Here is a 115,343-nt window from a genome sequence, read left to right as displayed (position 1 = left end):
AAATAATACTTCAACATGGAGTAAGTTCAATGTAGGTACAGTTGATGAAGCCAACGCACTAGTTGACTCAATTCTTAAGAATGCAAGAAAATATAATAGTTTGATTAAAAGTGTTATTGATAATGGAACCGGTTCAGCAAGTCAAAATTCATATAAGGTATGGATAGATGCAGGTAGAGAAATTGGAACAAAAGGAGAAACAGCTCTAAGAATTGTATATGATGAGTTGGGGAATATATGGACTGTTTTCCCAGATAGTATTCCAAAGTAGGGAGTTGATGGCTTATGAAGTTTAGTAAAGCAGAGTTTGTTAAGATTAATAATGAGTTTTTATTCGGTTTACTTGAGGATTTTCTTAATGCAGAGATTAATCAGGAGTCATACACAATAATTTATGATTTTCTCCGCTTAAACAACTTTAGGAGTGGAGAATTTGAAGGTAATCAATATCTTATTAAGAAAGAGAGCACTCAAGATATAGTAATTATTGATTATGTATCCGAAGAATTTAAAGACGATTTTTCACAAACAAGATTTAAGATAGGTGTAGATGAATTACTAGAGCTAATTGAAAACAAGAAAATATAATTTGAAATGGACTTTGTTCAAATAGACTCTGGAAATAGTAAATAAATCTGACTATGAATAAAACATAAAAAGACCACTACCTAATGGGGTGGTCTCTTCTTATTTACATAGCACTTTTTTATTAACATGCCTATTATCATTACAAGTCCTCTTGTCGATTCATACTCCTCTATAACGATTCCAGTTAATGCACCTGTTCAACAAACGGGGCTAATCGCAGACACATCTTTGGAAATGCTTGCGACGATACTAGATCCAGTAATTGATATATTGGTTGCTATTAGTTTTCCGATAGTATCAGTTATCATGGTCGGGGCCTGCTTCTTTTTCATGATTGGTAATACGGAAAAAGCGTGGAGCATGATTATGAATGCTGGTTTAGGGTATGTATTGATACAATTATCACCGTTATTTTTAGATATATTGAGAGCTGTTGGCGAGGCAGTGTAAGGATATAATAGAAAAGACCACTCCGTAGAGGGTGGTCTTAATTTTGATTGCTTCTTAATCTGGGGATGTTAAAACGTATAGGGAACGTTCAATACCTTTCTACGATTGGTTAGATGAGAAAGAAAATCAAACAAATTGATAGAAATAGAATAAGAGTTGATTAGATACATTTATAAGAAGGCTCTTTAATTGGAATATTTATGATTTTACATTTATGGTATATTATAAAATGTAAAATTATGTATAAATCATAGGGGGGGAGAAGTGTTAGATTGAGAAAAAATAAAATCATTAAATTAATTGTCACAATAGTACTTATTGTAAGTTTAACCGCTTCATCATACGTAATCGTACCAGGTAAGCAGTCCTTAGCGATTGGTGTCGTTGGAAGTAATGCATTAAAACAAATTGTTATAGGTGGTTGGGAAAAAGCTGGTGTGAAATTTACAGATAAAACTGCAAAAGAAAAAGCATTTAATGCGTGGAACATGAAAGCATATGAAAAATGGAAAGTAGATGAGGCTGCTGGAAGAAATCAAGAATATTGGAATCAAGTTAATGCCATTATACAAGATGTAGAAATGAATGGATTAGTAAAGAATCCAATTGACAATATGCCTGGTATGGCTAAAGTGGTAATGGATTTGAGCTTATTTGGTTTAGCAATTGGTGTGGGTGCTGAAATTGGTTTGGGGTTTCAAGAGGCTGAAGCACAAAAAAAATGATGGAAAGTCTATCAAAAGAGATACCCGTTTATGAAGGTGTTACTTTAAATAATTTATTTAATTATACAATTAATGAGATGAAAATTAGAGAAAATACTTATTCTAAACGGTATGAGTTTGGACCGACTTCATTTATTGCGGCATATTCTAAATTACCTAATGGTGGTAATACATCCGTAAATATATATGATTTTAAGCCTTATAACGATAAACATGGGTATGTTTATGCAAAAGTTATTCAGATAAAAAATATTAAAGGCGATTTTAGTTATGAAACTGTGGATGCGATGACAAGTTTTCCTATTTCGGCTATTAGTACATCTTCACCTTATAGAACACAATTTGAAGTTTATCCAAATGAATTGCCTGATTTAAATATACCTGATGCTTTAGTAGAACCATTGGTACAATCTGACCCTGCAAAAATAATTGAGATGTTACCAAGTACTAATCCAATTGAGGTGATAGTACCTATAAACGATGATTTGTGGGAGGGTACTATTAATATTCCTTATGAAATTCCAGTACCTGACCCAGGTACTGACCTTGACTCAGGAACAAATCCGGAGCAAGGAAAAGAGCCAGAACTAGGGACAGATCCTGATCCGGATGGTACAGAGCCAACAGAACCAACAGAACCGGGCGGAGATAATGGAGAGGATTTAGATAAAGAAACAAGTGATACTATAAAAAATTTTAAATTCATTAATGTAAAAGGTACAGGCGATCATTTAAGAAGAACTTTTGATGTAGATGGTACAAATGTCAGAATAAATAGCGGACATGGATATAATCGTCCTCATAGTACTGGTAGTGTTCAAGAGATTGGAACGATGGATGAAATAGAAGGAGAGATACTAAATGATATTCAAAAAAAGATGAAAGAAGGAGTTGAATTTCTGACACCGAATAAGCCAAAAGAAGAATATGAAGTGACAGTTAATGGTGAAAAAATAGGATATAATATTATGAAGTTAAATGATGGTTCTTTAAGTGTATCAACTTATTACCCTTTAAAAAATGGGAGAGATAACATGAGAATATTAGAAAATACTCAGGAAATTATCAACTTATTAAACTTTGATTGGACAAATTTAAACAAGAAGCAAACTGAAGAAATGGAATTAAAATTAAATTCTGCAATTGAAGAATTTAAAAGTGAATTAAATAACACTACTGATAGTCAGATTTTAGAGGATATTATAAAAAAGGATAATCAAGATTTTATATTACCTATTGAGATTTTGTTTATTACGTACCAAAAGTTAATTGATATAGGACCATCTAAAGAAAAGCCATTATTGGACTTTGCAAATTATTTAAGCATATATGGACCTGATTGGGATGAAGAAGCAAACGAAATATTTGAAAAGGTAAATAATAAGCAAATAGATGAAGCTACTAAAGTGGCTAAAACAGTTGATTATAATAAATATCAAAACATGTAAATAACTTAATCTTTTTAAGCCAATAAAATATGAGAAAAAGACCACTATCTAATGGGGTGGTCTCTTCTTATTTATAGAGCTCTGTTTTCTAAACTAAACATGCCTATTATCATTACAAGTCATCTAGTTGCTGCAACTGCATCTCCTTTCCTAACGATGTAAGTGTTTATGTTTATATTACTGGTTGGAATTTTTTTTTCGATATGCTTTATGTTGATTGCGAAGTTGTTGGTCGTCAAGATAGAGTACTTATACCTGATGGTAGTATAGTTCCTTCATCTGCTCCTTACAAATATGGCTTTATACCATCTATTGGAGATATAATTCTTAATCCTTATATATCCATTGATTAAGCCTGAACCAGATTATGACACTATACCAAATTTAATACCACAACCAGTGCCCATTGTCGTACCTGTTGGTGATGCCCTATTTATTTACAATCCATGGATTAAGCCATATGTTTCACTAGGTGTTGATCCTGACCTAGGAACGGAATCTGATCCAGATGTTAAAGAGCCAACAGAACCAGATAAAGATAATGTAGAAGATTTAGATAAGGATGCAGATTCTCTTAAAAATTTATCTAGAGCGCAGAAAAGAAATTTAGAGACGTTGGATAATATTGTGGAAGGTCATCTAACAGAAAAAGATTTTTCAGGTAAGCTACGTGACTTACAAGGTAATCCGGTACCTAAATCAGGCGGTGGATACTGGAACGACTTGCAAGAAATGAAGGATTCTCATGAGGGTTTAAAGAAAATCAAAAGTAGATTAGAAGGTTCGCTAAAGAATCCGAATCTGAATGAAGCATAGTGAAAAGTATTACAAGATGGTTTAGATAGATCGGATAGGTATATTAAAAGGATAGAAGATTTGTTTTCTACACATGGAGGAATTAATAAAATGTCGATTAACATGAAGATTGGTAAAATTTATAATTTACCCGCTCCATATGAAAAGTCTGAACATAGTTTGGAGCTATGGTACAGTGAATTTTATAATAAACAAATTGAAGATATTTCAACTTTAGATGTTATTAGAATGTTAGAACAGAACATTTTGGGGGATTTGGCAATTAGGAAGGCGATTGGATATTTATATGAAAATCCATTAGCGGGAGAAATGTATGATGGTCAATTAATGGAGGCTCTATTATCAATGGAAATTAATAAGGTCAATAATTCTATTGAAGAGATTAAAAATTTGGTTTCTGAAGTATCTTTAAAGTTGAATGAATTGGATTGGGCAATCAATGAAGATATGGAAGAATACTCTGAATTATTGAGGGTGTTCCAAGAAAAGATAGCTAACAATGAATAAGATACTATTTTTGCAACTTGGATTTAGAATAGATAGGTATGGATATGATACAGGTACATTTGTTTCACCAGAAGGTACTCCTTATGGAATGAGAGCTGTTGCTCCAGGTACAGATTTAAAACCTTACTTATAGTGTATTTGAAGTCGTTGTACCTTTTGAAGTTAAGGGATGGCAAATAGCCCCATGGTTTGATGAAGTTGGAGGTGGTATACAATATTTGTTGCCAGACAAGGTTGAAAATTTATTGAAACATGAAAAAAAGGGATGGTTACAACGGGATGAAAATTAACGAGTTAGAGAAAAAACTTAAAGAAATAAATGTACCTAAAAGTGCTTATTCGATATTAAAAGGAGGACTTCCCAATGAAATGTACTGTATAGCTAAAGATGGTGATAGATGGGAAGTGTATTATAGCGAAAGAGGAAGAAAGACAGGATTAAAAATATTTGATGATGAGGATATAGCATGTGAATATTTTTATAAAATAGTAGAAAAATATGCAAAAATAAATTAGTCTTGTTTACAGATATCATTGTAAGAAAAAGACCACTCCGTGAAGTGCTGTCCCCCCAAAAGTTAGAGTGAAAAATCTAACTTTTGGGGGGTTTTTTATATAGCAAAATATAGTGATGTATTTATTTACATAGCACTTTTTTATTAATATGCCTATTATCATTACAAGTCATCTAGTTATCTCGACAGTGTATGCAAAAGATGCGGTCGATTGTTTAATCTTTTCATAAATTATAGATTAATTAACTATAAATAAAAGCTCGCTGTGATGGATAGTCACTTTATATGTATTTTAATGAAGTTTCTAATCTTTTTTGCACAGTTTTTAAAGATGAATCATTCTCGATGAATGTTGTTGCATGCATAACATGTTTCCATTCAAGCCCAAAAACTTTCCCAATACGTAATCCACAGTGTAAACCGATGTGAAATGGCAAATAAAAAGGGTGATTCTCATTTGAAATATACTCAACTTTCGCAGCTCAATAGCTTAACGAAAGTCTAGGGAGGAGCTGATTGTATTCCTCTTAAGACATACATTTAATTTTTAGTGAAAAAGCCATTTGCGCATAATAAGGTGAAAAATTCAGCAGACTTCATTTGGACGTCTGCTGAGTTTTTATTTACGAGGTATTTAGATAAAGCGGGCAATGTCTTCTATTTTTTATGAAAATATGCATTTTTTGATTGAAATAAACATTTATTTGGCTGTGCTGAAGGTGAATTATTTTGAGGTGAATATTTGATTAGGAAGAGGTATATTTAGAACTGGTGCATTCTGGGGATTTATGGTTGTATATCAACAAAACTTGCTATAATAGGGTTTATACATAGTGAAAGATAATTAAGTAAAATATGATTAGACATTCATTGCAAAATCTATCTAGGAATCGTTGATATAATAGCGTTTGATCTGAACTTAGAGGGAGAAGAACAGCTTTGTAACTGTCAAAGTGGCTACATTTTCGCTTTATCTAGACCTAGAGAATTAAAAAAATTCTTTATAATCTTTACGCACAACAGAGAACATGATTCTTTCTAGCCAAATGAACATTCTCTTTGCCACTATACGTATCCCTTCCACTTTTTCAGGCGTAAAAATAGCGCATACTAGGTGAATCGCAAGCAATCATCGATATAGTTAGCTGAAAATATGGGTGAAAGTTACGGGGTATATAAATTAAAGTAAAGAACATTTATTATGATAGTTAACAAGCAAGATTCACACGCATTTGAGCCTAAAAAATAGAGTATTTTAGAAAGGCATGTCTTCCCGAAAAGAGGTGGAGACATGTTTTTCTTACGTGGTTGTCCATATAAAGTTATACTACCAACAATCAGACTCGTCTCTTTTGACATGGATCTATTTCATAATCAGCAAGTAAAGAATCCTCATTGATTGGACTAGGAATAGTCAAGTGTAGCTGCCAGTTGTGACCTATCGAAAAAGCACCTAGCCGGAACAATTGTCAGGCTGAATTGTTGTTCATATTAATTGTATATAAAATTAAGAATATTTTGTAAATTAATTATAAAATTTGTTATATTATACATAGCGCGATGAAGGGTAATAGATTCATAGCTCTATTCGTTTTAACTTATTCCTCTCTATAAGTAGTGAAATAAGCATGGCTTTAAGTAACTGTCCAGCGCTTGTTCCAACACATGCTCCTGCCCCGCTTCGTCGCCAATAAATTCGCTGAAAAGAAGTACAAGTCTCTGGCGGACACTATGACGCCGGGGCGTAATTAATGGTGAGGTGAATGATGATGCTACCAGTAATTCAATACGAATATTTAAAGCAGATTTATGAGCACATGCAAGACGGTATAATCATTATGAAGGAATCGAGAGAAATTATTATGCTCAATCCAGCGGCGAAAAAGTTAACGGGCTGGCAAATCGGGGAGTATGTCCCGTATTGCTCTTTTTGTATGACACGGAACAATCGTGTAGAAAAGCCTTCTTGCTATTTAATCGCAAATAAAGAGGTGCCGGCATTTTTATCCCAAATGCCAACATATCATGGCAAAGAAATCGAGGTGGAAATGAGCACAGCGGTCATTTATCCAAATAGTGAAACGGGAGAAACGGAATATTTATTAGTGCTACGTGATCATGCAGTGAGGCAGCAAGCACATGAGGCAGCGCTTAATAAAAAGCGGATAGGCGAGCTGATAGAGGCGAAAGAATCTGAACATAAACGGCTAGCGCAGGAATTACATGATGGTGTAGGTCAATCCTTGTTTTCTATGTCTGTTGCACTGGATGCCATCGAATCATACGTCCATGAGAATGAAAAGCTGACGAATTATATTGGTGAAGTGAGGCAGGAGCTTCAAAAAGTAATGGGCGACATAAATGCCTATGCCCATCAATTAAGACCGCATAGTTTGGACCAGCTAGGGCTAAAAGCAACAATCGAAATATTAATTGAAAAAATCCAGAAAAATGTACCTGAACTTTTCATTGAACTAACAACACAAGGACTTGATCGCTGTGATCCCGCTGTTGAAATTAACCTTTATCGCATCGCACAAGAGGCACTGCATAATATTACGAAATATGCCAAAGCGTCTGTAGTGAAAATCCATATTTTAAAAAACAATAAACAAATTTTCATGAAAATCGAGGATGATGGCATCGGGTTTGATCGTAATCATTTGCGTAGTGAAGGGCTTGGGCTGAAGCATATAGAGGAAAGGGTTAATCAACTAAATGGGACATGTGTAATCCAATCAGCAATGAATCAAGGAACGAGTATTGATATAGTCATTCCACGATGGAGGCCAAATACATGATGAAAGTATTACTTGTAGATGACCATGTGTTAATTAGAAAAGGGATTACGTTATTACTTGAACAGTATCATAATATTGAAGTGGTTGGAGAGGCAAGTGATGGGGAAGAGTGTTTTCAGCTCATTTATCAAGTGAAGCCTGATGTCATCTTGCTCGATATTTCGATTCCAAATGGCATGGACGGATTGGCGGTTACACAAAAAGTGAAAAGGGATTTTCCAACGATAAAAATTGTCATACTGACGATGCATAATGAAATAGCGTATGTACAAAGGGCAATTGATATGGATGCAGATGGTTATATATTAAAAAATAGTAAGGGCAATCAAGTGTATGAAGCAATTCAGGCTGTTTATGGCGGAAGAACATACTATGATGTCGGGATTCCTGAGGAGCAATTAGAGAAATTATTTAAGAAAAAAGGTAAAAATAATGTGGATATTTTATCAAACCGCGAGCAAGAAATTGTTCGTTTAACGATTTTAGGTTATACGAATTTACAAATTGCCGATAAGCTATTCATTAGCTCAAAAACAGTTGAAAATCATAAGTCCAATATTATGCAGAAACTCAACTTAAAAAGTAAGGCCGAACTCATTCAATATGGGATTACAAATAAATACATCCTGTACTCCTAAAGGTTACATCTTGTTCTCAAGAAAAAATGCAAAGTCAAAGCGGTTGACAATATACCTAACGGGGTATATATTGAATATAAATAAAGATAGTCAGCCGATTGTAAACTTACTCGGCTATATATTTTTACTTAAAATAATACCCATAGAGGTAAAATGATAGCTTGAAATCACATGACGAGGAGAGAACATGATGAAAGAAATGACAACAACAGAAGTACAGCAACGTTTAGAAGCAGGCGAAAAGTTAAATTTAATCGATGTACGTGAAGTAGCAGAAGTGCAAGCGGGGCATATTCCTGGCATTGTGAATATCCCATTAGGTTTATTAGAATTTCGTATGCATGAATTAGACAAAAATACACCGTACATTATGGTTTGTCGCTCAAGTGCACGTAGCGGCCAAGCAACAGCCTTCTTAGCAGCACAAGGTTATGATGTAGCGAATATGGTTGGGGGTATGCTTGCTTGGGAAGGGCAAGTAGAATAAGAGTTTATACCTATAGGGGTAAAATGAGCGAAATATAGGCTTTGAAAATAGATTGTTTATTGTAAGAGGAGAATGAATGAGTATGAGTATTAAAATTGAAATTTTTTCAGATTTCGCTTGCCCATTTTGTTATATTGGCAAAAAGCGTTTAGAACAAGCAATAGAAGAATTAGGATTTGAACAGGAAGTGGACATTGAGTATAAAACATACTTATTAAATCCTGAAGCTTCGAAAGAAGAGGCAAGATCGTTTTATGAAGTGATGATGGAGAAATATGAATCTTCACGTGAAGATGTAGAGTTAATGGCATCCTCTATCCAACAGCGAGCAAATGAAGTTGGGTTAACATACGACTTTGAAAAAATGCAAATTGGGAATACTGAAAATGCGCATCGTCTAGCAAAATGGGCACGTCAGTTTAATAAAGAAGCAGCATGGATCGACGCTGTGATGGATTGCTATTTTACAAAAGGGTTAAATGTAAATGATTCGGAAGCATTACTTGCCATCGTAGAGGCACTTCACTTACCAAAAGAAGAAGCGAAAGCAGTGCTTGAAAGTGAGCAATATGCAGAAGACATTGCAAAAGATCGCTATGAAATCCAGCAACTTAATGTGACGAGCGTTCCGTTTTTCGTATTTGAAAATCAATACGGTATTATCGGAGCTGAGCCAATCGAAGTGTTTACAAAAACATTAAAGCAGGCACAAGAAGTGGCAGCGCAAAAATTAAACATTGCGGGCGGCACAGATGTTTGCGGTCCAGATGGTTGTAAATTATAAATTAAGGGGGAAGTAAGATGAAGAAAATCGTAGTTATTGGGGGCGTAGCAGGGGGAGCATCTGCTGCAGCACGTATTCGTCGTTTAGATGAACAAGCAAATATTGTCATGTTTGAAAAAGGTCCACATGTATCATTTTCAAACTGTTCATTACCCTATCATTTAAGCGGTATTGTTGAAAATAGTAACCGTTTAGTACTCATGAATCCAGAATCATTTGAGGCAAAATATAATATTGACGCACGTGTTGAAAGTGAAGTGGTGAAAATTAACCGCGCTGAGAAAACCGTGACAGTCAAAAATTTAGCAACAAATGAAACATATGACGAAAGCTACGATGAACTGATTCTTTCTCCTGGTGCCAGTCCAATTGTGCCGAGATTAGAAGGGGTAGACTTACCGCATGTATTTACGGTGCGTAATGTGGTGGATATTGAACGCTTACAGCAAGCGATTGTCGAAAAAGAGGCGAAAAATATTGCGGTCATCGGTGGTGGCTTCATCGGTGTCGAGGTGGCAGAAAATTTAAAACTTGCAGGTCGTGGTGTCACACTCGTCGAATTTGCCCCACAAATTTTAACACCATTTGATGACGATATGGTGCAAATCTTGCATAAAGAAATGGTGGATCATGGTGTCGAGTTAATTGTCAACGACGGCTTAGCGAAAATCACCGAAACGAGCATTGCGTTAAACTCGGGTAAAGAAGTTAAGGCCGATATTGTTGTGCTAGCTATCGGTGTTCGTCCAGAAACAACGCTAGCAAGTGAGGCTGGCCTTGCAATTGGTGAAACAGGGGCGATTAAAGTAAACCAGTTCTACCAAACATCAGACCGACATATTTATGCAGTGGGCGATGCGATTGAAGTGTATCACCGCATTATGCATAAACCAACTCGTTTAGCGTTAGCTGGTCCAGCACAGCGCCAAGCACGTGCTGTTGCCGACCATATTTACGGTATCCCGACGACAAATAAAGGGGTCATTGGCTCATCGAGTATTCAAGTGTTTGACTACGCAGCGGCAGCAACAGGCTTAAATGAGCGCACAGCGAAACAAATGGGCTTAAATGTAGAGGCAGTTTATATCATTGCACCAGACAAAGTAAGCTTAATGCCATCGAGCAATGTGTTACATTTTAAATTGATTTATGAAGTACCGACAGGACGTATCGTTGGTGCACAAGCGATTGGTAAGGGAAATGCAGACAAACGTGTCGATGTTATTGCGACTTTAATTACGATGAACGGCACAATCGAGGATTTAAAAGAGCTAGAGCTTTCTTACTCACCAATGTTTAGTACAGCAAAAGATGTGGTGAATCTCGCGGCACTTGTGGCTACAAACATTATGCAAGGTCGATTCAAGCAAGTACGTGTTAGCGATGTACGGGATTTAGTAGAACAAGGCGCTGTCATTATTGACGTACGTGAGGAAAATGAATTCGCAGCCGGTCATGTAAAAGGCGCTAAAAACATTCCGTTAAGTCAGTTCCGTGAACGAATGGATGAAATTCCAAAAGACGTGCCCGTATATGTACATTGCCGTTCCGCACAACGTAGTTATAATGCAGTGATGGCATTAGAAAACAGTGGGTATGACCATGTATTTAATATTTCAGGATCCTTTTTAGGCATTTCTTTATACGAATACTATAAAGACCAAACGGAAAACCGCGAACCAATCGTTACAACATATAACTTTAAATAATAAATGTGGCAGGAATAGCATATTGCTTTTCCTGCCATTTTAATAGGTAAACAAAAGGGTAAGGCACAAGCTCAATTAGATTGAGCTGTGCTTTTCTAAAAGGGGACATATCCAGTTATTAGCCATTACGTACATTATTATTCATTTTTTATCATTATATTTTTATATTAATACAATTTTCACAATGAATCGTTAAGCTATAAAATAAGGGAGGGAAGTAAATGAAGAAAAATCTACTAGGGCTACTCATTGTATCGTTACTTTTAGTTTTTGTAGCGGTCAATTTGTTAACAGGGGATGAAACGGCATCTTCACATGAAATACAACAAGCCGAAAGTAAAGTAGTGGAAGAGACGGCAGAAGTAAATACAGAAGTCAATGCCGAAATACCGTATGCGAAAGATTTTACCTTATCCAATTTGCAAGGTGAGGAAGTCAGTTTATCTGACTATAAAGGACAAATTGTCATTTTAAACTTTTGGGCAACATGGTGTCCGCCATGTAAAGAAGAAATGCCACATATGCAAAGCTTTTATGAAAAACAGGATGATATCGAAATATTAGCTGTGAATTTAACGAGTATGGATGTTGGGTTAGATAAAGTGAAGCAATTTGTAGAGGACTATGGACTCACTTTTCCTGTTTTATTAGACGAAGAGGATATCGTCGGTCAACAATATGGCATTATCACTATCCCAACGACGTACATTATCGACCAAGAAGGAAAGGTATTCCAAGAAATTGTTGGCGCTGTCGATGAACAGATGTTAGAAGAAATGATCAATGCATTAAAAAGCTATGATGAATAATCATGAAAGGTCTGAATTTGCCTGTTAATGGTCAAATTCAGACCTATTGTTTATACAGCCAACCATTTTCACAACATAATAGGGGGGCAAATGACGATAAATATTAGAACAATGCAATCTACAGATATTGAGATGGTAGAACAAGTAGCGATTAACAGTTGGCATGCGACATATGAAGGGATAATCGCTAAAAAGATTCAAGACAACTTTTTAGCGATGGCGTACAACAAGGAGATGCTACAGAAACGTCTTGAACAAACACCTTTCTATGTAGCAGAGGAGAATAGTAAAATTATTGGCTTTGCTAATTTTTCAAATGTCAAAGACCATGGTGAGGTGGAGCTTGCGGCTATTTATTTATTACCCGAAGCTCAAGGGAAAGGAGTAGGCTCAAAGCTACTAACATTTGGGATTGAGCAATTATCGCCTAAGGCAGTTTACATCAATGTTGAATCGGATAACCAAGTAGGCAAGCAATTTTACCTCGCTAGGAACTTTAAAATAATTGATGAATTTGAAGAAGATTTTGATGGTCATTTATTACAAACGACGAGAATGGTTTTAGAAGTATTACGCTAACGGCACCAGAGCTTTAGGGTATGCATATGATGTGTTTAAGTTGGTCTTATTTTGGATATGGAGGATTTGTGAATGAACAACAATAAAGACTCTAGTTTGAATAACCAAATCCTTAATGCAGAAAACCAAGCAGCTAGACTCGATATCATTGCAAGTACCATTGTCATATTCGGTGAATCTTTATCAACAATAGCAGCTGTCCTTGCATTAGAAGAGGAAGAACAGAAAAGGATAAATAAAAACAATGATTTGGAGGCAATCAAAAAGCAATTAGATTATTTGACGTATGAAATGAAGCAAATTAAAAAGAGGTTGAGGTAATTGTGCCGGGGAAGTACCAGGGAAGTACCGGGTACGTACCACCGTGGTGCCAGGGAAGTACCGGGTACGTACCCAGTTGCAGTGTTAAACCTATTATTTGAATAATTGTTTTTTATTATAGTATAGTAGTTTGGTGCTTACAAATCTTTTCGAAAGAGGCGATACAATTGACGGAATTGAAAAAAATGACAATTCACCGCGCATTAACAGAACTAAAGATGTTACATAACCGAATTGAGAGCGCTACAGGACAAGTAATGGCTGCGGCAGCCCATCGCAAAAGCGAGACAAAAATCAACGGTGTTGACATAGATGAGTTTATGAAAAATATGCAAGGCTCCTATGATAAAGTAGTAGGGTTAATCGCCTATCGCAATCGATTAAAAGCATTGGTGGTGGAATCAAATGCGAAAACAATAGTCAAAGTCAGTAACGAACAAATGACGGTTGCGGAAGCGATTGAACGAAAGCAATCGATTCAATATGAAAAAGAGTTATTGGGCATGCTACATAAGCAATATATGAGTGCAATGCAAAGAGTAGCAACGAACAACGATGCCTTACCCGAAAAGCTCGAAACATATTTAGTGAATATTTTAGGGAATAAAGACAAGCAATCACCTGAAGAAGTAAAGCTACATACGGAAACCTTTATGAAACGGAATGAGTATGAATTACTCGACCCACTAAATGTAAAGAAAGTAATTGATACATTAGAAGCGAAGATTGACGAATTTGAATCAGAAGTAGATGCGGTACTCTCTGAATCAAATGCGACAACATTTATCGAAGTGCAACAATAAATCCTTTGCATAGTCTTGCGAAAACAGAAAACGATTAGTCACTCGTTTTTGGTGTACACGAGTTAAAATAATGAACACCTATTTAAAATACTTTTAATCAACTAATACACTTAATAAAATAAAGGCTCAAAGCTAAAAGTTTAAAAGTTAAAATTCACGCTTCAAAGTTCTTAAAACATCAACGTTAAAAGTTTAACGCTAAAGTCTCTTTCAAATCCTGGAGTACTGGTTGAGGTAATGACTAATCAGGACCGTCTGTGATCCACCAGGCAGCTTGTGCTGTGCATATACATATAGAAAATCAAGATTGCGCATTACGTAATCTTGATTTTTTTATTTTAGTATGAAAGCAACGAATAATTTTCTCTTTTTGAGCTATACAATCAATAAGCAGAGAGGGGAGGCTACTGATTTGTCTATCGCTAATAGTATTGGAGTGTTATTTTTCTTTGTAATGTTTGTCGTCGGCATGATGTTTTCCGGTCAAATCCCACTTTTAATGATTGTAGGAATTGTCGGTTTAGTTGGCACTTCCTATTTTATAATACGTATTGTCTCCGCTATATTGACGGATATGCGACGGAGAAATTCGTAGCTAGGTGCCACCGAGGTACCACCATTGTACCGGGTACGTACCGGCGTTGTACCACCTTTCTCCCCGGTACAACAAAAAAACCCGGAAACTAACTTCCGGGTTTGATTTCACTGAACTCTTCATAATAATTTAAAACTGTCGAGCTTTTGCTTCTGATCTCAATATTTGGTTATGGAGAGAAATCTCCGTTTGTCCATTTACTTGAGATTTCGCATGCTTGATATTGGTCCAGTTCTGGTGGATCTTCTGAGATTTTGGATCTAAATAGTCCTTCTTGCTCATCGGTATCTCCTCCTCAATAATTATGAAGATTTCTAATGTGAAACCGCAGTTAGTATAACTCCATTTATCGATATTATGCCTCTTAACGTGGCTCTATTTGAAAAAACTATTACTAGTTTTGCAAACAAATACGTAAAACACCTCCCTCTATTTACCGAAATTTTTTAATAAATTCAAAAATAGCGTAACTTCCTTTCCAGTTAACAGTCTAAATTTATAACAAAAATGCAAGAGGAGGGAGAGTATGCGGAGTAAACCGTTAGGAGCTGCTACAAGTTTACTGATTGCATTTATGATTTTTTATTTACCGAGCCAAGCATTAGGGACAAGTTGGGCGTATTCATTTGTTGTATGGGATGACTATCTTTATGTCATAAGTGATGAGTACGTCACACATATAAATGATGAAATTGGTCATGTCACAAAATATTCGGATATGGAACAGTATGGTGGCAACTTTTCAAACACCTATAAAAAAGGAACAAAATACTATTCAATTGAAGGAATCAGCACAGATGTAGCAATAGCCGTAAATGAGGGGAATGGAAAGTATAGAAAAGCAATAAGGGAAGGGGAGTACACTTACAACAAAGGAGTATCTTCCTATGCAATGTCTGTTTTAGGTATGGTAGCAGTCCTCCTCGTTTTGTTTCTTGTTTATACGCGTTTTTTTCAAAAAGAAATAAGGTAAAAGGAAGGTGCCTACTTGTCTTTTCTCAGCGAAGGCACCTAGTCCACTATTATTATTTTGGATTCAACAACTGCAAAATCGAAAAAGCTTGTTGTTTATGCAAATTCATGGCATACATCGTTGCTTGCATCAAAATACTCGCCTTTGTCATATTCATCATTTCTTTCGCAATATCAGCATCACGAATGCGAGATTCAGCAGCTGTTAAGTTTTCAGCAGTGTTTTCTGTCACATTATAGGCATGTTCTAATCGATTATAGTAAGCACCTAATCGTGCACGCTCATGGGACACATTTTTTAATGCGTCATCTAATGCTGAAATGGCTGCATTTGCATTTTCCCTTGTTTTTATATCCAAGCCATTGAGACCAATGGCTGCATCTGCATTTTCCCTTGTTTTTATATCCAAGCCATCGAGACCAATGGCTGCTTCGCTCATACCATTAATGAAAATATCAATAGACTGTTCGCTATTTGCACCGACTTGAATTTTAATCGGATCACTAGCATAATTCCCATTTAATAGTGTTTTCGTATTGAATTCAGTATCCCTTGACACACGTGTAATTTCTTCTTTTAACTGCTGGAATTCGATGTCGAGTAGTTCACGGTCTGCATCCGTTAGCGTGTCATTTGCAGCTTGTACGGATAGCTCACGCATGCGTTGAATCATCGCATGTCTTTCGTTTAAGGCACCTTCTGCTGTTTGCAACAAGGACATCCCGTCTTGAATATTTTTACTGGCCATATTTAATCCTCTAATTTGAGCCCGCATCTTTTCAGAAATAGCCAACCCTGCAGGATCGTCAGCAGCACTATTAATACGATGCCCCGATGAAATACGGAGAAGTGCCTTATTCATCGCATTCATATTTCGCTGGTAATGACTATGCATCATCATCCCCATGGCATACCAATCACCAATTCGCATATTGCCACCCCCTTTCCATATTGTATCGGTATTTCCATTTTTATCTAAAGACTGTTTAGTACTATATTTCTTACCAAAGATATTGTGGATCATCTGTAAATTGGGCTAAATATGGAGGCAGAACGGTACTGAAAATGAAGGAGTACCAACCGAATATACCAATTAAAATAAACAGCGGAATGCCTAGTAGCCCAAATATGATATAGCCTGCAATAAACAACCCCGAAGCAAGGTAGAACTTTCTTTTAGATTGTTTTGTAAGGTAAAGCCTTTCATCGCAATACGGACATGTTTCCTTAGCAGAATATCGTAGTCTCCTAATGATGAATTTTTTTGATAACGGTTCTTTGCAACATGGACAAGTAGCATGAGGCGCATCTTTTACAAGCCATAATAAAAGAAGTGTGGCATGAATGTTATAAAGTAACAGGAAATAACCGTGCAGAATCGAAAGGGATTCCGTTACGATTACAGCCCAACTTGCGATAAATAAAAACAGTCCAATTGCGAAAATAAACAAAATCAAATGGTGATTTTTCTTGAATGTCAATAAGCTTCGACCATATCGAATAGCATGTACATTATTCCAACGTGTAGATTTAAATAGTAAAAGAACAGCGAATACGCCGGCTAATACAAAAGAAATCAGTGTAGTAACACCCCATTGGATTATATTTTTCGGCATGTCACTGATAAATGATTCACCTGCATCACTCGCTGTAACGATCGCATTTTCACTACTTGGCTGTAGTGAGATAAATAATAGAAAAAGAGTCATTGCTATAAATGAGGTGAAGACAGCTGGATATGTATAGTTTTTTGGTACACGTTTTGTATAAATCGTTGTTTGTAGCTGCTTTTTTTGTGCGGCCGATAAACGAATTTCTTTTAGCTGTTGTTCAAATTTGTTTAACTCATTATTCATCAAATAACACCTCCCAGTCGATTTTAGCGAGTTTTGGCTTTAGCTCCTGACGAGCCCGTTGTAATCGAGATTTAATAGTCGATTCCGGTGTAGCAAGAAAATGCGCAATCTCCTTTGTCGTCATATGTTCATAGTAATAAAATAAGAGCACCTCTCGATATTTAACAGGCAATGTTAATACAGCGGATACGACTTCCCCCCGTGTTTCCTTTTTCAAAAGCGGTTGATCGGCTCGCTCCACCTTTGACTCAAATAGCTGAAATAATGGTAACGTCCGTGCTTTCCAGCTTCGTAAATAATCATAGCTCCGATTAATCGTCATTTTCACTAAATAGGTTTTCAACGAACTCTTGCCTTGGAATTGTTCACGCTTTTTGTAATAAGTAAAAAAGACATCCTGCACAACTTCCTCAGCTACTCGCTCATCCTTCACATAAATAAAAGCAATTTGATACAAATAATCACTATAGGACTCAATCAATTGTTCCAGCTCCATTCGGCAACCTCCTTTCTACTATAATAGACGGATAGTAAATCGGTTTGGACGAAAAATCCATATAATTATAAAATTTTACCATTTAATATATTGTCGAAAGTCGAATTTTGCGTGTAGGGGGTTCTTCAATGCTCCTAAATTTTAAATGAATCAACTGCTGGACTTGATCCAAATGAACGGATTCGATTGAGAGGGGTTTTGTCGACAAGTGCGCAAAATAATTTTATTGTCGACTCATATTGTGTCAGATATTGAGTATATTGCAAAAAACGTAATTTTTTTAAGCATGGGAAAGTTGGGGGAATGTGTGATTTCTGATAAGGAGCTTGCTAGTTATCAAGCAAGCTATGCCATTTCCAATATCCAATACAATCAATCGAGTATTATGATTCGATGTATATCACAAGAAAAGCCACATACAGCCGCTATAAATGTACAACCAAGATGTATATTGTTTTGTGACGCACTAAATTGAAGCGAGGTGATAAACGCTTTCGGTAGGGATATTTGGGCAGGTATTATGATCATCTATTAAGGGAGGAGAAACAATGAGAAATGTGGCGAGTGTTTTATTGGTAGCCCTTTTGTTGTTGGGGTCACCATTTTTGAGCAATCAGGAAGTTCCATCCATTCTATTTTTATTTATTGGTATTGTCCTTCTCATTACAATAGTAGCGATTGTATATATCCATCAAGCATACCCAAATAAACATAAAGCAATGATGAAATTGAGTGTGTATGTCTTTATTGTTGTCATATTTGTGCCTTGTTTTGCAAGAATAAACATTTTGGACGAGACGATAACAGATTGGACATTCATCCGCTATTTAGCAATATTTATCACTGCACCCATCATTGTAGCGAGTACTGTTATTTTCAGTTATCGTCATCATTTAATGTTGAAAAAATAATACGATTAACTGTTCTTTGAATGATAGACAGTATTATTCGAGGGGCAGTTATTTTATATATTTTGAATCACAAAAGGTTCAATTATTTTTTTCTTGTGTGAAGGTAGCACGATATTGGTCGAGGGTGTGCCGTATTGCATCGATAAAGTGTTCTAAACTTTCTACAGAATTAAGTAACTACTTTTGTTTGCTAACGCTTTACAATCTTTTGATTTAAGTAATATAAGGACACAAATAGGACGGTTCATTTTTTTGAGAGAGAATGTGTACAATACTCTTCAATCATTTGTCGTTCCTCTAATTTAAGACAGCTAGAGAAGATAAATGAACAGCCACCGCTAGTTCCTTCGTCGAAATTTTTGCATGCTCCTGTAATATTTTACGATATTTTGATCCATATATTTCTGTATTAGAGCATATAAGTTAAGTACGTAGCAGCAATATATAGAGTAGGGTCTTGTGAAAAGGAGGCAGGTTAAGTGACGGTGGAATGGGAGTATTTAAAAGTGATTCGAGCTAGATTTGAAAGTGTGAAAAAACTTGGGGATGGTGCTATTCAGCAGGTAACGAAAGAAGAAGTCCATTGGCAGCCGAACGAGGCATCTAACAGTATCGCCATAATAGTAAAGCATTTAAGTGGGAATATGATATCAAGATGGACCGATTTCTTAACGACAGATGGTGAAAAGCCCGACAGAAATCGTGAACAAGAATTTCAAGATACGATATCCTCATTAGATGAACTCGGTTCACTATGGGAAGAGGGATGGGCTAAGGTTTTTGATACGTTAAATACATTACAAACGGATGATTTGTTAAAGACAGTAGTGATTCGTGGGGAAAAACATAGTGTAATTGATGCATTAGAAAGACAGTTGGCCCATTATGCGTATCATGTAGGACAAATGATATATATTGGGAAGCAATTGAAGGGAGTGAATTGGGCAAGCCTTAGTATTCCTGTTGGGAAATCAGAAGCATATTTGCAAGAGATGTTAAAAAAGCATAATGCAGAATAGAGGGAGTGTATCATCATACGAAACGGCGACGCAAAAATAGAAGTCGCCGTTTTTCATGTTGAGTGCTTCTGCTTTAAGTTTTTGGAATAATATTAATTGCGATTGTTCTTGTTTCTGCTTCTTCTGTTGGGTTGTTCATTTGATAGTATTTTGTCACTAAATCATTGAGCTCTTGATGAAAATGTGTGAATTGCGCGCTTGTTAATGTTAGTTCTATGAATGAAAAGGTAGCGGAATCTTCATCTTGTACTTTATCCTCGAGCGATTGTAAATAATGCTGATATTGGGATAGTAACACTAATTGATAGTTCGAGATGTAATTTATTTTTTGTTCTTTCGATAAGCTTTTCCAGTCGGCATCATTCAGTCGAGCTGCGCCTTCATGTAAAGCATAAAATTTCTCCGTGACGGAACGTACTTTTCTTTCTTTAATAACATGAATAATATTTTCATCCACTAAAATTTGAATATGTCGATATAAAGTAGCTTGCGGAACATCTTTAATGACGGTAATCATCTCCAATGTACTTAAACCACCTTCTTTATTTTGCATAAGTGCCTGTAAAATTTTCATTCTCACAGGGTGCATTAACACTTCTGCTTTGCTTCGCATCATGAGCGCCTCCGAGTCATTTAAAAGTTGTCATATCAGTAATAATCAATCACTTTTATGAAAAATGATAATGTTATCACAAAAGATAATACAGAATAAAGAGCTTGTAAAGTTGAAAAAAGGTAGTGAATTTCCTTTACCTTTATATTATCATTATTGATAATGATAATAAAGGAGGATAAAAATATGAAGCTGCACTATGGATTTGATGAACTAGGAGAGATTGAGTGGGGCGTGATTTTACCCATTTTGATTCCATTTGTTGTGTTGTCACTGTTATTAATTCTGATTGCTTTAATGGACTTATATCGTCATCGAAAGGTACGTGAAAATGTCTTAAAGTGGACAGTTATTATTTTATTATTTAATACGATTGGACCGATTTTATATTTTACTACAGGTAGAAAGGACGTAAGTAAGCATGCGATTAGAGATTAATAATATTACAAAGAAATTTAAACAACGAACGGCTGTGAAACAGTTTTCACTGGTCATCGAGAGAAATGAATGCGTAGGGTTAATTGGGCCAAATGGGGCAGGTAAAACAACGTTGATACAAATGATTGCCGATATTTTAGAGGCTGATGAAGGAAATATTTTATTGGATGGTCAAAAAATAGCTACTAAGAAAAATCAAATTGGTTATTTGCCGCAATATCCTAACTTTTTCACATGGATGACAGCTTACGATACATTGCAGTTTATGGGGACTTTATCGGGGATAGCGAAAGAGCAATTGCATATGGACATTCCAAAAATTTTAGCCAAAGTAGGATTAGCAAATGAAGCACAAGCCAAAGTGGGAACCTTTTCAGGGGGGATGAAGCAACGTTTAGGGATTGCACAAGCCTTGCTGCATAAACCAGCGTTACTCATTATGGATGAACCTGTATCAGCGCTAGATCCGATTGGCCGAAGAGAAGTATTAAATCTGCTAAAAGACATTAAAAAGGACACGACGATTTTATTGTCTACACATATTTTAGGGGATGCGGAAGAAATTTGTGAACGTTTTGTCGTGATTAAAAGTGGGAAGAAAATAGAAGATGCTACAAAAACGGAGCTACTGAATCAACAGCGAGAAAATGTCATTTATATGACAATCCCATCAGAAGATGAGCAACGGTTAAAAAGGATGGAACAGTTGCCATATATACAAAAAATAGAGCATGTACAGGGGCGTTTTAAAATTTCTATAGATGATGTAGAAAAAAATGCACATCATTTCTTGCAGCATGCACTAAAAGAACATATTCGCTTTCAAAAGTTTGAAGTAGGCGGCAACGAAGGCCTTGAAGAGAAATTTTTATCATTGGTGGTGGATGTATGAGTACTTTTTTTGCACTAAGTAAAAAGGAAATCAGCCAAATGATGCACGAATATAAAATCATTTGGCTACCTATTGTTTTTATATTGTTAGGGCTAACCCAGCCTATACTGATGTTTTATTTACCTGTAATAGTAGAAATGTTTGGTGGAGTAGAAGGCATTACAATTGATCCCGCCATGACTAATTATAATGGACGGGAAGTGCTCGCCTCTACATTAAGCTCACAATTTGACCAACTTGGTATTATTATTCTTGTAGTTGCAACGATGGGCGTTATTCAAGCAGAAAGAGCCAATGGCATGCTGGCATTTATTTTAACAAGACCTGTTTCCATTGCTTCTTATTTAGGAAGTAAAATGATCACACACTATGTATTAGCTGTTAGTTGTGTAGCAATCGGGTACTTTGTGTCATATAGTTACACGGCCTTTTTGTTTGCGGCTATACCACTTGCCGATGTGCTACTTGCATTAGCCGTTTATAGTGTTTGGGTCTTATTTGTCATAACGTTTGTAGTCATGCTTAGTGCGATGTTTAATAGTCAGGCATTTATTGCGTTAGTGAGTATTATGGTGCTCTTGTTGTGTCGATTAACTGCTGGGTTACATCCATTGCTTGATCTAATCAATCCGGGAAGTATGAGTGTTCGGGCTATTTCGACGCTAATGGTCGGTAGTATGGGGGAGGTATGGCTGCTGAATATGGCTGTAACACTTCTCATTATAATGGGCATGGTGCAAATGATGTACTACTGGATTGTAAATAAAAAATATTAAATAAAAAATCCTTTACATTTCTAAGTAGTGTCGCATATTATATAGTCAACAACTAATATTCAACGTTGAGTATTTGTTGTTGACTAAAAAGGGGGGATAATAATGTTTATTCAAGCAATCAATCTTCAAAAGTCGTATAACAAGCGTAAAATTGTGAAAGGGATTCATTTGGAGATTGGGCAAGGGGAGATTTTAGCTGTTATTGGTCCAAATGGTGCAGGGAAATCAACGACGCTTGAAATATTGATTGGTCTTAGAAAGGCCGATGCAGGGGAAATCAATTATTGGCTGGATGCATACAAAGAAAAAATCGGTGTACAGCTTCAGGCAGCGCCATTTTTTGTAGGTCTCAATGCCTTTGAAAATTTAAAGCTTTTTGCTGCTTTTTATAAGAAAAAATTAACAGATTGCCAAGTGAATGACATGCTAAACATTTGTGGTTTATATGATGTAAGGAAAGTGGATGCATCCAAACTTTCGGGTGGACAGCAAAAAAGACTAGCGATTTCAATTGCACTCATTCATAATCCAGATCTTATCTTTTTAGATGAACCGACAGCAGCGCTCGATCCACGTGCGCGTCAGGAAATTCATCATCTCATCAAGCAACTTCATAAGCAGAATAAAACTATTGTTTTTACTTCACATGATATGGATGAAGTCGACAAGTTAGCTACAAGGGTTATGATGATTGACCAAGGAGAAATCATTGCACAAGGAAATCCAAGTGCATTATGTAGGGAGCATCATGTATCGAATTTGGAGCAATTGTATTTGAAATTGGCTATTGGAGGGGAACGCAATGTTTCAAGTAATTTTTAAATCGATGCTTGTTACGGCTGTAAGAGATAAGATTACGGTATTTTATTCATTAGCCTTTCCGTTACTCCTGATGATTGGTTTAGGCTATTATTTCGATCAAGGTCAACTACAAATTGTTACAGGGATTACAGCTATCAGTACAATATTTTGGGGAATGCAAGGGATTGCGTTCCAAGTACATGCACAGCGAAATCGGGGCGTTTATAAATTAGTAAAGCTAACACCTATGCCACTCATTTTATTTATCTTTATCATGGTACTGGCAAGGACATCTGTTGGTGTACTCATTAATTTCATCGTATGGCTCACAGGTATTTTATTGTTTGATATAAATGTAACGGGCAGTACACTCCTAATAACGTTTTTACTAATTGTCATAGGGACATTTTGTTTTACAAGTATCGGTTTTGTTATCAGTAATTTTGCGCGTAATGAAGCACAAATCAGTATGATTTCTAATTTCATTCAGCTGCCTATGATTTTTATGAGTGAAGCTTTTTATAGCCTTGATCGTGCACCAGCATGGATAGTGTTTATCGGCAAAATGTTGCCGTTTGAACATTATGTGAAGGCACTTCGAGGGTTATTGTTAGTAGAAGAGGGCATATTGTTGATCGGCTTTGGTATCCTATTCGTTTATTTATTATTTGCCTTGTTCCTATCGATTTCAACCTTTAAATGGGAGAGTAGTGAGGAGGGGAAATGGAGAAGTTGGAAGAAGCGTACGTCCTAATTTTCATGCTATAATACTCAATATTGAATATTTAATATTGAGGTGTATGCACTATGACAAGATTAATGGTCTTAGGATTGTTAAAATCAAAACCGATGTCTGGGTATGAGATTCAACAATTATTGACGAAGAGTCAAACGGATGCATGGGCAGGTATTTTACCTGGGTCGATTTATCATGCACTTAAAAAGATGGAGAAGGAAGCATTAGTTGAAATTGACGCGATTGAACAAACGGGTAATCGTTCGAAGGCGATTTATAAAATTACAGCAGCAGGAGAAAAGGAATTTAGTCAGTTATTAGTAGAGTCATTGCAAGTGTCTTCTGTCCATTTGCCGAGTCAGCTATATACGGGTCTGAGTTTTATCCACTATTTAGAGAAGGATGAAATACGCCAAGCATTACAAAATCAACAACTATTATTAGAAGCACAATTAGGTAAACAAAAGGCAGGAATTGAAGTCAAACGAAATCATATGCCGATGGATGAAGTGACAGAAATGCTTTTTCAAAATGTTTTTAAGCAATATGAGCTGCAGCTGGACTTAATTAAAAATTTAATTCGACACTATGCATAATGATTAGAAAGAGAGTGGCAAGGGCATCTGTCACTCTATTTTTTATGCGAAAATGAATGTGTCATTACCACGATTGACCGAAAAATGGGTCTATAGCTTGCGAGTAAATCGTCCAATTTACTTGCGTTTTCGCTACAAAATGAATGTTTTTATTCAAAATAGTGTGCTCTACGAATAGCAGCTGTGCTAAATAAAAGAGAAATTTACTAAAAAGGAGATTTACGTAAAAGGTAAAAAAGCGCTTTTATTTGGATAAAAAACGAAAATAATTAAGCGTTTTTCAAAAAATACGTCGTAATCAAAAATGATAAATGGCTTTCTATTGTAATAAAAATAAACGGTAACGTGTAATTTTTTAATAAGAAAATCATATGTGCATTTTAAAAAATGATAAAATCGCCATTAGTCGATTTTGAGATACAACTTACATGAAAATAAGTGCCATTTAGGTAAAAAGACCTTATTTGACGCTTATTTAAAATTAAGTTGTATGTTGATTTCGCTATGTGACACAATTTGAGCATTCAAAATTATTAATTTTAAAAATGGCATTAAAAAATTTACTTTTAGTATGAAATATGTGGAAGATATTAGTCTGCTTTTCATATCTAGTATAACTAGCCGTTTGAAAAAGAAGAATTCTCTTTTAGCTACTACATATGTTAGAAGTCATATATTTTCACTTGCATCTCACGTTACGTTAGCCTTTACAATAAGTATAAGTATGAAGCAAGGAGGGTACATAGTGTCTACACAATATTCTATTGGGGAGTTTGCTAAAAAAACAGGTATGACCATTCGGACATTGCATTATTACGACGAAATGGATTTATTGAAGCCATCTTTTCTTTCTGCATCTGGGCGCCGTTATTATTCAGATGAAAATATTATTCAGCTCCAAAAAATTGTCTCTCTCAAATTTCTAGGATATTCATTAGAGAAAATTCACAAATTGATTTATGTAACTGATTGGGATTTACAAGAATCTCTCCAATTTCAAAAGCAAGAGATGGTACAAAAAAGGGAGCATCTTGACCGCGTCATCCGTGCACTTGATCACGCATTATTTATGATGGAGGAGCAAGGAACAGTGAATGCGAATGTGTTTATGGCGCTTATCCACAACATTCATAAAGAGGATGAGCAAAAGGAGTGGCTGAAAAATTATTTTCCAAAGGATTCTGTTGAGCAAATGTATAGTTTATCAGAGGAAAAGCAAATGGAGTTAAATAGTAAAATGGCGCGGCTTTTCGATGAACTAAAAGCGGCTTATGGGCAAGATGCAGCAAGCCCGACTGTTCAAGCACTGATTGAACAATATTTTGCCTTAGCGCTTGAAGTATACCCAGGCACAATGGAGCTTGTGCAAGAATTACAGGGGCAAGAGATTGAAATGGAGGACAACACTGAGCTTTTCCCTTCGCCTTTTTCAAAACAAGAAGAAGAATGGATAGCCCAAGCAATGCAATATTATTGGGAAAATAAGATGGGGTAATCATAATTAAATATAAAGCAGGAGAGTCAAGTGTAACGGAATGTAAAGTACACTTGACTTTTATTTTAGTGCGATGTAAAGTGTACTTAACGTAAAGTTAACTTTACTTTTAGATGGAGGAAATATGAAAAACAATATAAAAAAACTTCGAGCACAACATCATATGACGCAGGATCAGCTAGCTGAATTATTAGCTGTCTCAAGACAAACGATTATTTCGCTTGAAAAAGAAAAATATAATCCATCCATCATCCTCGCATTTAAGCTAGCAAGTGTGTTCAACTGTCAAATTGAAGATATTTTTATTTACGAGGAGGAGAATAATGAATAGATCACTTTTTATCATTATAGGCTTTTTCTTTTTAATAGTAGGCGGACTGATCAACTGGGCTCATATTAGTCAAGGGAAGTTTCCAGAAAGTTTAATGATAATTGGTATATCGATTATGTGTTTTTGCTTAGCTTATTTAGACAGTCATTTTAAAGCGAAGGATGAAAGAGCACAAAAAATTAGAGAACGAGGCATTTACATAAGTTATTTTTGGCTTGTAGCCGTTATGCTTGTTTTGTTAATTTTAGTAAATCCTTCGTTACCTATTATTTCTATTAGTGCTTACCATTTACTGTTAATCGTTATGACTTGTTATATATCCATTGTGTTTATAAATATGGCTTACTACGCATGGAAACTTTAAGGATAATAGCCCTCAAAAATCATCAACCCATTATTGCTAGTTACTTTTCCCAAACATAGCTTTTTCTTTTTTGGGTAATCTAAGCGAAAACGTTGGGAGGTGGCGGGGATAATTATTGAAAGGTCGTCTGAATGGCAAGAGGGATTTATAGAGCGATTAGAACAAAAAGTCCCTTGGGATAATTGGCAGTTATACAAGATGAGTTACGAAGTGGAGAAAATGAATCTCATTCCTGATTTCTCCGGTTTACAATGCCCTAAAATCCTGTCTAACCTTTCGCCATTGCCACATCAATTGCAAGTGGCTGAAACGGTCATTGAGCGAATGAATGGCAAGGCGATTTTAGCCGATGAGGTAGGTCTTGGGAAAACAATTGAAGCAGGGCTTATTTTAAAAGAGTACCTTATTCGTGGGCTTGTCAAAAAAGCACTAATCTTAGCACCAGCTTCGCTTATAAATCAGTGGGTGGATGAATTAAACAGTAAATTTTTTATTCCAGCGCATGCCTATAAAAAGAATACCCAAATTGCCCATTATCCAATCATCGTCATGAGTATGGATACAGCGAAAAAAAGTCCGCATAGGGAACAAATTTACATGCAGCAATTTGACATAATTATTATTGATGAAGCACATAAATTAAAAAATCATAAAACTCAAATCTACCAATTTGTCCAAAGCTTAAAGAAAAAGTTTTGTTTATTGTTAACGGCTACACCGATTCAAAATAATGTGTTCGAGCTATTTTATTTAATTTCTTTATTAAAACCAGGTCATTTAGGAAGCTTTGAGGCATTTCAATCTGCATTTTCTGCAAGTAAATATGATTTAGAGCATGATGAATTTTTAAAAGAGCTTGTGCATCAGGTGATGGTAAGGAATCGTCGTCAGGATACAGGCATTGAATGGACGAACCGCTGTGTTGAAATGGTGCCTATTCGTTTTACAGATGAGGAGCAGCGAGTATATAACAAAATTCTACATTTAAAAAATATCTCTTCTATATTTTCTGGGGCATTTTCAATGATTACGTTAATTAAAGAAATGTGTAGTAGTAAGGAAGCGACCTATTTAACGCTCAATACGATGCGGCAAAAATGTACGAATGAAGAGGAAATTGATTATATAGAAAGGCTTATTGAAGAGTTAATGGCATTAGAGATCAACTCAAAGGCAGAAAAAACATTTGAAATCATTCAAGAAGCGAATGATAAAGTACTAATTTTCACAGAATATCGTGCAACACAAGCGTATTTACAATGGTATTTGCAGACAAAGGGGATCACGAGTGTTACTTTTAACGGGAAATTTAGTAAAAGTAAGCGCGACTGGATGAAGCAGCTTTTTAGAGATAAGGCGCAAGTACTCATTGCGACTGAATCGGGTGGAGAAGGAATCAATCTACAGTTTTGTTCGCATGTCATTAATTATGATTTGCCATGGAATCCGATGAAGCTGGAGCAACGGATTGGTCGTGTCCATCGTTTAGGGCAGGAGCAGGATGTGCATATTTACAATTTAGCGATTCAACATACGATTGAAGAAGACATTGTTCGTTTGTTAAGTGAAAAAATTGATGTGTTTGAAAAAGTAGTAGGGGAGCTAGATGCCATTTTATCGGAAAAATCGATTTGATTCATTGATAAGTGAGGGATAATGATGTACCCACAACAAGTGCAACAATATTTACAAACCTTTTTTACGGAAACGGGTTGCGACATTGTAACGAGTAGTCCACATGTAATGACAGTCCAATTAACGATTGATATGGATAAAAAAATGATGAATCGCCCTTTTTATTGGCAATATATTGAGAGCACAAATGGTGAACCAAATCCGGTGCAAGTGACGTTTATTACAGATGCACACTATATGCAAAAGGGCCTTGTTGGAGAAATTGTCAACTATGGTTCGCCACGGCTTACCCAACTGTTTCGTGTCACAAAAGAGCTAGGGGCTTTTGTCCAAATGTTTGAACAAGTAGCGCGAGGGGCGACGCTCACACCTTGGCTTTGTGTCAATTATAAAGTGTCGTACAAATGTGATCTCGCGAAAGACAAGTTGTATTCATTAGGGATTAATTTGATGACAGGTGAGATGGAGGACAGTTTCCATGAGTCATTGCACACCGTTCATTTGACGCCTAACATACCAGAGGATGTGTATGCACTTCCGTATATTATTAAACCATTGCACGCCCTTAAGCGGTTAGATGAAACAATCGAAGTGCTTGTTCATCAGGAGGACCATACGTGGGCAAGTGATGCACAGCAGCGTTTAAACAAGGAGCTACGTGTACTGGATTATTTTTATGAAGGGATAGACAACAAACCGGAATGCTATGAAATTGAAAAAACAGCATTAGAGGAGCGTTACACACCGCGAATTTGCATTGACATTATGAGCGGGGGATTATTTTATTTGACGTAATAATTAGCGAGGTTTTAGCTGTTGAAAATAGAGAAGGGAAAGCGGCGACTACATGATACGATAAGTCGCCGCTTTGTATTGCATATTACTTTAGTTTATCAATGAAGTGTCATCGTTCTAAAAAAGATTAAAACTTAAATTTCCCTACTTCATCATTTAACGTTAAAGCAAGTTTACTTAATTCGTCCGTTGAGCCTGTAATTTCCTCCACAGAAGCATATTGCTCTTCAGAAAGCCCTGCAACAGTTTGTGCTTTTGAAGCAGTGTTTTCTGTAATAGACATTACTAATTCAAAGGAAGTATTGACTTGATCAGCACTAGCGGCTATTTGTTCGGAAATAGCGGATACTTCTTGAATTTGACTGGCTATAGAATAAGTAGAATCTAATATTTCTTTAAATGATCCTCCGGTATGTTCAATAATTTTCACGCCATCTAATACACTTTCGGTAACATGATTCATTTGCGTTACTGTTGCAAGTGTATCAGATTGGATTGATTGAATAATTTGTGTAATGTGCTGGGCAGATGTATTAGATTGGACAGCTAGTTTTCGCACTTCATCGGCCACTACAGCGAACCCTTTTCCATGTTCTCCAGCTCGTGCAGCTTCAATGGCAGCGTTCAATGCTAACAAATTTGTTTGGTCTGCTATATTGGATATGGCAATAATAATTTTTTCGATTTCTTTTGAACGTTCATTAAGTAATACAATCGATTGTGCTGTCTTTTTCACCGTTTCTTCAATTGTTCGCATTTGGTCGATTGCTTGCGTAATACTTTTTTCGCCCATTTGTGATTTTTGTGTGGTCTCTTCTGAAGATTGTGCGACAGAAGACGTATTATGAGCGATCAGCTGAAGTCCTCTAGAAACTTCCGTAATTGTTTGCGTACTTTCTTGTATTTGTTGCAGCTGCAGATTTGCTCCATTTGCTACTTCTTCAATAGAAGAACTCACCTGGTGTGCGGCTTCACTCGTTTGTGCTGTACTAGCTGCTAATTGTTCAGAAGAAGCCGTTAAATTTTCACTTGCTCTACTTACGGTTGTTAAAATTTCTCTTAGATTAATGGCCATTTGATTAAATGAAGACGCCAACTGAGCCACTTCATCTTTTGACTTGACTGTTAAGTTGTCTATTTTTAAGTTTCCAGAGGCAATTTCATCTGCCGCTTGTGTCAGCTTTCCTAATGGCTTAATTTTGATATATAAAAGGATAAATGCAATAAGGATAGATACAATGACAAGCGAAGCAGAGACTATTAATATGATTAATCCTGTATGTACATTTTGTTTGGTCTCTGCCACTTTGGCATCTGTCCAAGAGGCTAGTTTTGTATTAAATTCCACTAAAGATTGTTCAATGATGCCTTTGTTGATTTTATATTTTGGACCAAAAACGAGAAATCTTGCTTCTTCAAAATCACCTTCTGCCACTGCTTTGATGGCTTCTTCTTCTAGCGATACTAATGCACTGGAATTTTGATATGCGAATTCAATCAATTCCAATAATTCAGTAGGAACCTCGAGTTGTTGGAGGTTATGAAAAATACGTTCTTTTGTTTGCGTTTCATCTACTTCTTTCAAATAGTTATCATAGTGTTCTTTCTCTCCGAATTGCGTATACGCTCTTACTTCGTTTGTTATGTAATTGGAAGATGATTGCAGTTGGTTGACTAATGAGGTTACCTCTTCATCTAAAGCTAGAGCATCCGTTTCGCTTTCCAAATGTTTTAATAAAGAATAAATACTCCAACCATTTACCATTATTAAGATGATCGTAATGGTTGCGGTAGTTTTTAATAATGTACTAATTTTCATGTAGTATCTCCTTATGCGATGCGCATTAACATTTTCTTCAATATAAATAGTTAGATGATGGTTCATAAGAGTGAATCAACAAGGTTAGGCAATACTCCTACTGTATTTTAGTAAACAAATTCAACAGCATATATCCGATGAAATATGACTGAAGTTAACAATTAATAGGTAATTATTCATTATTGTATCACTAGTTTGTAAGTCAAAAAGTAATGTTTTTGTATAGATATTATTACATTGTAAACAAGAATCACATGTTCATTATAATTTTTACTGTTATTACAGGCTTAAGAGGTTGAAATCATAAATAACAAGTTGATGTAAAAGTGTGAAATACTGTGTATAGTAGTTATTGACATGGTGGATTTTACTACTATATTTCTAGAGGAGTACATAAACGATGAAAAAAATATGGCGAGAAGAGACAGACTATTACCAATTAACACCTTTAACAGATGAACTCGTAGCTTTTGCAGAGGAGAAGCTGAACATCACATTACCACAATCGTATATTGATTTATTGAAAGAGCAGAATGGTGGATATATTCACTATAATGCATTCCCTTCGAATGTCCCAAATTCTTGGGCGGACGATCACGTTCAGGTTGAATATATTTTAGGGGTAGGGGAAGAAGAAGGTATACTACAAAGTGAATACTTCATCCAAGAATGGGATTTGCCGAAAAATATTGTGTTGTTTTCTGGAGATGGACATTCGTGGCTTGCTTTTGACTATCGGTATACAAAACAAGAGCCACCTATTATATTTATTGATGTGGACTACGAGCAGATGATTGAATTAGCACCGAACTTTGAAGCGTTTTTAAACGGGTTATACATAGCAGAAGTGGAAGTGGACGATGCTTCTTTTGTACCATTTGAAATCAACTTGACGATTACAGAAGTGGAAGTAGCGTTAGCATCTAATCAGGAACAACAAATTATTTTAGGGTTAAACTACCTTTACGAAAATACAGTAGGCAATGAGCAATTGATTGAAAACAAAATCATTACGCTTTTGCAACATCACAATCTTGAAATTAAACAATTAGCTGCTAATTTTGGGCTTCATTTTTATGATAGCGGAATTTTTTCTCCTAAAGGCGTGGAAAAAATGGTGTCTATTATTCGGCAGGATGAAGAAATTGCTTATTATGCAGAAAATAGATTTGGTGAACATGCATAACAGACTAAGTACGGAAATACCGCGTTATTTTAAAAGGAGTGTAGTTATTAAGTACATGATGAGGTGAATCGAATGAGCTTAAAAGGCTAGCGTATATGTTTCTTTATATGCCAATTGATAGGAGTTATACCCATTACTTTATCTGCTTTTAATATCGGTAGAGATTTTATGTCACAATACATATTTTATGTTGTAGCTATACTTTGGATTGGCATCATCGGTAACTATATTGTCAAAAAAGTTGAGCAGAAAAAACATACGGCTTTTTGAGGTTGTCGGCAGTTTATCCGGCAACCTTTTTCTATAAACAGAATAGCAAAGGCTTGTGGAATATATTGTCTAACAATAGCAGGTACGATGACGTGATGGTTTGCTTTTTACTATAATAGATGAGGAGGAGGTGCAAAATGTTTGGAACGATTGTGAATGTGGGCACGATTATTATCGGTACGATCATCGGTACAGTGCTTAAAAAGGGCATTAAGGAAGAGTATCAAACCGCTTTATTTAATGCGATGGGTTTTGCGGCTGTTGCATTAGGGGCGAATGCGATTGTTACGAATATGCCAAATAGTATATTTCCCGTGCTGTTTATTATTAGTTTAGCTGTCGGTAGTTTAATTGGGACGATACTCGATTTAGAAGGGCGTTTTAATCGGCTTGTTGGACGTTTTGGCAATTCAGAGCTGAGCAAAGGCTTATCCACTGCGATTTTACTATTTTGTGTGGGGACATTGTCGATTTTAGGACCGATTGAAAGTGCGTTACATGATAATCATACATATTTATTGACGAATGCGACGCTTGATTTAGTGACTTCCATGGCACTAGCTGCCACGTATGGTATTGGTATTATGTTTTCGGCTGTCGTGCTTCTTTTATGGCAGGGCGGTATTTATGTGAGCGCGCAGTATATTGAACCTTTTTTAACGGCAGAGCTTATGACGGAAGTGTCCATCGTTGGCGGGATTTTAATTTTTTCATCGGGCTTATCGATTTTAGGTATTAAAGATAGCAAAACTGTCAATATGTTGCCTGCGCTGTTTATTCCTGTCGTGTGGTTTATTATTCAAGGATTATAAAGAGCTAAATCGGATATGAAAGAGGGTGACTCAAAAGGTCGTTAAAAACGGTCTTTAGGTCGCCCCTTTTTTAATCAACGATATATTTTGGTATTGAACTACAATATTTTATGTAATTATTTTGAAATAAAATTGTGATTTTAGAGAGAAAGCTTGTTTTCTTTCGTTGTATTAAGTGTAAGGGCCTTTACGATGAACGGAGAGGGAATGATGTCATGAAATCAACTGAACGAAATTTTATAAAACGCTTGAAAAAGCAGCAGGAGGATGCACTTGAATATGTCGTTGATCACTATATGGCACTCGTAAAAGGGGTAGTGACAAACGTATTATTGCCAATAAAAAGAGAGGATTTAATCGAAGAATGTATCAATGATGTGTTTTTAAGTGTTTGGCATCATGCAGATCAATTTAAAGGAGATACGAATGATTTTCGAAAATGGATTTGTGTGATTTCAAAGTTTAAAGCTATTGATTATTATAGGAAGGCAGCGAAGAGTATGGAGATTTCATCAGAGGAACTGAACACGCTCGTTGAACACTCCGCTGAGGACATCTTCATTCATCACGAAAATAATGAAGAAATCATTCGTTTACTCAACCATCTTGATCAAATGGATCGGCATATTTTTGTGATGAAATTTTTCCTCGGTATGAAAACAGATGATATTGCAGTGCATTTTCATTTAACCCGTACAGCTGTAGATAATCGCATTTACCGAGGGAAGAAAAAATTGCAGCAACAAGCCACACATTTGAAGTTAGGGGGTGTTCTGTATGAAGGAGATTTATAAGGCGTTTAACGATATTGAATTGGATCAAAAAGAGTTTATAGAACTTGAAGTACATGACATTGAAAAAGCGCGGGTGAAAAAATATTTACAGCAAACGATGACAAAAAAGAAAAAACGCAATGGCTGGCTACCACGTTTTGCTATTGCTAGTTTATTATTTGTCGTTAGCGGTATAGGAGTGGGTATTACTTTTCCAGCTTCTGCAGGGAGTATTCCGATTGTAAGAGATATTTTTAAGTTTATTGATGGCGACCGGTCCGCACTTTATGAAAACTATAAAGAGTTTTCAACAGAAGTGTTATTAACAGAAAAAAGCAAGGGCATTGAAATAACGATTAATGATGCGATTTATGATGGGGAAACAGTATTTATCACGTATTCCATTTACAGTGAGAAACCGCTTGGGGAACAGCCATCTTTTCGTGAAATGACCTCATTAAAAGATGCGGATGGTCATACTTCGGGTATGGAAGTAGTGAAGGTAGATGAGCATAATTATGTGGGTGTACTGAGAGTTGGGAGCATTGGACAACATGTTGGACAGACAGCGCATCTAGTGTGGGTTATCGATAAAATACTCAATCCTGAAACAGAGAAGGTGATTAACGGAAACTGGCGTTTTGCTTTTTCTGTTGATGCAACAACACAATACACAACATCGATCAATCAGTCTGTAGAGCAAGATGGTATAAAGGTGACGATAGAGAAAATTACAAAAACACCTATGTCGGTTATCGTGTATGCCCGTCAACAACTAGAAGAGAACGTATTACAGGAATGGAATTCTGTAAACTTAGATTTTACTATGACAGATAATGTTGGAAACTTTTATGAAGGAGTAGGAAATGGGGGAAGAGGCGAAATTTATGATATGATGATAGGAAAAACATTCGAAAAACTAGATGAACGTGCTACAACAATAACGATTGCACCTGAATTTCGTCTGTTAGGTTATCCACAAAGTAGTGGTGAGCAAACACAAGAAACAAATGCATTTGGTGAAACCGTTGTAAGTAATAGTACCGTCCCCGTTGATCATAAAGAAATCAAAATGGAGCCGATTGTCATTGAGCTAAAAAATGACTAAATAGAGCAATTGCTTCTCGAGCAAACAGTAGGAGAATGACTGCTATGGCTACGATAAAAGTGAACACTCCTTAGTATTATCAAATAGTACAGGCGGCTAAACATGTAGCCGCCTGTAAATATTTATAGAAGTGTAAATGTGATTATTTTTCTAAAATAAACGAGCTGATGTCTTCGACTAGCCCTTCAGCAAGTGGGAGTGTTGGATTTGAATAAGTTTCCATATTCCCTGTTGGGTCAGTTGGTGCCTCTTTTAATACATGGTTCATCGTATCAAAATAAACGACTTCAGCATCTGGTTTTGCTTTACTTAGACGCTCTGCATCCGTTACTTTTACTTGTAAATCATTTTTCCCTTGGATAATAAGTGTCGGGATTTCCAAAGATTTTAGAACATCGGCCGGATCATATTGTAGCCAAGAAATAAGGTATGGCTGAACAGATGGTCTAAATAAGGAATACAATGTTTCTGGTACATCGTCCACAAGTTTGCCTTTTTTCAATGATGTTAATATATTCTTACTTACGTTTAGTAATTCTGCTGGTAGTTGAGGTGTTAGTTGCTCTATTAATACTTCATCAATTGGACGCCCTGCACCAGCGATGGAGATGATGGAATCTACTTTTGTAGATGTAGCAGCAACCATCCCTACTAACGATCCTTCACTATGACCAATGACATGTACTGTTGAGAAACGGGCATCGGCATTCACTGCTTTCACAATACTTTCGACGTCTTGTGCAAAAGTATTAAATGTTGCATCTTCTTCTTTTTTAGCAAGGCTAGCATTATCACCCACACCACGTTTATCGAAACGAATTGTCGCGATCCCTTGTGCTGCTAAATCTTCCGCTAGCATTTTTAAGCTATTATTGTCACCAAGAACCGTATTGCCGTCTTTTGTTGTAGGACCTGAGCCTGCAATGATAATGGCAACAGGAACGGGTGCATTTGCTTCAACAGTTGGCCATTCTACTGCTACTTTTAATTCACCATCTGTAACAGGGACTGTCCATTCTTCATATGTTACTTCTGGTGCTTCGGAAGGCGCTTCGTAAGGTGTTAATGTCACCGGGAACGTCATGCCGTTTTGTGTGAAAGTAGCTGTTATTTGATTTTCTTTTACAGTCCCTTCAACTATGATGGAAGAACCTGCTAAATCAATCTCCATACGAACAGCATCATCTTTTACAGTTACCGATTTAATAGGGTAATCCGTTAGTCCTTGTGCTGGAACAGAGAATGTACCAGTACCATCTTCTTTTAATGTTAATTGAATACTTAAAGGAATTTGAGGAATGTCAATCGTGCCACTCCAATGACCGATATGTTGGTTCATAACTGGCTCCTTGTCACTATGCAGTAGTCGGTATAAAAATAGCGCATAATGACCTCGTGTTAAGTTTTCATTTGGCTTGTAAAGCCCGTTGTTCGCTACCGTTGTTACTCCTGTCCCAGCCAGGGCCTGAATATATTGGTTACTCCAATGGCTTGCTGGAACGTCGTGGAATGTATAAGCTGTATCAGCTTGTAAATTAAAAGTAAGTGCTAATATTTTAGCTATTTGGGCACGTGTGATTGGTGTATCAGGTTTGAATGTATGGTCTTCATAACCATCTATAATGCCCGCACGATAAGCATTTTGAATTGCTTCATAATAAGGATGTGTAGTCGGTACATCCGTGAAAGTTTTTGCATCACGAATAGGTGTCAAATCCGCGATTTTACTTAAAATTGAGAGCACATGTTGTCTAGAGATGGTTTCTGTTGGACGAAACGTTTGATCACCATATCCGGTAATTATATTTTGCTCCTTTAAAAATTCCACCGCTTCTGCATATGGACTTGACGCGGAAATATCAGTAAATGATGTTGCAGCACTTGCCGGTACAACAACTGCTGGCACAATAAGTGCTGATGCTAAAACAGATGTATAGATTTTTTTCTTCATTTTTTATTCCTCCGATAACGTTTTAATGAATCTCTGCTATGAAACTGTTAATCATTTTATATACGGATAAAATTGATAAATGTTTCAAAAAATAACTTATCTATAAATAATTCTATAAGTTTATATAAATTCCTTTTATGTAAAAAGTATTATGTTAAATAATAATGAAAGGGGTAGGTACGATGTGTTGATGGCATCCTCAACACATCGTACCTAGCACGATTCTACAGTCCTATATTAGCTCAAATAGCTTCGCTGTCCGTTTTTCCAATTCGTTTAGATCTAGTGCATCATCGACCATTTCTCGGACTTTTCGTTCTTCCTCTGCATATAGTTTGGCAAAATGGGTTGCTTCGCTGATGGCAGCCTTGTATTTAGAGACAATGTTCTTAATATTTTCTTCCTCTACTTCTGTTGGCTGGCAGTGCTTAGCAATGTCAAAAATGGCATCACCGGGACGATTTTCATCCGGGAAGTAGACATGTGGCTCGGTACTATCAAAAATACAAAACTTCAATTCAGGTAAAATAACCATATCAATTGAATTAGAATCTAATCCACACCATACGAGTTGCACATCAAATCCACGATTTAATGCCTCGTTTGCTAGTTTTTTCATCATAGAAGATTTTCCTGTACCAGGGTATCCTTTTATGAATAATCGTTTTTCCAAGTTTTGAGTGATGCTTTGGACGGTATCGCGAGCCCCTGCAGGCGTTAATGTACCAAGCAGTCGATGGGTTAATGTAGACGGTTTCTCAAGCTTTTTTCCTTCAAAAAGATGAGTGACTAACTCCGCATATTGCTGATCTAGTTCTTTCCAATTCATCTGTTTTCTCGTTTCCACTTCCCAGTCATCATGAATATGAATAGCGTTTGCGAGGGCGGCGAAGCATTGTTGATAGTAGGCTTTTTTTGTTTCTATTAGCGTGAGAAGCGTTTCATTGGCGGCAAGCTTTTGCTCATCTATACAATCAGAAAGGGAAATGACATGGTTTCGCGTATTGATAAAATCGGATTTGATCGTTAGGTTTGTTGCTTGAAGAAATAGAATAGGGTGTGGTGTTTTTACAAATACCGCTTCAATTGTTTGTTCAAATAGGGGGTCGTGAAAATATTCGATTTCAGCACCCTTTTCATGGTAGTAGTTGCCTAGTTTTTGTAGAAGTGCAGCTACTTGAAAGCCGTGTGCACCTTTTAAGAGATATACGGTTTCTGCTTCATTCATTAAGTCTTTATAAATATTTTTCATTCCTTGCCCGGTCATGGCGTGCCCGAAAAAATGTGTAACAGTCTTACTCAAAACGTCATCCTTCCATCAGCTTATTAACCTTATTTTTATGTGAATAGCCTACAAAAGGTACCATGTATGGGGGCTAGCTCGTTTCGAAGGGGAAATATGTACCTGATTGTAAAACTTAAAGAATCTAGTCCTAATAAGTTCAAGAATTTTTAGAAAGTTTTGCATCCGTTATCCAATTACTTCCGTCAATACAGGTGAAAGGAGGGCGCAACATGGATATTCAGCAATTAATACATACATATAGTGATTATTTATATAGAGTTGCTTTTATTTATACGAAAGACGCCAGTGCTGCTGAAGAAGTAGTGCAAGATGTGTTTTTTAATTATTATCGTAAACAGTCCCAATTTAAAGGGGAAGCGACGTTGAAAACCTATTTAGTTAAAATGACGATTAATCGTAGCTATGATTATTTACGTAGTTGGAAAAATAAGCGCCTAGTCTTATTAGAAAAAATTCATGGGAAACCTAGTGCAACAACTGAGCAACTACTACTTAATATGGAAATGCGCGGGGAAGTCACGCGAGCTGTCCTTGCACTGCCAGTAAAATATCGGGAAGTCATTGTATTGTATTATTATAAAGATTTTTCGATAGGTGAAATTTCTGCTTTAACAGGTGTGTCACAGTCAGCGTTAAAATCAAGGCTCCAGCGTGCGCGTAAAAAATTAAAAATCATAATACAAGAAGAGGAGGTTTGGGGGCATGAGGAAAGAGCAACTAACAAGGGAGCTAAATAGTGTGCGATTATCGGATGAACAAAAGGAACAAATGATACAGCAAACTATATATGGTCATAAGAGAAAGCAGAGTAGCTGGGGCTATCGATTAGTTTTACCAAGCTTTGTTGTTATGGCAATTTTCTTTGTCATGTTATCACAAACGTCTCAAGCACCAAGTATGACGACAGCAGGAGAATCCTTACTTGAGGTAACACATGAAAAATGGTTGGACGAAGCGCTTATCCTTTTTGCAGTGACTGTTTTACTTATAGTGACAGCGATTGGCTTAAGTATTCGACTTTTATTTGTAATGGAACGTTGGCAACACATTCCACGAGTTATACGAGTAAAACAAATTTTACGAGAACATAAAAGACTATGGAAATTACATCTCGTGGCATTTATTTTAAGTATCTTTACTTATCCGTTTTGGTTTGGTGTGCCATTTTTTATTGTTGGAGAATTTTTATCCATAAGTAATGCGATTGTTATAGCAGCGATTGCATTACTATTAAGTGCAATGATCGTTACATCATATTTACTATTCATTTATATTCCATTGGCGGTTCGTATTGACGTGGTAACTTGGAAAGATGTTGTACGCTGGCAAGTGTATACAGTTGGTACTGTGTATATAGGTTTACTTATGTTTGTTATCCCATTTATGGGGAGTAATCCATTTGCATGGTTGATTAATTTGCTTTGTTTGTTAATTACATTAAATATTTGTTTACTCATCACATTTGAGTTACGCAATGTAAAACAACCGACATGTCCTCATTGTCATCAAATTTTTACGGCGACACAAAGTAGAAAGAAAATTTATATGTCTTTTCGGATTAAATGTGATAATTGTCAAAAGCAAATTTATTTAACAAAAAAAGCGCGGATGAGCACGTCTATTTTTTCATTTTTAGCACCGTTTCTTTTAATATTACTACCGAATATTTTTAAGCCTTCTTTTATTACGCTGATTATCATATTCGTTGGCTTTTTCTGTTATTTTGTATTTTATTATGCACCACGTGTTGCTGAATTTGAAACCGAGGAAGAAGAAATTAAACCGTTATGGTGAAGGGATTATAAAATATCCTTTAGTTGTTCTTAATTAGTTATAGATAGAGTAGGTACTCCAAACCTTTTCCATAGAGCGGATAAAAGTTGACTAGAGTGCTGGAACGGAAATCAACGTTTCATACTTTTGATTGTATAAATAAAAAATTATGAAAGAGTGCCGGGTGCTATGTATAGCACCCGATATTTTTTTTGAAAATGTAAAATATTTGAATCGAAATGTCGTTTGTAGGAGTCTAATGAGTGGAAGGGGGCGTTTCATATCGTTACAAAGCACATCAATTTAGTCCAGCTTGCCCAAGAAGGGGACGAGGAAGCGTTTTATGAACTCATCGAGCCATTACAAGGGCAGCTGTACCGCATTGCCTTTGTGTATGTGCAAAATGAAAACGACGCGGTCGATATTTTACAGCAATCGATGATACGAGCGTATGAAGGGATTCAGCGGCTAAAAGAGCAACAGTATTTTACAACGTGGATGACACGCATTGTGATTAATTGTAGCAAAACATACATAGCGAAAAAGAAACGAGAAGATATGATTGAACCAGCTGAACTAGATTTACTAGAAGGACCATCTTCTAGTCATATTGAAGAGGAGCTTGATTTGTGGCAGGCACTATGTGGATTAGAAGAAAGGTATAAAACAGTGTTGCTATTACGGTTTTATCAAGATTATTCCGTCAAGCAAATTTCGGCCATTTTGGAATGTCCAGAAGGTACGGTGAAAACACATATTCGACGAGGGTTGCAAGCTTTGAGACAACAGTTAAAGGGGGCGTACATAGATGAATGGGTTCAATCCGTTGAAGACAGTCATTGATAAAATTCCGATTCCGACTCAGCGTTTAACAGAAGTATTAAGAGTAGAGGGAATATCGAAAGTATTTAAGCAAAAAGAGCATACGGTTAATGCGTTAAAAAATATTCATTGTACGATTTATCACGGTGAAATGGTGGCGATTATGGGCACGAGCGGCTCGGGGAAAAGTACCTTTTTAAATATGATTAGTGCAATTGATGCACCGACAGAAGGGAAAATTTTATTGTTTGGGGAGGAAGCAAATGATATTTATAAAGAGCCCAATGCATCAAAATTTCGGAAGGAAAATATCGGCTTTGTGTTTCAATCATTCCACTTACTGCAAGATTTAAATGTAGAAGATAATATTGCCTTGCCCCTTATTTTAAATGATGTGCCGAGTAAGGAGATTAAAGCGCGGGTAGAGCAAGTGATGAAACAGTTGCATATAGACAAATGGCGAAAGCATAGGCCACATGAGTTGTCGGGGGGACAAAAGCAGCGAGTGGCGATTGGCCGGGCGATTATTACGAATCCGCCCATTTTACTTGCTGATGAGCCAACCGGAGCACTAGATGTCAATACGACCGATGACATTTTGCAGCTACTTGTGTCATTGCAAGAGAATATGGAGCAAACCATTTTACTTGTGACACACGATCCGTATGTAGCGACCTACGCAAATCGCGTGTTGTTTTTCCACGACGGAGCGATTGTGGATAGCTATCACAATCAAAAAACAGCAGAGGATTTAGATGCGATTGTTGCTAAGTTTAAGGTCATTTCAAGAGGTGAGCACTAATGTTTAACCTAAAAGCAATTGCTCTAAAATTATTTCGAGCAGCGTCTACACAAGTGCTGACAAGCATCGGTATTATATCGGTTTCGATTTGCTTACTTATGACAATGAGCGTCTATATTTGGAATGCCCATGCCCAAATGGAAGAAGAAATGTATGCGATTTTTGGCGATGCCGATATGCTTGTTGGTTATAATCCTGAACAAGGAATGTTTCTAACAAATGATACATTACAGGAATTTTCACAAATACATGGAGTAACCGAGCTGTCACCTATTTTATTAGCTCATGCGAATGTAGAAGGTGTACTACCAAGTGTCTATACGATGGGCGTTGAAAATGATGACCTTGTCAAAAGTCGCTATCATTTTACAGAAGACCTTGTAGAAGGGGAAGTCATTATTTCGCAAAACATAGCGGACATGTTTAATAAATCAGTTGGTGATACGATTGAACTTGAATTTGAAGCGTATACCATTAAGGAAGTGCTACCGCCTTTATTAGGTGCTTCAGAACTGCAGATGATTATTTTACCGAATGCAACAGTAAAAGAGTGGCTTCCGACTACAGAAAAAGACGTAGCGGGAGTATTTACGCTCATTCAAACAGATGGAAATACAGATTATATGACGCTAACAATGAACTTTCAACAAATTGATCGTACGTTAAGAGTCGATATAACGAGCGAATATGAAGTCGTCAAAGAGAATTTCCAAGCACTTGCTATTTTTATGATTGTATTATCTGTGTTTGTTTTATTGATTACAGCGGTGCTTTTACTCTCTACGTTCCAGCTTGTTTTTTACAAAATAAAAGGGCAACTAATGGTACTACGTTCACTTGGAGCAACGAGCGAACAGGTAGGGAAGATTGTGCAACTACAACTCGTTATGATTATTGGAGTAGGTGCCATCTTGGGGACGTGTTTAAATGTCGTGCTTATGGATCAGTGGCTCCCATTAATGATTGAAAAAATGCAGTTACCTGCTGCGAAAACAGATATACCCGTATGGCTCGTTCTATGTATTGGGATAGGCATTTCAGTGATATTATATATGGCATCACAGTGGCAAGTTCAAAAAAGCATGCGTTTATTGCCGATGCAAATTGCAAGTGAAAATGCAGAAACGACATTAAAGTGGACAAAAGGAAAGCTAGCTATTATGAGTTTTGTTTTTATTGTTGCCTTACTATGTATGCTAAACGGAATAGCAGGTCAAGGGGGCGGAGATGGTGCCTTACTCATTTTAATCGGTGCACTAATGATATGTTTATTGGCACTGTACAGTATGCCCTTTGTATTTAGTGCGATTTTAAAAGCTTTATTGCGACCAATCCGCGTGATATTTGGGAAAGAGGCGTACTTAGCTTGCCAGCAACTAATGCCACAGATTCGAAAAAACATGCCGATTATTTTAAGTATTATTGGGCTAATGGTCATTTTAGTATTTGGTACAACGTTATTTAAAACGGGACAGCAAAGTGGGCGTGAATATTTAGAGAGAACCTTTGAAACACCTATCATTCTTAAAAATGAGATATACGATGCAACGTTTACACTAGATGTTGTAGATGAAATTAAATCGCTACCTTCTGTTGATGTAGTGTATGCAAAAAGTAATTGGTTACAAGTAAAGGCTTTGATGAATGAAGGTGCTACAGAAGAATATCCAGCTGTTCAAATGGTTGATTTACAGCAGTTAATGGATATAGGAAAGTTACCTGTAGTCCAAGGTGACCTTACACGAGGCATTTTTGTTACTGAGCAGTTTGCGGCGCACAATGGTTTAAGTATGGGGGATCAGGTTGACCTTCAATATTTTGATTGGGAAATAGAGGATTATACACCTGTAGGTTCACTTGAGGTATTAGCAGTAGTACCGGATTCTTCTTTTTATGCAGACTTTTTTATTGATTGGTCCTCTGTCATACCAATTGATGAGCAGGTTTTAGTGCAAGAAGTCATGGTACAAACAACAGACATCGAACAAACCTTACAGGAGCTCGCGTTTATTAAAAGTGAGTGGCCAGCTCTTACGATAAAGGATGAACAAACGAGTATTGAAGAGTACAACAAAATGTTTTATCAGCGCTGGAGTTTGTTTGTTGGTGTGATGGTTGTGTTAATTGTAGCGACATGCCTTGGGGTAATTCAAACATTGCTACACACGATTTATAGTAAGCGGAGCGATTATGCGATTCAACGTTTAGTCGGCCTGTCACCAAACGGACTCATGAAATTGATTTTAACACAGGTGCTATCGTTTGTTGTATATGGATTAGCAGTTGGATGCCTCATTGGTGTGTTATTAACTGAATTGCTTGCGCTCATTGATAAGGGTAGCCCAATAATCTTTGATGTTCGCCTGTTAGTACTTGTCAGCAGTGGGTTTATACTTGCGGTTGTAGGTACGTTTGTTGTACAAGGCTTTATGATTAGTCGTGAAAAATTAGCGAATAAATTGTTAGACTAAAGGGAGAATAGGGGGCTTTCCGATACGGAGGGCTTCTATTTTTGTTTGTTAAAAAGGAATTTTTATATTTTTTAGGAGTAGGAAAATGAGGTGCCTGTGGATGATAGAGAAAGGCTAGAGTTGGCTTTATTCGTTAGAAGTACGATATATAAAATGTCCACCCTCATGAAAGTTATCAGGAGGATGGGCATTCAATTGTTATTAGGTGAATATTCCTTATGAAATAGCTTGCCAATCAATTTCTGTAATCGGTACTGCACTTGGTTTACTAAATAAGTAGCCTTGAAATAATTGATAGCCAAGCCCTTTTAAATATAAATAGTCTTCTCTTGTTTCGATGCCTTCAGCTAGAGGGGTTGCACCAATTTCGTTTGCTTTTTCTAAAAAGAATTGAGCGACGGATTGTAAATAAGGATCGTTCGCTACACCGTCTACGAATTTACGATCTAGTTTCATATAGTGTGGTTGCAAATCTGCTAGTAAGTCCGCTGTACTAAAGCCTTCGCCCACATCGTCTAGCGCGTATTCAAACCCTTTTTCACGATAATAAGCTAAAATCCGTTTTAAATGCGGCAAATCGTCTACTTGTTCTGTCTCTACGACTTCAAAAATGAATCGTTTTGGTTCGATGTTTAATTGGCGAGCGACTTGTTCCGTGGAACGCAAACAAAATTCAGGTGCATAAATGGATGTAGGGATAAAATTAATAAAGATTTTCCCTGATAAAAATTTTCCATAACGAACAGCTGTTAAGCGGCATGCGCGGTCAAGTGCATATAGGCGCCCACGCAATTTAGCTGCTTGGAAAACAGGATAAGGTGATAGGATGTCCCCGTTTTCTGCTATGAAGCGTGCTAACACTTCATGTCCAAAAATCGTTTTGTCTTCTTGAATGATTGGTTGCGAATAACAGATGATTCGATTTTGTTTAATAATTGCATCTACCCATGAAGCGCTGAATACATGATGCACTTCAGATAATGGTAACCAATCTTCATCAACAGTAAAAGTAATATTTGATATATCCCCGAAATCTTCACAAAAATCAGTAAGTTCATGCATCGCTTCTTCACATACGACAAGATAGTTATCTTTTTCTACGACATCATAACTTAAGCGCATTAAATGCTCAGTTAGTAGGGGAATGATTGCTTCGTTTTTCTCCCCGGTTAATTTCACTTGGAATTGGACAGAGCCGACAATACAGTTTTTACATGTCATATTTCCACCTCGTTTAATATATCTTGTAAATCATTAATATAACGAATTGTATGTAAAGTGTGTGTTTTTAAATACTCTTTTGTGCCACTTCCACCAATAAACATATGAACTTCAGGGTAATCTGCTGCAAATACATCAAGTGCTGGTAGTACATCCGGATAGGTTGTAAATGGTAACTCACTCATAGCCGAAAGTAATACCACTTTTGGCTTAAAATAAATAATTAGCTGTTCAATGGCTCCTGGTGCAGGTGAGCTTGAAATTAAATAAACACGATATCCATGCATTTGCGCCTTGAGCAACAAAATACATAATGGTAAATCATGGGATTCCCCAGGCAAGCAAGCACCAATCAACAACGGAGCATCATCTGGCATATGCATGTCATTCCGGAGACCGACTAAATAATCTCGAATAACGGTGGAAGAAACGCTCTCTTGAAAAGGATTCCACCTTTCTTTTTCCCATCTGACACCGATTTCGAACATAACAGGAACGACGACTTCATCTAAAAAACGTTCTATCCCTAGTTTATGGTGTGCCTCTTGCAAAATCCGTTTAATCGAAATGACATCACAAGTTGAGCCATATTCAAGTAAACGTATACAATATTCATTATGAATCATTGGTTCGCATGATTCAAGTGTAGGTAATGGTGTGTTTTCCTGATGGGCTTGTATAGTTGCTTGTTGAATTGTGAGCCCTTTATCTACAAGGTTACGAACAGTGAGTAGTATTTTAACATCTTTTTCTGTATAAATACGACGACCGTTAGGTAATCTTTGGGGTGTTACAGTATGGTAGCGGTCTTCCCATTTCCGGATGGCCGGCTTTGATAAACCAGTGATTAATGATACTTGTTGGATGGATAACATTTTTTCATTGAAGTTAGACAAAGTGTTTGCCTCCATTTCCAAGTTTTTATACTCATAATACAGGAACTGTTAAATATATTCAATCTTTTGTCTTATATTTGTCTAAGTTTGGGTTTAAAATATTTGACAATGTATTTTTTCAATTTATAATGAAATTATACTCTAAATGAAGGAAGATGATGGCATGTTTGGTCTCTTTATGAAGAAACAACAACCAGTAAACAATTTGGATCATTTTCAGCCTGTAATTGATAAAAAAGAATTAGGTGCAATTCAAAAGCAATTGAATTTAATTAATTTAACAGATGAAGATTTCAAAACACTCATGTCATTTCAGTCAACAATCAAACAACATGTGAATGAAATTACAAATGTATTTTATGATAAAATCCTGGAAGTACCGGAGTTAAAGCAACTCATTGAATCGCGCAGTAGTGTGTCAAAGCTAAAAGCGGTTATTGGTGAACATACGATTTCAATGTTTGATGGTCGATTAAATGAAGAAGTCATAGAACGAAAACGCCATTTAGCACGCATCCATTTTAAAATGGGATTAGATCCGAAATGGTATATGGGAACGTTTCAACAGATGCAAGAAATTATGGTTCGCATTTTAGTCGAGGAGCCTACTGTTCAGGTGGAAGCCTTGCAAATTGTAACGGTTGTGTCGAAGTGGATCAATTTTGAGATGCAAATTGTATTAGAAGAATATGAGCGTGAAAACCGTCGTTTAATTGATGCGCAATATACAGTTGTGAAAGAGGAGTTAAAGGGCAGCATTTCATCGATTAGTGAAGATTTAGCGCGGCTAACCGATGAAACAACGAATCAAATGGACAACATACAGTGTTCAACCGCTACACTGAATCAAAATATTACAAACAATGTGGAAACTGTGAAAAATGTTTCTGCTCGTGCCGTGCAAGGAAGTAGTTATATGAAACAACTAGAACAGCAAATTGCACAAATGGTTACGAAAATGGATGATATGACTGCTGTAGCAAATGAACTAGCAACGTCTTCTCAAAAGATTTACGATGTGTTGGCGATTGTTCAGTCCATTGCAGATCAAACGAATTTACTTGCCCTCAATGCATCGATTGAGGCCGCAAGAGCAGGTGAATACGGCAAAGGTTTTGCAGTTGTGGCACAGGAAGTCCGTAAACTAGCAGAACAATCGAAGCAATCGGTCGCCCATATAGCAGAGCTTGTTAACACAACCTCCCGTTTATCACTGCATGTCAGCTCTTCTTTAAAGGAAGTAAAAACGGCTACCGCAGAAAGTCAAACGGTATCTTATGATGCACAGGCCGAGTTTGACCACATTTTACAAGAAGTCGAGCATAATGAAAAGGCGATTCAACTCATAGCAGCAGAGCTTAAACAGCTCATAAATGGCGTAGAAATAATCGATCATGAAATTCATCAAGTGTCCACGACTGCCGAAAATCTATATAACACTGCACGTAATTTGTAGATATAATGTATTTTCATAGCTTTATAGACGAGTTGAATGGGTATGAACTTTTCATATGAATCATGCCTACAAAAATTATGACAGATGTACTTATATTTTGGAGGGGGTTAAATGTCACGCTTCATCTTCCATACGCTTATTTACAGTATTATCGCAGGTATATTTTTAGGATTGTTAATGAAATGGATGCAATATGTGACAGGCTATAAAATCTATACATTATTGATGAATGTGGACTATATTCCCATTTTAAAAGAGTACACATTTTCAGAGTGGGTGGAGTTTACGTTTCATCTTATAATCGCTGTGATTTTAACGTATGTCATCGTATGGATTGCTTGGAAAAAGTCCTTTACAAGTAAACAACTCATTTCATTTACAGTTATTGTGAATATAGTCATTGCGATAGCACTTTATCCAACGACTGCATTATCAGATCGTACACCGCCCCTTTTGTCGGTGTCATCCTTTGGCTTATGGCTAGTAGCGCACATTGCATATGGCGTAGTGCTAGGCATTTTGCTAGCTCGGTTAGTGCCGATTCGTTTGAAAAATAGGAGAGAAGTGACCGTCTGAAAAGACATTTTGAGACAGAACTTGCGACCACCGCAGGAGTAATAGTTCTTAATGGATCATGATGAAGGATTGAAGGGGGTGTTCTGAAAGTTTTTACTTTCTACACACCCCCTCTGCTTATTTGTTTTTTAGTTTAAAAATCAGAAGGGAGATTGTTGCTAGTGCAATCGTCGAACCGATGATCACGATATAGCTAACATTTGTTGATAAAAGGGTATTGTTCCATTCATAGACCACACCGAAATTCTTTTTATATTGTGCCAGTACTTCCGGAGTACCTGAAAATACGTTGTCTAACGAATGGACCATTAATTTTTCTCGGAATAATACGGTCGAATGGCTAATCGGAAAAAACATGATGACGTTTTGTACCGCATTTGGTAATGAGCCCATCGGTACATATACGCCGCATAAGAAGCCGATTGCTGTTCCGATAATCGTGTTCAGTGTTGAAAAAGCGGTTTGTGTAGAAACGAGTAATGTGAAAAATAAGTTAAACATGCTACTAAGGGACACGGATAATGCGATAATGCCAATGATTTCAATAAATGTTACAGCATCCACGAGATGACCGCCTGTTGAAACAATAAACAGTTCACATAAAATAAATGCTACGACAGATAAAATAAACCCGATGATCCAAGCATTTGCAACATAGCTGAATTGCAGTGTTGCACGAGAAGTAGGAGCGGTCAAGAAATCAGCCAATCCCTTTGTTTCTAAATCGTGAATGTAGATGCCGAATGCTGCGAGTGTTGTTGTAACGGTTACAATCGATAGTAGTCCAGCAATCATCCATTCATTGACAAGCGTTTTAATCTCAGAAGAAGCAGGAACAATTTGTTCAATCGCATCCACTTGTAGTTTTTGTAGAAACACGGCATATAAAGTAATCACAATTAATACGGATAAAAAAGAAAATAAAACAAGCGTTTTATCGCGGCGATATACTTTATTGTGGCGGTTGATTAGACTAAATATAGTACTCATATGGCAACTCCTTCTTCATTAATACACATAAATACATCGTCCATAGAACCTTTGATTACTTCAAATGACGCTAAATTTTCTTCTAGTTCCTTTAAAATATGCAGTGCATCTATTGTGGAACGAACACGTACATAATACACGCCATTTTTCTCTTGGAACGTGAGGTTTTGGTTTTGCAAATACTGTTCCCCTGTCGTTGGATCTTTAAATAGCAATGTCATTTGGTCGAATGCATACTGATCTTTTAACGCATGCGGTGTCCCTTGTGCGACAATTGCTCCTTGTTTAATAATGACAATATCATCTGCTACCGCTGCTTCCTCCATATAATGAGTTGTTAAAAAAATCGTCATATCGGTTTCTTGTTGTAGCTTTTTAATCGCTTCCCAAACGAAAATGCGTGTTTGGGGATCAAGTCCAGTTGTAGGCTCGTCCAGAAACAAAATACTTGGTTTATGGATGAGGGCACGGGCAATATCTGCGCGGCGTTTTTGACCACCGGATAAACAGCCATATTTTTTATGTTCGATATCTGCTAATTGTAAATAGTGCGATACGAAAGCATAATTTTCTTGTAAGGTTGTTTTTGTTAATTTGTACATGTTCCCTCGGTGCATAATATTTTCATACACGGATAGTTGACTATCTAAAATACTTTGTTGGAATACAACCCCAATTTCTTTTCGAATCGCATCCCGATTTTTTAAGGGGTGTCCTGCGATGGTTACTTCACCAGCCGTTTTTTGAGTAAGCGTGCACAGGATCTCGATTGTCGTTGATTTGCCTGCGCCATTTGTACCTAAAAACGCAAACAATGCGCCTTTTTTGACAGAAAATGATATGCCTTTCACAGCTTCGTGGTTGCCGTATTTTTTGTGCAAATTATTAACTTCTATGCTGTTCATCTTCTCGCCTTCTTTCTTGAATTAATTGATTTAATTGTGCTACTTCTTGTTTCATTAAAATATAAATAACGACCCAAATAATGAGGTAGGCAATGACTTCATTTATAAATACTTTGATGATGGAGCTTGGTTCATTGAAGTCAAACCATTGACCAACGATCCCTGCCGACATGACGACGAATGTAACGATCGTAAAATGTATAATCGTCGCGATCGTAAAAGGGAGTTTGTCAACTACATAAATCGTAGTAGCAAGACCGATGACAATGCCCATGACGATCGCAATGAGTAACTGATGCAGTAGCTCGTCACCAGAAATAACACGATTCTCAGTAAAGATACTTAGCGTTACAATAATATAAGATGTACTTAATGAGATTAATACACCTAATAAACAGCTTCTTAAGTATGTCATCCGTTTTCTCTCCCCATCATTAATTTTTCCTTTAGTAGCTTAAAATATTTCCGACTAATATGTATCGTTGTTTCGTTGTCTAGTACGAGTTGCGGGGTAGAGACAATGCCCATTTGAATGGATACAATTTTCGATAAATTCACGAGTGTGGATTTATTGACTTTGACAAAGCTCGCTTCAAACAATGCTTCAAGCTCATATAGTTTGCGCTTTGATTCAAATTCCTCTTCTGCTGTTTGAAAATACACTTTTCCATCTTCCACATAAATCGTGAAAATATCCTCTAATTTCAACATGCGAATTTCTGTGGCATTATAGCCGTCGATCATAGAGGTTTTTGGGGACTTTAATGTTTTCATAAGCTGCTCGACTTCATTTGTATAAACATCTGTAAACACATGTACCTCTATTTCTTTATATTGCTCATGAACGGTTAGTTGGACTTTCATTTGAAAAGCTCCTTTCTGACTCTAGTGTAGCAGGTGATAAACGCTCTTTTCGCAACCAAAACGTAAGTGGTTGAAAAAGGACTGTATGAGGTATTTATTGTATAGTGACTGGTCGAGGGAATAAATGTTAAAGTGAAAAAAAGCGTTAAAAGCATGCTAGAAGTGCTGTGAAGATATTTGCATGTACAAGGCTATTAAATACGATTTTTCCTATTGAAACGATTCACTTATTGCGCTATAGTGATTGTATTTTTAATAGAATAGAGGGAACATGACGTGTTTTATGTTGTTCAATTTATTATTGGAGGCGCAGTAATGTTGCTTGCTTCATGGCTTAGTCGCTCCAATTTACATTTTTTATCGGGGGTCATTACGCTTTTACCCATTTTAACACTGCTCAATATGCGTTTGCAGATGAAAAGTATGACAGCGGAAACGTTTCATATTGTACAGCAAAATGCTATTTTTGGTGCAGTAGGCATGGTGCTATTTACAGGGCTTGTATTTTATTTATCAAGCTTTTGGAAACCAGGGCAAGCTGTTTTAACGGCGCTGGCTATTTATGCAGTATTTATGGTAGTAGGGAAACAAGTAATGGCGACTATACAACATACTTAAATGGAGCGGTATTGTATTGAAGCTTAAGTTTTGTAGCGATTGACTGAAGCAAAGCTGTTGAATACACAGTGAAGTACATATTTTGATGCAGGGCGTTAAATTAGTATAAAAAAATCTTAGCTTGCCTTTTAGTGAATTCATGTTATTGTTATAAATAGTAATTAGAACACACTAGGGGAGTCTTATTTGAAGGCTGAGATTGAACAATTGTTCTAAACCCTTTGAACCTGTACTAGTTCACGCTAGCGTAGGAAAGTGGTTGTCGTAGGATAAGAAGGACTTATTCTCCCCACTCATCGCTTTGTGAGTGGGGTTTTTTAATTTTATAAGAGTGACACTACTAGGGGCGCCGTATTGGCTGAGATTGTACCCTTTGCACCTGATCTAGTTCATGCTAGCGTAGGAAAGTAGGTAATAAAGAGCTCTATGCTTTTTATAGCCGCTTTCCATATGGGGAAGCGGTTTTTTTAGTGGACAGCAAAGTATTTCATGAATATCCGTAAAGATGCGACATCACCTCTCCCTATTTTGAGCGAGATGTGTCTTTCTAATAGTATTAAGTTTAGGAGGAATTGAAATGACGAAATTTACAAATAGGCTTTATGAAAATGTGCAACCCATTTGGGAGAAGAATCATCAGCACCCATTTGTACAGGAGCTAGGACAAGGAACATTAGCGGAGGAAAAATTCATTCAGTATATGAAGCAGGATTATGTGTATTTAATCGATTATGCGAAGCTATTTGCAGTAGGTGTGACGAAAGCACATAATTTAGACATGATGAACAAATTTTCAAAAGTATTGCATGATACACTTCATTTTGAAATGGAGCTACACCGTCAATTTGCGGCTGAATTTGGTATTACACGAGAAGAGCTTGAGCAGACTAAGCCAACACCAGACAACTTAGCTTATACGAACTATATGTTAAATGTTGCTCAAAATGGTAGTTTGGCAGAGGTTGTAGCGAGCCTTCTGCCTTGTGCATGGGATTATTGGGAAATTGGGAAATTATTAAGAAAGCAATACGGGGATCAATTAGCATCTAACCGTTATGCGAAATGGATTGAGACATATGACTCCGAGGAGTTTGCACAAGGAGCGAAATGGTTAATTGATTTAATGGATGAGCTTGCGGATGGAAAGCCAGAACGAGAGCTAGCTGTACTTGAAAAGCATTTTCAAATTACATCGAAGTATGAATATTTATTTTGGGATATGAACTATTTCAAACGTGATTGGCCTATCTAATTTCTTTTAGCACGTGTTAAATACAAGCGAAAGACTTGGGCGGACGCAATGACGCCGAGACAGAATTGATGTTGTGGAGTTGGTAGAACGAATATGACACTCGTATTGAAAAATGTATCTTATTCCTATGATAAACAGACCGTGATTTCTAATCTGGATGTAGAAATTAAATCCGGTGAGTTTGTTTCATTAATAGGAAAGAGTGGTACGGGAAAGAGCACTATTTTGAAATTAATTACGAGTCTTTTGCAGCCGGATGACGGGGAAATTACTATAAACGGACGTCCCATCAAGCTAGGCGATGTGGGCTATATGCCACAGCGTGATTTATTGCTGCCGTGGCGAACAGTTTTGGACAATATGATGCTGCCATCAGAAGTAAAAAAAGACCAACGCTATACGAAGGAAGAGGCAAGGCAGTGGCTGGAGCGTGCGGGCCTATTAGCATATGAAAATGCATTGCCACAGCAATTATCGGGTGGCATGAGGCAAAGGGTATCCTTTTTACGAGCGCTATTAGTAGGGGAGGACGTACTGTTACTGGATGAACCTTTTGGTGCGCTGGATGCTTTTACGAAAAAGGATATGCAAGCTTGGTTACTGTCGATTTGGCAGGAGCTTAATAAAACCATATTATTTATTACACATGATTTAGATGAGGCCTGCTATTTAAGCGACCGCATTTTATTACTACATGCAGACAAAACACTTGAAGAGATTGCTGTCCCGTTAAAACGCCCACGTCAACCGGACATGCTACATGAGATGGAATTTGTAACTTTAAGAAAAAACGTAGAGAGAAAGATTGCTCATGAACACCATTAAAAATTGGTTTAAAACGTATTATTTATTTCTTGTGTTTAGCGGCACATTTTTACTAGCTGTTGAGTGGGCGGTACGTTCTGACATGGTTCCGGCGTTTATTATTCCAGCGCCAACGGGTGTATTGATGCTGATTATTGAAAATTGGCGCCCGCTTTTTTTAGAGCATTTGCCTGTGACATTATTAGAGTTTACAATCGGGTTTGTCATTGCAGTAGTGGGCGGTGTTTTACTAGCGGTCAGTATGTTTTATTCTAAAACGATCGAAAAAATGCTTTATCCAGCTGTTCTCATCTCGCAAATGATTCCGATCATTGCATTATCGCCCATCTTTATTCTGTGGTTTGGGTATGAGATTTGGAGTAAGGTTGCCGTTACGATTTTAATTTCATTTTTCCCTATCGTAGTGGGCACTTATGATGGCTTGAAGGCGACAGATCGGGAGTATGTAGACTTATTCCGGTCGATGGGCGCCACTCGTTGGCATATTTTTTGTAAACTACAAATTCCAATGGCGCTACCGTCATTCTTTTCAGCATTGAAGTTAGCGATTGTTTATGCTTTAGTCGGTGCAACCATTGGAGAGTGGCTCGGAGCGAGTGAAGGGCTTGGCTATTATAGTAGACGAATGTCAGGTAATTTAAATGCAGAAGGTGTATTTGCAGCCATCGCCATTTTAACTGTATTAGGAATCGTGCTATTTGCGATTGTTGCTATGATTGAAAAACGAGTATTACGATGGAAAAACAAGTAGAAGGAGCATTTTAAATATGAAGAAACTTTATATATGGACATTATTGCTAGCCAGTTTTGCCATGATTATGGCAGGCTGTTCTGATAAGGACAGTGAACAAGGAACGAAGGATTTAGAAAAGATTAGCATTATGCTAGATTGGTATCCAAATGCCGTGCATTCCGCGATTTATGTGGCGAAAGAAAAAGGTTATTTTGAAGATGCAGGTCTAGATGTAGAAATTAAAATGCCAGCTGATACAAATGATCCTTTAAAGCTAGCGGCTACAGGGAAAGTAGATTTAGCAATTAGCTATCAATCACAACTATTAGTATCACGTGCTGAAGATATCCCTGTTGTCTCAGTCGCAACACTAGTCAGACATTCACTAGATGCGATTATGTATAAAGAAGAAAGTGGGATTCAATCACCGAAGGATTTAGAAGGGAAAAGAGTAGGCTATCCATCCACAACCGTGAGTGAAGCGATTGTTGCTTCAATGGTTACACATGATGGTGGTGATGTGCAGCAAGTAAAAATGACGGATGTTGGTTGGGACTTAATGCCATCATTAGCGACAGATCAAGTAGATGCTGTTGTCGGGGCTTATATTAATCATGAAATGGTGTTACTTAAAAAAGAAGGTTACAACATCGATTTCCTAAAATTAGATGACTACGGTGTTCCAAATAGCTATGAGTTAGTAGTTGTAGCAGGTGAGGAAACAGTCGAACAGAAAAAAGAGCAAATTACGAAATTTTGGCAAGCTGTGACAAAAGGGCATGAGGATGTGAAGAATGATCCGGCTGCAGGGCTAGAGGTACTCTTTAACCATGAAAATGAGAGCTTCCCATTAGATATGGATGTTGAAAAAGAAAGCTTAAACATCCTCTTCCCATTAATGGAAGATGAGGGCGTGAAGTTTGGCTATCAGGAGCAAGAGGCATGGGATAAAACAGCGAATTGGCTATATGAATCGGGTGTGATTAAGGTAAAGCTGGATGCATCAGAAGCATTTGTGAATTTATAAGGATTTGTTCGTAGAAATATAAAAAGGGTAGACAAGGCTAATGCTTTGTCTACCGTTTTTTAGTAGTTTTCAATGTATTGTGCGATATCGAAATAGCCGTAATCCATCGCATATTGATAGGCGTCATAGCCGCTAGAATCTTTCATTGTTTTATCTGCCCCGTGTGTTAACAGCAGCTCTACCATTTCCAAATCTCCGTACGAAGCAGCTTCAATTAATGGTGTGAATCCATAAATATCTATTGTATTTGGGTCTGTCCCTTCCTTCAATAGATAAGAAGCAATTTCGTAATTACTTTCCATGATGGCAAGATGAAGTGCTGTATACCCTTCATCATTTACTTCGTTCAGTACCTGTTCATCTTTTGCATATTGTTGGACAGCATTGAAATCTGAGTCTACAACCGCAAGCATTAAATCATTCATACTTGCTGTGTCATATGTATAGGAATAATCTTCGCCCATACTAGTATCATCTAATAGTAGCTCATCTTCTAATAGAGCAACCGTTTTAACAAACCACCAAATGCCAATGAAGAATAAAATAGTGAGCACAATTAAGCAAACGATCCCTAGGATAGCCCCTTTATAAGAGGGTTTTATCACAGGTGTCTGATCAGCATGGAAGAAGCCACTAATCGCATGGACACGTTTTGGCAAATTGGGATGTGTGGACAATATTTCATCCATCCAGCTAAACATACCTGATTCTGTTTCGATTTGCTTCATAAATGCTGTTTGATCTACCTGGTTATATAATTGAGGTCCAATCGCAAGCATTACTAGTGCATTTTTTGCTGCTTCATATGATTGACTGTAATAGGCACCATAGCGGTCGCACGTAAATTCACAGGCACGTGAATAAGCATTGCTTAAAAAGGGCACGAGTAAGCCTGGCATTAACAGCCAACCTAGCCCTACATGTTTGCGTTTTATATGCGCAAATTCATGTGCTAAGATAAAGTGTACTTCTTCTTGACCTTGTTCATCTATTAATGAAAAAACATCTGCATATAATACAACCATGTTTTTTAAGCCGAATTTTGTTGCAAAGGCATTTAAAATACCCCCTGATTGCATGATGTAAATATCTGGTATTTGTGTAAGATTCATGCGGTGGGCGATATCTTTTGCTTGCTCATAAAAATGAGGAAACTGTTGCTCGTTTATTTTGACACCATTCTTTCGAATATTAACAATCGCTAGATTATGTATGAACCAGTAGAAAACTAAAAGGAACAAAATAATAATAATCCCAACGATAGATATTGCTGCCATAATATAGACAAGTGCGCTAACGATACATAAAATGGCAAAATAAATCTTTTCCTTACTAGTTACTAAATCTTTCTCTGAAAATGTCATTGCTTCTCTCCAATCGTAAATTTAACAATGTTACTAATATACATATATCAAGTAAAAAAAGGAATAAGAAAAAAGAATGATAGGTCATCCGTAATAGTTTTTGATGATACATTTCTAAATTAATGGTGAATGGCCTAGTATAAAAAAAAGCTAAGTATGAAATATTGATGCTCGATGTTAAAAATTATGGCATAGTATAATAGCAGATAAAAAGTTCTAGGAAAATGGATAGGATGTATTTGAATGGAAGGAAGGTTGTTAAAATGGTCACTTCAGAAAAAAGTAAAAGAATATGTAATAAGGGACATGTGTATTATAAAAGCTCAGATTGTCCAACCTGTCCGACTTGTGAAAAGGAGCGAAAACCTAACACAGGCTTTCTTTCGTTACTTGCGGCACCAGCAAGACGAGCATTGCAATCGAATGGGATTACGTCTTTGCAAGAGCTATCACAGTATAGTGAAAAAGAGATTTTACAACTTCATGGCATAGGGCCGTCTTCGTTACCTAAACTGAAAGCTGCTTTACAGGAGAATAATTTAACATTCAAAGAGTAAGCAGCTTTCATTTTGCACCAATGCTAATTATGTTATTTTAAAATATGACAACACGTAGATTCTGACATCAACCAATCATTAAATCCCCATTTGGATAGCGGAATCGATTCGCTGGACGGGCGAGCAATACATATAAAATCGTCAAGGTACCGAGCCTTCCAAGAAACATCGTCAGCATAATCATGATTTCACTTGCTGGAGACAACATAGGTGTAAGACCAAGCGATAGTCCTACCGTTCCAAATGCACTTGTTGCCTCAAACAAATAGGTCATCATCGTATAGCCCTTCGTTGTCATAGCGAGTACAATCGTAGTAAAGAAAACCCACAGCGCGCTACAGCTAACGAGCGTAAAAGCCTTTAGAACAAGCGAATTAGAAATTGTTCTTTTCCATAATACGGTTTCGGTTGAACCGCGTAGCTGACTCCAAATAACTGCCCCAAGTAGTGTAATTGTCGCGATTTTGACCCCTCCTGCAGTAGAACCAGAACCACCGCCGATAAACATAAAAACAATCGTCATAAGTAAAGTTGGAATAGTTAGCTCATCCATTGGTAACGTATTTGCTCCGGCTGTTCGAGGAGTTACACTGTGAAAGAAAGCCCCTAAAAATTGTTCTTTCCATGTCGCACCTACAAGGACACCACCGTGTCTTGTTTCAAAAAACCACACCGCTATTGTTCCGCCAATGACAAGAAAAGCTGTCATAGATAAAATGACTTTGCTGTATAAAGAAAGGCGCTTTCCTTTTCGAAATTGTCGTAGCTCATCGATAACAATAAAGCCAAGCCCACCAAATAAAATAAGGGAACAGACTGTAAAAACGATTACAATATCACTTTCATAACCTGTTAAGCTTGAAAAACCACCAAATAGGTCAAACCCCGCATTGTTAAACATCGAAATAGCATGAAAAATGCCATAATAAATTGCTTTTTTAACGGGCATATCAAAAGAAAAACGAATGGCTAAAATCACGGCACCAATTAATTCAATGATGAGTGTATACATGACAATCCGCTTTAATAGATATAACGCTTGCTCGATGGAGTAGGCATTAAAAGACTCCTGCAAAATCAGCTTGTCTTTTAAGGAAATTCTCCGCTTAAAAAATAATAATAAAAAAGAAGAGACCGTCATAAACCCAAGCCCCCCAAGCTGAATGAGCGTAAGTACCACTATTTCACCGAACATCGTAAAGCTATCTGCTGTATCCATAACGACAAGCCCCGTTACACAAACGGCAGATGTTGCTGTAAAGAACGCATCAACCCATGAAATAGGCGCGGTAGTCGCAAACGGAAGTTTCAATAAACAGGCCCCTAGTAAAATCAATCCTGCAAAGCTGGCCATTAAAATCAGTGTCGGTTTTTTCGCCATCGTGATTCCTCGATTCCCTTTTGAGATTAATCCATTATGATAAGGTGAGACAAAAAAATTGTATCAATAAATGTAACAGGAGAAGACATTATGTTTAGTTTGATAATAAAGAATACTACATCGAAAAGTGAAAAGATGTAAAGAGAAATTTTTAGGGTTATTGTTGAACCGGAAAAGTACTAAATACAATATCCTAAAAGTAATGACAACCTCTTTTTAAATTTATGTGTATAAATGGTGAAAGATATTATGAAAATATAACATTCATATTTTCCACTATTGTCTATTTAATAAATGAAATTTTAAATAAAATAAAACAAAAACTGTAAAGAGGTTTTTAGTATGATAAATCCAAAAAGAAATTCAAATAGACAATATGTTCTTATGCATAAGCTAAAAAAGGGATGTTTCACACTAACTGTATTATTATTTGCACAATATATTTTAATTTTTTTTCAATGTCAATTTCAGTTTCAAGATGTAGTGTATTATACACAACATTATTGGCATAATTATATTTTCGATATCATTTTGTTGTATTTTTTGTATTTAGCATTTCTTGTAATCGTTAATCGGAAAATATATGCTTCCTTTTTACTCCTTAGTACAACACTTCTTTTCTCCATTGCCAATTATTTAAAGCTAAGCTATAGAAGTGAACCCCTTTTACCAAGTGATTTCACGATGATTTTCGAAATAAATCACATTATCCAAATGATTAATAAAGTGCATATAATGACGAGTATCGGTGTTATCTTATTGCTAATCGCTGCTTTTTTTCTCCTTAAACACTTCAAATCTCAACCAGTCCATACAGGGAAACAGAGGCTTCTCGTATCCCTTCTTTTATGTTTCGTATTTTACAGTTTTCTAAATAGTAATCACGCGAATAATCCTTATAAAGTCATCGCTACTTCTTTCGGTATTACAGATAGTTATTGGGATTTAAAGGAGGATTATAGCTCGAATGGTCCGATAGCAGGGTTTATCAAAAATTTAGATATTCAAGTGATGGAAGAGGTGCCCGAAGACTATTCTTATGAAGCGGTAAGCGATATTGTTGAAAAATATAAAGAGAAAGCAATAGAAATGAATTGTGACAAAGGAACATTAGAAGATCATACTGTGATCTTTGTGTTAAGTGAAAGCTTTACGGACCCTCTTAGAATACCTGGATTAGAACTATCAGATGACCCCATTCCTTTTATTCGATCTTTGCTCAATGAAACGACTTCTGGGGTATTATTAGGTGCTAATTACGGTGGAGGTACAGCAAATGTTGAATACGAAGTGTTAACAGCATTTAGCACCAATTTTTTTCACCCATCGCTACTCATTCCATACACGTTATTAGTGCCCAATTTAGAGGAAGCACCAAGCTTTACTCATTTATTTGATCAAAAAATAGCTGTCCATTCATATAATGCAAACCTTTATAGAAGAAAAGATGTGTTTGAGCAGTTTGGATTCGACCCTTTCATTTATGAAGGGGGCAATATGGATCTGTCCTATAAAGAAAAATTGGACAATAGCACGTATATTAGTGATGCATCAGCGTATGAGGAAGTGTTAGATATTGTTCGTGAGGATACAGAGGGGAACTTGTTTATGTTATTAACGACGATGCAAAATCATAGCCCGTATGATGAAAATAAATATAACAATCACTTTGAAGTATTCAATGAGCTAGACGAACAAGAAAAAGCGCACATTGAAACGTATGTGCAAGGCTTACACTATACAGATTTGGCTACAGCACATTTTATCGAAGAAATTGAAACAATGGATAAACCGATCACTGTCGTATTTTTTGGTGACCATTTGCCGCCGGATGTGTTCGAAGGCTTTGATGAAGAGGGCGAACAAGAAAATGAAGTATTTTACGAGACAGATTATTTTATTTACAACAATTTTGAAACGGAAATTTTAGACGATCCAATCGTTAGTCCAAATATGATTAGCTCGATTGTACTCGAACAGTTAAATGTGGAATTAACACCGTATTATGCGCTTATGCTTGAGCTGCAAAAAACAATACCTGTAATGCGGTGGGGGGAGTACTTTTTACTGCCAGATGAAATGTTTGTTTACGAAGATGAATTACCCGAAAACGCTCAAGAGCTACTAAATGACTATCGTATGATTCAATATGATATCAATGCGGGAGAGCAATATGCAGTAGAACTTGGGATGTTTGATTTGGAACGGTAGGGATTGCTTGAAATTACGTCATACCGCATTTTTGAATGAGTATTCAATGAGATGATGATTTTCATTGAATACTTTTTCATTGTTGTAAACGGTAGAGTGTAGCCGATATGGACAGAACAGTTTCGTGGATAGGATGAACAAGTAGCTATTTCCTCAAGTATTTTATGAAGAAAGAGTCAAAATGATTTATACTAAGTGTAAAAGTACACGAGGTGTTACAAATGGATCGAGATCAGTTGATTCAAATTGCGTCTGAAAGTTTAAAGCTTATTCGGACAGAAAATGGCTATACACAGGAAAAAATGGCTGAACTATTAGGTATTTCTAAAAAGACGCTTGTTCAGATTGAGAAAGAACGCATGGTAGCGAATTGGACCGTCACTATTGCCATTTGTGCACTATTTCGCAACAGTTTAATCTTACAAAATCGAGTGGGCGGCGATCCGATGGAAGTGATTGAATTAACGGCTCATGATGTGATTATTATTCCGAAAGAAAAGACAATGGGCGGGTACATATGGTGGAAAAATATTGAGGAATACGAGGGACATCGCCTGCAGCAAAATCTCTTAAGCAAGCATTATCGTATTCTAGATCATGAAAATTACCGCTTGATGAGTACATTAGACGAAGCTGTAGCATATGAAAAATGGGAAGCGATTAAACAAACAATAAAATAGAGTATTAACTAAAATAATCTTGTGGTGTAAAATTACACTATTAGGTTATTTTAGGAGGTATTTATGGCTCAAGTAATCATATTCATTGTTACTTTATCGTTAACATTTTGTTTGAATTTTTGGTCAGCACTTAAATATCCAGATATAGAACCGACCTTTATTGGCTTCGTAACAACATGTATATATATTAGTGTCGTGATCATGATGAGTAAAAAATGGACACGTAATTTTTGTGTAATGGGTGCCATTAGCAGCTTGTTAGTAGCACTTTTAATTAGTTTTGAACCAGTTTTAATGGAGAAAATGTTGTTAAATATGATTTTTAATGTTCAATATCCCCTTTATGTTGTATTTATCATGCCGTTATTTGGGTTGAATTTTATCGCAGGTTTGCCTTTACAATGGTTTTCCTGTATTTGTATAGGTATTTATATAGGTATTTATACGGTGCTGTATTTTAGATTGAAAGGGCGAGTTGTATGAAAAGAATTTAAGGTTTTTATGTATACAACTGAATTAAAAATAAGTGTTTAATTACGATAAAAATGTATTTCGATTACACATTTGTGTATAGGCTGAACATTATTTTCTTTCATGATAGTAAATTCGATTTAAAGAAAATCACCTCTGGGTTGTTCAAAAAATAAGACTCCTTTCTATTCCAATTAATAAGCATATGTTATAAATGAAAATCTGCTTTTCCTAAAAATAGGAGGAGTAGATTTTTATCGTTATTGATATGGATTATTAGTTGAAAATGCATTTATTAGATGCCCTCAATAACACCTTTTTACTCTCCATTTTTTGATAATGGCTTAATGCTTGCAAATTCTTTAGGACAATAATGCAGATGTGTTGATTATACAAATACTAGTAGATTATGAGTGTGCTTTTTAGTGAAATGATTAATAAAAAGGCGCTTGCTCGTTGATTGGAGCGGAGGCGACTCGACTCCTGCAGGAAAAGCACGAGCTGAAAATCCATTTCTTTCGGTACTTACCGAAAGAAATTAGTTGAAGCCGTGCCTGCGGAAAGCGAGTCAGCCGTAGCGGAAATCAACGTATTCTAATGTTCTCTTTAACAATAAGAGGTAAATCAACACGCGTGACAATAATGTTTTTTACTCTATTTTAGGAAAATGATTCTCGGTATTCGTGGATTACGTGCAACCTAATTGAAAATAAATTTCAATTAGGTATTGCATTCAATAGTAATATATAATAAACTTTTAAATGTTAATGATAATCATTATCAATTTAAAAAGAAGGGGAATACTAATAATGAAAAACAAATTGTCACTGTTTTTCTTCATGCTTTTTGCAGCTGTAATGGTGCTTGCGGCGTGTGGAGAAACGACTAAGGAAGAAGCTTCGAATGATGCAAGCAAAGGTGAAGCTTCGGAAGAATCCACAACACGTGAAATAACACATGCTCTTGGTACAACAACAATTGAGGGGAAACCTCAACGTGTCGTTACGCTTTATCAAGGCGCGACAGATACAATTTTAGAGTTTGATGTGAAGCCAGTTGGTGTGGTGGAATCATGGGTGCAAGTACCAATGTATGATTACATAAAAGAAGAATTAAAAGATGTACCATTTGTAGGGCAAGAAACGCAACCGAATCTTGAAGAAATTGCGGCATTAAAACCAGATTTAATTATTGCTACTCAATTTCGTCATGAAGAAATTTATGAGCAACTATCTCAAATTGCTCCAACGATTGTTAATACAACACTCTATGATTTTAAAGAAACAACAACGTTAATTGGACAAGCTTTAGGAGAAGAAGAAAAAGCCACTTCTTTAATTGCTGATTGGGAAGCTCGTGTAGCGGACTTTAAAGAAAAAATCGCTTCAACTGAAAATTGGCCGCTTAGTACAGCAGTTCTTAATTACCGTGAAGATCATGCACGAATTTATGTGACTGGTTTTGCTGGATCAATTTTGACGGAGCTTGGCTTTAACGGACCTAAAGATTTACAAGGTGAAAATTTAGAAATTGTTAAGCTGACAGATAAAGAAGGGATTCCACAAATGAATGCAGATGTTATTTTCCAATTCATGGAGGATAACGAAGCGGTGAAAAAGACTCATGAGGAATGGACAGCGCATCCGTTATACCAAAACTTAGATGCGGTGAAAAATAACCAAGTATACACAGTAGATGAAGTAGCTTGGAACATGGCGGGCGGTTTACAAGCTGCACACCTAATGCTAGATGATATTTACTCACACTTTAAAATTGAACAGTAAATAGAAAATAGAGGGAAAGGGGAATCATTTAGTATTCCCCTTTTTCTATGGAAGAAGAGGATCTATTATGTTACAAACATCATTTTCTAAAACTGTAGGCTTAATAGGACTTTTTGGGGTAGTAGTTGCTTTGTTTTATTGTAGCTTAGCGATGGGGCAAACTTCTATTTCATTTAAAACGGCATGGGATGTAATGACGGATTATGATCCTAACAATACGGAGCACTTAATTATTGCAACGAGTAGGCTAACAAGAGCGATCATTGCCTTAATGATCGGTATGAACTTAGCCATTGCGGGCATTTTAATTCAAACATTGACAAGAAATCCTTTAGCCGCGCCAGATTTACTTGGCGTAAATGCAGGTGCTATTTTTTTTATTGTCGTAGCCATTACTTGGTTTAATATTCAATCGTTAACACACTATATGTGGTTTGCTTTTCTCGGGGCTGGTATTGCAGGGGTAGCGGTATTTTTCCTAAGTAGCTTTGGGAGAGACGGTCTCACACCGATTAAAGTCATTTTAGCGGGTACGGCTTTATCTGCTTTATTTATCTCCTTTACACAAGGCTTATTAGTCATTGATGAGCAGTCCTTTCAAACGGTCTTATTTTGGCTTGCTGGCTCTGTTGCAGGAAGAGATATGGAGATGCTGTTATCTGTATTACCGATTTTAGTAATAGCCCTGATTTTAAGCTTATTCATCGGAAAAGCAATGAATATTTTTAGTTCAGGAGAAGATGTAGCAAAAAGTCTTGGTCAAAACGTCGGAATGTTAAAAGTTTTCATGGGGTTATTAATTATTGTATTAGCTGGTGGTTCTGTAGCAATCGTCGGCTCCATTGGATTCGTTGGGCTGATCGTTCCTCATATCGCAAAGGGGTTAGTAGGCAATGATTATCGATGGACGATTCCGTTTGGGGCATTGCTTGGCTCATCCTTATTATTAGCCGCCGATATTACAGCGAGATTTTTAATTATTCCACAGGAAGTACCGATTGGTGTAATGACCGCATGTATTGGTGGCCCTTTCTTTATTTACTTAGCGAAAAAAGGGGTGTCTAAACAATGAAAGCTTGGACATTTCGTTTATTTAAAGGAAATATCTCGTTTCAAGTAACGAAGCAATGGATGCTTGTCCTATTGATTTGTTTGATCACTGTACTTACTATTTTTTTATTCAGTTTATCAGCAGGTAGTACATGGATTCCTTTGTCTGAAGTATTGCTTCAACTAGTTGGTCAGATCGATGAGCATACTTTTGTCATCGAAACATTGCGTCTACCACGTGCCCTATTAGCGCTTCTTGTTGGTGCCGCTCTAGGTGTAGCGGGGCTTATTTTACAAAGCTTAGTACGAAACCCTCTTGCTTCTCCTGATATTATCGGGATTACGAGCGGTGCTTCTTTTGGGGCTGTTGCATTTATTGCGTTAGGAACAGGTGTAATGAGCATGACTTTTCTTCCTTTTGCAGCAATCGCTGGAGGACTATGTACAGCGATTTTAATTTATGTGATTTCTTGGAATAAGGGTGTCACACCGATTCGTCTCGTACTAATTGGCATTGGTATTTCAGCTATTTTAAAAGCTGGAGTGACATTTATGCTCGTATTTAGTAATACTTTTATTACATCAAAAGCGTATGTGTGGTTGACTGGTAGCTTATATGCAGCTAGCTGGAGTGACGTGTCCTCCATGTTTTTATGGTTGCTCTTACCGTTACCGATTTTGTTGATTTTCGGTAGAAGCTTAAATGTGACAGAACTAGGTGATGATGTATCGATAAGTATCGGCATTCGTGTACAAGTTCAGAGATTTATATTTTTAATGTGTAGCGTGATTTTAGCCGGAACTGCTGCCGCCTATGCAGGGGGGATTGAATTTGTCGGATTAATGGCTCCTCATATTGCTAGACGTCTTGTAGGAAGGTCTTTTGTAGGGCTTGTGCCTATAACCGCGCTGATTGGTGCTACATTAGTGTTAGTTGCAGATTTAATTGCTCGCACAATGTTTTTACCTTTAGATATTCCAGCAGGTGTATTTACGGCCGCTATTGGTGCACCATTTTTCATCTATTTACTATTCCACAATCGAAATCGTTAGGAGAGGTGTAAATGAGCGGATTACAAACAAAAAATTTAACGTTAAATTATGGCAATCAGCATATTATTGATGATTTAAGCTTTGAAATGCCACTTGAAAAAATTACGGTGCTGGTTGGTGCGAATGGGAGTGGAAAATCTACATTATTACGATCACTAGCCCGCCTTTTAAAGCCTATATCAGGAGAAGTGCTACTCGATGACCAACGATTACAGTCGATTTCAACAAAAGAAATTGCCAAAAAACTAGCCATTCTTCCACAAGGACCTGTTGCACCAGAAGGCATTACGGTACAGCAACTCGTCAAGCAGGGGCGCTACCCACATCAACGGTGGTTTCAACAATGGTCTGAGGAGGATGAGCAGTTAGTGGAACAAGCGTTAGCAGCTACACAACTACTTTCTTTTAAAGATAAGCCAGTAGACGCTTTATCGGGTGGACAGCGACAAAGAGCTTGGATTGCGATGACACTCGCACAACAAACGCCGATTTTGTTATTAGATGAGCCAACGACTTATTTAGATATGACACATCAAATCGAATTACTCGATTTTTTATTTGATTTGAATAGACAGCATCGTCGAACAATTGTAATGGTGTTGCATGATTTAAATCTTGCTTGCCGCTATGCCGATCACTTAGTCGCCATTCATAACCGAACGGTCGCTGTACAAGGGCCTCCTGAACACATTGTCACGGCTGAAATGGTACAAGAAATTTTTAATATGGAAGCCATGATAGAAAAAGATCCATTTTTCGGTACACCTTTATGTATTCCTAAAGGCAAAGGGCGATATGTCAAATGAACTTAGAGCTATATGGTATAGAAAAAAATAGCTCTGATAAAGGCATTCCTTTGAGTCACTTACTGAATAAAGACCTACTAATGCCAGTAGTGCAACAATATGCGACATCTCTCGGTACAGAGTCGTTAGCGATTGCGGGTTCTTTATTTATTAAACGGTGTGCCGTACTTGTAGCAGCTTCCTCGCTCGATTATTATGGACTACAAAAGGAAACGAAAGATTGGTGGACAACGGCTCGGTTTGAGCCAAAAACATTTACACTTCTCATGGAAGAAGATGTACAGGAAGAATGGGCGGAAGACTGGAAAAAGCGGATTTTTGCTGAGCATTTGACGCCTCTTGTAGAGCTGGTTGCAAAAGAATGTAAAGTACCTCAAAACATACTTTGGGAAAATATAGCCGTTCGTTTACAAGCTGTTTTGCGTAAACAGGAAAAATTGTATTCGAATTTCGAGTTAAAACAGCAATTCAAAGAACTGACTTGTCTTGAAGCACATTGGTTGGGGAGAACAGGCAATCCGTTGCGAATGTATCTCCAAAAAGGGCAACAATGGAGTCAGATACCAATAAGAAAGACTTGCTGTCGTTATTATCAAGTCAAGAAAGAAGAGGAAAATCCATACTGTGGCAATTGCCCACTCAAGAAAGATTAAAGAAATAACCCCTGGTGTTCGTAACTTAATAGGATGCCAGTAAAGTGAAAAGTCGATTTGTACCAACAATTTTGGTATGAATCGGCTTTTTTGTAATCTCTTTTTTAAAGGTTTTCTCTGCAAACTGAATACAAAATGTATGTACTTTTTGTTAAATATTGGGTGATTAAAGTGCGATATAGTTTTAAAATAAAGTAAACAGCATATCTTATTTCACTGAAAGGTCAGTTTAGTACAATGAGAATTTGGCATGTTAGTTAAACATGGCTCTAATGGAGAACTGTAGAGGAGGCGATGGATATGAGAGGTAGAAATAATCGGGATGATTATATGCAGAGTAGTTCAGAAAAAAATGCAGCGACAGGTTGGACAATGAAAGGGTTTATCTATTTTTTCATTATCGTAATAATTGTAGGAATAATTAAGTGGCTATTTTTGTAGATTTGGGTTTTAGTAGTTACTTTTCAAACAGAGAAATAACAGTATTTGTTTTTGTTCAATCCAATCCAAATCATTATGTAACCCCTTTACATAAAATTGGTTTTAAAAATAGGCTGTAATTGGTACTACTTCAAACCAATTATTGGTGTTAACCTTACGATAAAATATTTTGTTTGGGATTACTAGTTGGGGGGATGAAGTGAATACGGGCTATTTAAAAATACTAGTGGCTATGTGTATTGTAGGCAGTTCAGTCGTTGTAGGAAAATTAATCGTGCAGGATATCCCTATATTTATTGCATGCGTATTAAGATTTCTCATTGCATCAATCATTCTTGTTCCATTGTTAATTTTAAAAGAGGGGATTCCATCTTTGACTAAAAAAGAGTTTTTAGTCTTATTTGGTCAAGCAATAAGTGGTGTATTTTTATTTAATATTTTCATGCTTTACGGATTGAAATATACATCTGCTATTGAAGCAGGAGTCATTACAAGTACTCTTCCAGCAGTTATAGGGATACTTTCTTTGTTCTTGTTAAATGAAAAATTGACGAAGAAAAAGAGTGTAGGCATATTTTGTGCGATGTTAGGGGTTTTATCTATGAATGTATTGAGCAGTAGTTCCGAGCAAATGAGTTCCTTGGGTGGGAATCTTTTAATATTGGGCGCTGTACTGGGAGAAGCGTTATTTATTATATTTGGAAAGTTATCATCTAATCGAGTAAGCCCTCTTACGATATCAACAATGGTGAGTATTTTCGGTTTCATTTTGTTTTTACCCTTTGCGATTTATGAAGCGAAAGAATTCAACTTTTTACATATTAGTTTGGGGAACTGGGTGAATATTTTATATTTTGGAATCGTTGTAACCGTAATTGCGTTTCTTTTAATGTATGACGGATTAAAAACAGTATCAGCGAGTTCAACAGGCGTACTAACAAGTGTGCTACCAGTCAGTTCACTAATTCTTTCGTTTTTAATTTTAAAGGAAAAATTAATGTACATACATTTTGTAGGAATGCTGTTAGTCATAGTTGCCATTTTCCTGATTTCAATGGAACCTTCAAATCAGGAAGGAAGAAATATTTGATTAAATGTAATAATATGTTAAATTTTCTGTTTTATTATGCTAACATATAGTTAATTCTTAGTATAAGAGGTGAGTTTAGATGAGTAGAGTTGAGCAGAGAGCAAAGTTAGATTTAGAACGGATTGTGTTTATTGGAAGAACCTTTGAAGAGTATATGGATATGTTTTCTCTTTCAATGAAAGAATTGGAAGGAAAGAGCATACTCGATTGTCCAGCAGGGGCTTGTTCTTTTACAGCTGTTGGTCACAAATTAGGTTTAGATATTACAGCGTGTGATATCGCTTATGATCATCCAGTAGAACAGTTAGAAAGTAAAGGCCTTCGAGATATTGAACATGCAATGGAAGGTATGGGGAAAGTAAAAAATAATTATATTTGGCGCTATTTCGATAGTATAGAGACGCTTAAAAAACAACGTGTACATGCTTTAAAACATTGTACGAGTCATATGAGGACATCAAGTAAACGTTATATTCCCGTCACGTTACCTGTCTTACCGTTTCAAGATCAAGAATTTGATATACTTCTTTCGGCACACTTTCTATTTATGTATGCCGATAGATTAGATCATCAGTTTCATATACAGACAGTAAATGAATTATTAAGGGTGACGAAAGAAGAAGTTCGCATTTTTCCGCTGGTCGATTTAGAGGGGAAAAGATACCCGTATTTAGAGCAGCTGATGGCTGAGCTAATAGACAAAGGCTATGTAGTGGAAGAAGTCAATGTTTCTTATGAATTTATGAAAAATGCCAATGCAATGTTAAAAATAAAGATAAATGCATAAATTGAAGTGAGCAGGGGGAAACGGTAAGTGGGACAAATTAAAATTTACGGGATAAAAGATCGATTAATTCCAATTAGAGAAACGCTATCAGAAATTATTCATTCATGCATGGTAGAGGCTTTGGCATTGCCTGCTGATAAGAAATTCCACCGTTTTTTTCCTATGGAGAAAGAGGATTTTTATTTTGCAAACGGGAGAACGGAAGCCTATACCATTATTGAAATTAGTATGTTTGAAGGGCGAACAGTAGAAGCTAAAAAGCAATTAATCAACTTGCTATTCGAACGTTTAAATAGTGAATTAAAGCTATCTCCTCAAGACGTTGAAATAACAATTTTTGAAACGCCCCAACACAACTGGGGAATAAGGGGATTACCCGGAGATGAGTTATCCTTAAATTATAAAGTCAATGTATGAAAAACTAGTAACCACTTTTGTTTGTAAAGCAAGGTAAGTACCGGATGTTAAAGACTTGATTCATCGATTTTGAGCTGAATCAAGTCTTTCGTGTATTTGTTCTTAAAAAACTTCATGAAGCACCTATTTATCCGTAATCACGGCACCAGTCATGGCATCTATGTACCGGATCGAATGTCTCGTATGCTGGTCACATAGTTGATAAGTAAGAAAATATGCATCTGTTTTGCTATCGTAATCTTTTTTCCATGCTAATTCAAAATCCATATGACTACATACAATTTTTTGTGCGTCGTGTACGGAGATAGCCGGTTCGGTTGGTAACTCGCGTAGTTGCTCTATATGAATGCGCGGTCCACTGTAATAATCAACCAGTCCTGTTGTCCGATTAACAGCAACGACTACTAATTCTTGTATAGTGATGCCATGGCGATTGTGCAAATAAAATACGAATGATTCTTTCATTGAATCATCATCTTCCTCACGCTCTCGAACAACCTGTTGCAAATACGGATATACATCTGGCGCGATGATTTGTAAAAATTGTATCGCCTTTTGAAAGCACTCTTCATGATTTAGCTGAAGATCCCCTTGTCTTTCAAGAAACCACATAAAACTTTGCACTTTGCCAGTTTCTTTTGAAACGAAGGCTTTCACCGTATCCTCTGAGCGTTTCATGAAAAAGCTATTCATTGAGTAATCCTCTTTCTTCATCGCCCAATCTTTATCTCGCCACACAATACCTATTTTATCGCTCATATCAACTTCCCGAAGTATTTCCATATTATCTGTAATGCCAATGATCTCTTCAATCGATAATGGTTTATCAACATTTGTAAACGAAAAAGGCGGTACTGGCACATAATTTTCAGGCTCGTGTTCTTCATGCACAATTGTTAATGTTGGCTGCAACGTGTCAGCTTTATATTGATGAAAGGAATTCACTTCGTACACAAGCCAGAGTCCGTCTTCATGTACATTTTGAACACTTTTATGCAAATTCGTAATCGTTAGCTGTAAATCAAGATGATTTCGTACATGTTCTTGTAGTACTTCTTTAGAAATGAACGTTGTTGGTATTGCAGGAATGGGCTTTACGCCATTGTATGTAAAGGTAATAATATCCCCAGAAGAATCAACGTCAATAAAGCATCCTGCTCTTGGTAATGGCAACCCGAATACAAGTTGTTCATAATAAAAACGGTCTGCACGAGAAAGCTGCTTTGTTTGATAGAAGGTTAAATCGTTTAATGCGTCAGGATAATGACTTAATAAAAATTGCTCTGCTCGAGCTTTTTTTTCGTCTATTGTTAGTGACGATACATCCGAGCAATCATTGTTTATATCAATGGATAGACGAGTTAAGTTGCCTAATGAATCCAGCTCTACGCTAATCCCTTCATCATTTTGCTCGTTTAGCCAAGAAAACATAGCACCTTCATTGTATTCTTCTATGACAAGTTGAAAATCGTTTCGTAATGGCACCAATGATAGCGCACGTTGTTTTAAGCCTTCTTTTTGCAAGAAAAGCACCTCCATTTATTCTAGAAAGAGAATGTTTGTTCTTATTATATCCATTATTATCCTTTTAATCAACAGAAAACCTGATTGTGTCCTTACACGCATCACTGCAACGATTCATACTATAAAAAGATTAGCGATTAGCTAGGAGGAATTTTGTTGTATTACAATTCTTATCCGTATTATGTATATCCACCTCATTATCCTGTATGGCTGATGGCACAACATGTTGCTACACCATCTCAAAGGCAAATAGCCATGCCGACAAACGAACCGAACCGTAGCCCTTTCCCTCCTGTGAATATTCAAAAATTAGAAACATCGGTAAAACAAATGCAGAACATTGTCCAACAGGTTCAATTACTACTCGATAAAATTGCCAAATCGGAGCAGTTTGCACATGAGCTCATGGACGAGGCACAACGTTCCAATCAAGCAGCTGTTGCTCGATTAATTAAATCAGTAGGTATTACACTCCAATTTGAGGCGAAATATACACCAGACGGTATTCGCATTGTGTTTACAGAAAAGAATTGCTGTAGTTTAACGATAATTTTACAGTGGTGAATGAATTGTAGGGGAAAAGTATATAAGTTTTAATACAGCTGATGAATTAAAGCATGTCAGGTACAATGAGATGGCGATCAGGTACCTGACACGGATGTTAATAAAATAATTTCTTTTGCAAAAGCTGTAGTGCTTGCTCGATGCTTCTCAATTCCTCTTGAGAGGCATTTTGTATTTTCTGTTGGAAAAACACTTCGATTTGGTCAAATGTTGTTTTCATCACTTTTTTACCTTCTTCTGTTAGATGAACAGTCTGCTTTCGTCTATCGTCTGTCGCTGTGTGCTTTTCGATTAATTGTTTATCCTGTAATTTTTTTAATTCACGACTTGTATTTGGTAGTGACATATGCAAACAATCGCTAATGTCACTTGGTGTTACAGGTGGGCTTACATAAATGTATTCAAGAATGTTGTATTGGACAGGGGTGATATATGGTGGCTTTACCTGTCTTTTGATGTCATGTGTCACTTCATGTACCGCAGCTGAAAAAGCAACAAATTGTTGAAAAAGCTTTGTTTGATCCATAGAGCAATCCCTCCTTTATTTACAACATAGCAAAGTTGTTATCATAAAACAATTATCATTTGACAACAAAAAAGAGGGGAGTTATTATTTGGTTATCAAATGATAAGTAAGGGGTATGGTATATGAAAACGTTAATCGTTTACACACATCCGAATCATCACAGTTTAAATTATGCTTTTTTACAAAGTGTTTTAAAAGGGAGTCATGAAAATCCACTTATTCAAGACATTCAAGTGTTAGATTTATACGAGGACGGCTTCAATCCAATTCTTGAATTTAATGAAGAAAAGCGTCGGCGAGATATGCACACCGATCCAAAGTTTGAAAAGTATAGAAAGCAATTGATGTGGGCAGATAAAATTGTTTTTATTTATCCGATTTGGTGGGGAAGACCACCTGCGATGTTACTAGGCTATATTGATCAATTATTTGCGGCAAATTTTGCTTATCGAGACAAAGGGGGATGGTTTACTGAAGGGTTGTTAAAAGGGAAATCGGTTGTGTGTATTTCAACGATGAAGGGCCCTATACATTATCCGCTGTTCTTATTAAATAACAGTCATAAAGCGTTAATGAAAAAGGCTGTTTTTAATTTTGTGGGCATAAAAAAAGTGAAGTTTTTTGAATTTGGTAATATGGAAAGTAAAAAGGGCGGACAGGAGAAAAAGCTCCATCAAATTTATCGTTATTTCCGTCAAGTCGCTCATTAAAGTGGAAACTAGTAACCTTGTAATAGTTTACTAGTTTTTCGCCACTTTAAGCGTTTCATTCGTGCGGCTTCCTGCTTGTCATGTAAAACATAATACAGAGGCAGACAAATTAAAATAACACGTACCATCGTTAAGAACATCACAAAAATAACACGTCTGTTGATTAACTAGTTTTTACCATTAAAACCTAATAAAAAAGAGAGATTCCATGTAAAATGTAAGTTACCACACAAACAATTACGAGGAGGAATCTCTCATGGCTAAGAATACCACGATTTTCACGTTACTTCAAAATTTTATTTCACAGGAAGAAATTGATGGCATTCTCGCTGAATTTGGTTTTGAAGATACAGCTCGTAAATGTAATGTTTCAACCCTTTTAAATTACTTGGTTGGCGCTGCTACATTTGAATGGAAAAGCTTGCGCTACGCTTCTGATGTGGCAAAAGAGAAAGGCTTGAAATCCGTTGACTATTCCACGCTTTCCAAACGTTTAGGCGAACTGAATTATCTCATCGTCAAACGGATTTTTGAACGGATTGTTAGCCGATTAAACCGAGCTGCGAGACGCTCACTTAAACTGAAAAAAGAGTTATTGGCCATGGATTCGACAACGATTACTGTCGGGAAAAATCGTTTACCGTGGGCGTTGTATCACGGTGAGCGTCCGGGCATCAAACTGCATGTTAGTTTCACAAATAATACAGGAATGCCCCTTCACGTCGTTGAAACAACAGGCTTGAAAAACGATGGTCCAATTGGCGTCGAGCTCGAAGATAAGCGTTTTATCATCGTCGCTGATCGTGCTTATTTTTCGATTGATAAGGCAGATCGCTATGCGACAACGAAACAAGATTTTGTCATTCGTTTAAAGGAGAACATCCAGTTAAACCGTAAAAAATCATTAAAAAGAGCGACCGTTGAAGGATCTAATATCGTCGCTGATTTCACCTGTACACTTGGTACGGCTCAAAAACAAACGAAGAAGCGACACCGTGTCGTAGAATTTACCGATTATGAAGGGGCGATTGTACGTGTTGTCACAAATCTTCGGGATGTAACAGCCGAATAAATCGCTGGCATGTACAAAGAACGCTGGGCAATTGAATCCTTTTTTCGCTGGATTAAACAGCACTTAAATGTGCCCGTGTTATTTGGCACGACAAAAAATGCCGTATTTAGTCAGCTTTTTTCGGCTTTAATTGCCTACGTGTTACTCAAGTTTCTTCATACAGAAGGACACAAGAAAAATAACTGTAAACGCCTATCTTTCGCTGGTTTTACACGCCAGTTTCTTTGTGCTACCCTGCCCATCGAATGGCGGATCGGTCTCAAAGAACTACTCGCATTTCAACGGGAACTGTACCAAATAAAAACTGGATGAATTTGGTTAATCAACACGTGTGCAAAAATAATTCTTTTGTCTCAGCAGAAATATTGATATAATTGATAATCGTTTTCGATTATAAGTGGAATGGAGGCGTTTCAAAAGATATTTTGAGACCCCCCCTCTTCTACATCTAATATAACAACACTCATAATCAAATAAACAACCGTTTGGATGCATTTTCTACGGGCTTAATTCAATATGTTCGAGGTAAAATTTTTACAATCTGGCCCTCCAGCAACTTTAAACTCTTCATGTTTATGCACATAATCCTTGGGCAAAGGTAATTTTCCATCCTCACCAATCCGATATTCTATCCCTTGTACTATAAATACTGAATTTTCATCATAACCAAATATACGCCAGTCTATTTCACGTGTCGATTTGCTCTCTAAATCTACATTATAAATTACACCGGTTGTATCAATGCGGTAGCGTGTAGAGCAATTATTAATTGTGAAATGTTCGTTAGGATTAATCCCAAATTGTTGGAACTCCTTTAAAATTTCATCAGCTTCAAAAAACACTGAAAAGACGTTAAGATCTCTGAATTCAGCAAACCATTGAAGGTCGTTTAAAAATTGACCTTTGCGCTCTAAATGCACTCTTTGCTCATCCGATAATTCATGATCAAAGTGATCTATTTTCACATAGTTATAGCCATTATTATTAATTAAGTGATAATTTACATACCCGTAATCCGTCATTAAACTATACACTTTGTTGCTTCGAATCGTTAAATTGTGATTTCGATCTATATAGAGTTGATTTGCTAAAATAGGGTCATAGATATTAATTGCACTAATCCTTTTATTCTGTTGATTAGACATGGCTGTTTTAATAGGAACTACGTTTTTCTCCATTAATCTACCGATAATAGATGCTACATTTCCTAATGATTGAAATTTCATAATCTACTCCTTTTTAGTAAATAATTTATATTACCTCGTTTTTGTAAGAGGAATAAAGTAGTTTCAATTCTACAAGAGGGAAGTCAGTTAAAATAGCATCATCAGAGGGGAGTATTGACCTTTAGCAAATTAATACTAGTAGTGTTGATTGAAGTTGACGTTGGAGTACTTAGGTTAAATTTATAGTTGTTACTACAATGAATTTCATAATTGGAGATGAATTCGACGTCAATTACACTTGCCGCCTTTCACTTCAATCAATAAAAGGACAATTAAATTTTAATTGCTCCTTTATAAAGTGTTCTTCATGATATTCTAAGTGACGCAACTAGTTTAAATATTTACTGGCTTCCCTAAAGTGAATCTTATTCATAGTGTATGCTATAACAATAATAACTTTTAGTAAGTTATCTCAATCCTAGCACTCGATATACCGACATTACAACCGACAATTTTTCTGTCGGTATACCGACAATTGAGCGATATTATATAATGGATATCTATTCGTTATACCTGTCTATAAAAAAACTAGTACCTGCTATTAAGATAGACAGGTACTAGTTTTATAGTAATAGGAAACTTATAGTAAGTTCTTTTCTTTTACTAGTTCAATCGCTTCTAGGCGAGAGGGGACATCCAATAATGTAAAGAGCTGTGTTAAATAACGTTCAACGGTACGTTGGGTGACACAAAGTTTATCGGCTATCATCTTATTTGTATCGCCTTGTATAAGCATGAGCATAAGTTGTTTTTCTTTATTGGTTAACTTGAGATTATCATATTTATCGACCATTCTATTTGTAATATAATCAATAAAATCAGTAGATAAAACTAAATCTCCATTCATAATTGAACGAATGGTTTGGATAACTTTTTCTTGAGAAGCGGTTTTAGATAAAATGCCATCAATTTTTTTTTCTATAAGTAATGGATAATAAGATTGGATATCATCACCTGTATATAAAATGATGCGTGCATTTTCTTGCGCCGCTTTAATATCTGCCGCTAGGGAAATGCCATCTTGAATCGCCATATTTACATCGATTAAAAATACATCAAAATGGGTATTCTCCATTCTGCTGAGAACTTTTGCTGCATTCTCTTCTGTTTCAATAAATACATCATTTAATCCTTGAAACAAACTTTTGGAACCTTGTAAAACAATAGGATGGTCATCTACTATTAATACTGAAATCAAGTACGTCACTTCTTTCAATGATTTTAATGTGAATAGACATGCCTTCATTCATATTAGAATCAATTGTCATATGTCCGTTAAAAGCTTCTACCCTTTCTTGCACACCTTGTAACCCCATTGATTCACCATGCCAAATGTCTGATAAGTTACAACCGATCCCGTTATCACGATAGATTAATTCAAATCCATTATCTAGTTCTTGAAGATAGAGTTCGACAATTTGTGCCTGCGAATGTTTTAACGCGTTATTTAATAGCTCTTGTACAATCCGATAAATGACTAAAGTTAATTGCTCATCTTCTAAATACAATCGGTCAAACTGTGTGGTTAGTGTGAAACTCGCTCGTTTCGCTGTTCGCTCGCTAAGCCTTTCAAGTGCAGCATTTAACCCCATATTGGCTAATAGTGGAGGCTTTAATGTTTCGCAATATGCTCTTAAGCTATGGATGGATATAACCATTTGTTCGTGTAGATTTTTTAATTTTGACTGAACAACTAATGAATCCGTTTCATAGATCAATCCATCTACTTGTCTGGCGATATGCAAATGCTCCTGTAAAACAGTGTCATGTAATTCTTGTGCTAACTGAAATTTTTCATCATCTACTCTTATCCACACTAATTTTTTGAGCCATGTTGGTTCTTTTCCATCTATTTGCCGTAGTTGTTGTAGTTCATCTACTAGTTCTTCAATTACTTTAGTACTTTCAATAAAAGTATTCGTATATGTAAGTAACAGTTCTAGCCATAACAATTCATCTGCTCTTAAGCGAATCGTCTGCTCATGGTTAATAATTAGCCATCTTTTACAGTGAGTATCTTGATGAATTAAAGCTAAATACACATGTTCTTTTCTTATGATTTCACCAAGACGTAGCTTCTGAAATGATAAGTCATCTATTAAAGTAAGATGGTCATTTGTAGATGTTATCTGCCCTGTTGTAAAATCGTATGTGATGACGGCGACTTGTTTTACTTCTAAATGATAGACGATTTCTTCTGTTAACAACTTTAGCATTGGCTCTACACGATGGGATTTTCCGAGTGTCTGGATCGTTTGATATAGCTTATGAATGTGATCTCCTTTAGTAGAAAATAATATTTTACGACCACGATAATCAATTTTTTCTTTAATGTATAAGAAAATAGTGATTGAAGTGAGTAGGAGCAGAGTAATCTCAAATAGTTTAGTGAATGCTATATCTGTAATTAAATAAATACCTCCAGTTAACCAACATGTGATAAATAATGCGAGAGTAAAATAATAACGGAAACGCGAAATGTGATAAACAATGTCAAATAAACGCTCGGTTAGTTGTATAAAAGTAATATTGAATGGGATCAATAGTAAGAACAAAGCACAAATATCAGCATTAACAATCGATTGTTTAAATAAAACTTCTGGCAATACAAAAAGCACTAGGAATGGTAAAAGTGGTACAACCAAACCTAGAAATAATATTTTTAGCGATGCGGATTTATACTGAATATAGCTGTAGGTTAAAATAAATAAAATAACTAAAAGTAAAGATATAAATAGAGCAAGAATAATAAGAGGACTAATTGAACCAAATGATGGATAGAACAGTCTTATTATTCCCAAAAAAGTAGACAACAAAGGGATTATGTATAAAAAGTTCGTATTTTGAATGAATGGCCATTTAATGTTTAAAAATAAAAAGTAATGTTTTAGAAAATTTAGCAATAAAACAAGACAAAGAAGTAAGCAACTACTATTTACAATAATCCCGGTGCTGTCTAATTTTGCAGAGGCGCCGCTGCTAATATAGGCTAAGGATACGATAAGAATAAAATAAATTAGAAAGTCTACATATGGTACATGTCTTTTAAAATAGTACAAATAAAATGAGACACATAATGCTAATAAGAAATAAATACTCGGAAATACAAAAAGCATATAAAATTGTTGAGGTATATCCGTATGTTGAATATCAATAGTTAATAGAGAACCATCCGATTTTAAAATGGATAATTCAGTTGCTCTTCGAATTGTTGGATCATACTGTATCTGGGATATATCGTGTATAGGGATCCCATCTATTTTTACTACAATATCCCCAATAGAAATTTGTTCATTATGTGCCCATTCTTCGTAAGGTATAGATTTAATTTTCCATTTTTGATTTTCTTCTTCGACTTCAATATCTAGAAAGGGGTCTATATAAGAAACAGATAATACATGTAATCCTAAAATTGAATATATAAAGATTAAAAACCAAAATGAATTACGTTTTAAAGAAACTATTGCCAATATCCACTTTTGGCGCATACATCTTCATTAAAAGCCTCTAACATAGCTTGTGTTTCCGTTTCAGTAACGCCTACTAAAGAAACTTTCTTCTCTTTTAGTAACTCTACAATATTTGCATTTTCTTGTAAAAATTGAATCATTTTAATCATGGCTTTTCCTCATTTCATTATTTTTTTAAAATATTCTTTATTTGCTACATTCATATGGCTGTTTTGAATCATGTTTAATGCTTGATTTCGGTATAGATTTTTAATCGCAAGAGCATAGCGGATTGCACCACTATTTGTTAGTGCTTCGATGATATTTGGTTTTGCTAAAATGATTTCTTCTTGACGATCGTAATATTTTTTTATCTCTTCCGAAATATCATTCTTCAACGAAAAAAGATAAATAATAGGTAACGAATATTTCCTATTTAACAAATCATTTTTATTATCCCATTCTTTTAAATCTTGAATATCATTTTTAATTTGCTGTACGACACCGATAGATTTTGCATATTGTTCAACTTGTACAGATTTTTCTCCACAAGCAAGAGTGACACCTACTAAGCAACTCATCGCCGTAAGAGAACCAGATTTTTGCTCAATCATTTGTAAATAAGAAGATTCATCTTGACAAACATTCAGTAAATCTAGTTGTTGACCATTGATACTGAGTAAAGTGTATTCTTCAATTATTTGTAAGGCGAGCTCTCGATGTTCAAAATGACTTTGACGTAGTATTTTAAACGCTATCATCATCATGGCTAAAACTGCATTTAGCGATAATTCAGGTGTTTTTACCCATAAATAATTACTATCGCCATCTTGTAAGTCGTCAATAATATCAAACGATAAAATAAGCAGTTCAATTGCAGCAGCTATTTTGTAAATATCTTGGTTAAAGTGATCTGCATACTCTTCATAATGAATGATACACAAAGTGCCAAAGTGAAATCCCAATGTCTCTTTTTCATTTTTAAAGCTTTGTAGTATACTTCTTAATTCATCTCCAATTAATTCCTCAGTAGCAATGATTTCGTCTAAAAAAATACTAATCTCTTTATTTAATTCCTCCAATTTCTTGAACCACCCCCTTAATGGATATAATATATAAAATAACATAAAATTTCCATATAAATTTCTGTTTAATGCAAATTATTCCTAATCCATTCACATAAGTAACATAATAAGAACCGCTAAACACTATAGATGTCGGATCTATTTTGTTTAACCTTGTTAAAATGTAATGTCTCCTAATTGAATTCTTTCGTTAAAAATTGTTTAATGTTTTTAAAGGATAATGAAAGTAGGTTGTGATATGCAAGATTTAGGGAGTCGCATTCGCCAACTGCGAAAACAACGCAAATTAACGCTTGCACAGTTAGCAGGGGAGCGTTTAACGAAGGGAATGCTTAGTTTAATTGAGAATGGAAAAGCACAGCCTTCTATGGAAAGTTTGCATTATATCGCACAGCAGCTTCAAGTAGATGTTTCGGCCTTACTTGGTGAAGAAATTGAGTCATTTAAAGAGTTAATGTTAGAAGTGGAAGAAATGCGTATCCAATTAAATGATCATCCAGATGATAAAGTGCGTGCACAAATCATAATTGATAAAATTAATCCTATTGTAGATAAATTGCAAACAGATCGATATGAACATATAAGACTAAAAGAAATCTATTTAATTTCCTTGACGCTTATCCATAACAAGCTAGATGAACAAGCATTGTATGACGTTATGAACTGGTATGAAGGTGTACATGCGTATAGCCGTTTACTTAGCTGTTATAACTTTTTATGTTGGTATGCCTTTGAAAGAAAAGATTATGAAAAGGCACTGGATATGTTAAAGCAAGGGGAAAAACGAATCGAGCCGTATTGGTTCATTTTGGATGATATTAGTCGAATCAGCTTATTTTACAACTTAACGGTTATGTACTATGCAGTAAATGATGTGAAAAACGGTTTATTGTATAAAGAAAAGATGCTTCAAATTGCGGAAAAAAAGAAAATTTACTACCGTATGGACGATTTTTATCGCTTGCTATTTATACAGGCAATATGTGACCATGAATTTGAAGTGAGTAAGCAGTATTTTAAAAAGGTGCAACTAATGACAGAACTTGCGGAAGACAATGAAAAGGCTTTTTATTATTTATTTTGCAAAGTGCATTATATAAGCGTTGTAGAGAAAAATTATGAGCAAGTGCTAATTATATTAAATGAAGAAATCTATTCACAACGAGATGTGTCTATCCATGAAACGAAAGATCTTTTCCAAATGGAAGAAGCGATTGCACTGTATCATCTAGAAAAATATGAACAAGCTTTAGCTATTTGTGAAGCAATTAAAGCACCTAACTATTTAAAGCATCCGGTTGATTTAGCGATATTTTATCGCTTTGTTGCATACCGGGCGTTAATGTATAAAAAGCTTGGCGATATAGAATCAGCAAAACGCGATATTTTATATGCGGAAAAAAGTGTGGAATCATTTGCATCCACATACTACACGGACTTTATTCGCCAAACATATGAAGAAATTATGACCTAATGAAACAAGCCTCCACTGCACTGTATGTCCAGGGAGGCTTTTGTTTATTTGTCTTTCATATTGAGTCGGCGTTCTAATAGTTTTTGACGATATTTATAGACACCGTATATAGCAGCTAATACAACAATTGCAAGAACGAAAGGTTGTAAATATTGTTTAAATAATGGTCCTGCTTGTTCCCAATTTTCCCCGAGCTTTACCCCTAAATAAACGTAAAGGGCTGTGATAGGTAACATAGCACAAAATGTATAGACGGAGAATTTCGTAAGTGACATTTTCGCCATGCCACATGGTACCGAAATCGCGGTACGGACAACGGGCATAAAGCGACCGAAGAAAGCAACCCCTGCACCGTATTTGGCAAAAAATTTATCTGCTGCGTTTACTTGTTTCTCATTAACTAAAAAATATTTACCGTACTTTAAAACAAGTGGACGGCCCCCATAACGACCAAGTGCATATAGTGTAATTGGGCCAATTGTACCACCGACTGTACCGGCAAGTACCATTAAATAATAGTTGAATTCCCCTTGTGAAATCCAGTATCCAGCAAGTGGCAACACCGCTTCAGCAGGAATAAATTCAAAACAAAGCGCTAAAAGCACACCGAAGTAGCCTAACCCTTTAAAAAATTCAATCATTGGCATAACGATTGCATCTAACAAATTCAATCAACTCCAAAACATAGACTATCCCTTACGACGAAATACTTGTCCTAAAGTTTCATCATACCATGTCTTTTCTTGCTTGAACAGATTTGTATCGTGTATCGAGCTCTTGAAAACGTGATTCTTCAAAGTCTTTTTGTCCACGTAAATATTTTTCTTTCAAGTTAAAATAACATATTTCAAAATAAGTATCGTTATGATGATTGTGAAATGGTTTTTCAATTTTTACTGTTGTGTCAATGTCTTGAAAGTAATGATTCATTTTATCAACGGTGCGTATTTTAATCGCACGCTTACTCATTTCCTGTAAAACGAGTTGTGTGTAAGCGTACAGATGTTCTTTAGAGTATTCATAAATATAGTTAATTAAAATGTGTCGATCTTCTTTGGCGAAAATACTATTTAGTTCCCGCCATTGGGCAAGAAGCTGCGATTTTGGTAGAAGATCCATCATATCTTGATGCCATAAGCGCATATTTAAACCTCCTTTAGACTGAAGAAAAATGAACTATTCAATAGCAACTATTATAAACATTTTCCTTGTATATTCAACACTATATAAATGGAAATAACTGCTTGTGAATGTCCACATGATAAGTAGGTAAATTGCTTTTTAATGCGCCAACATTAATCGCTTCTTTCGCTCCTTACAGTTTCTTCTTCACACAAATGATATACAAAAATGATGTAATCTATAGTATAGTGATGATATTTATCGAGAAGTAGGTGATGTTTTTGTGACGGTTGTGATAGGTATAATGGCCGTAATAGTAGACCGGGTATTTGGGGATCCGAAAAAGTGGACACATCCAGTTATATGGATTGGCCGGTTAATCGCTTTTTTAGAAAAACATTGGAATACGGGAAATGCGCGGAAATATAAAGGTTTCTGTGCGGTCATCGTAACCGTTTTAACAACGGGTTTTGTTGTAGGGGGCATTGTTTGGCTCAGTTACGCTGTTCACTGGGCATTTGGTATTGCAGTAGAGGTTATACTCATTAGTTTAGCCCTAGCACAAAAAAGCTTAGAGGAGGCTGCGATACTTGTATACCGGGCATTAGAACAGCAAGATTTCAAAGAAGCGCGCGAAAAGCTCAGCTGGATTGTTGGACGAGATACGGGGCATTTAGACGAAAGTGAAATTGTACGGGGCGTTGTGGAAACGGTGTCTGAAAATACGAGTGATGGTGTAACAGCCCCATTATTTTACGCGCTGTTCTTTGGGGCGACAGGGGCATGGGTGTATAAGGCCATTAATACACTCGATTCCATGATTGCCTACAAAAATGAGCGTTATCATGATTTTGGCTTTGTCGCAGCAAAGTTAGACGATGTCGCTAATTTCATTCCGAGCCGCATTACAGGCTTTTTATTGCTTATTGGCACAAAATCAGTTGTTCAACAGCCATTTACAGATCGATTTGCACAGTGGATAGGGGATGCTAGGAAACACCCAAGTCCAAACAGCGGCTATTTAGAGGCAGCGACGGCTGTGCAGCTTGGTATTCGTCTCGGCGGTGAAAATGTATATGGCGGCAAAAAATCATTTCGTGCGTATATGGGACAGCTCGTTTTTGAGATGCATCGGGGTCATATTGTCCAGTCCATTCAACACATGTATATCGTCACATTATATTTTTTAGTTGTAGTAGGAGGGATTATCATTGCAATATCCAGCACATGGAGCTAATGCAGATGCTCTGTATAAGGGGCTTCATATACAAATGCCAAATAAGGTCATTGATTTAAGTGAAAATGTCAATCCAGCAGGTGTCCCGCTAAGTGTACAGCACGCATGGCCATCATTAATCAATCACATTACGATATATCCAAATGAACAAGCGGAGCCATTTCGTTCAAAGGTTGCAGCGTTCCATGACGTCAAGCCTGAGCACATCATTGTTGGCAATGGGGCAGCAGAATGTTTAATGGTGTTAGCTCGTTATTTTAACGGAGGAACAGTAGGAGTAATTGAGCCGTCCTTTTCTGAATATAGACGGACTTTACTGCAAGAGCAAGTATCGGTTCAGTCGATTGTGGTAGAGGATATTTGTACATATAGATTTTCAATAGAGCAAGTGAAGGAAGCGATGCATACGCTTGATGCAGTGTACTTATGTAATCCAAATAATCCAACAGGTGCACTGACAACAAAATTACAAATTCAACAGTTACTTGAACATGGGCGAAAAGTAAATTGTATGTTAGTTGTTGACGAGGCTTTTATGGATTGGACAGATGAAGTAGAAAGCGTCATTCCACTTGTTGAAAAGTATGAGAATTTAATTGTGTTGCGCTCTATGACGAAAATGTATGCACTAGCAGGGATTCGGCTTGGTTATATAGTTAGTCAAAAAGCGCCGATGCTTGCAGGCTTTTTTCCCCATTGGAATGTGAGTGGAGTAGCGAATCAGGTAGGTTGCCTTTGCTTAGAGGAGGACCAGTATGTGGCACAAGCGAGAAAAAGTAGTGCACAAATGCGGGAAGAAATGACAAACTTTTTGAAAGATTATGCATGCGAAGTATCGAATAGCACGGCCAATTTTTTGTTGTTTCAATTGCCGGAGCCATACAACCCAGACCATTTTTTTAAAACGCTTTTGTCAGCGGGAATTGTCCTTCGTCATACGAAGAATTATGTAGGTCTAGACGGACAGTGGTTCCGTCTCGCGATGAAGGAGCCTGAAAAAATGAAATCGTTTATGCAAGTATTTACTGATTATGTGCAAAACAATTAGAATTTATCGCCATGGTGAAACAGAGTGGAATAAGCAAGGGGTATTACAAGGTTGGCTTGATTCGCCTTTAACGAAATATGGCAAACAACAAGCACTAGATGTGGACTGGCAACCTGATATCGTCTATGCAAGTGACTTAAAACGTGCTATTTCAACTGCTAAATGGATGTTTCCGAATATGGAGATTCATACAGATGCACGTCTTCGTGAAATTTATTTGGGGGATTGGCAAGGACAACCAATCGAACATCTTAAGCAACAAGTAAATTATCAGTACTACAGCGAAGCACCTGAAAAATTTGTTGCAGACTCACAAGAATCGTTTGAGCAAGTGGCAAATCGGCTACTCGCCTTTTTACAAACCATCAAAGAAATCCCACAGCAACAGATTGCGGTTGTTTCCCACGGTGTAGCCATTGCCTGTTTACAATGGGCAATCGAAAAGCGTTCACTGGCGACATTATGGCAAAAGGGAATGCTTTCAGGTGGGGACTTTATTTCTTTGTATTTAGATGAGGAAGAGTGGTATTTGGAAAAAATAACTTTACAGAAAATTTAAAGACATGCTATACTAAAATCTGTTAAGATAAAACAATATATTGTATTAGTTCTAGCTAAGGTACTACTATATGTAGTTTAAAAGGGAAGAACGGTGTAAATCCGTCGCTGTCCCCGCAACTGTAAACGCTGACGATGACGAAAAATCCACTGTACGCTTGTATGGGAAGGAACGTCAAAGGATGAAGCGAAGCCAGGAGACCTGCCTACCTAGACGACTGTACATTTCTTCGGGGGATAGGAAATGGAGGCGGGTTCTTTTTTGACGTTTCCATTTCAAGCTACCTCATTGTAAGGTAGCTTTTTTATTTTGAATAAAAATAGCGTCACACTTATGACATGTGGACAATGCCTAGCTAGACGCATTTTTATTGTATCTTCCTCCGTTTGACAGAAGCAGCTCATCGCATAATGCCGATATGTTAATGAGTCAGTAAAAAGCGTGGTGTTCTCATACACCACCTTTTTTAGCAGATAGGACAGGATCAGCTTTATGGACATCTGCATAAGAAAATTAAAATTAGATAAAAGCAGCATCATAAAGTATTCATCTGTCAAACTGGGCTACCTGCTTTATGATGCAAAACTCACTTTTCGCTGAGAGAGGCATAGGTGAGATAGGCTTTTTTATTGGAGGGGACATGTTGAAGAAAGGGAAAATATTCGTCGTTGGCTTTGGTCCTGGCGATTATGAGCATATTACAAAACGTGCAGTGGATGCATTAAAACAGAGTGATTATATTATTGGCTATAAAACATATGTAGAACTGATTGAGCATTTAGTAACCGCGAAATCCATCGTAAGTACAGGTATGACAGAAGAGGTTTCACGTGCACAGGAGGCGGTGCGACAAGCAGAGGCAGGTCATATTGTATCAGTTATTTCAAGTGGAGATGCTGGTGTATACGGCATGGCTGGACTTGTATATGAGGTACTCATCGAGCTTGGCTGGACAGAAAAAGACGGCATAGCAGTAGAAGTGGTCCCTGGCATTTCAGCGATTAACTCGTGTGCAAGCTTGCTTGGTGCCCCGGTTATGCACGATGCCTGTACGATTAGCTTAAGTGACCACTTAACACCATGGACAGTCATTGAAAAACGTATTGAAGCAGCAGCAATGGCTGATTTTGTCGTTGCCTTTTACAATCCAAAAAGCGGACGTCGTACAAGACAAATTGTCGAGGCACAACGGATTTTATTAAAATATCGTTCACCTGCAACACCAGTAGGCTTAGTGAAAAGTGCTTACCGTGAAAGTCAGAATATTGTGCTAACAACGCTTGCTGAAATGCTAGAGCATGATATCGGCATGCTTACAACAGTAGTAGTCGGCAATTCATCGACATTCTTCTACGATAATAAAATTATTACGCCACGTGGTTACCAGCGTAAATATACATTAGGTGAAGATGTACAACCGTTGAAACCACATCAGCGTTTACGAAAAGAAAATGAACCGTGGGCGCTAGATCAGCAAACAGGTGAAGCACAAACGGGTTTTGAAAAAATAACGGTGCCTGCTCCAGAAAAGCCTAAAAAAAGTACATTGGAAATGGCACAGATGGCACTAAAGCTTGCCGGTGGTGAACCATCTGTATTAGTGCAACAAAAAGTAGAGTCAATTTTTGAATTTGCTGTTAGTCCAGGTGTAGCGAATAAAATGCTAACACCACAGCAAATGATGCTGTTAGCAGAAATTGTTGGCGAACAAGGGACGCTTGAATATACACCGGAGCATCGCATGCTGGTGAAAGTGCCAACTGAGCAGCCAAATGAGCTCGTTGCTCGTTTACGTGAGGCAGGTTTACTTGTTTTACCGATTGGCGATGTGCTCAATGTAAAGGCGTGTGATTTTTGCTATGGGGAAAAAGCAGAGTCCATTCCATATGCAGAGGAAATTGCGCAGACGCTTGGTGGGATGAAGCTACCGAAGGAATTGCATGTTGGCTTTAATGGATGTGGAATGGCTTGCTACCGCGCTGTTTTTGATGATATCGGCATTGTGTATCGCAAGAAGAAATTTGATTTATTTATCGGGGCAAAGCCGGTTGGACGAACAGCTCATGCAGCACAGCCGGTTGCAGAGGGGCTTGAACCGGAGGAACTAGTACCGCTATTAACGAAAATCATCGAAGAATATAAGCAGCATGCACATCCGAACGAGCGCTTGTTCAAGTACTTCAAACGTGTGAAAAAAATATTGCATTATACATATCACGATATGAGCTGCAAAATTGAAGTAGAGCCAGCTCCTTGTGGTGATTAACGAAAGGGAGACTGAAATGAAATCCATTTTATTTGTAGGGCATGGAAGCCGATTAGCAACAGGGAATGAGGAAATCCAGCGCTTTGTAGACAAAATTCGCCCAGACTTAGAGGATCAATTTTTAGTGGAAACATGCTTCTTGGAGTTATCACGACCTTCGATACCAGAAGGAATTGAAGCATGTATTCAAAAAGGTGCGAAAGAAGTATATGTAGTACCCATCATTTTATTGCATGCGGGTCATTCTAAACTACATATCCCGGCAGAAATTCAAGATGCAATCGAAAAGTATCCAAATGTGAAATTTACATATGGCGAAACGATTAGTGTGCATCCACAAGTGTTTGATATTTTAATAGATCGCTTGCAGGAAGTAGGAATCGATACATCTGCTAAACATGACGATACAGCGATTTTACTTATCGGGCGTGGCGGCAGTGACGCAGAGGCGAACAGTGATTTTTATAAAATTACTCGTTTACTGTGGGAGAAGCTGCAGGTGAAATGGGTCGAAAGCGCATTTATGGGTGTCACAAAACCACGCGTTGATGAAGGTATCAAACGTTGCATTCAACTTGGTGCGAAAAAAGTAATCATGCTACCGTACTTTTTATTTACGGGTGTACTAATGGAGCGTATGGATAAGATGTTACAGCAGTACAGCGAGCAATATCCTGAACATGAGTTTGTACTAGCGAAGTATTTTGGCTATCACCCAACGTTACAGGAAATTTTAAAGCAACGTGCAATGGATGCAGTAGAAGGGCGCTCAACAGGCGAACAAGATATGGAAAAGTATCGTGCTTATGTAGCAGAACATGGACCGATTCATCGCCATTGCTTTGACTGCCATGTGCGTTGTCATACACCGGAGCGTTGTTACAACTGTCCTCATGCTCATGATGACCATCATCACGATCATGACCACGACCATCATCATCACCACAGCCATGCACATGATGGAAAGGTGGAGCATACAACATGATTTTCATGTTAGCAGGTACAAGTGATGCGAGAGAGTTAGCCATTCGCTTGCAGGACAAGGGGCATTCGTTAATCGCGACTGTCGTAACAGAATCAGCAGCTAGTAGCTTAAAGGAAGCAAATATTTCGCATCATATAGGACGTTTAAATTCACTGCAAATGGTAGAGCTTTGTCAAAAGTTAGGTTGTAATAAAATTGTCGATGCCAGTCATCCATTTGCAGAAGAAGCATCAAAAGAAGCCATTGCTGCTTCGAACATTCTTAATATTCCTTATATTCGGTATGAACGACGGAATGAACAATATGATCATCCACTCATTTCAGCGGTTGATACGTATGAGGAGGCCGCCCTGTTAGCGAAACAAAAAGGCGGCACGATTATGCTAACGACGGGTAGTAAAACACTTGCTACGTTTACGAAGCATTTATTAGGCGATGAGCGTATTCGCTTATTAGCTCGTATGCTGCCGAATAAAGAAAATATGGAGAAATGCGATGCGTTAGGTGTAGTGCAAAAGGACATTATTGCGATTCAAGGGCCTTTTTCGAAACAATTAAATGCTGCATTGTATGAGCAATACGGTGTTACATTAATGGTGACAAAAGAAAGTGGAAAAGTCGGCTCAGTCGACGAAAAGATTGAAGCGGCGCTCGATTTGAACATCGAAATTATTTTAATTAAACGCCCTCAAATTGCTTACGGAGAAGTGTATGCAACGTTTGAGGGAGTAGAGCAAGCAATCCAACAATTAGGAGGAAATAAACAATGACAGCCAATATGAATTTTAATACAGCATTTACACCGTTAACAGTAGATCCAGATAAAATTTACGATTATAGTTTTTCGATTATTAAAGAAGAAATGGGCGAGCATCCTTTCACAGATGAGCAGTGGATGGTTGTACGCCGTGTGATCCACGCGTCAGCAGATTTTGAATTAGGACGTAGCGTCATGTTTACAGAGGACGCAATAGAAGCGGGCGTTCAAGCAATTTTAAGTGGAAAGCACGTCATTGCAGATGTACAAATGATTGAAAGTGGTGCAGGTCGCAAGCGTTTCCAAAAGCATGGCGGCGATTTACACTGCTACATCGCAGACCCAGACGTATGGGAAGAAGCAAAAAAACAAGGAACAACACGTGCAATTATTTCGATGCAAAAAGCGGTTCGTGAGCATGAAGGCGGTATTTATGCGATTGGGAATGCACCGACAGCGTTGCTTGAACTAATTCGTTTAATTAAAGAAGGGATTGCAAAACCAGATTTAATTATCGGGATGCCGGTTGGATTTGTATCCGCGGCTGAATCGAAAGAAGAGTTAGCTTTATTAAAGGGGATTCCATTTATTACAAACGTAGGACGTAAAGGTGGCAGTACGGTAACAGTAGCCGCACTAAATGCCATCTCGATTTTAGCAGATGAACGTGCAAAACAAGAAAAGTAAAAAAGACCCTTCTGAGATGCGTCATGGCTACACGACAGGGGCTTGTGCAACCGCGATGACAAAAGCAGCATTACTTGCGCTCATTACAAAGGAAGTACCAGAGCAAGTAACGATTTATTTGCCAGTCGGTCAATTTGCAACATTTCAAGTAGAGTCTTTTCAAGTAACGGAAAATGCGGTGATGTGTGAAACGATTAAGGATGCAGGGGATGATCCAGATGCAACACATAAGGCACGCATTCAAAGTACGGTCCGTTTATTAAATACGCCTGATATACGGATTGATGGTGGCATTGGTGTTGGGCGTGTGACAAAGCCAGGGTTACCGGTTCCAGTAGGAGAAGCAGCGATTAATCCCGTACCACGTAAAATGCTCCATCAAGTGATTGATGAAGTGAAGGAGCAATATAGTCTTACACAAGGTGTGGAGGCAGTCATTTCAGTGCCAGATGGTGAGGAAATTGCTAAAAAAACATTAAATGGTCGCCTAGGCATTATCGGCGGTATTTCGATTTTAGGGACAAGAGGTACCGTCGTTCCATTTTCAAGCTCTGCCTATATGGCGAGTATTGTACAGGCAATTAGTGTAGCGAAAGAGGCAGGCTGTGATCATCTTGTCATTACGACAGGCGGGCGTAGTGAAAAATATGCGATGCAGCAATACCCGGACTTACCAGAAGAAGCCTTTATCGAAATGGGCGACTTTGTCGGCTTTACGTTAAAGCATATAAAAAAACAAGGCATTCCGAATGTCTCCCTCGTTGGGATGATGGGGAAATTTTCGAAAGTTGCACAGGGCGTGATGATGGTACATTCCAAAAGCGCACCTGTCAGCTTTTCGTTTTTACAGCAACTTGCACAGAAAGCTGGTGCACCAGCCGATTTGGTGGAAGAAGTATTGCAAGCAAATACAGCCTCTCAAGTAGGGGAGTGGATGGTAGAACATGATGTGCCACAGTTTTTTGAGGAACTCTGTAAAAACTGTTGCTACCATGCCATTGCACATGTGAAGGGTGACATCAATGTGTCAACGTCCCTGTATTCGATGAAGGGCGAATGTTTAGGAAAGGCTGAAAATATACATGAAATCAATGAAAATGATTGGTATCGGGGATAACGGCATTGAAGGGTTATTACCGCAATATAGACAATGGATTGAAGAAAGTGAAGTGCTTGTTGGCGGTGAACGCCATTTAGATTTCTTTCCGCAATATAAAGGAGAAAAAATAGTCCTAAAAGGCGGACTATCCAAAATTGCGAGCTATTTAATAGAAGAAACTCGCTCGGTTGTGATTTTAGCATCGGGCGATCCGCTGTTTTATGGCATTGGTGGTGTGTTAGCGAAGAAATTGCCACTAGAAATTTATCCGTATACAAGTTCTATTCAGTTAGCCTTTTCTCGTATGCAAGAATCGTGGCAAGATGCGTATATTACAAGCTTGCATGGACGTTCTATTAAAGGCTTTGCGCAGAAAATTGATGGCTATAAAAAAGTCGCAATTTTAACGGATGAGCATAATACGCCAAGCAGTATTGCGAGCTATTTAAAGCACTATAACTTAACTGAATATGAAGCGTTTGTTGCGGAAAATTTAGAAGGGGTAAATGAACGTTGTGGCTTTTATTCCTTAGATGAAATGGAGCAACAAACGTTTTCTCCATTAAATGTTGTCATTTTACGTCAAATAGCAGAGCCACCTCAGTATGCACTTGGGATTGAGGATGCACTATTTATTCAGCGTAAACCGGATAAAGGACTCATTACGAAAAAAGAAATTCGCGTGCTCAGTTTGCAAGCGATGCAGCTCACGAAGCATAGTGTTGTGTGGGATATTGGGACGTGTACAGGTTCTGTTGCGATTGAAGCAGCAAAAATTGCACGAGAAGGTGCCGTTTATGCGATTGAAAAAAATGAAGCAGACCTTGAAAACTGCTTTGCTAACCAGCAACGATTCCGCGTTGATGTGACGGCGAAGTTAGGGAAGGCACCAAATGGTTTAGAGGAGTTCCCGAATCCAGATGCCATCTTTATCGGTGGGAACGGTGGCGAAATGGAACAATTACTAACACTTTGTATCCAGCGCTTAAAAGAAGGCGGTCACTTTGTTATGAATGTGGCGACGATCGAAAATTTATATAAAGCGGTGGAATGTCTAAAATCACTAGATTGTGAGGTTAGTATTTTACAGGCACAATTAGCGAGAAGTAAGCCAATTTTAGATATGACGCGCTTTGAGCCGCTAAATCCGATTTTTATTATTACAGCAACAAAGAAAGGAACAGGACAATGAGCAATTTAGGTGTGTTATACGGATTAGGTGTAGGACCGGGAGACCCAGAGTTAATTACAGTAAAGGCATTCCGTTTATTACAGGAGTGTCCTGTGATTGCGTACCCGAAAAAATTAAAAGGTAGTAAAAGCTATGCCCATCGCATTGTTGATGTGTATATTAATCCAGCTGAAAAAGATATGCTTGGTCTTGTGTTCCCAATGACGAAAGATGAGGATGTTTTAGCGCGCGAATGGAAAAAATCTGCTGAGACGATTTATGAATATTTAGCACAAGGAAAAGATGTGGCTTTCGTAACAGAAGGAGATCCGATGCTATTTAGTACGTTTATTCATTTAATGAAGCTGATGCAATCGATGCATCCGGACGTACAAATTGTAACGATTCCAGGCATTTCTTCTTTTAATGGTTCAGCTAATCGCTTAGGTATTCCATTAGCGGATGGTGATGAGCATGTGGCGATGATTCCAGCGCATGATGATATGAATGCGATGCGTAAGGCAATTGAAGATCATGATGCCATTGTGTTTATTAAAGTAGCAAAAGTAATAAACGAAATGCTTGCTTTATTAAAAGACATGGGGCTGTACGACCGAGCACATGTTGTGACGAAGGTAACGTCAGATGAGGAAATTATTTGGAATTTAGATGATTTAGCAGAGGCTGAATTAAATTATTTATCGTGTATGGTGGTGCGTAAATAGTGGAGAAGATTTGGATTGTTGGAGCAGGACCGGGAGACCCGGATTTAATAACGGTAAAAGGTTTGAAAAAACTAAAAGAGGCCGATGTCGTCATGTATACGGACTCTTTAGTGAGTGAGGATTTAATTGCACAAGCAAACCCAGGAGCTGAAATTATTCGGACAGCAGGTATGCATTTGCAGGAAATGGTTGATTGTATCGTCGAACGTGTGAAGGCAGGTAAAATGCTTGTGCGTCTTCATACAGGAGACCCAGCAATGTATGGTGCCACAATGGAGCAAGTAGCGCTATTAAAAGAGCATGGGATTGGCTATGAAATCGTACCAGGTGTGAGTTCGGTTTTCGCGTCAGCGGCAGCAGTTGGAGCAGAGCTGACGATTCCAGACTTAACACAAACGCTCATTTTAACACGAGCAGAGGGACGTACACCCGTACCAGAAATGGAGCAATTACATAAATTAGCCAGCCATCATTGTACGATTGCGTTGTTCCTAAGTGCGACGTTAACGAAGAAAATTGTCAAAGAATTGCAATCAGCAGGCTGGGCAGACAATACACCGGTTGCGGTGATTCAACGTGCTTCTTGGCCAGATCAAAAGATTGTTCGAACAACGTTGATCGAATTAGATGAAGCGATGCGCGTGAATGGTATTCGCAAGCATGCGATGATTTTAGCAGGCTGGGCACTTGATCCAAATATTCATGAAAAAGAATACCGTTCAAAATTGTATGATGAAACGTTTACACACGGTTATCGAAAAGGTGTGAAAAAATGATTGAGTTGCAAGAAGGTGTACTGCCAGAAATCACGGTCAAAAAGCCATATGCCTTAGTTGCGATTACAAAACACGGCGTAGCGAATGCAAGACGCTATGCCGCGTTGTTCCCGTATGTAGATGTGTATTATATGGGGAAGTTTGCGCAGGGAGACGAGGAAATTCGCGGTATTCAATTATTTAACGGATCGGTTCGTATGCTATTCCCGGCTCTTTTTAAGCAGTATAAAGGAATGATTTTAATCATTTCATTAGGTGCGGTTGTGCGGATGATTGCCCCGTTATTAGTCGATAAAAAGCAAGATCCAGCTGTACTTGTGATCGATGATAAGGGGGAGCATGTCATTAGTGTAGTATCGGGGCATATTGGTGGAGCGAATGCCTTAACGAACGAGGTAGCAAAAGCCATTGGTGCACGTCCTATTGTTACAACGGCTTCAGACGTTCAAAAAACAATTCCGGTTGATTTATTCGGTGCCCGTTTTAGTTGGGTGTGGGATGCAGAGGACAAGCTCACACCGGTCAGTGCGGCTGTTGTCAATGAGGAACCTGTTGCCATCGTGCAAGAAACAGGGGAGCGCGATTGGTGGATGCATGATACACCAATGCCAGACAATCTACATTTATATGACACGATAGCAGAAGCGATCGATGCAAAGCCGAATGCTAGCTTAATTATTACGGATCGTTTATTGACAGCAGAGGAGCAAGTATTACTTGAAAATGGTGTTATCTATCGTCCGAAATCGCTTGTTCTTGGGATGGGCTGTAACCGTGGGACGTCACTTGAAGAAATCGAGTCGGTTATTTTACAAACGCTAGATGAGCTTCAGCTTTCTATCAAAAGTGTCAAAGCATTAGCAACAATTGATCTAAAAAAGGATGAAGAAGCCTTTTTACAAGTGACTGCGAAGTATGATTGGGAATTTGTAACATATACACCAGCAGAGTTAAATGAAATGCCATTACCAAGCCCCTCTGAAACTGTATTTAAATATACAGGGGCATATGGTGTTAGTGAGCCAGCAGCGATGCGTTATGCAAAAACGACTGAATTATGCTTACAGAAAAAGAAAAGCGGCAACGCTACCATTTCCGTAGCACGTTTGCAATTTGAGGAGGAGTAACATGAGTAATCGATTTGTCATTGCAGGTACGGGAAGCGATGTAGGAAAGACAACACTTACGATAGGGATTATGCGCGCACTGATGGATAGAGGACTTCGTGTACAAGGGTTTAAATGTGGACCGGATTATATCGACCCGTCTTACCATACTGCAGTAACGAAGCGTCCATCGCGTAATATTGATAGCTGGATGTTGTCGCATGAAATCGTTCAAACGATTGTGAGTCGTGCCTCAAAAGATGCAGATGTAGCAATCATTGAAGGTGTTATGGGGCTTTACGACGGGAAGTCTCCACTTGCTGATACAGGCTCAACGGCTGAAATTAGCCAGCTAACAAATAGCCCGGTTATTTTAATTGTCAATGCCGCAAGCATGGCACGAAGTGTTGCCGCTATTGTGAAGGGCTTCCAAGTATTAAATGAAAACGTGCACATTGCGGGTGTGATTGCCAATAAGTTAGGAAGTAAAAGTCACTTTGATATCGTAAAAGCGGCGATTGAGCAAGAGTGTGATGTCCCGGTAATTGGCTACTTATTAAAAGGAGCTGTACCAACAATCCCAAGCCGCCATTTAGGGTTAATTCCAGCGATTGAACGCGGGGAGCTTGATGATTATTTTGCTGAGCTTGCACAAAAAATTGAGGAAACTATTGATCTTGATCAATTATTAGCGATTACAGAAGCAGAGCCGCTTGAAGCGACTTCAACAATTTTCGAAAAGCGTCATACAGAAGCAGTCCATCTTGCAGTAGCAAAAGATGCGGCATTTAACTTTTATTATCAGGAAAATTTAGAGCTGTTAGAGGCAGCCGGAGCGGTCTTACATTACTTCTCCCCACTTGCCAATGAAACAGTACCAGCAGAAGCGCAAGGCTTGTATATTGGTGGTGGTTTCCCAGAGGAGTTTGCTGAGCAGCTAGCAGCTAACACGGAAGCGAATGAATCGATTCGAGCAGCGATTCGTAGTGGTCTGCCAACATTAGCAGAATGCGGCGGCTTTATGTATTGTACAGAGGCGATTGTGACACGCAGTGGTCATCGTGTACCGATGCTTGGCATTATCCCAGGTCAGGTCGTCATGCAGGATAAGCTGGCGGCACTAGGTTACCGTGAAATTACGGGTGTGGCAGGGAACTTTTTAATTGGTGAAGCGGAACAAGCAAAAGGACATGAATTCCATTATTCAACATACGATGGTCATCGCGAAACACCGGCTTATTTTTCAAAGGGACGCTTCCGAGCACAGCAGGAAGGCTATTTACACAAAAATTTAGTAGCGGGTTATACGCATTTTCATTTTGCGTCGAATCCACAGCTGATTGACAACTGGTTAACAGCTTGTAAGGAGGCTTGTCGATGAATTACTATCCGATTTGTTTAAATATTGATTATAAAAAAGTCGTGATTGTTGGTGGTGGTCATGTAGCCAGACAAAAGCTACAATCGCTACTACCAACAAAAGCACAGATTGTTATTGTGAGTCCAACGATTGTACCAGAAATTCAAACCTATATAGAGCAAGGTGTAGCGACTTGGCACGAAAAAGTGTTTGAGGCGAGCGACTTAGACGGGGCAGCGTTGATTTTTGCTGTAACGAATAACGAAGAAGTCAATGATGCAGTAGAACAAGCTACACAGCATTGGCAATTACTAAGCCGAGCAGATGCAAAAGGGCATGTGGATTTTATTAACCCGGCCGTTGTTCGTCGTGGTGAATTTATGCTAACGGTATCTACTTCTGGTGCGAGCCCTTCGTTAACAAGAAAGGTAAAGGAAGACTTAGCCGAAGTGTACGATGAATCGTATGCAGACTATGTTACTTTTTTAAAGGAAGCTCGCCTGGATTTGCTAGAAAAATCGCTAAACCGTGAAGTCAAAAAACAAGCGTTACAAGCATTGCTGACACCCGAAGTGTTGGAATGGATTCGTCAAGGGGACACGGAAAAATGTCAGCAATTTTTGCAACAGCTAGTGCAAGAGGAGAAAACATTGTGAGTGGAATCGTTTATCTTGTTGGGGCAGGACCAGGTGATCCAAAGCTAATTACTGTATACGGCTTAGAGTGTATTCAGCATGCAGATGTAATTGCCTACGACCGTCTAGTCAACAAAGAATTATTAAAGCATGCAAAACCGACTGCTCGCCTTATTTATTGCGGAAAAGAGCCAGGAAGACATGGGCTTATCCAAGATGAAATTAATCAATTACTTGTAGAAGAAGGATTAAAGGGGCGCTGTGTTGTGCGCTTGAAGGGTGGAGACCCGTTTGTATTTGGTCGCGGTGCAGAGGAAGCAGCTGTTTTAAAAGAGGCTGGCGTTCCATATGAAATCGTACCGGGTATTACAGCCGGTATTGCAGCACCAGCTTATGCAGGGATTCCAGTGACACATCGCGATTTTGCGACAAGTTTTGCGATTGTAACAGGGCATGGACGAGCAGAAAAGGGACAAGATTTTTTAGATTGGGCTTCTTTAAAAGGCATCGATACGATCGCGTTCTATATGAGTGTCGGGAATATCGCGCATATTACGGCACAGTTAATCGCCCATGGAAAAGCACCAACGATGCCGGTTGCGGTCATTGAATGGGGAACAACGAGTGATCAGCGTACATTTACGGCGACACTTGAAACGATTACGGCTTGTATTCAAAACGAGCAAATCGTAAATCCAGCAATGATTTTAGTCGGTGAGGTTGTCAAAGTAAGAGAGCAAATTGAATGGTTTAAAGAAGGGGTGTTGAGCAAATGATAATGCTTGAAAAATTAAAGCAACGCCGTGCCATTCGTCAATATGAACAAAAGCCGGTAGAGCGTGAAAAAGTTGAGCAATTATTGCAAGCAGCAACGTATGCGCCAAATGACCGTATGCGTGAGCCTTGGCATTTTTATGTACTACAGGGTGACAGCTTAAAGCGTTATGAAGAAATGGCGAATGCCTATTTACAGGAACGTTTCCCAACGAAACCTCATTTAGTGACAAGCTCACTAGAAGTGATTCAAACGACACCACTTGTGATTGTAGTAACGGCGGATAAAGTTGCTGGAGACGAAGGCGCTACAAAGGACAATGAGTTTGCTGTTTGTAGTGCCATTATGTCCATGTGGCTTGCAGCGGAGGAATTAGGACTTGGCTTTGTATGGCGTACACGTGGTGTAGGGCTTGTTCACGATGAGCGAATGCACCAATTTATCGGTGCGACAGAGGAGCAACAAGTAATCGGTACGTTATTTATCGGTTATCCTGCAGAAACACCGACAACGGAGAAAAAACGCTCACATTTTAGCGAGAAGACGACGTGGTTATAGGGGGAGCGGCATGACGAAAAGAGGACTTGTGCTAGTTTATACAGGTGATGGTAAAGGAAAAACAACTGCTTCGCTCGGTGTCACATTACGTGCGATTGGTCGAGGCATGAATGTCAAGTACTTGCAATTTATTAAATCTCCGGAGCGTACATACGGCGAGCAACTGGCGCTCCGCAAGCTTGGTGTTGAAACAGAACAGCTAGGTATCGGTTTTACGTGGACAAAAACACCAGAGGAACATCGTGTTGCACTGCAAAAAGCGTGGAATAAAGTGAAAAAAGCACTACAAGATGAATCAATTGATTTGCTTGTTTTAGATGAATTAAACAATGCACTTGCCATTACAAAATTCCCAATCGATGATGTACTCCCTTTAGCAGAAGTGTTAGAAGCGATTCAAAACCGTCCGCCCCATATGCATTTGGTCATTACGGGACGTTCTGCCAATCCAGCTATCATTGCGTTAGCTGATTTAGTGTCGACAATTGAACCGACGAAGCATTATTACGCAGATCAAGATGTGTCTGCTGTGAAAGGACTTGAATTTTAATGAAGGCCATTATGGTTCAAGGGACGGCTTCAGACGTTGGGAAAAGTGTGATTTGTACAGCTTTATGTCGTATTTTAGCAAACGACGGCTACAGAGTGGCTCCGTTTAAATCCCAAAATATGGCATTGAACTCATATATTACAGAAGACGGTGGCGAGATTGGACGCGCGCAAGGTGTACAGGCAGAGGCGGCACGTACCATTGCAACAACGGATATGAACCCGATATTACTGAAGCCAAAGGGCGATATGGTATCTGAGGTCATTGTACATGGGAAGCCTTTTGCGAATATGGACGCTGTTTCCTACCGCGAACAATTTGTTGAAGAAGTGATGCCATTAGTAAGATCATCCCTTCAACGTTTATCACAACAATATGATGTGCTTGTACTTGAAGGCGCAGGTAGTCCCGCAGAAATTAACTTAAAGGCAAGAGATATTGCGAATATGCGCATGGCACATGAAACAGATGCAGCCGTTATTTTAGTCGCAGATATTGAACGAGGTGGTGTTTTTGCTTCGATCGTTGGTACGTTGATGCTGTTAGATGAGGCGGAGCGAGCGCGTGTAAAAGGCATTATTATTAATAAATTCCGAGGGATGAAGGAGCTACTTGATAGCGGGATTACGTGGTTAGAGGAATATACGAATATTCCAGTGCTTGGTGTAATTCCACATATCGATGTGCAAATCGAGGCAGAGGATTCGATGGCGTTATCAAGCTTGCGACTAAAAAAACCACAAGCTGAGGAGTTTCCAATCGATGTTGCGGTTATTTGTTTCCCGCGCATTTCGAACTTTACCGATCTCGATCCATTAATGGATGAGCCACAAGTAGGTGTACGCTTTATCAAATCTGTAGCAGAGCTGAAAAATCCAACAGTTATTATTTTACCGGGGACAAAAAATACGGTAGAAGATTATGAATGGCTGGAAAAAACGGGACTGGCACAGGCGATTCAGCAACACGCACAAAAGGGCACGTATATATTTGGCATTTGTGGTGGCTATCAAATGCTTGGGGAAACATTAATTGATGAGGAAGCGATTGAAGCAAGTGGTGGTCGGACTAAAACACTAGGGTTAGTACCGTTAGAAACGATTTTTGTAGCAGAAAAACAAACGGTTCAAGTATCTGGCCAACTGTCTACTGGTGAACAGGTAACAGGCTATGAAATTCATTTAGGGCGTACACGAGCAAACGATTTAGTCAAACCTTTTGTACAATTACATGACGGTCGAACAGATGGCGTAAGAAGTGACGATGATCGTATGATTGGTACGTATTTGCATGGAATTTTCCATAACCGACAGTTCACAAGAAATTATTTTAATCGAATTCGTCTTGAAAAAGGATTAGCAACAATTGATACAGCGGTGCAATCCGAAGCAGAGCGTCGCGAACAAGCCTATGAAATGCTTGATGTGCACGTGCGTCGCCACCTGAATATGGAGCTTTTATATACATTAATTACATAGCATGTTGTTTGGTGTAGTGAGAACTACTTAATAGGGAAGTGTGATGCAAATTCACCACGGTACCCGCCACTGTAAAACGGAGCAACAAATCGTCACCACTGCGTATGCGGGAAGGGATTTGTCTTGTGAGGATGTGAAGTCAGGAGACCTGCCAAACGAACACGAAATGTACCCACGGGATTATGGGAAGCATTGTACTACATATGATAGTGCTTGCTTTCAAGGTGGCGTCTGAAAACATTTGAGACGCTACCTTTACGACGAGGATGGTGGTAACCATCGTAGGGGCAATAATTCTTAGTAGGTAGTGATCAAGAAGTGAAGGGGGGGCCCGAAAGTAATTTCTGGCCTCTCTTTTTTATTAGAGGAGGGAATAAGTTGAAAGGACCATTAGCAATTGATTTTGAAAAGCTATGGCAGGAAGGGATGCTTGATTGGCATGGTAATATGCCAGAGCGAATGGTAGATGATTCGCTAGAGGAAGCCTTTTGGGCACAGTCGATGCAAAAAAAATCATACAAGCAAACCGAAGCCCATGCCGTACCGATTTATAAGGTGATGAAAAAGTATATTGGACAGGAAGATTCTGTGATTGAAATTGGTCCTGGATGGGGAAATTATACATTTCCACTAGCGGAGGATGTAGCCAAATTAACATGTGTGGACGGTTCTAAAAGTGTGCTTTCTTATTTAGCACAATACTTTGAAGAGGCTAACCATGTGTCATTTATGCAGGGGAAATGGGAAGAAGTAGCGCTAGAGCAACATGATGTCGTGTTAGGCGTGAACTGTTTTTACCGCATGTATCAGATGCTCGACACGCTAAAGAAAATGAATGCATTAGCAAAAAAACGAGCAATTATCGGGCTGACAACAGGGCCGATTCAACCGCATTACAAAATATTAGATGAAAAATACGGCTACTCCATTAAATACCCACGCCGCGACTATATTGAAATTTTAAATATGCTATATCAGCTTGAAATTTATGCTGATTGCGAAATGATTCAACTGGAGCGTACGTATCATTATCCGACAATGGAAGCGCTAGTTGCTGCACAAAGTAAAAAAATTATCGACACGGACTTTTCAGCGGAGCATGTACTCGAGTCATTAGCGCCGTTTATTGAGCAGGATGCAGACGGAGTACATTATCGTCATACATTTTATGCCGCGGTCATTTCGTGGGAGCCAAAAAAGGAGCTGACAACATGACAACATGGAACTTACAAGGAATGCAACGTCATTTATTAATTTGTAACGGTAGTACGTGTATGGGCGCAGGTGCTGAAGAAGTGACACTTGCGATCCGAGATGAAATTACAAAAAACAATCTAGATGAAATGATCCATACATCACGTACACGCTGTAACGGCCGTTGTAAGGATAAATGCGTCGTTATTTCCTATCCAGAAGGAAAATGGTATAGCGTACAAGATGAGCAAGTAGGACGAGATATTGTAACAGGTCAAGTGGAAGATCAGCACATGATTTACAATATGACGCAAGATGGTTTAGCACAAGCAACGCCAACTTTTACAAAAGGTATATCGAAAACGAAAGTATTAAAACGAAAAGAAAAATCCAGTGCGACAAAAAAAGCGATATTATTTGTTGGACATGGCAGCAGAGTAGAAGCTGGAAATGATGAAGTGCGTGAGTTTATAGAACGTACAACCTACTTAATCGACCCTGCTATTTTAGTAGAAACATGCTTTTTAGAATTCGCTTCACCGAATATTGAAGACGGGATCGAGCTTTGTGTTGAAAAGGGCGCAGAGGAGATTCATGTGATTCCCATCATGCTACTCCATGCGGGACATTCTAAAATGCACATCCCAGCAGAGATTGAGCATGCAAGAGAACAATTCCCAGGCATCACCTTCACGTACGGGCAAACGATTGGGATTCATGCGGGAATTTTTGAAATTTTATTGGAACGGTTAAAAGAAATTGGCTTTGACCCATATCAAAAACATGAAGATACAGCCATCTTATTGGTAGGACGTGGTGGAAGCGATGAAGAAGCGAACGGGGATTTCTATAAAATTTCACGTTTACTTTGGGAAAAGCTTGACGTTCCTTGGGTAGAAAGTGCGTTTATGGGTGTCGCAACGCCAACAGTTGACGAGGGCATCGAGCGCTGTGTGAAGTTTGGAGCGAAAAAAATCATTATGCTGCCATACTTCCTATTTACAGGTATTTTAATGAAGCGCATGTACAAAATGCGTGATAACTACCAAGTGACCTATCCAGAGGTTGACATTCAAATTGCCAATTATTTTGGCTATCATCCAAAGTTACAACATGTCCTTGTCGAACGTGCCGAGCAAGCGATGAATGGGTCATCGACAGGGATGCAAGATTTAGAGAACTTTAGAAAATATGCAGAAGAGCATGGATATGAGCATCACCACCATCATCATTAAAAAAGAATGCTTACGATGTTTATAGAGGGGGCTTATTCACTTATTGGACAAGCCTCCTTTCGTGTGCAGTAAAATACCTTCTGATAAATTTTGCGAATAAAGAAATAGTGTGATTTTGCGCTACTTATTAGCTAAAAATAACCGAATGAAATCAAACTTTGTAAGCAATTTCAAAAATAGCTTTGCAGAACATTTCAAGACATGCTATACTAAGTTCTGTTGAAATAAAACAATATATTGTGTTAGTTCTAGTGAGGGTACTACTATATGTAGTTTAAAAGGGAAGAACGGTGTAAATCCGTCGCTGTCCCCGCAACTGTAAATGCTGACGATGACGAAACAATCCACTGTACATTTTGTATGGGAAGGAGCGTCAAAGGATGAAGCAAAGCCAGGAGACCTGCCTACCTAGACGACTGTACATTTCTTCGGGGGATAGGAAATGGAGGCGGACTCTTTTTTTGACGTTTCCATTTCAAGCTACCTCATTGTTAGGTAGCTTTTTTTATTTTATATGAGAAAGGAAGAATAGTATGAAACTATATACAAAAACAATTTGCCCAAAATGTTTATGGGTGAAATCAGAACTACAACAGGCAGGGTTATCAGCAGATTGGATTAATATTGATCATGACACAGCTGCTATGGAGAAAATACAGCAGGCAGGTTTCTCCTCTGTACCGATTTTAGAAGTGAACGGTGAACTGATCGGGGATATTCCAAACATCCTCTCGAAAATTGAAGCGATGCAAGCATGATTGTATATGCAAGTCGCACAGGAAACGTACGCTATGTGACACAAACTTTACAACTACCAAACATTGAAATGAATGAAGTACAACAACTAACAACACCCTTTTTATTATTTACATATACAGACGGTTTAGGCGATATTCCCGTACGAGTAGAACGGTTTATGAAACAACATTACAAGCTTTGTAGAGGGGTCATTGTCAGTGGGAATAGCAATTTTGGTCATCAAGTGTTTGGACAAGCAGGCGATAAATTAGCCGCGCTGTATAACATTCCACTTGTATGTAAATTAGATTTGCGTGGCACAGCGAAGGATTATGCGGCAATTCAAGCATTTTACTATGAGCATATACAGGAGGGACAGCATGAAGCAGTATTTGAAATTAAATAATGAGGTGCTTAATCGTTATCGCGCAACAGGCGAGCTCGATTTAGTGAAGGACTTAGAGGCAACGAGACGCTACTTTTTAGAAGATGTCAATGTACGTATGCGTTATTTCATTGATTTAGAGGAAAAGCTGCGCTATTTAGTGGATGAAGGCTATTATGAGCCAGCATTTTTAGATATGTACTCATTTGACTTCATTAAGCGTTTATACAAAAAGGCGTATGCGTATCATTTTCGTTTCCCGTCTTTCATGAGTGCAAGTAAATTTTATGAAAGCTATGCGATGAAAAGTCGCGATGGCAAAGAGATTTTAGAAAAGTATGAGGACCGAATCGTTATTATTGCGCTGTATTTAGCACAAGGTGATGAGCAGTTAGCAGAGCGCGCGGTGGAAGCGATAATGGAAGCATACCAACCAGCTACCCCAACAGCGCTTAATAGCGGAAAAAAAGCACGCGGTGAGCTAGTAAGCTGCTTTAAGCTAACGATGGACGATACGATGAACTCCATTGCTGAAAATATCGGCTACTGTTTAGAGCTTTCCCGCCTTGGTGGTGGTGTTGGTGTGAACTTGACAGATTTACGCCCACTCGGTGATCCGATAAAAGGAATACTGAACCGAGCAAGTGGTGTCATGCCGGTTGCGAAGTTACTTGAAAACTCGTTCAGCTACTCCAATCAACTCGGACAACGTAACGGATCAGGTGTTGTGTATTTAAATATTTTCCATGGCGATATCGAAAGCTTTATTTCATCAAAAAAACCAAATGCTGATGATAAAATTCGGCTTGCGACATTATCCACAGGCATTATTATTCCAAGCATTTTCTTTGAGTTAATGCGAAGAGACAAAGATATCGTTCTATTTAGCAGTTACGATATTTATAAGGAATATGGCAAGCGGATGTCTGAAATATCAATTTCAGAGATGTATTATGAGCTACTCGATAATCCGAATATTCGTAAATTGAAGAGATTGAATGCGAGAAAGCTTTATACAGAAGTGAAAAAAGCGCAGTTTGAATCGGGTTATCCGTTTGAAATCTTTGATGATAATGTGAACAATGCCCATCCGTTAAAAAACATCGGGCGTGTCAAAATGTCTAATTTGTGTACAGAAATTTTACAATTTCAGGAAACGAGTGTGATTACCGATCAAGATCAGCCGAATGAATACGGCATGGATGTGTCGTGTAATTTAGGCTCGATTGATATTTACAAAGCGACGAAAGTACAAGATTTTGATGTGCTCGTAGATACAGCGGTACGTTTACTGACGAATGTATCGAAAATGACCTACATTAAAAATGTACCATCTGTCGCAAAGGCAAATGAACGTATGCATTCAATTGGATTAGGTGTCATGAATTTACACGGTCATCTCGCGACAGAAGGGATTCGTTATGGCTCAGAGGAATCCATCGAATTTATGGATCATTTTATGGAAGCGATCAATTACTTTAGTTTGAAATCATCAATGGAAATTGCAAAGGAAACAGGCCAAACATTTTACCGATTTGCGGATAGTGATTACGCGAATGGTGAATATTTCAAACCGTATACGAACAAAGAGTTGTCGCAATTATCGGATAGCGCGAAAAAAGCGTTAGGTAATGTGCCGTTCATTACAAAGGAAATGTGGCAGGAACTTCAGCAGCAAGTAGAGCAGTATGGTTTGTTCCATGCTTACCGACTTGCGGTTGCTCCAACGGGTAAATAAATTGCCCCTTTATTCAGTGATGAGTATCGATAACCTCTCGAATTGACGGGGAATCCCTAAAGACTTCTACACTAAATCATAATAGTGATATATATGATGGCTAAGCTAACCACTTAGGTAAAGTAAAAGAGAGAAGTATGTAACAATGGGAAATCCGCAGCGAAGCATCTTATAATAGTAAGATGAACGTTCAACGACTAAGTGGGAGGAATCTCAAAATATGAAAAAAGAATGTTTAAACTGTATTGAAGTTTATTTTGAGATTAAGATATAGTCTGCACTCTAAGGAAACTTAGAGAGGTGAGCGGAAAACAGTAACGACTCACCCATCGTATCTATACGAGAGTAACAAAATGGAGTATTTCCTATATCCGCTCGTGCACGGCTAGCATTAGTCCGATTACGGAACGCGTGGAAATTCGTGATTATGCAGATAGCCGTACGATTTATCCGATGCCGTTTTTAACAAATGATAACGAGCATTTATATACAGAAGCATACGATGTCAATCCGTACGATTTAATAGACTTATACGCAGCAGCACAGCAACATGTTGACCAAGGCATTTCGATGACACTTTATGTAACAGATGCATGGACAACAGAGCAACTTGCCAAAGTGTATATTTATGCTTGGATGAAAGGCATTAAATCCGTTTATTATGTGCGTCAGCGTTTACAAAGCTTGGAGGAGTGTGTGGCATGTCAAATTTAACTTTTGAGGCGGTCAACTGGAATAAGCCGACAAGTGATTTAGCGCAAGTTTTTTGGGATCAGCAGTGGAAGCAAATTTGGTTTCCAGAAGAAATTGCGGTTTCAAAAGATGTCAAGCAGTGGCAAAGCTTTGAACACCAAGATACGTATAAAAAAGTATTTGGTGGGCTGACATTACTTGATACCGTACAAACAAATATTGGCATGAACGAGATTGCCAAGTTTACGCCTGATTTACAGGAGAAGGCTGTACTAACAGTGTTTGGTGCCTTTGAGGCGATTCATGCTAAGTCGTATTCGTATATTTTTACGACGCTTTGTACAAATAGCGAAATCGATGAAGTGTTTGAATGGGTCAAAAAAAATGAGTTTCTTCAATATAAAGCAAACCGTATTAGCGAAGTGTACCAGGCGATTGAAGAAGATAATCCAGAGTCGCTTTGGAAGGCGATGTATGCGTCGGTTATGCTCGAATCGTTCCTATTTTACTCAGGTTTCTTTTACCCATTGTATTTAGGAGGACAAGGGTTCTTACGTAATAGCGCGGAAGTGATTTCGTTAATTTTACGTGATGAGTCCATTCACGGTGTCGCAGTTGGTTTCTTTGCCCAAAACTTATTTAAGCAGTTTAGCCAAGAACAGCAAGACGCTTTAAAGCTATGGGGCTATGAGTTTTTACTTGATTTATATCAAAATGAAATGAAATATACAGATGATGTCTACGCGGAAACGGGTCTTTCACCAGAGGTAAGGGCGTACGTTCGCTACAATGCGAATAAAGCGTTAATGAATGTGGGCTTTGATGCGATGTTCCCTGAGGAAGAGGTTAATCCAATCGTTATGAATGGTATTCGCAACGAAGGCTCAACGTACGACTTCTTCTCGCAGAAGGGCGCAACATATGCAGTAGCGAAGGTAGCGCCAATCACAGATGACACATTTAATTTTGAAGCAAGGAAGAAGGAATAAGGATGGCAAAAGATTGGCGTTATTCATGCTATCCATTTATGCGTGAAAAAAGCTGCTTAGTCGATTATGAAATTCGCACTGATTCGCTCACAACACGTATCGGAGACGCGATTGCTATATTAGAAGAATCGGAAAAAAATGCGGAAGTTATAGCGATTTTACGACAAATTCAACCGTTAGCCTATCATGTGAACGGCTCTGTTCGAGGCAGATTGGCCATTACAGCAGAGGATTTAGCATGGCTAGATGGTATTTATGATGAATTTGTGGACAGAGCAGGAGAAACGATTCAACAGTTTGTACTACCGCAAGGGCATCCAGGCGCAACAGTATTACATATTTGCCGAAGCGAAGCAAAGAAATCGTACCGTGCACTCCATAAAGTGAGTGAAGAGCGCGAAGTCCAAGAAATATTGTTTCAATTTTTAGGACTACTAGCGAATGTATTTTTCGTACTAGCTGTGGAAGTTAATACAATTCATGGTGTAGAGGAAATACCATTTAAATCAAAATCATATGGGAAAATTGAGGGATAAACAGTGAAGTATAAAATGAAATATGTAGCACCACTTGCAGCAGCACTTTTATTAGCAGCTTGTGGCGCTAAAGAAGAAGTGTCAACATCAGGAGCAGCACCTGCACCAGAAGAATCTGGACCATATACAGTTGTGGATGACCGCGGCAAGGAAGTATCATTTGAACAAGTACCTGAAACAATTGTGTCATTACAACCAAGTAACACTGAAATTTTATTTGCGCTTGGTGTAGGGGATCAAATCATCGGGGCAACAGACTACGATAATTATCCAGAAGCCGCTAAAGATATTGAGCGTGTATCGGATTCTTACGTATTTAATGCTGAACGTATTATCGAGATGAATCCAGATGTCGTTATTGCGTACACAATTGGTGACGAAGCACAAGTAGAACAGCTAGAAGCAGCAGGGGTGAAAGTATTTGTTATTTCATCTGCCACATCATTTGAGGATGTTTATGGTGATATTGAACAGCTTGGTGATGTTGTGGGGCAAGCTACAGTGGCCGACCAAGTAGTAGAAGATATTAAAGTGAAAATTTCTGAAGTACAAGAAAAAACAGTAGATGTAGTAAAATCGAAAATTTACTTTGAAATTGCACCTGCGCCAGATATTTGGACAACAGGTAGCAAAACATTCCAACAAGAAATTTTGGACGCAGCAGGTGTAGAAAATATTTTTGCTGATCAGCAAAAAGACTGGTTTAGCGTGGCAACAGAAGATGTCATTGCACGTAATCCTGAGCAAATTTTCACAACGGTATACTACACAGAGGACCCAGTTGCTGAAATTAAAGCGCGCGCAAGCTGGGATCAAATCCAAGCGGTGCAAAACGACCTCGTATTCAAAATTGACGCGGATATAACGGGTCGCCCAGGTCCACGTATCGGTGAAGCAGTAGAGCTTGTGGCAAAAACGGCATATCCTGAGTTATTTAAATAGAGATAAAGCACTTTAGGAAGTGACCTTAAAAATTATACAAGGTTATTTCATTAGATAGCATGCTTAAAATGAGTTCGGTATGGTAGGTACCGGACTCATTTTTAATTTTACCTTTATCCATTTGACTCATCACCAAAAGTTGCAAAATTAGCGATCTGTTTCCAAACATAAACGACGAAATAAACGGTCTTTATTTCAATAGCCAAAACCCCGTGTTTTGATGAGTTTAATTTTATTGTTCGTGCCTTCCATAAAGCCATTTGATAGCGGGGAAAGAATGGTATCCAGTAACGTTTTTTCAATTTTAGAAACGGCACCACACAGATGAAATTGAAAGCATTTAACCTATACTGTTAATCGTCGTTTTGCCTGTGTCATCGTTGTCGCTTTCAACACATATCTCAGAGGATTCAATGTTTGATAAATATGTTTTGCATGAAAACCTTCGTGGTGCTACTGTGCCACAAATCCATGTTCTTCATCAGATGGAAAAGGGAATTTGAAAAAGATGGTAAAGATAATGGCGTTTTGATAAACTTGGGGTACAAAGTGAAAGCTCCTTTCGTGTTTTGTCTATTCAACAAGTATTACAATACGTGAGTTTTCGCTTCTCTTTTATAGTTAAATGTAAAATTATTGAATTAATAGAGAGTGAAGGTTGTATTATCGTGGAGAGCTAGAATATAGCTGAGAAATACGAAAAGAGGATTTAAACGTATTATGTTGATAATATTTACAGTTATTATTTGGTTTGTTGTGTTGATTCTTTCTGTGAGCTTTATTAATCATAAAATACAATTGTCAAAAGAAGAAGAATTATTTGTTCCAACTGGGCAACTTGTAGAGGTTAATGGTCATCAAATGCACGTTTATATAGAAGGAAAAGGAGAAGAAACGCTTGTTTTTATGTCTGGTGGTGGCACGAGTTCACCTGCATTAGATTTTAAATCACTTTATTCCTTGTTAAGCAATCAATATAAAATTGTTGTTATTGAAAAGGCAGGCTATGGATTTAGCGAAGTCACAGATACTGATCGCGACATTGATACAATTCTAGCTGAAACAAAAGAAGCTCTTTTTAAATTAGGAGTTGAAGGCCCATATATTTTATTTCCTCATTCTATGTCTGGCATTGAAGCTTTGAAATGGGCGCAAGACTACCCTAATGAAATAAAAGCTATCATTGGATTAGATATGGCTGTTCCAGCTGCATATGAAGATTTAGATATCAATATGTTCCTGATTCGATTAGGTGCTTTAGCTGCAAATATTGGTTTAACCAGGTGGATGCCAAATCTATCAGAAAGTGCCGCAGTAAAATATGGAAATTTAACAGATAAAGAGAAAAAGTTGTATAAAGTAATTTTTTATCGAAGAACATTGACTAAAGATATGATCAATGAAATAAATAATATAAAAGTAAATGCACAAAAAGTCAAAAAAGTTGGAATGCCGAACATTCCTATACTTTTGTTTTCATCCAATGGTGAGGGAACAGGTTTCGATAATAAAACATGGAATGGAATTCAACATGATTTTATGAGTATGATTTCTAATGGTAAATTAATTGAGTTAGATTCCTCTCACTATGTTCATAGTATTGACTATGAGCGAATAGCTGAGGAATCAGAAGCGTTTATAGAAAGTTTAAATCGTTAATATGAGCGAATATTTAACTCTTATGTATACCTTTTTTTCTTAGTTGTACTAACGGTGCGGTTTAAGAAGAAGTGTTCAAACAAAGTTATCAGCGTTACACTTATTAGCTTTGAAATTCAGATTAGTAGAGTAGAAGGGAAATGGAACCTTAGTCAAAAACATTCACTATATAGAAGGGAAGAGGAACATGGAAATTGAACAATTGACGGAAAATCGTTTAGAAGAAACAAGCAAGTTGCTCGATGAATATCGCCAGTTTTATGAACAACCAAGTGATATAGCAGCAGCGAAGCATTTTTTACAACAGCGCTTGGTAAACAAAGATTCTATAGTATTTATTGCAATGATTGAACATGTAACGGTTGGATTTGTTCAGCTTTATCCTACATTTTCTACAGTTGGGCTAAAGCGAGCGTATATTTTAAATGATTTATACGTAAGTCCAATTGCTCGGCAAAAAGGCGTAGCACAAGCGCTCATTGAACGATGCTATACTTTTTGTGAGGCGCAAAATGCACGTTATATGACATTAGAAACAGCAATCTCCAATGTCAATGCGCAAAAACTTTATGAAAAAGTCGGAATGCATATAGAAGATAGCGTCTTACATTATGTTAAATATTGGTAGGTTAATTTATAACTTAACCGCATAGAAATTCGGATAGTGGCAGATAATCAGAAAAGTCAAACCATTCCAAAAAGGCTAGGTTTCCGAAAAGTGGGCTATGAAAAACTTTGACTAGCGAAAAATCGCTATGCTATAGTGAAACTAACAAACAATGAAGGGAAGATGGGTGGCCGATGTTAAACTAATCTTATTTTTTGGACCAAATCGAACAGTCGATTCAACAAACAATAGGATTAGTCTGCCCATTTTCATAAATAACGTAGCTTATCTTTAAAGGGATAAGTGTATTTGTGTATGCTGTAGATTAATCCTTCCAATTCAATTTGGGAGGATTTTTTTGTTCCTCCCAAGCTTAGGAGGGTTTTATATGAAAGAGTTATTAAAGCTGAACAATGTCATGATTTCGATTCAAGAGCAACCGCTTCTGAAAGAAATCACGTTAACGATTAAAGAAAAAGAAGTAATCGGTATTATTGGGAAAAATGGAGCGGGGAAATCGACACTGCTTGAGGTCATTGCTCAAAATATAAAACCATCAAACGGGACGATTCAACATCTACAGCCAATCGAAATTGCCTATGTCAAGCAGGAAGCAGCGCACTTTTCAGCTGAACAAATAAAGCCGCTATGGTCCATTCCGAATGCTTCTTATGAAAACTTGAGTGGTGGGGAGAAGTTGAAGCTACGATTAATGCAAGGATTTCAAGCAAATGCACATATTTTATTATTAGATGAGCCGACAAATCATTTAGATGCACAGTCGTTACCGCTACTTGTAGAAGAAATCAAAAATTATCAAGGTGCTGTCGTGATTGTCTCGCATGATCGCTACTTTTTAGACGAAGTGGCGACAACGATTTGGGCCATTGAAGATGAGCGAATAACGCCGTATCAAGGGAACTATACGACTTATCAAAAGCAGCGAAATGAACAGCGGAAGGCGCAACAGCATCAATATGAGGTGCAGCAAAAGGAAATGAAACGCGTCGAGCAACAACTAGCTAATTTAGCATCTTGGTCAGAAAAAGCACATCGGCAATCAACGAAGCAGGAAGGTTTCAAAGAGTTTTATCGTGTCAAGGCAAAGCGGATGGATGCGCAAGTAAAGTCCAAACGTAAATGGTTAGAAAAAGAGCTTGATAAGCATCAAGTAGAGGCAGTAAAAGAGGAATATACGGTTGATTTTTCAATTCCGCAAAGTAGAAAGCGCGGTAAGCGATTAATGGAGCTAAAAAATGTTAGTAAACGCTATAGCAACCATCACTTATTAAAGCGTGTGAGTGTAACAATGCTTACAGGTGATAAAATTGCGCTCGTTGGTCCAAACGGGGCAGGGAAAACGACATTACTCAATATACTGATGGGGCTTGAATCGGCTGAAGGGGAGATTTGGCTTTCACCAACGGCACAAATCGGTTATTTAACACAAAATGTATTTGATTTGCCACTAGATCAAACGCCGCAGCAGTTTTTCTATCAACCGACATTTGAAGGGCGTGGAAAAGTACAACATTTAATGAAACGCCTTGGCTTTACAAGTGTACAGTGGGCACAGCCTTTTGACAGTATGAGCATGGGCGAGCGTGTGAAATGTAAGCTGATGCAATACATTTTGGAGCAAAAAGATTTGCTTATACTTGATGAACCGACCAATCATTTAGACTTGCCATCACGTGAACAGCTTGAAAAAACATTACTGGATTATAATGGTTCATTGCTTGTTGTCTCACATGACCATTATTTTATCGGAAAAATAACGAATAAAACGTGGGAAATAAAAAATGGTCAAATAAAAGTACCCACGGCAGTCCAAAAGGTAGGTACAGGTGAGGCAAGGCGGCTGCAGCTATTAAACGAACAGCAAGAGATACTAGGGAAATTATCGTTTATGACGACGAATCATCCGGAATATGCCCAGTTAGATCAGCGTTTTAATGAAATCGTAACAGAGTTAAAGAAAATAAAAGAGTAAAAATAGTAGAAGTGGCAATTGTCACTTCTACTATTTTAGTTAACTATAATAAAAAAACAGTTGACATAAAAACGTATATTCTTTAATATTTTTGTTAACATAAAAAATTCTAAGGTTAACTTATAAATTCTATGCGATATAGGTGATTTTTTAGTCATTATATGATTCTTTTTTTCCACCTATATACGATTTCATTGATTGATAGGAGTGTCTTTTGTGGAAACAGTATCAAAACCTTTACCAAAGTGGCGCGTCATTGATTTAGTGCATAGCGGATTATTTGCGACGCTAATGATGATCGGTGCCAATATTACAGCATTTGCGCCGTTTTTAGTAATCGGTGGTGTACCGATTACACTACAAACATTTTTTGCGATTCTTGCGGGTCTTGTGCTTGGTAGCAGAAAAGGGGCGATTGCTTGTACAGTTTATATGTTGGTTGGTCTTGCAGGTGCGCCAGTCTTTGCAAAATTTAGTGGTGGCTTCTCAGCTGTTCTATTGCCAACATTCGGATTTGTGGTAACATTTATTTTAAGTGCATTTATAGCGGGCTGGATTGTGGAGCGTTTCCAAACATTTACGTCTTATGTTGTTGCAGCTTTACTAGCAATGGCTGTAAACTATGTAATTGGGACAAACTGGATGTACTATGCTTATACATTATGGGCGGGGGCACCAGAAGGATTCTCATACAAAATGGCGTGGGCTTGGATGATTCCGCCAATGCCAAAAGATATCGTTTTAGCCATTTTTGCAGGTTTCTTTGCTTATCGTATTCAGAAAACATTGAAATTTATTCCAATTAAATAGAAATAGCGAAATCCAGTTACCTGTTCTGCAAGGTACTGGATTTTATTATTTTTACAAAATGGGTATTGCTCATTAACGTGCTTTCGTTCGAGAGTTTTTCTTTTTTATGTAGAATATCTCTATAGAAAGAATATTCTGAAATAATATTATATTGCATAATTCATCCCTTCCTGTTAAGATAGTAACTATCTTGAAATAACATCACCTTGTGAAGAACAAGGCATATACAACGCGTTGAATGCTATGGATCACACTATAGCAGGAGCATTTTCTGGAGAGAACGCATAAAGCGTCGCCGAAGGGTTCACTATCTCAGGCAAAAGGACAGAAGGGTAATAAAGATCAGCTATTTTAGCTGAATGGTTTACATGTTACACGTAAATTTGACGATTTTTTGTCAATGTCGATTTATAGCTTTAACATGTCGAATTTTTTTGTTATTCTTACGTTTAATGAGACTAGTGCTATTTGCCACTAGTCTCTTTTGTGTTTTATAGCATATAAGCTTATAAAATTGTCGTAAGTGAACTCGCGAATATGTTGTTTCAAAAGTACAACTTGGGGGAATCAGCATGGAATTAAAGCGAGATTTAAAAAACCGCCACGTACAGCTTATTGCGATTGGCGGTACGATTGGTACAGGTCTATTTTTAGGTTCTGGTAAGGCAATAGCACTTGCAGGACCAAGTATTATCTTTGCCTATTTAATTGTTGGGATTGCATTATTTTTTGTGATGCGTGCACTCGGTGAATTATTATTGTCAAATGCAGGATACACAACATTTACCGATTTTGCG

The 115,343-nt window shown here is 37.6% G+C and carries 123 protein-coding genes, 4 pseudogenes and 6 riboswitches (2 of these 133 cut by a window edge); of the genes and pseudogenes, 100 read left to right on the top strand and 27 right to left on the bottom strand.

Going from position 1 to position 115,343, the window contains the following annotated elements; translation table 11 throughout:
* The 20 genes and pseudogenes from AC3II9_RS05810 to AC3II9_RS05715 form a co-directional block, all read left to right on the top strand.
* A protein-coding gene (locus AC3II9_RS05810; protein WP_489153908.1) for a hypothetical protein crosses the window boundary here: on the top strand, positions 1-271 show its final stretch. 1,646 nt of this gene lie to the left of the window's left edge; 271 of the gene's 1,917 nt are visible here — the last part of the coding sequence; the start codon falls outside the window, past its left edge; it ends in the stop codon at positions 269-271.
* A gap of 14 nt (positions 272-285) precedes the next feature.
* Positions 286-588 carry a hypothetical protein gene (locus AC3II9_RS05805; protein WP_489153906.1) on the top strand — a complete coding sequence of 101 codons (303 nt, stop codon included), beginning with the start codon at positions 286-288 and terminating at the stop codon, positions 586-588.
* A 126-nt stretch (positions 589-714) separates the two neighbouring features.
* The gene (locus tag AC3II9_RS05800; protein ID WP_489153904.1) at positions 715-1,038 is read left to right on the top strand and encodes a hypothetical protein; all 324 of its coding nucleotides are present in this window, start codon (positions 715-717) and stop codon (positions 1,036-1,038) included.
* A gap of 272 nt (positions 1,039-1,310) precedes the next feature.
* Complete coding sequence (locus tag AC3II9_RS05795) at positions 1,311-1,763, top strand: hypothetical protein (RefSeq protein WP_489153902.1); 453 nt, start codon at positions 1,311-1,313, stop codon at positions 1,761-1,763.
* Complete coding sequence (locus tag AC3II9_RS05790) at positions 1,760-3,211, top strand: hypothetical protein (RefSeq protein WP_489153900.1); 1,452 nt, start codon at positions 1,760-1,762, stop codon at positions 3,209-3,211. Before AC3II9_RS05795 ends, AC3II9_RS05790 begins: the two co-directional genes overlap by 4 nt.
* Positions 3,212-3,556: 345 nt before the next feature.
* Positions 3,557-4,027 carry a polymorphic toxin type 28 domain-containing protein gene (locus AC3II9_RS05785; protein ID WP_489153898.1) on the top strand — a complete coding sequence of 157 codons (471 nt, stop codon included), beginning with the start codon at positions 3,557-3,559 and terminating at the stop codon, positions 4,025-4,027.
* Positions 4,028-4,117: 90 nt separating this feature from the next.
* Complete coding sequence (locus AC3II9_RS05780) at positions 4,118-4,534, top strand: contact-dependent growth inhibition system immunity protein (RefSeq protein ID WP_489153896.1); 417 nt, start codon at positions 4,118-4,120, stop codon at positions 4,532-4,534.
* Complete coding sequence (locus tag AC3II9_RS05775; protein ID WP_489153894.1) at positions 4,527-4,667, top strand: glycohydrolase toxin TNT-related protein; 141 nt, start codon at positions 4,527-4,529, stop codon at positions 4,665-4,667. The genes AC3II9_RS05780 and AC3II9_RS05775 overlap by 8 nt, the downstream gene beginning before the upstream one ends.
* 10 nt (positions 4,668-4,677) lie before the next feature.
* A pseudogene (locus tag AC3II9_RS05770) lies at positions 4,678-4,824 on the top strand (glycohydrolase toxin TNT-related protein); the annotation flags it as partial.
* Entirely contained in the window at positions 4,814-5,050 is a 237-nt protein-coding gene (locus AC3II9_RS05765) for a hypothetical protein (RefSeq protein WP_489153893.1), read from the top strand. The pseudogene AC3II9_RS05770 and the gene AC3II9_RS05765, both read left to right, overlap by 11 nt.
* 1,765 nt (positions 5,051-6,815) lie before the next feature.
* Entirely contained in the window at positions 6,816-7,850 is a 1,035-nt protein-coding gene (locus AC3II9_RS05760) for a PAS domain-containing sensor histidine kinase (RefSeq protein ID WP_489153891.1), read from the top strand.
* Positions 7,847-8,488, top strand: coding sequence for a response regulator (locus AC3II9_RS05755; RefSeq protein ID WP_489153890.1), 642 nt, complete (start codon positions 7,847-7,849; stop codon positions 8,486-8,488). Before AC3II9_RS05760 ends, AC3II9_RS05755 begins: the two co-directional genes overlap by 4 nt.
* A gap of 190 nt (positions 8,489-8,678) precedes the next feature.
* Positions 8,679-8,975 (top strand): rhodanese-like domain-containing protein, encoded by a 297-nt coding sequence (locus tag AC3II9_RS05750; protein ID WP_489153888.1) that lies wholly within the window; start codon positions 8,679-8,681, stop codon positions 8,973-8,975.
* 82 nt (positions 8,976-9,057) lie between these two features.
* A complete protein-coding gene (locus AC3II9_RS05745) occupies positions 9,058-9,759 on the top strand; it encodes a DsbA family oxidoreductase (protein ID WP_489153886.1) in 702 nt (233 codons plus the stop codon).
* 17 nt (positions 9,760-9,776) lie between these two features.
* The gene (locus tag AC3II9_RS05740; protein ID WP_489153884.1) at positions 9,777-11,468 is read left to right on the top strand and encodes an FAD-dependent oxidoreductase; all 1,692 of its coding nucleotides are present in this window, start codon (positions 9,777-9,779) and stop codon (positions 11,466-11,468) included.
* 221 nt (positions 11,469-11,689) lie between these two features.
* Complete coding sequence (locus tag AC3II9_RS05735; RefSeq protein ID WP_489153882.1) at positions 11,690-12,277, top strand: redoxin domain-containing protein; 588 nt, start codon at positions 11,690-11,692, stop codon at positions 12,275-12,277.
* Between the two features lie 90 nt (positions 12,278-12,367).
* Positions 12,368-12,856, top strand: coding sequence for a GNAT family N-acetyltransferase (locus AC3II9_RS05730; RefSeq protein ID WP_489153880.1), 489 nt, complete (start codon positions 12,368-12,370; stop codon positions 12,854-12,856).
* Positions 12,857-12,928: 72 nt separating this feature from the next.
* Entirely contained in the window at positions 12,929-13,177 is a 249-nt protein-coding gene (locus tag AC3II9_RS05725; protein ID WP_489153878.1) for a hypothetical protein, read from the top strand.
* A gap of 167 nt (positions 13,178-13,344) precedes the next feature.
* A complete protein-coding gene (locus tag AC3II9_RS05720) occupies positions 13,345-13,980 on the top strand; it encodes a hypothetical protein (RefSeq protein WP_489153876.1) in 636 nt (211 codons plus the stop codon).
* 412 nt (positions 13,981-14,392) lie between these two features.
* The gene (locus AC3II9_RS05715; protein WP_489153874.1) at positions 14,393-14,575 is read left to right on the top strand and encodes a hypothetical protein; all 183 of its coding nucleotides are present in this window, start codon (positions 14,393-14,395) and stop codon (positions 14,573-14,575) included.
* Positions 14,576-14,704: 129 nt separating this feature from the next.
* Here AC3II9_RS05715 and AC3II9_RS05710 read toward each other — a convergent pair whose 3' ends face one another.
* Positions 14,705-14,857, bottom strand: a complete 153-nt coding sequence (locus tag AC3II9_RS05710; protein ID WP_391372398.1) for a YpzG family protein — start codon at positions 14,855-14,857, stop codon at positions 14,705-14,707.
* Between the two features lie 244 nt (positions 14,858-15,101).
* Here AC3II9_RS05710 and AC3II9_RS05705 point away from each other — a divergent pair, with 244 nt between their 5' ends.
* A complete protein-coding gene (locus AC3II9_RS05705) occupies positions 15,102-15,548 on the top strand; it encodes a hypothetical protein (RefSeq protein ID WP_489153872.1) in 447 nt (148 codons plus the stop codon).
* A gap of 52 nt (positions 15,549-15,600) precedes the next feature.
* On the opposite strand, the gene AC3II9_RS05700 is transcribed toward AC3II9_RS05705, so the two are convergent.
* From AC3II9_RS05700 to AC3II9_RS05690, 3 genes are all read right to left on the bottom strand, one after another.
* Positions 15,601-16,479 (bottom strand): flagellin N-terminal helical domain-containing protein, encoded by an 879-nt coding sequence (locus AC3II9_RS05700; protein ID WP_489153871.1) that lies wholly within the window; start codon positions 16,477-16,479, stop codon positions 15,601-15,603.
* Between the two features lie 70 nt (positions 16,480-16,549).
* Positions 16,550-17,404 carry a hypothetical protein gene (locus tag AC3II9_RS05695; RefSeq protein ID WP_489153869.1) on the bottom strand — a complete coding sequence of 285 codons (855 nt, stop codon included), beginning with the start codon at positions 17,402-17,404 and terminating at the stop codon, positions 16,550-16,552.
* Positions 17,397-17,900, bottom strand: coding sequence for a sigma-70 family RNA polymerase sigma factor (locus AC3II9_RS05690; protein ID WP_489153867.1), 504 nt, complete (start codon positions 17,898-17,900; stop codon positions 17,397-17,399). The genes AC3II9_RS05695 and AC3II9_RS05690 overlap by 8 nt, the downstream gene beginning before the upstream one ends.
* Before the next feature lie 307 nt (positions 17,901-18,207).
* Between AC3II9_RS05690 and AC3II9_RS05685 the strand changes: the two genes are divergently transcribed.
* Both AC3II9_RS05685 and AC3II9_RS05680 read left to right on the top strand, forming a co-directional pair.
* Positions 18,208-18,375 (top strand): hypothetical protein, encoded by a 168-nt coding sequence (locus AC3II9_RS05685; protein WP_489153865.1) that lies wholly within the window; start codon positions 18,208-18,210, stop codon positions 18,373-18,375.
* Positions 18,376-18,448: 73 nt separating this feature from the next.
* Complete coding sequence (locus tag AC3II9_RS05680) at positions 18,449-18,811, top strand: hypothetical protein (protein WP_489153863.1); 363 nt, start codon at positions 18,449-18,451, stop codon at positions 18,809-18,811.
* A 53-nt stretch (positions 18,812-18,864) separates the two neighbouring features.
* Here AC3II9_RS05680 and AC3II9_RS05675 read toward each other — a convergent pair.
* A pseudogene (locus AC3II9_RS05675) lies at positions 18,865-19,213 on the bottom strand (AsnC family transcriptional regulator).
* A 77-nt stretch (positions 19,214-19,290) separates the two neighbouring features.
* On the opposite strand from AC3II9_RS05675, the gene AC3II9_RS05670 reads away from it, so the two are divergent.
* Entirely contained in the window at positions 19,291-19,830 is a 540-nt protein-coding gene (locus AC3II9_RS05670) for a DUF1572 family protein (protein WP_489153861.1), read from the top strand.
* A 73-nt stretch (positions 19,831-19,903) separates the two neighbouring features.
* On the opposite strand, the gene AC3II9_RS05665 is transcribed toward AC3II9_RS05670, so the two are convergent.
* Complete coding sequence (locus AC3II9_RS05665; protein WP_489153859.1) at positions 19,904-20,443, bottom strand: helix-turn-helix domain-containing protein; 540 nt, start codon at positions 20,441-20,443, stop codon at positions 19,904-19,906.
* A gap of 186 nt (positions 20,444-20,629) precedes the next feature.
* Here AC3II9_RS05665 and AC3II9_RS05660 point away from each other — a divergent pair, with 186 nt between their 5' ends.
* The 11 genes from AC3II9_RS05660 to AC3II9_RS05610 all read left to right on the top strand — a co-directional run bounded on the left by AC3II9_RS05660 (position 20,630) and on the right by AC3II9_RS05610 (position 29,302).
* Positions 20,630-20,881: a PLDc N-terminal domain-containing protein gene (locus tag AC3II9_RS05660; protein WP_489153857.1), complete on the top strand. Its 252-nt coding sequence runs from the start codon at positions 20,630-20,632 to the stop codon at positions 20,879-20,881.
* On the top strand, positions 20,865-21,773 hold the full coding sequence (locus AC3II9_RS05655; protein WP_489153855.1) for an ABC transporter ATP-binding protein: 909 nt from the start codon (positions 20,865-20,867) through the stop codon (positions 21,771-21,773). The genes AC3II9_RS05660 and AC3II9_RS05655 overlap by 17 nt, the downstream gene beginning before the upstream one ends.
* Positions 21,770-22,549, top strand: coding sequence for an ABC transporter permease (locus tag AC3II9_RS05650; protein WP_489153853.1), 780 nt, complete (start codon positions 21,770-21,772; stop codon positions 22,547-22,549). The genes AC3II9_RS05655 and AC3II9_RS05650 overlap by 4 nt, the downstream gene beginning before the upstream one ends.
* Positions 22,550-22,651: 102 nt before the next feature.
* Positions 22,652-23,371, top strand: a complete 720-nt coding sequence (locus tag AC3II9_RS05645; RefSeq protein ID WP_489153852.1) for an ABC transporter ATP-binding protein — start codon at positions 22,652-22,654, stop codon at positions 23,369-23,371.
* Positions 23,352-24,104, top strand: coding sequence for an ABC transporter permease (locus AC3II9_RS05640; protein WP_489153850.1), 753 nt, complete (start codon positions 23,352-23,354; stop codon positions 24,102-24,104). The genes AC3II9_RS05645 and AC3II9_RS05640 overlap by 20 nt, the downstream gene beginning before the upstream one ends.
* Before the next feature lie 53 nt (positions 24,105-24,157).
* A complete protein-coding gene (locus AC3II9_RS05635; RefSeq protein WP_489153848.1) occupies positions 24,158-24,682 on the top strand; it encodes a PadR family transcriptional regulator in 525 nt (174 codons plus the stop codon).
* Positions 24,683-25,427: 745 nt separating this feature from the next.
* Positions 25,428-26,177 carry a MerR family transcriptional regulator gene (locus tag AC3II9_RS05630; RefSeq protein ID WP_489153846.1) on the top strand — a complete coding sequence of 250 codons (750 nt, stop codon included), beginning with the start codon at positions 25,428-25,430 and terminating at the stop codon, positions 26,175-26,177.
* 124 nt (positions 26,178-26,301) lie between these two features.
* Positions 26,302-26,508, top strand: a complete 207-nt coding sequence (locus AC3II9_RS05625; protein ID WP_431027227.1) for a helix-turn-helix transcriptional regulator — start codon at positions 26,302-26,304, stop codon at positions 26,506-26,508.
* On the top strand, positions 26,501-26,872 hold the full coding sequence (locus AC3II9_RS05620; protein ID WP_489153844.1) for a hypothetical protein: 372 nt from the start codon (positions 26,501-26,503) through the stop codon (positions 26,870-26,872). Before AC3II9_RS05625 ends, AC3II9_RS05620 begins: the two co-directional genes overlap by 8 nt.
* A 108-nt stretch (positions 26,873-26,980) precedes the next feature.
* Positions 26,981-28,507, top strand: a complete 1,527-nt coding sequence (locus AC3II9_RS05615; protein ID WP_489153941.1) for a DEAD/DEAH box helicase — start codon at positions 26,981-26,983, stop codon at positions 28,505-28,507.
* A 24-nt stretch (positions 28,508-28,531) separates the two neighbouring features.
* Positions 28,532-29,302: a YqhG family protein gene (locus AC3II9_RS05610; protein WP_489153842.1), complete on the top strand. Its 771-nt coding sequence runs from the start codon at positions 28,532-28,534 to the stop codon at positions 29,300-29,302.
* A gap of 127 nt (positions 29,303-29,429) precedes the next feature.
* On the opposite strand, the gene AC3II9_RS05605 is transcribed toward AC3II9_RS05610, so the two are convergent.
* Positions 29,430-31,121, bottom strand: a complete 1,692-nt coding sequence (locus AC3II9_RS05605; RefSeq protein WP_489153841.1) for a methyl-accepting chemotaxis protein — start codon at positions 31,119-31,121, stop codon at positions 29,430-29,432.
* A gap of 400 nt (positions 31,122-31,521) precedes the next feature.
* On the opposite strand from AC3II9_RS05605, the pseudogene AC3II9_RS05600 reads away from it, so the two are divergent.
* From AC3II9_RS05600 to AC3II9_RS05585, 4 genes and pseudogenes are all read left to right on the top strand, one after another.
* Positions 31,522-31,956 (top strand): annotated as a pseudogene (locus tag AC3II9_RS05600) (SMI1/KNR4 family protein); the annotation flags it as partial.
* A gap of 758 nt (positions 31,957-32,714) precedes the next feature.
* Positions 32,715-33,389, top strand: a complete 675-nt coding sequence (locus tag AC3II9_RS05595; protein WP_489153840.1) for a DUF554 domain-containing protein — start codon at positions 32,715-32,717, stop codon at positions 33,387-33,389.
* Positions 33,390-33,604: 215 nt separating this feature from the next.
* Complete coding sequence (locus tag AC3II9_RS05590; protein WP_489153838.1) at positions 33,605-34,183, top strand: sigma-70 family RNA polymerase sigma factor; 579 nt, start codon at positions 33,605-33,607, stop codon at positions 34,181-34,183.
* Positions 34,167-35,270: a DUF4179 domain-containing protein gene (locus AC3II9_RS05585; RefSeq protein ID WP_489153836.1), complete on the top strand. Its 1,104-nt coding sequence runs from the start codon at positions 34,167-34,169 to the stop codon at positions 35,268-35,270. The genes AC3II9_RS05590 and AC3II9_RS05585 overlap by 17 nt, the downstream gene beginning before the upstream one ends.
* A gap of 142 nt (positions 35,271-35,412) precedes the next feature.
* On the opposite strand, the gene AC3II9_RS05580 is transcribed toward AC3II9_RS05585, so the two are convergent.
* Complete coding sequence (locus AC3II9_RS05580; protein ID WP_489153835.1) at positions 35,413-37,221, bottom strand: alpha/beta fold hydrolase; 1,809 nt, start codon at positions 37,219-37,221, stop codon at positions 35,413-35,415.
* Positions 37,222-37,453: 232 nt separating this feature from the next.
* Positions 37,454-38,524 carry a nucleotide kinase gene (locus AC3II9_RS05575; protein ID WP_489153833.1) on the bottom strand — a complete coding sequence of 357 codons (1,071 nt, stop codon included), beginning with the start codon at positions 38,522-38,524 and terminating at the stop codon, positions 37,454-37,456.
* Positions 38,525-38,736: 212 nt separating this feature from the next.
* Between AC3II9_RS05575 and AC3II9_RS05570 the strand changes: the two genes are divergently transcribed.
* From AC3II9_RS05570 to AC3II9_RS05550, 5 genes are all read left to right on the top strand, one after another.
* Positions 38,737-39,264 (top strand): RNA polymerase sigma factor, encoded by a 528-nt coding sequence (locus AC3II9_RS05570; protein WP_489153831.1) that lies wholly within the window; start codon positions 38,737-38,739, stop codon positions 39,262-39,264.
* Complete coding sequence (locus tag AC3II9_RS05565; protein ID WP_489153829.1) at positions 39,230-40,321, top strand: hypothetical protein; 1,092 nt, start codon at positions 39,230-39,232, stop codon at positions 40,319-40,321. Before AC3II9_RS05570 ends, AC3II9_RS05565 begins: the two co-directional genes overlap by 35 nt.
* Positions 40,322-40,582: 261 nt before the next feature.
* The gene (locus tag AC3II9_RS05560) at positions 40,583-41,143 is read left to right on the top strand and encodes a sigma-70 family RNA polymerase sigma factor (RefSeq protein ID WP_489153940.1); all 561 of its coding nucleotides are present in this window, start codon (positions 40,583-40,585) and stop codon (positions 41,141-41,143) included.
* A complete protein-coding gene (locus AC3II9_RS05555) occupies positions 41,109-41,924 on the top strand; it encodes an ABC transporter ATP-binding protein (protein ID WP_489153827.1) in 816 nt (271 codons plus the stop codon). Before AC3II9_RS05560 ends, AC3II9_RS05555 begins: the two co-directional genes overlap by 35 nt.
* A complete protein-coding gene (locus AC3II9_RS05550) occupies positions 41,924-44,395 on the top strand; it encodes an ABC transporter permease (protein WP_489153825.1) in 2,472 nt (823 codons plus the stop codon). Before AC3II9_RS05555 ends, AC3II9_RS05550 begins: the two co-directional genes overlap by 1 nt.
* Before the next feature lie 216 nt (positions 44,396-44,611).
* On the opposite strand, the gene AC3II9_RS05545 is transcribed toward AC3II9_RS05550, so the two are convergent.
* Together AC3II9_RS05545 and AC3II9_RS05540 are read right to left on the bottom strand one after the other, a co-directional pair.
* The gene (locus AC3II9_RS05545; RefSeq protein ID WP_489153823.1) at positions 44,612-45,616 is read right to left on the bottom strand and encodes an EAL domain-containing protein; all 1,005 of its coding nucleotides are present in this window, start codon (positions 45,614-45,616) and stop codon (positions 44,612-44,614) included.
* Positions 45,613-46,512, bottom strand: a complete 900-nt coding sequence (locus tag AC3II9_RS05540; RefSeq protein ID WP_489153821.1) for a MerR family transcriptional regulator — start codon at positions 46,510-46,512, stop codon at positions 45,613-45,615. The genes AC3II9_RS05545 and AC3II9_RS05540 overlap by 4 nt, the downstream gene beginning before the upstream one ends.
* Before the next feature lie 163 nt (positions 46,513-46,675).
* Here AC3II9_RS05540 and AC3II9_RS05535 point away from each other — a divergent pair, with 163 nt between their 5' ends.
* Both AC3II9_RS05535 and AC3II9_RS05530 read left to right on the top strand, forming a co-directional pair.
* Complete coding sequence (locus tag AC3II9_RS05535; RefSeq protein ID WP_489153819.1) at positions 46,676-47,968, top strand: protoglobin domain-containing protein; 1,293 nt, start codon at positions 46,676-46,678, stop codon at positions 47,966-47,968.
* A 111-nt stretch (positions 47,969-48,079) separates the two neighbouring features.
* Positions 48,080-48,544 carry a hypothetical protein gene (locus AC3II9_RS05530; RefSeq protein ID WP_489153817.1) on the top strand — a complete coding sequence of 155 codons (465 nt, stop codon included), beginning with the start codon at positions 48,080-48,082 and terminating at the stop codon, positions 48,542-48,544.
* Between the two features lie 117 nt (positions 48,545-48,661).
* On the opposite strand, the gene AC3II9_RS05525 is transcribed toward AC3II9_RS05530, so the two are convergent.
* From AC3II9_RS05525 to AC3II9_RS05510, 4 genes are read right to left on the bottom strand one after another with little or no spacing between them, the layout of a single operon-like run.
* Positions 48,662-49,534 carry an ABC transporter permease gene (locus AC3II9_RS05525; RefSeq protein ID WP_489153815.1) on the bottom strand — a complete coding sequence of 291 codons (873 nt, stop codon included), beginning with the start codon at positions 49,532-49,534 and terminating at the stop codon, positions 48,662-48,664.
* Positions 49,531-50,439, bottom strand: coding sequence for an ABC transporter ATP-binding protein (locus tag AC3II9_RS05520; RefSeq protein WP_489153814.1), 909 nt, complete (start codon positions 50,437-50,439; stop codon positions 49,531-49,533). The genes AC3II9_RS05525 and AC3II9_RS05520 overlap by 4 nt, the downstream gene beginning before the upstream one ends.
* On the bottom strand, positions 50,420-50,854 hold the full coding sequence (locus tag AC3II9_RS05515; RefSeq protein WP_489153812.1) for a DUF3021 domain-containing protein: 435 nt from the start codon (positions 50,852-50,854) through the stop codon (positions 50,420-50,422). The genes AC3II9_RS05520 and AC3II9_RS05515 overlap by 20 nt, the downstream gene beginning before the upstream one ends.
* On the bottom strand, positions 50,851-51,303 hold the full coding sequence (locus tag AC3II9_RS05510; RefSeq protein WP_489153810.1) for a LytTR family DNA-binding domain-containing protein: 453 nt from the start codon (positions 51,301-51,303) through the stop codon (positions 50,851-50,853). The genes AC3II9_RS05515 and AC3II9_RS05510 overlap by 4 nt, the downstream gene beginning before the upstream one ends.
* 276 nt (positions 51,304-51,579) lie before the next feature.
* Here AC3II9_RS05510 and AC3II9_RS05505 point away from each other — a divergent pair, with 276 nt between their 5' ends.
* The 5 genes from AC3II9_RS05505 to AC3II9_RS05485 all read left to right on the top strand — a co-directional run bounded on the left by AC3II9_RS05505 (position 51,580) and on the right by AC3II9_RS05485 (position 55,758).
* Positions 51,580-51,921 (top strand): hypothetical protein, encoded by a 342-nt coding sequence (locus tag AC3II9_RS05505; protein ID WP_489153808.1) that lies wholly within the window; start codon positions 51,580-51,582, stop codon positions 51,919-51,921.
* Positions 51,922-52,084: 163 nt separating this feature from the next.
* A riboswitch (TPP riboswitch) is annotated at positions 52,085-52,192 on the top strand.
* A gap of 61 nt (positions 52,193-52,253) precedes the next feature.
* Positions 52,254-52,344, top strand: a riboswitch (TPP riboswitch).
* 154 nt (positions 52,345-52,498) lie between these two features.
* Complete coding sequence (gene tenA / locus AC3II9_RS05500) at positions 52,499-53,173, top strand: thiaminase II (RefSeq protein ID WP_391372491.1); 675 nt, start codon at positions 52,499-52,501, stop codon at positions 53,171-53,173.
* Between the two features lie 93 nt (positions 53,174-53,266).
* Positions 53,267-53,998 (top strand): ABC transporter ATP-binding protein, encoded by a 732-nt coding sequence (locus AC3II9_RS05495; protein WP_489153806.1) that lies wholly within the window; start codon positions 53,267-53,269, stop codon positions 53,996-53,998.
* The gene (locus AC3II9_RS05490; RefSeq protein WP_489153805.1) at positions 53,985-54,749 is read left to right on the top strand and encodes an ABC transporter permease; all 765 of its coding nucleotides are present in this window, start codon (positions 53,985-53,987) and stop codon (positions 54,747-54,749) included. The genes AC3II9_RS05495 and AC3II9_RS05490 overlap by 14 nt, the downstream gene beginning before the upstream one ends.
* A 16-nt stretch (positions 54,750-54,765) precedes the next feature.
* On the top strand, positions 54,766-55,758 hold the full coding sequence (locus tag AC3II9_RS05485; protein ID WP_489153803.1) for an ABC transporter substrate-binding protein: 993 nt from the start codon (positions 54,766-54,768) through the stop codon (positions 55,756-55,758).
* Positions 55,759-55,817: 59 nt separating this feature from the next.
* Here AC3II9_RS05485 and AC3II9_RS05480 read toward each other — a convergent pair whose 3' ends face one another.
* Positions 55,818-57,122: a M48 family metallopeptidase gene (locus AC3II9_RS05480; RefSeq protein WP_489153801.1), complete on the bottom strand. Its 1,305-nt coding sequence runs from the start codon at positions 57,120-57,122 to the stop codon at positions 55,818-55,820.
* Between the two features lie 263 nt (positions 57,123-57,385).
* On the opposite strand from AC3II9_RS05480, the gene AC3II9_RS05475 reads away from it, so the two are divergent.
* Positions 57,386-57,679, top strand: a complete 294-nt coding sequence (locus AC3II9_RS05475) for an RNA polymerase alpha subunit C-terminal domain-containing protein (protein ID WP_489153799.1) — start codon at positions 57,386-57,388, stop codon at positions 57,677-57,679.
* A 67-nt stretch (positions 57,680-57,746) separates the two neighbouring features.
* Here AC3II9_RS05475 and AC3II9_RS05470 read toward each other — a convergent pair whose 3' ends face one another.
* Positions 57,747-59,060, bottom strand: coding sequence for a TrkH family potassium uptake protein (locus AC3II9_RS05470; RefSeq protein ID WP_489153798.1), 1,314 nt, complete (start codon positions 59,058-59,060; stop codon positions 57,747-57,749).
* Positions 59,061-59,744: 684 nt separating this feature from the next.
* On the opposite strand from AC3II9_RS05470, the gene AC3II9_RS05465 reads away from it, so the two are divergent.
* From AC3II9_RS05465 to AC3II9_RS05410, 12 genes are all read left to right on the top strand, one after another.
* Positions 59,745-61,271 (top strand): LTA synthase family protein, encoded by a 1,527-nt coding sequence (locus tag AC3II9_RS05465; RefSeq protein WP_489153796.1) that lies wholly within the window; start codon positions 59,745-59,747, stop codon positions 61,269-61,271.
* A 221-nt stretch (positions 61,272-61,492) separates the two neighbouring features.
* On the top strand, positions 61,493-61,951 hold the full coding sequence (locus AC3II9_RS05460; RefSeq protein ID WP_489153795.1) for a helix-turn-helix transcriptional regulator: 459 nt from the start codon (positions 61,493-61,495) through the stop codon (positions 61,949-61,951).
* Between the two features lie 63 nt (positions 61,952-62,014).
* Complete coding sequence (locus AC3II9_RS05455) at positions 62,015-62,434, top strand: hypothetical protein (RefSeq protein ID WP_489153793.1); 420 nt, start codon at positions 62,015-62,017, stop codon at positions 62,432-62,434.
* Positions 62,435-63,231: 797 nt separating this feature from the next.
* Positions 63,232-64,206 carry an ABC transporter substrate-binding protein gene (locus tag AC3II9_RS05450; RefSeq protein ID WP_489153791.1) on the top strand — a complete coding sequence of 325 codons (975 nt, stop codon included), beginning with the start codon at positions 63,232-63,234 and terminating at the stop codon, positions 64,204-64,206.
* Between the two features lie 67 nt (positions 64,207-64,273).
* Positions 64,274-65,278, top strand: coding sequence for a FecCD family ABC transporter permease (locus AC3II9_RS05445; RefSeq protein WP_489153790.1), 1,005 nt, complete (start codon positions 64,274-64,276; stop codon positions 65,276-65,278).
* Complete coding sequence (locus AC3II9_RS05440) at positions 65,275-66,309, top strand: FecCD family ABC transporter permease (protein WP_489153788.1); 1,035 nt, start codon at positions 65,275-65,277, stop codon at positions 66,307-66,309. The genes AC3II9_RS05445 and AC3II9_RS05440 overlap by 4 nt, the downstream gene beginning before the upstream one ends.
* Before the next feature lie 11 nt (positions 66,310-66,320).
* On the top strand, positions 66,321-67,115 hold the full coding sequence (locus AC3II9_RS05435; protein WP_489153787.1) for an ABC transporter ATP-binding protein: 795 nt from the start codon (positions 66,321-66,323) through the stop codon (positions 67,113-67,115).
* The gene (locus AC3II9_RS05430; protein WP_489153785.1) at positions 67,112-67,768 is read left to right on the top strand and encodes an IucA/IucC family C-terminal-domain containing protein; all 657 of its coding nucleotides are present in this window, start codon (positions 67,112-67,114) and stop codon (positions 67,766-67,768) included. Before AC3II9_RS05435 ends, AC3II9_RS05430 begins: the two co-directional genes overlap by 4 nt.
* 300 nt (positions 67,769-68,068) lie before the next feature.
* Positions 68,069-68,209, top strand: a complete 141-nt coding sequence (locus tag AC3II9_RS05425) for a hypothetical protein (protein WP_489153783.1) — start codon at positions 68,069-68,071, stop codon at positions 68,207-68,209.
* 199 nt (positions 68,210-68,408) lie between these two features.
* Positions 68,409-69,299 carry a DMT family transporter gene (locus tag AC3II9_RS05420; RefSeq protein ID WP_489153781.1) on the top strand — a complete coding sequence of 297 codons (891 nt, stop codon included), beginning with the start codon at positions 68,409-68,411 and terminating at the stop codon, positions 69,297-69,299.
* A 79-nt stretch (positions 69,300-69,378) separates the two neighbouring features.
* The gene (locus AC3II9_RS05415) at positions 69,379-70,086 is read left to right on the top strand and encodes a class I SAM-dependent methyltransferase (protein ID WP_489153780.1); all 708 of its coding nucleotides are present in this window, start codon (positions 69,379-69,381) and stop codon (positions 70,084-70,086) included.
* Between the two features lie 27 nt (positions 70,087-70,113).
* Positions 70,114-70,503 carry a tautomerase family protein gene (locus AC3II9_RS05410; RefSeq protein WP_489153778.1) on the top strand — a complete coding sequence of 130 codons (390 nt, stop codon included), beginning with the start codon at positions 70,114-70,116 and terminating at the stop codon, positions 70,501-70,503.
* A gap of 123 nt (positions 70,504-70,626) precedes the next feature.
* Here the strand turns inward: AC3II9_RS05410 and AC3II9_RS05405 are convergent, their stop codons facing one another.
* Positions 70,627-72,036, bottom strand: coding sequence for a YcdB/YcdC domain-containing protein (locus tag AC3II9_RS05405; RefSeq protein ID WP_489153776.1), 1,410 nt, complete (start codon positions 72,034-72,036; stop codon positions 70,627-70,629).
* 147 nt (positions 72,037-72,183) lie between these two features.
* Between AC3II9_RS05405 and AC3II9_RS05400 the strand changes: the two genes are divergently transcribed.
* On the top strand, positions 72,184-72,591 hold the full coding sequence (locus tag AC3II9_RS05400) for a YuzC family spore coat inner layer protein (RefSeq protein ID WP_489153774.1): 408 nt from the start codon (positions 72,184-72,186) through the stop codon (positions 72,589-72,591).
* Between the two features lie 97 nt (positions 72,592-72,688).
* Here AC3II9_RS05400 and AC3II9_RS05395 read toward each other — a convergent pair whose 3' ends face one another.
* A complete protein-coding gene (locus AC3II9_RS05395) occupies positions 72,689-73,117 on the bottom strand; it encodes a MarR family winged helix-turn-helix transcriptional regulator (RefSeq protein WP_489153772.1) in 429 nt (142 codons plus the stop codon).
* A 122-nt stretch (positions 73,118-73,239) separates the two neighbouring features.
* On the opposite strand from AC3II9_RS05395, the gene AC3II9_RS05390 reads away from it, so the two are divergent.
* Positions 73,240-73,827, top strand: a complete 588-nt coding sequence (locus tag AC3II9_RS05390; RefSeq protein ID WP_489153770.1) for an NAD(P)H-dependent oxidoreductase — start codon at positions 73,240-73,242, stop codon at positions 73,825-73,827.
* Between the two features lie 256 nt (positions 73,828-74,083).
* Positions 74,084-75,211 (top strand): annotated as a pseudogene (locus tag AC3II9_RS05385) (IS4 family transposase).
* Positions 75,212-75,405: 194 nt separating this feature from the next.
* On the opposite strand, the gene AC3II9_RS05380 reads toward AC3II9_RS05385, so the two are convergent.
* The 5 genes from AC3II9_RS05380 to AC3II9_RS05360 form a co-directional block, all read right to left on the bottom strand.
* Complete coding sequence (locus AC3II9_RS05380) at positions 75,406-76,125, bottom strand: hypothetical protein (protein WP_489153768.1); 720 nt, start codon at positions 76,123-76,125, stop codon at positions 75,406-75,408.
* Positions 76,126-76,705: 580 nt separating this feature from the next.
* Entirely contained in the window at positions 76,706-77,332 is a 627-nt protein-coding gene (locus tag AC3II9_RS05375) for a response regulator (RefSeq protein ID WP_489153767.1), read from the bottom strand.
* Entirely contained in the window at positions 77,298-78,731 is a 1,434-nt protein-coding gene (locus tag AC3II9_RS05370; RefSeq protein ID WP_489153765.1) for a sensor histidine kinase, read from the bottom strand. The genes AC3II9_RS05375 and AC3II9_RS05370 overlap by 35 nt, the downstream gene beginning before the upstream one ends.
* Before the next feature lie 854 nt (positions 78,732-79,585).
* Positions 79,586-79,744, bottom strand: coding sequence for a competence pheromone ComX (gene comX / locus AC3II9_RS05365; RefSeq protein ID WP_489153763.1), 159 nt, complete (start codon positions 79,742-79,744; stop codon positions 79,586-79,588).
* Between the two features lie 9 nt (positions 79,745-79,753).
* Positions 79,754-80,656, bottom strand: a complete 903-nt coding sequence (locus tag AC3II9_RS05360; protein ID WP_489153761.1) for a polyprenyl synthetase family protein — start codon at positions 80,654-80,656, stop codon at positions 79,754-79,756.
* Positions 80,657-80,897: 241 nt separating this feature from the next.
* Here AC3II9_RS05360 and AC3II9_RS05355 point away from each other — a divergent pair, with 241 nt between their 5' ends.
* Positions 80,898-82,133 (top strand): helix-turn-helix domain-containing protein, encoded by a 1,236-nt coding sequence (locus AC3II9_RS05355; protein ID WP_489153759.1) that lies wholly within the window; start codon positions 80,898-80,900, stop codon positions 82,131-82,133.
* Positions 82,134-82,177: 44 nt separating this feature from the next.
* Here the strand turns inward: AC3II9_RS05355 and AC3II9_RS05350 are convergent, their stop codons facing one another.
* Both AC3II9_RS05350 and AC3II9_RS05345 read right to left on the bottom strand, forming a co-directional pair.
* Positions 82,178-82,774: a DedA family protein gene (locus AC3II9_RS05350; protein WP_489153938.1), complete on the bottom strand. Its 597-nt coding sequence runs from the start codon at positions 82,772-82,774 to the stop codon at positions 82,178-82,180.
* An 85-nt stretch (positions 82,775-82,859) separates the two neighbouring features.
* The gene (locus AC3II9_RS05345) at positions 82,860-83,276 is read right to left on the bottom strand and encodes a pyrimidine dimer DNA glycosylase/endonuclease V (protein WP_489153757.1); all 417 of its coding nucleotides are present in this window, start codon (positions 83,274-83,276) and stop codon (positions 82,860-82,862) included.
* 262 nt (positions 83,277-83,538) lie between these two features.
* Between AC3II9_RS05345 and cbiB the strand changes: the two genes are divergently transcribed.
* From cbiB to AC3II9_RS05210, 27 genes are all read left to right on the top strand, one after another.
* Positions 83,539-84,492 carry an adenosylcobinamide-phosphate synthase CbiB gene (cbiB, locus tag AC3II9_RS05340; protein WP_489153756.1) on the top strand — a complete coding sequence of 318 codons (954 nt, stop codon included), beginning with the start codon at positions 83,539-83,541 and terminating at the stop codon, positions 84,490-84,492.
* Positions 84,467-85,540, top strand: coding sequence for a pyridoxal phosphate-dependent aminotransferase (locus AC3II9_RS05335; RefSeq protein WP_489153754.1), 1,074 nt, complete (start codon positions 84,467-84,469; stop codon positions 85,538-85,540). The genes cbiB and AC3II9_RS05335 overlap by 26 nt, the downstream gene beginning before the upstream one ends.
* The gene (locus AC3II9_RS05330; protein ID WP_489153753.1) at positions 85,524-86,099 is read left to right on the top strand and encodes a histidine phosphatase family protein; all 576 of its coding nucleotides are present in this window, start codon (positions 85,524-85,526) and stop codon (positions 86,097-86,099) included. The genes AC3II9_RS05335 and AC3II9_RS05330 overlap by 17 nt, the downstream gene beginning before the upstream one ends.
* Positions 86,100-86,140: 41 nt before the next feature.
* A riboswitch (cobalamin riboswitch) is annotated at positions 86,141-86,321 on the top strand.
* A 418-nt stretch (positions 86,322-86,739) separates the two neighbouring features.
* The gene (cobJ, locus tag AC3II9_RS05325) at positions 86,740-88,365 is read left to right on the top strand and encodes a precorrin-3B C(17)-methyltransferase (RefSeq protein WP_489153751.1); all 1,626 of its coding nucleotides are present in this window, start codon (positions 86,740-86,742) and stop codon (positions 88,363-88,365) included.
* 16 nt (positions 88,366-88,381) lie between these two features.
* On the top strand, positions 88,382-89,350 hold the full coding sequence (locus tag AC3II9_RS05320; RefSeq protein WP_489153750.1) for a sirohydrochlorin chelatase: 969 nt from the start codon (positions 88,382-88,384) through the stop codon (positions 89,348-89,350).
* Positions 89,347-90,120, top strand: coding sequence for a precorrin-6A reductase (gene cobK, locus AC3II9_RS05315; protein ID WP_489153748.1), 774 nt, complete (start codon positions 89,347-89,349; stop codon positions 90,118-90,120). Before AC3II9_RS05320 ends, cobK begins: the two co-directional genes overlap by 4 nt.
* Before the next feature lie 8 nt (positions 90,121-90,128).
* The gene (locus tag AC3II9_RS05310) at positions 90,129-90,794 is read left to right on the top strand and encodes a precorrin-8X methylmutase (protein ID WP_391372703.1); all 666 of its coding nucleotides are present in this window, start codon (positions 90,129-90,131) and stop codon (positions 90,792-90,794) included.
* Positions 90,769-91,911, top strand: coding sequence for a cobalt-precorrin-5B (C(1))-methyltransferase (locus tag AC3II9_RS05305; RefSeq protein ID WP_489153747.1), 1,143 nt, complete (start codon positions 90,769-90,771; stop codon positions 91,909-91,911). Before AC3II9_RS05310 ends, AC3II9_RS05305 begins: the two co-directional genes overlap by 26 nt.
* A complete protein-coding gene (cbiE, locus tag AC3II9_RS05300) occupies positions 91,886-93,085 on the top strand; it encodes a precorrin-6y C5,15-methyltransferase (decarboxylating) subunit CbiE (protein WP_489153936.1) in 1,200 nt (399 codons plus the stop codon). The genes AC3II9_RS05305 and cbiE overlap by 26 nt, the downstream gene beginning before the upstream one ends.
* The gene (gene cobI / locus AC3II9_RS05295) at positions 93,082-93,789 is read left to right on the top strand and encodes a precorrin-2 C(20)-methyltransferase (protein ID WP_489153746.1); all 708 of its coding nucleotides are present in this window, start codon (positions 93,082-93,084) and stop codon (positions 93,787-93,789) included. The genes cbiE and cobI overlap by 4 nt, the downstream gene beginning before the upstream one ends.
* Positions 93,789-94,565, top strand: a complete 777-nt coding sequence (gene cobM, locus AC3II9_RS05290; protein WP_489153745.1) for a precorrin-4 C(11)-methyltransferase — start codon at positions 93,789-93,791, stop codon at positions 94,563-94,565. The genes cobI and cobM overlap by 1 nt, the downstream gene beginning before the upstream one ends.
* Complete coding sequence (locus AC3II9_RS05285; protein ID WP_489153744.1) at positions 94,562-95,692, top strand: cobalt-precorrin 5A hydrolase; 1,131 nt, start codon at positions 94,562-94,564, stop codon at positions 95,690-95,692. Before cobM ends, AC3II9_RS05285 begins: the two co-directional genes overlap by 4 nt.
* Before the next feature lies 1 nt (position 95,693).
* The gene (locus AC3II9_RS05280) at positions 95,694-97,052 is read left to right on the top strand and encodes a cobyrinic acid a,c-diamide synthase CobB (protein ID WP_489153742.1); all 1,359 of its coding nucleotides are present in this window, start codon (positions 95,694-95,696) and stop codon (positions 97,050-97,052) included.
* Entirely contained in the window at positions 97,049-97,687 is a 639-nt protein-coding gene (locus tag AC3II9_RS05275; protein ID WP_489153740.1) for a precorrin-2 dehydrogenase/sirohydrochlorin ferrochelatase family protein, read from the top strand. Before AC3II9_RS05280 ends, AC3II9_RS05275 begins: the two co-directional genes overlap by 4 nt.
* Positions 97,681-98,442, top strand: a complete 762-nt coding sequence (gene cobA, locus AC3II9_RS05270; protein ID WP_489153934.1) for a uroporphyrinogen-III C-methyltransferase — start codon at positions 97,681-97,683, stop codon at positions 98,440-98,442. Before AC3II9_RS05275 ends, cobA begins: the two co-directional genes overlap by 7 nt.
* The gene (locus tag AC3II9_RS05265; RefSeq protein WP_489153738.1) at positions 98,439-98,999 is read left to right on the top strand and encodes a nitroreductase family protein; all 561 of its coding nucleotides are present in this window, start codon (positions 98,439-98,441) and stop codon (positions 98,997-98,999) included. The genes cobA and AC3II9_RS05265 overlap by 4 nt, the downstream gene beginning before the upstream one ends.
* Positions 99,000-99,009: 10 nt before the next feature.
* The gene (locus AC3II9_RS05260) at positions 99,010-99,549 is read left to right on the top strand and encodes a cob(I)yrinic acid a,c-diamide adenosyltransferase (RefSeq protein ID WP_489153736.1); all 540 of its coding nucleotides are present in this window, start codon (positions 99,010-99,012) and stop codon (positions 99,547-99,549) included.
* Positions 99,549-101,027: a cobyric acid synthase gene (locus tag AC3II9_RS05255; RefSeq protein ID WP_489153735.1), complete on the top strand. Its 1,479-nt coding sequence runs from the start codon at positions 99,549-99,551 to the stop codon at positions 101,025-101,027. The genes AC3II9_RS05260 and AC3II9_RS05255 overlap by 1 nt, the downstream gene beginning before the upstream one ends.
* Positions 101,020-101,198: riboswitch (cobalamin riboswitch) on the top strand. It overlaps the preceding gene by 8 nt.
* 207 nt (positions 101,199-101,405) lie before the next feature.
* Positions 101,406-102,242, top strand: coding sequence for a class I SAM-dependent methyltransferase (locus AC3II9_RS05250; RefSeq protein WP_489153733.1), 837 nt, complete (start codon positions 101,406-101,408; stop codon positions 102,240-102,242).
* Positions 102,239-103,456: a CbiX/SirB N-terminal domain-containing protein gene (locus AC3II9_RS05245; RefSeq protein WP_489153731.1), complete on the top strand. Its 1,218-nt coding sequence runs from the start codon at positions 102,239-102,241 to the stop codon at positions 103,454-103,456. The genes AC3II9_RS05250 and AC3II9_RS05245 overlap by 4 nt, the downstream gene beginning before the upstream one ends.
* A 238-nt stretch (positions 103,457-103,694) precedes the next feature.
* Positions 103,695-103,878, top strand: a riboswitch (cobalamin riboswitch).
* A 111-nt stretch (positions 103,879-103,989) separates the two neighbouring features.
* Entirely contained in the window at positions 103,990-104,214 is a 225-nt protein-coding gene (locus AC3II9_RS05240) for a glutaredoxin family protein (RefSeq protein WP_391372626.1), read from the top strand.
* On the top strand, positions 104,211-104,600 hold the full coding sequence (gene nrdI / locus AC3II9_RS05235) for a class Ib ribonucleoside-diphosphate reductase assembly flavoprotein NrdI (protein ID WP_489153730.1): 390 nt from the start codon (positions 104,211-104,213) through the stop codon (positions 104,598-104,600). The genes AC3II9_RS05240 and nrdI overlap by 4 nt, the downstream gene beginning before the upstream one ends.
* Positions 104,575-106,317, top strand: coding sequence for a class 1b ribonucleoside-diphosphate reductase subunit alpha (gene nrdE / locus AC3II9_RS05230; protein WP_489153728.1), 1,743 nt, complete (start codon positions 104,575-104,577; stop codon positions 106,315-106,317). Before nrdI ends, nrdE begins: the two co-directional genes overlap by 26 nt.
* Before the next feature lie 333 nt (positions 106,318-106,650).
* Positions 106,651-107,031 carry a hypothetical protein gene (locus tag AC3II9_RS05225; protein ID WP_431030509.1) on the top strand — a complete coding sequence of 127 codons (381 nt, stop codon included), beginning with the start codon at positions 106,651-106,653 and terminating at the stop codon, positions 107,029-107,031.
* Positions 107,019-107,999 carry a class 1b ribonucleoside-diphosphate reductase subunit beta gene (gene nrdF / locus AC3II9_RS05220; RefSeq protein ID WP_391372635.1) on the top strand — a complete coding sequence of 327 codons (981 nt, stop codon included), beginning with the start codon at positions 107,019-107,021 and terminating at the stop codon, positions 107,997-107,999. Before AC3II9_RS05225 ends, nrdF begins: the two co-directional genes overlap by 13 nt.
* A gap of 2 nt (positions 108,000-108,001) precedes the next feature.
* Positions 108,002-108,535, top strand: coding sequence for a hypothetical protein (locus tag AC3II9_RS05215; protein ID WP_489153727.1), 534 nt, complete (start codon positions 108,002-108,004; stop codon positions 108,533-108,535).
* A gap of 15 nt (positions 108,536-108,550) precedes the next feature.
* Positions 108,551-109,477 (top strand): ABC transporter substrate-binding protein, encoded by a 927-nt coding sequence (locus AC3II9_RS05210; protein WP_489153932.1) that lies wholly within the window; start codon positions 108,551-108,553, stop codon positions 109,475-109,477.
* A 195-nt stretch (positions 109,478-109,672) separates the two neighbouring features.
* Here AC3II9_RS05210 and AC3II9_RS05205 read toward each other — a convergent pair whose 3' ends face one another.
* On the bottom strand, positions 109,673-109,801 hold the full coding sequence (locus AC3II9_RS05205; RefSeq protein WP_489153930.1) for a transposase: 129 nt from the start codon (positions 109,799-109,801) through the stop codon (positions 109,673-109,675).
* A gap of 396 nt (positions 109,802-110,197) precedes the next feature.
* On the opposite strand from AC3II9_RS05205, the gene AC3II9_RS05200 reads away from it, so the two are divergent.
* The 5 genes from AC3II9_RS05200 to AC3II9_RS05180 all read left to right on the top strand — a co-directional run.
* On the top strand, positions 110,198-111,136 hold the full coding sequence (locus AC3II9_RS05200; protein ID WP_489153725.1) for an alpha/beta hydrolase: 939 nt from the start codon (positions 110,198-110,200) through the stop codon (positions 111,134-111,136).
* A gap of 187 nt (positions 111,137-111,323) precedes the next feature.
* The gene (locus tag AC3II9_RS05195) at positions 111,324-111,764 is read left to right on the top strand and encodes a GNAT family N-acetyltransferase (protein WP_489153723.1); all 441 of its coding nucleotides are present in this window, start codon (positions 111,324-111,326) and stop codon (positions 111,762-111,764) included.
* A 367-nt stretch (positions 111,765-112,131) separates the two neighbouring features.
* Positions 112,132-113,736: a ribosomal protection-like ABC-F family protein gene (gene abc-f, locus AC3II9_RS05190; protein WP_489153721.1), complete on the top strand. Its 1,605-nt coding sequence runs from the start codon at positions 112,132-112,134 to the stop codon at positions 113,734-113,736.
* A gap of 216 nt (positions 113,737-113,952) precedes the next feature.
* Positions 113,953-114,546, top strand: coding sequence for a biotin transporter BioY (locus AC3II9_RS05185; RefSeq protein WP_489153719.1), 594 nt, complete (start codon positions 113,953-113,955; stop codon positions 114,544-114,546).
* Positions 114,547-114,807: 261 nt separating this feature from the next.
* Positions 114,808-114,884, top strand: a riboswitch (glycine riboswitch).
* A gap of 234 nt (positions 114,885-115,118) precedes the next feature.
* Positions 115,119-115,343: the 5' portion of an amino acid permease gene (locus AC3II9_RS05180; RefSeq protein ID WP_489153717.1), read on the top strand. It continues 1,119 nt past the right edge of the window; the window shows 225 of its 1,344 coding nt (coding positions 1-225); it begins with the start codon at positions 115,119-115,121; the stop codon falls past the right edge of the window.

Source organism: Lysinibacillus sp. RU7, from assembly GCF_057837305.1.
Note: the sequence above shows the minus strand (reverse complement) of the source record. Positions and strands in the feature narration are given on the sequence as shown.

Bases quoted from the DNA above. Each gene is read 5' to 3' on its own strand.
- AC3II9_RS05805 (WP_489153906.1), top strand. From the start codon at position 286: ATGAAGTTTAGTAAAGCAGAGTTTGTTAAGATTAATAATGAGTTTTTA.
- AC3II9_RS05800 (WP_489153904.1), top strand. From the start codon at position 715: ATGCCTATTATCATTACAAGTCCTCTTGTCGATTCATACTCCTCTATA.
- AC3II9_RS05790 (WP_489153900.1), top strand. From the start codon at position 1,760: ATGATGGAAAGTCTATCAAAAGAGATACCCGTTTATGAAGGTGTTACT.
- AC3II9_RS05780 (WP_489153896.1), top strand. From the start codon at position 4,118: ATGTCGATTAACATGAAGATTGGTAAAATTTATAATTTACCCGCTCCA.
- AC3II9_RS05775 (WP_489153894.1), top strand. From the start codon at position 4,527: ATGAATAAGATACTATTTTTGCAACTTGGATTTAGAATAGATAGGTAT.
- AC3II9_RS05765 (WP_489153893.1), top strand. From the start codon at position 4,814: ATGAAAATTAACGAGTTAGAGAAAAAACTTAAAGAAATAAATGTACCT.
- AC3II9_RS05760 (WP_489153891.1), top strand. From the start codon at position 6,816: ATGATGCTACCAGTAATTCAATACGAATATTTAAAGCAGATTTATGAG.
- AC3II9_RS05755 (WP_489153890.1), top strand. From the start codon at position 7,847: ATGATGAAAGTATTACTTGTAGATGACCATGTGTTAATTAGAAAAGGG.
- AC3II9_RS05750 (WP_489153888.1), top strand. From the start codon at position 8,679: ATGAAAGAAATGACAACAACAGAAGTACAGCAACGTTTAGAAGCAGGC.
- AC3II9_RS05745 (WP_489153886.1), top strand. From the start codon at position 9,058: ATGAGTATTAAAATTGAAATTTTTTCAGATTTCGCTTGCCCATTTTGT.
- AC3II9_RS05740 (WP_489153884.1), top strand. From the start codon at position 9,777: ATGAAGAAAATCGTAGTTATTGGGGGCGTAGCAGGGGGAGCATCTGCT.
- AC3II9_RS05735 (WP_489153882.1), top strand. From the start codon at position 11,690: ATGAAGAAAAATCTACTAGGGCTACTCATTGTATCGTTACTTTTAGTT.
- AC3II9_RS05730 (WP_489153880.1), top strand. From the start codon at position 12,368: ATGACGATAAATATTAGAACAATGCAATCTACAGATATTGAGATGGTA.
- AC3II9_RS05725 (WP_489153878.1), top strand. From the start codon at position 12,929: ATGAACAACAATAAAGACTCTAGTTTGAATAACCAAATCCTTAATGCA.
- AC3II9_RS05710 (WP_391372398.1), bottom strand. From the start codon at position 14,857: ATGAGCAAGAAGGACTATTTAGATCCAAAATCTCAGAAGATCCACCAG.
- AC3II9_RS05705 (WP_489153872.1), top strand. From the start codon at position 15,102: ATGCGGAGTAAACCGTTAGGAGCTGCTACAAGTTTACTGATTGCATTT.
- AC3II9_RS05700 (WP_489153871.1), bottom strand. From the start codon at position 16,479: ATGCGAATTGGTGATTGGTATGCCATGGGGATGATGATGCATAGTCAT.
- AC3II9_RS05695 (WP_489153869.1), bottom strand. From the start codon at position 17,404: ATGAATAATGAGTTAAACAAATTTGAACAACAGCTAAAAGAAATTCGT.
- AC3II9_RS05690 (WP_489153867.1), bottom strand. From the start codon at position 17,900: ATGGAGCTGGAACAATTGATTGAGTCCTATAGTGATTATTTGTATCAA.
- AC3II9_RS05680 (WP_489153863.1), top strand. From the start codon at position 18,449: ATGAGAAATGTGGCGAGTGTTTTATTGGTAGCCCTTTTGTTGTTGGGG.
- AC3II9_RS05665 (WP_489153859.1), bottom strand. From the start codon at position 20,443: ATGCGAAGCAAAGCAGAAGTGTTAATGCACCCTGTGAGAATGAAAATT.
- AC3II9_RS05660 (WP_489153857.1), top strand. From the start codon at position 20,630: ATGAAGCTGCACTATGGATTTGATGAACTAGGAGAGATTGAGTGGGGC.
- AC3II9_RS05655 (WP_489153855.1), top strand. From the start codon at position 20,865: ATGCGATTAGAGATTAATAATATTACAAAGAAATTTAAACAACGAACG.
- AC3II9_RS05650 (WP_489153853.1), top strand. From the start codon at position 21,770: ATGAGTACTTTTTTTGCACTAAGTAAAAAGGAAATCAGCCAAATGATG.
- AC3II9_RS05645 (WP_489153852.1), top strand. From the start codon at position 22,652: ATGTTTATTCAAGCAATCAATCTTCAAAAGTCGTATAACAAGCGTAAA.
- AC3II9_RS05640 (WP_489153850.1), top strand. From the start codon at position 23,352: ATGTTTCAAGTAATTTTTAAATCGATGCTTGTTACGGCTGTAAGAGAT.
- AC3II9_RS05635 (WP_489153848.1), top strand. From the start codon at position 24,158: ATGACAAGATTAATGGTCTTAGGATTGTTAAAATCAAAACCGATGTCT.
- AC3II9_RS05625 (WP_431027227.1), top strand. From the start codon at position 26,302: ATGAAAAACAATATAAAAAAACTTCGAGCACAACATCATATGACGCAG.
- AC3II9_RS05620 (WP_489153844.1), top strand. From the start codon at position 26,501: ATGAATAGATCACTTTTTATCATTATAGGCTTTTTCTTTTTAATAGTA.
- AC3II9_RS05610 (WP_489153842.1), top strand. From the start codon at position 28,532: ATGTACCCACAACAAGTGCAACAATATTTACAAACCTTTTTTACGGAA.
- AC3II9_RS05605 (WP_489153841.1), bottom strand. From the start codon at position 31,121: ATGAAAATTAGTACATTATTAAAAACTACCGCAACCATTACGATCATC.
- AC3II9_RS05595 (WP_489153840.1), top strand. From the start codon at position 32,715: ATGTTTGGAACGATTGTGAATGTGGGCACGATTATTATCGGTACGATC.
- AC3II9_RS05590 (WP_489153838.1), top strand. From the start codon at position 33,605: ATGAAATCAACTGAACGAAATTTTATAAAACGCTTGAAAAAGCAGCAG.
- AC3II9_RS05585 (WP_489153836.1), top strand. From the start codon at position 34,167: ATGAAGGAGATTTATAAGGCGTTTAACGATATTGAATTGGATCAAAAA.
- AC3II9_RS05580 (WP_489153835.1), bottom strand. From the start codon at position 37,221: ATGAAGAAAAAAATCTATACATCTGTTTTAGCATCAGCACTTATTGTG.
- AC3II9_RS05570 (WP_489153831.1), top strand. From the start codon at position 38,737: ATGGATATTCAGCAATTAATACATACATATAGTGATTATTTATATAGA.
- AC3II9_RS05565 (WP_489153829.1), top strand. From the start codon at position 39,230: ATGAGGAAAGAGCAACTAACAAGGGAGCTAAATAGTGTGCGATTATCG.
- AC3II9_RS05555 (WP_489153827.1), top strand. From the start codon at position 41,109: ATGAATGGGTTCAATCCGTTGAAGACAGTCATTGATAAAATTCCGATT.
- AC3II9_RS05550 (WP_489153825.1), top strand. From the start codon at position 41,924: ATGTTTAACCTAAAAGCAATTGCTCTAAAATTATTTCGAGCAGCGTCT.
- AC3II9_RS05545 (WP_489153823.1), bottom strand. From the start codon at position 45,616: ATGACATGTAAAAACTGTATTGTCGGCTCTGTCCAATTCCAAGTGAAA.
- AC3II9_RS05535 (WP_489153819.1), top strand. From the start codon at position 46,676: ATGTTTGGTCTCTTTATGAAGAAACAACAACCAGTAAACAATTTGGAT.
- AC3II9_RS05530 (WP_489153817.1), top strand. From the start codon at position 48,080: ATGTCACGCTTCATCTTCCATACGCTTATTTACAGTATTATCGCAGGT.
- AC3II9_RS05525 (WP_489153815.1), bottom strand. From the start codon at position 49,534: ATGAGTACTATATTTAGTCTAATCAACCGCCACAATAAAGTATATCGC.
- AC3II9_RS05520 (WP_489153814.1), bottom strand. From the start codon at position 50,439: ATGAACAGCATAGAAGTTAATAATTTGCACAAAAAATACGGCAACCAC.
- AC3II9_RS05515 (WP_489153812.1), bottom strand. From the start codon at position 50,854: ATGACATACTTAAGAAGCTGTTTATTAGGTGTATTAATCTCATTAAGT.
- AC3II9_RS05510 (WP_489153810.1), bottom strand. From the start codon at position 51,303: ATGAAAGTCCAACTAACCGTTCATGAGCAATATAAAGAAATAGAGGTA.
- tenA (WP_391372491.1), top strand. From the start codon at position 52,499: ATGACGAAATTTACAAATAGGCTTTATGAAAATGTGCAACCCATTTGG.
- AC3II9_RS05495 (WP_489153806.1), top strand. From the start codon at position 53,267: ATGACACTCGTATTGAAAAATGTATCTTATTCCTATGATAAACAGACC.
- AC3II9_RS05490 (WP_489153805.1), top strand. From the start codon at position 53,985: ATGAACACCATTAAAAATTGGTTTAAAACGTATTATTTATTTCTTGTG.
- AC3II9_RS05485 (WP_489153803.1), top strand. From the start codon at position 54,766: ATGAAGAAACTTTATATATGGACATTATTGCTAGCCAGTTTTGCCATG.
- AC3II9_RS05480 (WP_489153801.1), bottom strand. From the start codon at position 57,122: ATGACATTTTCAGAGAAAGATTTAGTAACTAGTAAGGAAAAGATTTAT.
- AC3II9_RS05475 (WP_489153799.1), top strand. From the start codon at position 57,386: ATGGTCACTTCAGAAAAAAGTAAAAGAATATGTAATAAGGGACATGTG.
- AC3II9_RS05470 (WP_489153798.1), bottom strand. From the start codon at position 59,060: ATGGCGAAAAAACCGACACTGATTTTAATGGCCAGCTTTGCAGGATTG.
- AC3II9_RS05465 (WP_489153796.1), top strand. From the start codon at position 59,745: ATGATTTTCGAAATAAATCACATTATCCAAATGATTAATAAAGTGCAT.
- AC3II9_RS05460 (WP_489153795.1), top strand. From the start codon at position 61,493: ATGGATCGAGATCAGTTGATTCAAATTGCGTCTGAAAGTTTAAAGCTT.
- AC3II9_RS05455 (WP_489153793.1), top strand. From the start codon at position 62,015: ATGGCTCAAGTAATCATATTCATTGTTACTTTATCGTTAACATTTTGT.
- AC3II9_RS05450 (WP_489153791.1), top strand. From the start codon at position 63,232: ATGAAAAACAAATTGTCACTGTTTTTCTTCATGCTTTTTGCAGCTGTA.
- AC3II9_RS05445 (WP_489153790.1), top strand. From the start codon at position 64,274: ATGTTACAAACATCATTTTCTAAAACTGTAGGCTTAATAGGACTTTTT.
- AC3II9_RS05440 (WP_489153788.1), top strand. From the start codon at position 65,275: ATGAAAGCTTGGACATTTCGTTTATTTAAAGGAAATATCTCGTTTCAA.
- AC3II9_RS05435 (WP_489153787.1), top strand. From the start codon at position 66,321: ATGAGCGGATTACAAACAAAAAATTTAACGTTAAATTATGGCAATCAG.
- AC3II9_RS05430 (WP_489153785.1), top strand. From the start codon at position 67,112: ATGAACTTAGAGCTATATGGTATAGAAAAAAATAGCTCTGATAAAGGC.
- AC3II9_RS05425 (WP_489153783.1), top strand. From the start codon at position 68,069: ATGAGAGGTAGAAATAATCGGGATGATTATATGCAGAGTAGTTCAGAA.
- AC3II9_RS05415 (WP_489153780.1), top strand. From the start codon at position 69,379: ATGAGTAGAGTTGAGCAGAGAGCAAAGTTAGATTTAGAACGGATTGTG.
- AC3II9_RS05395 (WP_489153772.1), bottom strand. From the start codon at position 73,117: ATGGATCAAACAAAGCTTTTTCAACAATTTGTTGCTTTTTCAGCTGCG.
- AC3II9_RS05390 (WP_489153770.1), top strand. From the start codon at position 73,240: ATGAAAACGTTAATCGTTTACACACATCCGAATCATCACAGTTTAAAT.
- AC3II9_RS05380 (WP_489153768.1), bottom strand. From the start codon at position 76,125: ATGAAATTTCAATCATTAGGAAATGTAGCATCTATTATCGGTAGATTA.
- comX (WP_489153763.1), bottom strand. From the start codon at position 79,744: ATGATTAAAATGATTCAATTTTTACAAGAAAATGCAAATATTGTAGAG.
- AC3II9_RS05355 (WP_489153759.1), top strand. From the start codon at position 80,898: ATGCAAGATTTAGGGAGTCGCATTCGCCAACTGCGAAAACAACGCAAA.
- AC3II9_RS05350 (WP_489153938.1), bottom strand. From the start codon at position 82,774: ATGATTGAATTTTTTAAAGGGTTAGGCTACTTCGGTGTGCTTTTAGCG.
- AC3II9_RS05345 (WP_489153757.1), bottom strand. From the start codon at position 83,276: ATGCGCTTATGGCATCAAGATATGATGGATCTTCTACCAAAATCGCAG.
- AC3II9_RS05330 (WP_489153753.1), top strand. From the start codon at position 85,524: ATGTGCAAAACAATTAGAATTTATCGCCATGGTGAAACAGAGTGGAAT.
- cobJ (WP_489153751.1), top strand. From the start codon at position 86,740: ATGTTGAAGAAAGGGAAAATATTCGTCGTTGGCTTTGGTCCTGGCGAT.
- AC3II9_RS05320 (WP_489153750.1), top strand. From the start codon at position 88,382: ATGAAATCCATTTTATTTGTAGGGCATGGAAGCCGATTAGCAACAGGG.
- cobK (WP_489153748.1), top strand. From the start codon at position 89,347: ATGATTTTCATGTTAGCAGGTACAAGTGATGCGAGAGAGTTAGCCATT.
- AC3II9_RS05310 (WP_391372703.1), top strand. From the start codon at position 90,129: ATGAATTTTAATACAGCATTTACACCGTTAACAGTAGATCCAGATAAA.
- AC3II9_RS05305 (WP_489153747.1), top strand. From the start codon at position 90,769: ATGAACGTGCAAAACAAGAAAAGTAAAAAAGACCCTTCTGAGATGCGT.
- cbiE (WP_489153936.1), top strand. From the start codon at position 91,886: ATGAAAATGATTGGTATCGGGGATAACGGCATTGAAGGGTTATTACCG.
- cobI (WP_489153746.1), top strand. From the start codon at position 93,082: ATGAGCAATTTAGGTGTGTTATACGGATTAGGTGTAGGACCGGGAGAC.
- AC3II9_RS05285 (WP_489153744.1), top strand. From the start codon at position 94,562: ATGATTGAGTTGCAAGAAGGTGTACTGCCAGAAATCACGGTCAAAAAG.
- AC3II9_RS05280 (WP_489153742.1), top strand. From the start codon at position 95,694: ATGAGTAATCGATTTGTCATTGCAGGTACGGGAAGCGATGTAGGAAAG.
- AC3II9_RS05275 (WP_489153740.1), top strand. From the start codon at position 97,049: ATGAATTACTATCCGATTTGTTTAAATATTGATTATAAAAAAGTCGTG.
- AC3II9_RS05265 (WP_489153738.1), top strand. From the start codon at position 98,439: ATGATAATGCTTGAAAAATTAAAGCAACGCCGTGCCATTCGTCAATAT.
- AC3II9_RS05260 (WP_489153736.1), top strand. From the start codon at position 99,010: ATGACGAAAAGAGGACTTGTGCTAGTTTATACAGGTGATGGTAAAGGA.
- AC3II9_RS05255 (WP_489153735.1), top strand. From the start codon at position 99,549: ATGAAGGCCATTATGGTTCAAGGGACGGCTTCAGACGTTGGGAAAAGT.
- AC3II9_RS05245 (WP_489153731.1), top strand. From the start codon at position 102,239: ATGACAACATGGAACTTACAAGGAATGCAACGTCATTTATTAATTTGT.
- AC3II9_RS05240 (WP_391372626.1), top strand. From the start codon at position 103,990: ATGAAACTATATACAAAAACAATTTGCCCAAAATGTTTATGGGTGAAA.
- nrdI (WP_489153730.1), top strand. From the start codon at position 104,211: ATGATTGTATATGCAAGTCGCACAGGAAACGTACGCTATGTGACACAA.
- nrdE (WP_489153728.1), top strand. From the start codon at position 104,575: ATGAAGCAGTATTTGAAATTAAATAATGAGGTGCTTAATCGTTATCGC.
- nrdF (WP_391372635.1), top strand. From the start codon at position 107,019: ATGTCAAATTTAACTTTTGAGGCGGTCAACTGGAATAAGCCGACAAGT.
- AC3II9_RS05215 (WP_489153727.1), top strand. From the start codon at position 108,002: ATGGCAAAAGATTGGCGTTATTCATGCTATCCATTTATGCGTGAAAAA.
- AC3II9_RS05210 (WP_489153932.1), top strand. From the start codon at position 108,551: ATGAAATATGTAGCACCACTTGCAGCAGCACTTTTATTAGCAGCTTGT.
- AC3II9_RS05200 (WP_489153725.1), top strand. From the start codon at position 110,198: ATGTTGATAATATTTACAGTTATTATTTGGTTTGTTGTGTTGATTCTT.
- AC3II9_RS05195 (WP_489153723.1), top strand. From the start codon at position 111,324: ATGGAAATTGAACAATTGACGGAAAATCGTTTAGAAGAAACAAGCAAG.
- abc-f (WP_489153721.1), top strand. From the start codon at position 112,132: ATGAAAGAGTTATTAAAGCTGAACAATGTCATGATTTCGATTCAAGAG.